The 115343-nt window shown below is 42.7% G+C and carries 99 protein-coding genes and 2 pseudogenes (1 of these 101 only partly in view); 50 read left to right on the plus strand and 51 right to left on the minus strand.

Annotated features, from left to right (window positions below; translation table 11 throughout):
- Nucleotides 1-16: 16 nt before the first annotated feature.
- The 5 genes from CWC29_RS07810 to CWC29_RS23540 all read right to left on the minus strand — a co-directional run bounded on the left by CWC29_RS07810 (nucleotide 17) and on the right by CWC29_RS23540 (nucleotide 3609).
- On the minus strand, nucleotides 17-490 hold the full coding sequence (locus CWC29_RS07810) for a hypothetical protein (RefSeq protein ID WP_010448942.1): 474 nt from the start codon (nucleotides 488-490) through the stop codon (nucleotides 17-19).
- Between the two features lie 117 nt (nucleotides 491-607).
- A complete protein-coding gene (locus tag CWC29_RS07815) occupies nucleotides 608-1741 on the minus strand; it encodes a hypothetical protein (RefSeq protein WP_138524780.1) in 1134 nt (377 codons plus the stop codon).
- Between the two features lie 96 nt (nucleotides 1742-1837).
- The gene (locus CWC29_RS07820) at nucleotides 1838-3001 is read right to left on the minus strand and encodes a hypothetical protein (protein ID WP_138524778.1); all 1164 of its coding nucleotides are present in this window, start codon (nucleotides 2999-3001) and stop codon (nucleotides 1838-1840) included.
- 149 nt (nucleotides 3002-3150) lie between these two features.
- Nucleotides 3151-3378 (minus strand): GNAT family N-acetyltransferase, encoded by a 228-nt coding sequence (locus CWC29_RS23535; RefSeq protein ID WP_209319035.1) that lies wholly within the window; start codon nucleotides 3376-3378, stop codon nucleotides 3151-3153.
- A gap of 27 nt (nucleotides 3379-3405) precedes the next feature.
- Nucleotides 3406-3609 carry a hypothetical protein gene (locus CWC29_RS23540; RefSeq protein ID WP_209319036.1) on the minus strand — a complete coding sequence of 68 codons (204 nt, stop codon included), beginning with the start codon at nucleotides 3607-3609 and terminating at the stop codon, nucleotides 3406-3408.
- A 246-nt stretch (nucleotides 3610-3855) separates the two neighbouring features.
- Here CWC29_RS23540 and CWC29_RS07830 point away from each other — a divergent pair.
- Nucleotides 3856-4829 (plus strand): annotated as a pseudogene (locus CWC29_RS07830) (integron integrase).
- A 130-nt stretch (nucleotides 4830-4959) separates the two neighbouring features.
- Here CWC29_RS07830 and CWC29_RS07835 read toward each other — a convergent pair.
- From CWC29_RS07835 to tmk, 12 genes are all read right to left on the minus strand, one after another.
- A complete protein-coding gene (locus CWC29_RS07835; protein WP_235956545.1) occupies nucleotides 4960-5238 on the minus strand; it encodes a hypothetical protein in 279 nt (92 codons plus the stop codon).
- Nucleotides 5219-6163, minus strand: a complete 945-nt coding sequence (gene lhpI / locus CWC29_RS07840; protein WP_138524776.1) for a bifunctional Delta(1)-pyrroline-2-carboxylate/Delta(1)-piperideine-2-carboxylate reductase — start codon at nucleotides 6161-6163, stop codon at nucleotides 5219-5221. Before lhpI ends, CWC29_RS07835 begins: the two co-directional genes overlap by 20 nt.
- 9 nt (nucleotides 6164-6172) lie before the next feature.
- The gene (locus CWC29_RS07845) at nucleotides 6173-7261 is read right to left on the minus strand and encodes a M24 family metallopeptidase (RefSeq protein ID WP_138524774.1); all 1089 of its coding nucleotides are present in this window, start codon (nucleotides 7259-7261) and stop codon (nucleotides 6173-6175) included.
- Nucleotides 7258-8256, minus strand: a complete 999-nt coding sequence (locus CWC29_RS07850; RefSeq protein ID WP_138524772.1) for a proline racemase family protein — start codon at nucleotides 8254-8256, stop codon at nucleotides 7258-7260. The genes CWC29_RS07845 and CWC29_RS07850 overlap by 4 nt, the downstream gene beginning before the upstream one ends.
- 95 nt (nucleotides 8257-8351) lie before the next feature.
- Nucleotides 8352-11336, minus strand: coding sequence for a TonB-dependent receptor (locus tag CWC29_RS07855; protein WP_138524770.1), 2985 nt, complete (start codon nucleotides 11334-11336; stop codon nucleotides 8352-8354).
- Nucleotides 11337-11664: 328 nt separating this feature from the next.
- The gene (locus CWC29_RS07860) at nucleotides 11665-12174 is read right to left on the minus strand and encodes a YgjV family protein (protein WP_138524768.1); all 510 of its coding nucleotides are present in this window, start codon (nucleotides 12172-12174) and stop codon (nucleotides 11665-11667) included.
- Nucleotides 12175-12232: 58 nt separating this feature from the next.
- On the minus strand, nucleotides 12233-15787 hold the full coding sequence (locus CWC29_RS07865) for a sensor histidine kinase (protein WP_235956546.1): 3555 nt from the start codon (nucleotides 15785-15787) through the stop codon (nucleotides 12233-12235).
- Nucleotides 15788-16096: 309 nt separating this feature from the next.
- The gene (locus CWC29_RS07870) at nucleotides 16097-17935 is read right to left on the minus strand and encodes an alkaline phosphatase D family protein (protein WP_128726052.1); all 1839 of its coding nucleotides are present in this window, start codon (nucleotides 17933-17935) and stop codon (nucleotides 16097-16099) included.
- Nucleotides 17919-18713, minus strand: a complete 795-nt coding sequence (locus tag CWC29_RS07875) for a TatD family hydrolase (RefSeq protein WP_010604674.1) — start codon at nucleotides 18711-18713, stop codon at nucleotides 17919-17921. The genes CWC29_RS07870 and CWC29_RS07875 overlap by 17 nt, the downstream gene beginning before the upstream one ends.
- Nucleotides 18714-18720: 7 nt before the next feature.
- On the minus strand, nucleotides 18721-19044 hold the full coding sequence (locus CWC29_RS07880) for a PilZ domain-containing protein (protein WP_128726051.1): 324 nt from the start codon (nucleotides 19042-19044) through the stop codon (nucleotides 18721-18723).
- 11 nt (nucleotides 19045-19055) lie between these two features.
- Nucleotides 19056-19964 carry a DNA polymerase III subunit delta' gene (holB, locus tag CWC29_RS07885; RefSeq protein WP_128726050.1) on the minus strand — a complete coding sequence of 303 codons (909 nt, stop codon included), beginning with the start codon at nucleotides 19962-19964 and terminating at the stop codon, nucleotides 19056-19058.
- Nucleotides 19957-20610, minus strand: a complete 654-nt coding sequence (gene tmk, locus CWC29_RS07890) for a dTMP kinase (RefSeq protein ID WP_128726049.1) — start codon at nucleotides 20608-20610, stop codon at nucleotides 19957-19959. The genes holB and tmk overlap by 8 nt, the downstream gene beginning before the upstream one ends.
- 236 nt (nucleotides 20611-20846) lie before the next feature.
- On the opposite strand from tmk, the gene CWC29_RS07895 reads away from it, so the two are divergent.
- The 3 genes from CWC29_RS07895 (at nucleotide 20847) to CWC29_RS07905 (ending at nucleotide 24847) form a co-directional block, all read left to right on the plus strand.
- Nucleotides 20847-22034 (plus strand): sugar ABC transporter substrate-binding protein, encoded by a 1188-nt coding sequence (locus CWC29_RS07895; protein ID WP_138524766.1) that lies wholly within the window; start codon nucleotides 20847-20849, stop codon nucleotides 22032-22034.
- Entirely contained in the window at nucleotides 22009-24159 is a 2151-nt protein-coding gene (locus CWC29_RS07900; RefSeq protein ID WP_128726047.1) for an ATP-binding protein, read from the plus strand. Before CWC29_RS07895 ends, CWC29_RS07900 begins: the two co-directional genes overlap by 26 nt.
- A 244-nt stretch (nucleotides 24160-24403) precedes the next feature.
- The gene (locus CWC29_RS07905) at nucleotides 24404-24847 is read left to right on the plus strand and encodes a hypothetical protein (RefSeq protein ID WP_128726046.1); all 444 of its coding nucleotides are present in this window, start codon (nucleotides 24404-24406) and stop codon (nucleotides 24845-24847) included.
- A gap of 240 nt (nucleotides 24848-25087) precedes the next feature.
- Here the strand turns inward: CWC29_RS07905 and CWC29_RS07910 are convergent, their stop codons facing one another.
- Entirely contained in the window at nucleotides 25088-25516 is a 429-nt protein-coding gene (locus CWC29_RS07910) for an organic hydroperoxide resistance protein (RefSeq protein ID WP_010604667.1), read from the minus strand.
- Nucleotides 25517-25704: 188 nt separating this feature from the next.
- Here CWC29_RS07910 and CWC29_RS07915 point away from each other — a divergent pair, with 188 nt between their 5' ends.
- A complete protein-coding gene (locus tag CWC29_RS07915; RefSeq protein ID WP_128726045.1) occupies nucleotides 25705-26136 on the plus strand; it encodes a MarR family winged helix-turn-helix transcriptional regulator in 432 nt (143 codons plus the stop codon).
- A gap of 19 nt (nucleotides 26137-26155) precedes the next feature.
- Here CWC29_RS07915 and CWC29_RS07920 read toward each other — a convergent pair whose 3' ends face one another.
- A complete protein-coding gene (locus CWC29_RS07920) occupies nucleotides 26156-27046 on the minus strand; it encodes a LysR family transcriptional regulator (RefSeq protein ID WP_128726044.1) in 891 nt (296 codons plus the stop codon).
- A gap of 107 nt (nucleotides 27047-27153) precedes the next feature.
- Between CWC29_RS07920 and CWC29_RS07925 the strand changes: the two genes are divergently transcribed.
- Together CWC29_RS07925 and sbcB are read left to right on the plus strand one after the other, a co-directional pair.
- Complete coding sequence (locus CWC29_RS07925) at nucleotides 27154-28356, plus strand: MFS transporter (protein WP_138524764.1); 1203 nt, start codon at nucleotides 27154-27156, stop codon at nucleotides 28354-28356.
- A 316-nt stretch (nucleotides 28357-28672) separates the two neighbouring features.
- Nucleotides 28673-30142, plus strand: a complete 1470-nt coding sequence (sbcB, locus tag CWC29_RS07930; protein WP_128726042.1) for an exodeoxyribonuclease I — start codon at nucleotides 28673-28675, stop codon at nucleotides 30140-30142.
- Between the two features lie 384 nt (nucleotides 30143-30526).
- Here the strand turns inward: sbcB and CWC29_RS07935 are convergent, their stop codons facing one another.
- The 4 genes from CWC29_RS07935 to CWC29_RS07950 all read right to left on the minus strand — a co-directional run bounded on the left by CWC29_RS07935 (nucleotide 30527) and on the right by CWC29_RS07950 (nucleotide 34268).
- On the minus strand, nucleotides 30527-31756 hold the full coding sequence (locus CWC29_RS07935) for a lipoprotein-releasing ABC transporter permease subunit (protein ID WP_128726041.1): 1230 nt from the start codon (nucleotides 31754-31756) through the stop codon (nucleotides 30527-30529).
- Nucleotides 31749-32438, minus strand: coding sequence for a lipoprotein-releasing ABC transporter ATP-binding protein LolD (gene lolD / locus CWC29_RS07940; protein WP_095728963.1), 690 nt, complete (start codon nucleotides 32436-32438; stop codon nucleotides 31749-31751). Before lolD ends, CWC29_RS07935 begins: the two co-directional genes overlap by 8 nt.
- Nucleotides 32431-33630 (minus strand): lipoprotein-releasing ABC transporter permease subunit, encoded by a 1200-nt coding sequence (locus CWC29_RS07945; RefSeq protein WP_138521124.1) that lies wholly within the window; start codon nucleotides 33628-33630, stop codon nucleotides 32431-32433. The genes lolD and CWC29_RS07945 overlap by 8 nt, the downstream gene beginning before the upstream one ends.
- A 158-nt stretch (nucleotides 33631-33788) precedes the next feature.
- A complete protein-coding gene (locus tag CWC29_RS07950) occupies nucleotides 33789-34268 on the minus strand; it encodes an Lrp/AsnC family transcriptional regulator (protein WP_128726039.1) in 480 nt (159 codons plus the stop codon).
- A gap of 114 nt (nucleotides 34269-34382) precedes the next feature.
- Here CWC29_RS07950 and CWC29_RS07955 point away from each other — a divergent pair, with 114 nt between their 5' ends.
- On the plus strand, nucleotides 34383-35300 hold the full coding sequence (locus CWC29_RS07955; protein WP_128726038.1) for a DMT family transporter: 918 nt from the start codon (nucleotides 34383-34385) through the stop codon (nucleotides 35298-35300).
- Between the two features lie 339 nt (nucleotides 35301-35639).
- On the opposite strand, the gene CWC29_RS07960 is transcribed toward CWC29_RS07955, so the two are convergent.
- Nucleotides 35640-35954: a hypothetical protein gene (locus CWC29_RS07960; RefSeq protein WP_010604891.1), complete on the minus strand. Its 315-nt coding sequence runs from the start codon at nucleotides 35952-35954 to the stop codon at nucleotides 35640-35642.
- A 172-nt stretch (nucleotides 35955-36126) separates the two neighbouring features.
- The gene (locus CWC29_RS07965; RefSeq protein ID WP_128726037.1) at nucleotides 36127-37431 is read right to left on the minus strand and encodes a hemolysin family protein; all 1305 of its coding nucleotides are present in this window, start codon (nucleotides 37429-37431) and stop codon (nucleotides 36127-36129) included.
- Between the two features lie 162 nt (nucleotides 37432-37593).
- Between CWC29_RS07965 and CWC29_RS07970 the strand changes: the two genes are divergently transcribed.
- Nucleotides 37594-38205, plus strand: coding sequence for a hypothetical protein (locus CWC29_RS07970; protein WP_128726036.1), 612 nt, complete (start codon nucleotides 37594-37596; stop codon nucleotides 38203-38205).
- Between the two features lie 46 nt (nucleotides 38206-38251).
- On the opposite strand, the gene CWC29_RS07975 is transcribed toward CWC29_RS07970, so the two are convergent.
- The 3 genes from CWC29_RS07975 to CWC29_RS07985 form a co-directional block, all read right to left on the minus strand.
- Nucleotides 38252-40492, minus strand: coding sequence for a CocE/NonD family hydrolase (locus CWC29_RS07975; RefSeq protein ID WP_328820800.1), 2241 nt, complete (start codon nucleotides 40490-40492; stop codon nucleotides 38252-38254).
- Nucleotides 40493-41574: 1082 nt separating this feature from the next.
- Nucleotides 41575-41865, minus strand: a complete 291-nt coding sequence (locus tag CWC29_RS07980; RefSeq protein ID WP_128726035.1) for a hypothetical protein — start codon at nucleotides 41863-41865, stop codon at nucleotides 41575-41577.
- Nucleotides 41866-42199: 334 nt separating this feature from the next.
- Nucleotides 42200-44260, minus strand: coding sequence for a S9 family peptidase (locus CWC29_RS07985; protein WP_138523033.1), 2061 nt, complete (start codon nucleotides 44258-44260; stop codon nucleotides 42200-42202).
- A gap of 135 nt (nucleotides 44261-44395) precedes the next feature.
- Here CWC29_RS07985 and CWC29_RS07990 point away from each other — a divergent pair, with 135 nt between their 5' ends.
- The 3 genes and pseudogenes from CWC29_RS07990 to CWC29_RS24225 form a co-directional block, all read left to right on the plus strand.
- A complete protein-coding gene (locus tag CWC29_RS07990; protein ID WP_138523036.1) occupies nucleotides 44396-44911 on the plus strand; it encodes a hypothetical protein in 516 nt (171 codons plus the stop codon).
- 2 nt (nucleotides 44912-44913) lie between these two features.
- On the plus strand, nucleotides 44914-45117 hold the full coding sequence (locus tag CWC29_RS07995) for a helix-turn-helix domain-containing protein (protein WP_128726032.1): 204 nt from the start codon (nucleotides 44914-44916) through the stop codon (nucleotides 45115-45117).
- A 100-nt stretch (nucleotides 45118-45217) separates the two neighbouring features.
- Nucleotides 45218-45939, plus strand: a pseudogene (locus CWC29_RS24225) (IS982 family transposase); the annotation flags it as partial.
- 69 nt (nucleotides 45940-46008) lie between these two features.
- Here CWC29_RS24225 and msrA read toward each other — a convergent pair.
- On the minus strand, nucleotides 46009-47301 hold the full coding sequence (gene msrA / locus CWC29_RS08005; RefSeq protein WP_408004170.1) for a peptide-methionine (S)-S-oxide reductase MsrA: 1293 nt from the start codon (nucleotides 47299-47301) through the stop codon (nucleotides 46009-46011).
- A gap of 180 nt (nucleotides 47302-47481) precedes the next feature.
- Here msrA and CWC29_RS08010 point away from each other — a divergent pair, with 180 nt between their 5' ends.
- The 8 genes from CWC29_RS08010 to asnB all read left to right on the plus strand — a co-directional run bounded on the left by CWC29_RS08010 (nucleotide 47482) and on the right by asnB (nucleotide 56394).
- Nucleotides 47482-48792 carry an MFS transporter gene (locus tag CWC29_RS08010; RefSeq protein WP_128726031.1) on the plus strand — a complete coding sequence of 437 codons (1311 nt, stop codon included), beginning with the start codon at nucleotides 47482-47484 and terminating at the stop codon, nucleotides 48790-48792.
- Between the two features lie 86 nt (nucleotides 48793-48878).
- Nucleotides 48879-50393, plus strand: coding sequence for a leucyl aminopeptidase (locus tag CWC29_RS08015; protein WP_138523038.1), 1515 nt, complete (start codon nucleotides 48879-48881; stop codon nucleotides 50391-50393).
- A 139-nt stretch (nucleotides 50394-50532) separates the two neighbouring features.
- Nucleotides 50533-51183, plus strand: a complete 651-nt coding sequence (gene pxpB, locus CWC29_RS08020; protein WP_138523040.1) for a 5-oxoprolinase subunit PxpB — start codon at nucleotides 50533-50535, stop codon at nucleotides 51181-51183.
- The gene (locus tag CWC29_RS08025) at nucleotides 51177-52106 is read left to right on the plus strand and encodes a 5-oxoprolinase subunit C family protein (RefSeq protein ID WP_138523042.1); all 930 of its coding nucleotides are present in this window, start codon (nucleotides 51177-51179) and stop codon (nucleotides 52104-52106) included. The genes pxpB and CWC29_RS08025 overlap by 7 nt, the downstream gene beginning before the upstream one ends.
- A gap of 1 nt (nucleotide 52107) precedes the next feature.
- Nucleotides 52108-52866 carry a DUF969 domain-containing protein gene (locus tag CWC29_RS08030; protein WP_138523044.1) on the plus strand — a complete coding sequence of 253 codons (759 nt, stop codon included), beginning with the start codon at nucleotides 52108-52110 and terminating at the stop codon, nucleotides 52864-52866.
- Nucleotides 52863-53873 (plus strand): DUF979 domain-containing protein, encoded by a 1011-nt coding sequence (locus tag CWC29_RS08035; RefSeq protein ID WP_138523046.1) that lies wholly within the window; start codon nucleotides 52863-52865, stop codon nucleotides 53871-53873. Before CWC29_RS08030 ends, CWC29_RS08035 begins: the two co-directional genes overlap by 4 nt.
- Nucleotides 53873-54535, plus strand: coding sequence for a pyroglutamyl-peptidase I (gene pcp, locus CWC29_RS08040; protein ID WP_138523048.1), 663 nt, complete (start codon nucleotides 53873-53875; stop codon nucleotides 54533-54535). Before CWC29_RS08035 ends, pcp begins: the two co-directional genes overlap by 1 nt.
- 188 nt (nucleotides 54536-54723) lie before the next feature.
- Entirely contained in the window at nucleotides 54724-56394 is a 1671-nt protein-coding gene (asnB, locus tag CWC29_RS08045; RefSeq protein ID WP_138523050.1) for an asparagine synthase B, read from the plus strand.
- A gap of 51 nt (nucleotides 56395-56445) precedes the next feature.
- Here asnB and pssA read toward each other — a convergent pair whose 3' ends face one another.
- A complete protein-coding gene (gene pssA, locus CWC29_RS08050; RefSeq protein ID WP_128726023.1) occupies nucleotides 56446-57771 on the minus strand; it encodes a CDP-diacylglycerol--serine O-phosphatidyltransferase in 1326 nt (441 codons plus the stop codon).
- Between the two features lie 286 nt (nucleotides 57772-58057).
- Between pssA and trxB the strand changes: the two genes are divergently transcribed.
- The 4 genes from trxB to infA all read left to right on the plus strand — a co-directional run bounded on the left by trxB (nucleotide 58058) and on the right by infA (nucleotide 61066).
- Nucleotides 58058-59011 (plus strand): thioredoxin-disulfide reductase, encoded by a 954-nt coding sequence (gene trxB, locus CWC29_RS08055; RefSeq protein ID WP_017217521.1) that lies wholly within the window; start codon nucleotides 58058-58060, stop codon nucleotides 59009-59011.
- Between the two features lie 89 nt (nucleotides 59012-59100).
- Nucleotides 59101-59817 (plus strand): leucyl/phenylalanyl-tRNA--protein transferase, encoded by a 717-nt coding sequence (gene aat / locus CWC29_RS08060; RefSeq protein WP_128726022.1) that lies wholly within the window; start codon nucleotides 59101-59103, stop codon nucleotides 59815-59817.
- A complete protein-coding gene (locus CWC29_RS08065; RefSeq protein WP_128726021.1) occupies nucleotides 59810-60541 on the plus strand; it encodes an arginyltransferase in 732 nt (243 codons plus the stop codon). The genes aat and CWC29_RS08065 overlap by 8 nt, the downstream gene beginning before the upstream one ends.
- 306 nt (nucleotides 60542-60847) lie before the next feature.
- The gene (gene infA, locus CWC29_RS08070) at nucleotides 60848-61066 is read left to right on the plus strand and encodes a translation initiation factor IF-1 (protein ID WP_002962494.1); all 219 of its coding nucleotides are present in this window, start codon (nucleotides 60848-60850) and stop codon (nucleotides 61064-61066) included.
- Between the two features lie 481 nt (nucleotides 61067-61547).
- On the opposite strand, the gene clpA is transcribed toward infA, so the two are convergent.
- Together clpA and clpS are read right to left on the minus strand one after the other, a co-directional pair.
- Nucleotides 61548-63812, minus strand: a complete 2265-nt coding sequence (clpA, locus tag CWC29_RS08075) for an ATP-dependent Clp protease ATP-binding subunit ClpA (RefSeq protein WP_128726020.1) — start codon at nucleotides 63810-63812, stop codon at nucleotides 61548-61550.
- A gap of 28 nt (nucleotides 63813-63840) precedes the next feature.
- Complete coding sequence (gene clpS / locus CWC29_RS08080; RefSeq protein ID WP_010379297.1) at nucleotides 63841-64158, minus strand: ATP-dependent Clp protease adapter ClpS; 318 nt, start codon at nucleotides 64156-64158, stop codon at nucleotides 63841-63843.
- A gap of 199 nt (nucleotides 64159-64357) precedes the next feature.
- On the opposite strand from clpS, the gene cspD reads away from it, so the two are divergent.
- The 8 genes from cspD to CWC29_RS08120 all read left to right on the plus strand — a co-directional run bounded on the left by cspD (nucleotide 64358) and on the right by CWC29_RS08120 (nucleotide 73395).
- Nucleotides 64358-64576, plus strand: a complete 219-nt coding sequence (cspD, locus tag CWC29_RS08085; RefSeq protein ID WP_010379294.1) for a cold shock domain-containing protein CspD — start codon at nucleotides 64358-64360, stop codon at nucleotides 64574-64576.
- A gap of 491 nt (nucleotides 64577-65067) precedes the next feature.
- On the plus strand, nucleotides 65068-67287 hold the full coding sequence (locus CWC29_RS08090) for an NADP-dependent isocitrate dehydrogenase (RefSeq protein ID WP_138523052.1): 2220 nt from the start codon (nucleotides 65068-65070) through the stop codon (nucleotides 67285-67287).
- Between the two features lie 111 nt (nucleotides 67288-67398).
- On the plus strand, nucleotides 67399-68067 hold the full coding sequence (locus tag CWC29_RS08095; protein ID WP_138523054.1) for a pseudouridine synthase: 669 nt from the start codon (nucleotides 67399-67401) through the stop codon (nucleotides 68065-68067).
- A 114-nt stretch (nucleotides 68068-68181) separates the two neighbouring features.
- Nucleotides 68182-69282 (plus strand): tRNA 2-thiouridine(34) synthase MnmA, encoded by a 1101-nt coding sequence (mnmA, locus tag CWC29_RS08100; protein ID WP_138523056.1) that lies wholly within the window; start codon nucleotides 68182-68184, stop codon nucleotides 69280-69282.
- Nucleotides 69282-69884, plus strand: a complete 603-nt coding sequence (gene hflD, locus CWC29_RS08105) for a high frequency lysogenization protein HflD (protein WP_128726016.1) — start codon at nucleotides 69282-69284, stop codon at nucleotides 69882-69884. The genes mnmA and hflD overlap by 1 nt, the downstream gene beginning before the upstream one ends.
- 273 nt (nucleotides 69885-70157) lie before the next feature.
- Entirely contained in the window at nucleotides 70158-71528 is a 1371-nt protein-coding gene (purB, locus tag CWC29_RS08110; RefSeq protein ID WP_128726015.1) for an adenylosuccinate lyase, read from the plus strand.
- An 87-nt stretch (nucleotides 71529-71615) separates the two neighbouring features.
- The gene (locus tag CWC29_RS08115; RefSeq protein ID WP_138523058.1) at nucleotides 71616-72803 is read left to right on the plus strand and encodes a ribosomal protein uL16 3-hydroxylase; all 1188 of its coding nucleotides are present in this window, start codon (nucleotides 71616-71618) and stop codon (nucleotides 72801-72803) included.
- A 133-nt stretch (nucleotides 72804-72936) separates the two neighbouring features.
- Complete coding sequence (locus CWC29_RS08120) at nucleotides 72937-73395, plus strand: GNAT family N-acetyltransferase (RefSeq protein WP_128726013.1); 459 nt, start codon at nucleotides 72937-72939, stop codon at nucleotides 73393-73395.
- Here the strand turns inward: CWC29_RS08120 and CWC29_RS08125 are convergent.
- The gene (locus CWC29_RS08125) at nucleotides 73379-73828 is read right to left on the minus strand and encodes a DUF4826 family protein (protein WP_128726012.1); all 450 of its coding nucleotides are present in this window, start codon (nucleotides 73826-73828) and stop codon (nucleotides 73379-73381) included. The genes CWC29_RS08120 and CWC29_RS08125 overlap by 17 nt on opposite strands.
- 289 nt (nucleotides 73829-74117) lie before the next feature.
- On the opposite strand from CWC29_RS08125, the gene CWC29_RS08130 reads away from it, so the two are divergent.
- The 6 genes from CWC29_RS08130 to CWC29_RS08155 all read left to right on the plus strand — a co-directional run bounded on the left by CWC29_RS08130 (nucleotide 74118) and on the right by CWC29_RS08155 (nucleotide 81119).
- A complete protein-coding gene (locus CWC29_RS08130) occupies nucleotides 74118-74876 on the plus strand; it encodes a MipA/OmpV family protein (RefSeq protein ID WP_138523060.1) in 759 nt (252 codons plus the stop codon).
- The gene (locus tag CWC29_RS08135) at nucleotides 74866-75939 is read left to right on the plus strand and encodes an efflux RND transporter periplasmic adaptor subunit (RefSeq protein ID WP_167815419.1); all 1074 of its coding nucleotides are present in this window, start codon (nucleotides 74866-74868) and stop codon (nucleotides 75937-75939) included. Before CWC29_RS08130 ends, CWC29_RS08135 begins: the two co-directional genes overlap by 11 nt.
- A 104-nt stretch (nucleotides 75940-76043) precedes the next feature.
- On the plus strand, nucleotides 76044-78152 hold the full coding sequence (locus CWC29_RS08140; protein WP_138523064.1) for an efflux RND transporter permease subunit: 2109 nt from the start codon (nucleotides 76044-76046) through the stop codon (nucleotides 78150-78152).
- Between the two features lie 26 nt (nucleotides 78153-78178).
- Nucleotides 78179-79108 (plus strand): efflux RND transporter permease subunit, encoded by a 930-nt coding sequence (locus tag CWC29_RS23975; protein ID WP_209319113.1) that lies wholly within the window; start codon nucleotides 78179-78181, stop codon nucleotides 79106-79108.
- Nucleotides 79105-79770 carry a response regulator gene (locus CWC29_RS08150; RefSeq protein ID WP_138523068.1) on the plus strand — a complete coding sequence of 222 codons (666 nt, stop codon included), beginning with the start codon at nucleotides 79105-79107 and terminating at the stop codon, nucleotides 79768-79770. The genes CWC29_RS23975 and CWC29_RS08150 overlap by 4 nt, the downstream gene beginning before the upstream one ends.
- Nucleotides 79767-81119 (plus strand): sensor histidine kinase, encoded by a 1353-nt coding sequence (locus tag CWC29_RS08155; protein WP_138523070.1) that lies wholly within the window; start codon nucleotides 79767-79769, stop codon nucleotides 81117-81119. Before CWC29_RS08150 ends, CWC29_RS08155 begins: the two co-directional genes overlap by 4 nt.
- 61 nt (nucleotides 81120-81180) lie before the next feature.
- On the opposite strand, the gene CWC29_RS08160 is transcribed toward CWC29_RS08155, so the two are convergent.
- From CWC29_RS08160 to CWC29_RS08225, 14 genes are all read right to left on the minus strand, one after another.
- Nucleotides 81181-81693 (minus strand): DUF7691 family protein, encoded by a 513-nt coding sequence (locus CWC29_RS08160; protein WP_138523072.1) that lies wholly within the window; start codon nucleotides 81691-81693, stop codon nucleotides 81181-81183.
- A gap of 50 nt (nucleotides 81694-81743) precedes the next feature.
- Nucleotides 81744-82994: a biotin/lipoyl-containing protein gene (locus CWC29_RS08165; protein WP_138523074.1), complete on the minus strand. Its 1251-nt coding sequence runs from the start codon at nucleotides 82992-82994 to the stop codon at nucleotides 81744-81746.
- A gap of 122 nt (nucleotides 82995-83116) precedes the next feature.
- On the minus strand, nucleotides 83117-84064 hold the full coding sequence (locus tag CWC29_RS08170) for a sensor histidine kinase (protein WP_128726005.1): 948 nt from the start codon (nucleotides 84062-84064) through the stop codon (nucleotides 83117-83119).
- Between the two features lie 3 nt (nucleotides 84065-84067).
- Nucleotides 84068-84607: a heme NO-binding domain-containing protein gene (locus CWC29_RS08175; RefSeq protein WP_128726004.1), complete on the minus strand. Its 540-nt coding sequence runs from the start codon at nucleotides 84605-84607 to the stop codon at nucleotides 84068-84070.
- A gap of 125 nt (nucleotides 84608-84732) precedes the next feature.
- Nucleotides 84733-86139: a hypothetical protein gene (locus CWC29_RS08180; RefSeq protein WP_138523076.1), complete on the minus strand. Its 1407-nt coding sequence runs from the start codon at nucleotides 86137-86139 to the stop codon at nucleotides 84733-84735.
- A 100-nt stretch (nucleotides 86140-86239) separates the two neighbouring features.
- Nucleotides 86240-86536, minus strand: coding sequence for a DUF1330 domain-containing protein (locus tag CWC29_RS08185; RefSeq protein WP_138523078.1), 297 nt, complete (start codon nucleotides 86534-86536; stop codon nucleotides 86240-86242).
- Between the two features lie 29 nt (nucleotides 86537-86565).
- A complete protein-coding gene (gene gloA2, locus CWC29_RS08190; RefSeq protein ID WP_138523080.1) occupies nucleotides 86566-86955 on the minus strand; it encodes an SMU1112c/YaeR family gloxylase I-like metalloprotein in 390 nt (129 codons plus the stop codon).
- A 119-nt stretch (nucleotides 86956-87074) separates the two neighbouring features.
- Nucleotides 87075-87836, minus strand: coding sequence for an SDR family oxidoreductase (locus CWC29_RS08195; RefSeq protein ID WP_010604931.1), 762 nt, complete (start codon nucleotides 87834-87836; stop codon nucleotides 87075-87077).
- A gap of 6 nt (nucleotides 87837-87842) precedes the next feature.
- Complete coding sequence (mmsB, locus tag CWC29_RS08200) at nucleotides 87843-88730, minus strand: 3-hydroxyisobutyrate dehydrogenase (protein WP_128726001.1); 888 nt, start codon at nucleotides 88728-88730, stop codon at nucleotides 87843-87845.
- 12 nt (nucleotides 88731-88742) lie between these two features.
- Nucleotides 88743-89882: an enoyl-CoA hydratase/isomerase family protein gene (locus CWC29_RS08205; protein ID WP_128726000.1), complete on the minus strand. Its 1140-nt coding sequence runs from the start codon at nucleotides 89880-89882 to the stop codon at nucleotides 88743-88745.
- The gene (locus CWC29_RS08210) at nucleotides 89882-90658 is read right to left on the minus strand and encodes an enoyl-CoA hydratase (RefSeq protein WP_128725999.1); all 777 of its coding nucleotides are present in this window, start codon (nucleotides 90656-90658) and stop codon (nucleotides 89882-89884) included. The genes CWC29_RS08205 and CWC29_RS08210 overlap by 1 nt, the downstream gene beginning before the upstream one ends.
- Before the next feature lie 10 nt (nucleotides 90659-90668).
- On the minus strand, nucleotides 90669-91826 hold the full coding sequence (locus CWC29_RS08215; protein WP_128725998.1) for an acyl-CoA dehydrogenase family protein: 1158 nt from the start codon (nucleotides 91824-91826) through the stop codon (nucleotides 90669-90671).
- Nucleotides 91827-91933: 107 nt separating this feature from the next.
- Nucleotides 91934-93424, minus strand: coding sequence for a CoA-acylating methylmalonate-semialdehyde dehydrogenase (locus tag CWC29_RS08220; RefSeq protein ID WP_138523082.1), 1491 nt, complete (start codon nucleotides 93422-93424; stop codon nucleotides 91934-91936).
- 96 nt (nucleotides 93425-93520) lie between these two features.
- Nucleotides 93521-94699 carry a thiolase family protein gene (locus CWC29_RS08225; RefSeq protein ID WP_010378626.1) on the minus strand — a complete coding sequence of 393 codons (1179 nt, stop codon included), beginning with the start codon at nucleotides 94697-94699 and terminating at the stop codon, nucleotides 93521-93523.
- Between the two features lie 315 nt (nucleotides 94700-95014).
- Here CWC29_RS08225 and CWC29_RS08230 point away from each other — a divergent pair, with 315 nt between their 5' ends.
- The 9 genes from CWC29_RS08230 (at nucleotide 95015) to CWC29_RS08270 (ending at nucleotide 105569) form a co-directional block, all read left to right on the plus strand.
- A complete protein-coding gene (locus CWC29_RS08230) occupies nucleotides 95015-95407 on the plus strand; it encodes a MerR family transcriptional regulator (protein ID WP_010378624.1) in 393 nt (130 codons plus the stop codon).
- A 24-nt stretch (nucleotides 95408-95431) separates the two neighbouring features.
- On the plus strand, nucleotides 95432-96607 hold the full coding sequence (locus CWC29_RS08235; protein WP_138523084.1) for an isovaleryl-CoA dehydrogenase: 1176 nt from the start codon (nucleotides 95432-95434) through the stop codon (nucleotides 96605-96607).
- Nucleotides 96608-96616: 9 nt separating this feature from the next.
- Nucleotides 96617-98224: a carboxyl transferase domain-containing protein gene (locus tag CWC29_RS08240; protein WP_128725995.1), complete on the plus strand. Its 1608-nt coding sequence runs from the start codon at nucleotides 96617-96619 to the stop codon at nucleotides 98222-98224.
- A 9-nt stretch (nucleotides 98225-98233) separates the two neighbouring features.
- Nucleotides 98234-99016, plus strand: a complete 783-nt coding sequence (locus CWC29_RS08245) for an enoyl-CoA hydratase-related protein (protein WP_138523086.1) — start codon at nucleotides 98234-98236, stop codon at nucleotides 99014-99016.
- Between the two features lie 8 nt (nucleotides 99017-99024).
- Nucleotides 99025-100968, plus strand: coding sequence for an acetyl-CoA carboxylase biotin carboxylase subunit (locus CWC29_RS08250; protein WP_138523088.1), 1944 nt, complete (start codon nucleotides 99025-99027; stop codon nucleotides 100966-100968).
- Nucleotides 100968-101876 carry a hydroxymethylglutaryl-CoA lyase gene (locus CWC29_RS08255; protein WP_138523090.1) on the plus strand — a complete coding sequence of 303 codons (909 nt, stop codon included), beginning with the start codon at nucleotides 100968-100970 and terminating at the stop codon, nucleotides 101874-101876. The genes CWC29_RS08250 and CWC29_RS08255 overlap by 1 nt, the downstream gene beginning before the upstream one ends.
- A 27-nt stretch (nucleotides 101877-101903) precedes the next feature.
- On the plus strand, nucleotides 101904-102602 hold the full coding sequence (locus tag CWC29_RS08260; protein WP_138523092.1) for a CoA transferase subunit A: 699 nt from the start codon (nucleotides 101904-101906) through the stop codon (nucleotides 102600-102602).
- A gap of 9 nt (nucleotides 102603-102611) precedes the next feature.
- Entirely contained in the window at nucleotides 102612-103277 is a 666-nt protein-coding gene (locus tag CWC29_RS08265; RefSeq protein WP_010378611.1) for a CoA transferase subunit B, read from the plus strand.
- A 717-nt stretch (nucleotides 103278-103994) separates the two neighbouring features.
- Nucleotides 103995-105569 carry a BCCT family transporter gene (locus CWC29_RS08270; protein WP_128725990.1) on the plus strand — a complete coding sequence of 525 codons (1575 nt, stop codon included), beginning with the start codon at nucleotides 103995-103997 and terminating at the stop codon, nucleotides 105567-105569.
- 61 nt (nucleotides 105570-105630) lie between these two features.
- Here the strand turns inward: CWC29_RS08270 and CWC29_RS08275 are convergent, their stop codons facing one another.
- Both CWC29_RS08275 and CWC29_RS08280 read right to left on the minus strand, forming a co-directional pair.
- Nucleotides 105631-106332 carry a 3'-5' exonuclease gene (locus CWC29_RS08275; protein WP_209319040.1) on the minus strand — a complete coding sequence of 234 codons (702 nt, stop codon included), beginning with the start codon at nucleotides 106330-106332 and terminating at the stop codon, nucleotides 105631-105633.
- Between the two features lie 9 nt (nucleotides 106333-106341).
- Nucleotides 106342-108237 (minus strand): DUF294 nucleotidyltransferase-like domain-containing protein, encoded by a 1896-nt coding sequence (locus tag CWC29_RS08280; RefSeq protein ID WP_128725988.1) that lies wholly within the window; start codon nucleotides 108235-108237, stop codon nucleotides 106342-106344.
- A gap of 358 nt (nucleotides 108238-108595) precedes the next feature.
- Here CWC29_RS08280 and astB point away from each other — a divergent pair, with 358 nt between their 5' ends.
- Entirely contained in the window at nucleotides 108596-109936 is a 1341-nt protein-coding gene (gene astB / locus CWC29_RS08285; RefSeq protein WP_138523096.1) for an N-succinylarginine dihydrolase, read from the plus strand.
- A gap of 73 nt (nucleotides 109937-110009) precedes the next feature.
- Here astB and CWC29_RS08290 read toward each other — a convergent pair whose 3' ends face one another.
- Complete coding sequence (locus CWC29_RS08290) at nucleotides 110010-110996, minus strand: WD40 repeat domain-containing protein (protein ID WP_138523098.1); 987 nt, start codon at nucleotides 110994-110996, stop codon at nucleotides 110010-110012.
- Between the two features lie 116 nt (nucleotides 110997-111112).
- Between CWC29_RS08290 and CWC29_RS08295 the strand changes: the two genes are divergently transcribed.
- Entirely contained in the window at nucleotides 111113-111562 is a 450-nt protein-coding gene (locus tag CWC29_RS08295; RefSeq protein WP_138523100.1) for a hypothetical protein, read from the plus strand.
- 75 nt (nucleotides 111563-111637) lie between these two features.
- Here the strand turns inward: CWC29_RS08295 and CWC29_RS08300 are convergent, their stop codons facing one another.
- Nucleotides 111638-113908: an acyl-CoA dehydrogenase gene (locus CWC29_RS08300; RefSeq protein ID WP_138523102.1), complete on the minus strand. Its 2271-nt coding sequence runs from the start codon at nucleotides 113906-113908 to the stop codon at nucleotides 111638-111640.
- Between the two features lie 350 nt (nucleotides 113909-114258).
- Here CWC29_RS08300 and CWC29_RS08305 point away from each other — a divergent pair, with 350 nt between their 5' ends.
- Nucleotides 114259-115343 carry the 5' portion of a M2 family metallopeptidase gene (locus tag CWC29_RS08305; RefSeq protein ID WP_138523104.1) on the plus strand. It continues 736 nt past the right edge of the window, so the window shows 1085 of its 1821 coding nt (coding positions 1-1085); its start codon is at nucleotides 114259-114261; its stop codon lies off the right edge, out of view.

The raw sequence follows: 115343 nt of genomic DNA on the forward strand, positions 1-115343 counted from the left end.
ACTCTTAAACAGTTTGTTATATTTTATTTTCTACATAGCTTGGAACATCAACTTTTTGCCCACCTTGAGAAAAGTGATGATCAAATGCATAAGCTAATTTCTCCAGCGGAGCATCCTTATAGCCAACACTTTGAACCTCGGCTATGTAGCGTTGCAAAAAGCCTGGAGCGCCAAGAGTTTTCCATTGAGCAACATGCACCAACTCGTGAAAGTGCAGTCGTAGGTCCTGAGCGAAAGTCGGTAAAATATAATAAGTGTTCTTATATGTAATACCTTGAATTTCCATATCAAGAAAGTCACCTAAACCCGCTTCACGTAATTCTGGGAAATCTGGCTTTGGGATACTATCAACGATCACAAAATATGAGTCAGCTAGAAATTCTTCGGAGTAGAAGCCGGCGAACTGACGCGCAAACAACGTACAAATTTTTCGTTGGCTAGAAAACCTTTCGTTCGTTAAATCAATCCATTCTTCGATTCTGTTTAGCATGATGAACTCCAGTAAAATATAACGCCGCATTAAGGTGTGAGCGACGCTTGGCTATACTTGAGCGAAGCGAAAATGCCAAGCCTTGCGAATCGCTCTTAAATGCTTTGTTATGCTCGTTTACTTTTCAGGAACTTTTAGCTGCATAGCTTCGAGCATTTTTTCATATCTAGCACTATATTCAGGGCGTTCTGGTATAAAACTTAATTCTTCATCATCCGCTGATAATCCCAACTCTTTCACTTTTAGATCGTCAAATATCGAGAAATCATAGTCTTTAAAAAGCTTACGTTCATTCAAAAACATACAATCGGTCTCAAAGAATCTAGATTTTTCTTTTGGCATATTATCTATTATTGAAGGTGTGATAAACCACCCATCCGATATTGAAATTAGTGATTCAACATACTTTACGACATTATACTTTGAAGAAAAATAATTATTAACCTTCTCAGTTCTCTCACTATCTGCCAACAGTAAGTTGGGAATAAGTCCAATAATAACGGTACTGTTCTGATAAGGTACTACCATCGAATAGAACTTTACTCTGGTATTACCTACACCGGCATGTTGAATAGCGCTTAAGGCTACTGGTATTTTAAAGTCCAACTTATAATAAAATATTGTATGATCGAAACGTTCATTTGTAATCACTTGCAGCTCATTTAACGGAATGGCTTTATCGTCTATTGTGTCATTAATAGATTTTATCTTGTAAATTAACTCTTCATCTTTTCTTAATTCATAGTCAAATAATTCTGAAATTTGGAATTTTAGTTTCCGCTGTGCAGCCTCTAATATTCTAGGGTCGTCAAGCATAGGTATTATTTTTTCAAACTCACTGCCTTTCAAGGCAAGCTCTACATCGCTCCTAGGTATCATTTTATGTGCATTGAGATCATTTAACTTATACATATCAATAAGAGCTGTCTTTTCTTGATTATGCGAAACACATAACGTTCTATAAATTTGAAGCAAAACATCTCTTGTACTTGAAATTTCGTAATCATCTAGCCTTTTAAAGGTTTCCTCATGTTTATCACAAAAACAATGATGCCTTGTTGCTTTATTAGTACTAATTCTATCTATAAGCGGTTTTTTCGTATCCCTGCTATCTCGTTTTGGAATAAATGAATATAGGTGATAGTTTTCTGCGATCGACTCGAGAGAAATATTTCTAGATACTGCATGAGATTTAACATTTTCCTCAAAGCAATTTGGGTACACACACGTTCTTGTATCAAAGTAAATCATCAAAGACCTCAATATATTTTAAGACGAAGAGCATAACGCCCCACTCACCGGAATTTTAGGAACGAAGCGAGTAAAATTTCCGAGTGCAGTGGCTTGTTAGGCCTCATTGCTCAAATAATGGATAAATGAATATGGAGATTCACTTAATTTTTTCTTACTTTCATTTCGAACTTTTGCAGCATTTGAACCCAAACTAGACAGAGCCGCTACTCCAAGAGCAGCGGTTAGAGCTAAAGGCATACCAGAAGATACAGCTCCAACAAAGCCACCAAAAGTTGTCCACACAACTCTATCCTCAGTTAGTTTTTTTGTAAGTTCTTTAAAGCTACTTTTGTTGATATTTACAAGACTACTCACTTCTTTTTCCGCCTTAAACAAAGAGGCCTCAATGGCGCTTTTGAGCATTTTTTCTGATGGCGACTCTGTCACAATAGAGTGCGCTTCGTGGACAACTGTTTTTCTCAAAACAGCCAATTCACCCGCTCTCTCATCCATCATTTTGTTTACAACTTTAATTCCATTTGAGTCTAGTTTCGGAGTGTAAGGAGACAACAATTTATCAAACAATGTAGATGCTAAACTTTCTGCTCTAAATGGCAGGGTATCTTCTACAGGCGCAGCAACCTCATCACCTACAATAGCCAATATATTTAGCATATCCTTAGAGTCGGTAAGCCAGCTTCCCCTCCCAGTTTTCGGAAGGGTATATCGATTCAATGCGCATTCAGCGAGTATTAAATTTTCTCCCCCTAGTTTAGAAGCGCGATTAGCCAAGCTCTCTAAAACCAAGTCTGGATCATTCTCGTGAATTATCATTAATTCATATATGCGGAAAATAAAATCTGTGATTGCCGCAGAATGTATATGAGCATTTTCCAAAGACGTCGCTGCAAGATGCAAGCACTTCTCGTGATAAGGTTCCCAAACTTCGTAATGCTCAGGTGTTCCAGGATAAATTGTCATAGCACGAGATATCTTGTCACCAAGAGGTGACAGGTGTTTCATCTCATTTACTGCAACCTCTTGCACGATATCAAAATGATAGAAAACGTAATTAAAGAGATTCGATAGAGGGTGGTTTGTCTGGTCAGCTCTTCCACCAACTGTGATAAAGGCGTCGATCGGGTCGCCCATTGGCCATGCAGCTAAAGATACAGCTAAATTCTCATGAAATAAAAGCGAAGTTGAGAAATTTCTAACTTTTGGCCCTATATGATATGGGTAAATCATTGGTGGAAGACTATTTACATCATTTTCCATTTCAATATGTTCCTTGAGGCCTAACGCCCTGTTAAGGGGTGAGCAACGCAATACCGAAGCCGCTGCATACCACCTTAATCACTTAAACCAACGCACAGTAAAAATGCCACGCGTTGCGAATCCCTCTTGAACAGTTTGTTATGTGCGTGCTAACTGAGGTACTTTTGCCAATGTTGCTGACCTTTCAAAACTACTCTGTAATCTTTGTAGTCCAATGAACTGTAGAGCTTTTTAGCTGCAACATTATCATCACCGACTTCTAGTGTGATTTTGAGGTAGTCATTATCACGACAATACTGTTCGATACCATTCAATTGCACCTTGCCAACACCTTTACCACGAAAGCTGTCCGACACCATAAAATCATGGATATTCATCACTCTTTGCGCACGATAAGTTGAGAATTATTCAAAGCAAACCGCAAAGCCAGCAGGCTTATTGTCGACAAAACTGATAAACCCGTGGAAATAAGGCAACGTAAATAGCCGAGCAATTACTGAGAGATCTAGTTCAATTGAGAATCCAGATAGATACTCTTTGAACAGAGTCTCGAATATACTTTTGTCCTCAATGCTTTCTGTTTCGATACGCCTGATTGTGATTTCCATATTCATTTCCATCAAAGCACATAACAATTTAATATCGACCCAATGGGTCGTTTATCTACCTAGTCATGGGTCATTATTCTCATTGTACCAGTTTTATCACAATAACTAACTTGTTACTACAGATATAGTTTTAATCATTATGAAACTATGAAAAGGATAAAAACGACCCAGTGGGTCGTTTTCTTGACTATAGGAGAAATACGCCAATACTGTATATAAACACAGTTTATTTTTAGAGCTAATTCAATGAGAACTCGTTCACCATTTCTAAATCACATCGCCGAGTTTATGCTGACTAAGCAATATTCGCTCAGAACAGTTGATACATATCTTAAGTGGACTTCTTCCTATATTCATCTTCATGATAAGCGTCACCCAGCTTCAATGGGCGATAACGAGGTTGTCGAATATTTCGACTACCTTGTACTTAAATGTAATGTGCCGCCTAAAACACAAGCGACAGCGTTAAATGCATTATCTTTTCTGTAATAAGCAAATAATTAAACAGGATTTGTGTCCTAATTTAACGTTTGTCAGAAGCAAGCGCCAATCTAAGTTGCCAATTGTTATGACCCCCGATGAGGTTAAACGCCTCATGTCGTTTTTAAGTAAACGATATTATTTAATTTCAGGTTTAATGTATGGTAGCGGCTTACGTGTAATGGAAGCTGTTCAACTACGAGTTCAGGATATTGACTTTGACTACAAGTGCATTCGGATCTGGAATGGAAAAGGGAATAAACATCGGGTAGTTACACTTGCCACTGAACTTATACCTTTGCTAAGAAATCAAATTGCTCAGGTTAATGAATACTTAAAATTAGATCCCCAGAACGAATATTATGCTGGTGTTTGGATGCCAAACGCACTAGCAAGAAAATATCCTAGCGCCAATAAGTCAATTGCTTGGCAGTATCCATTTCCCTCATATAAGTTAAGTGCTGATCCTGAAACTGGCGAGATCCGCTGGCATCACTTCCATCAAACAGGAGTACGTAAAGCGGTAAAAGAGGCAGCCAAAGAAAGCAAAAATAACAAAACCTATAACGCCCCACACTTTTAGACATTCATTTGCTACTCATTTACTACAAAGTGGTGCAGATATTAGAACCGTACAAGCTCAACTTGATCATTCCGATGTGAAGACAACGCAAATATATACTCATGTTTTACAGCAAGGCGCAAACGGTGTTGTTAGCCCTTTGAGCAAAATTTTCTAGCTTGTTTTGGGGCAGAAACATGTTAGTACCGCAGTCCGCACCTGACCAATAGCTGAAGTGTCCGTACTCATAGCGCTTTATATTTGCACTCTATCAGGTCAAAAATTAGCGCTTATTCACTTAATTGTGTTCACTTAATTGAATAAGTCACTTTACTCACTTGGATGATAATGGCGAATACCATTGTCATCCACCATGCGTAACAGCTATCGTGGTTTTGAAACGCTTTGTAAAACACCTCGTCATATAGCAGCTTTTCGCTTTTCGTTTCGCCACCAACTCCTTGATAACTGACCAACATGTGACATTCGTGACAAATAAGCGGATTCACCAAGCGCTTATCAGCAGCTTTGACGACTGCGGTTACTTCATACACTTTACCGTGCTCTTTAGTTTTGAACCAAGTCATACACTAATTTCGCTCCAATTAAATCACTCAGTGCTGTTCCTACAGACTTAAACAAAGTAATTTCATTCTCGTTACTTCGACCTAGGTTATTTTTAGTCATTTCGCTAAGCTCTGCAACCACCTTATCGGGGCTAAATTTACCTTCACTGATCGGTAACAACAATTCGCCCGCCTCGTTCAATACATTGGCGCGACTATCTACAAAAACGCGACTCTTAGTTACCGTTGTGGTATCAATTTCTCGACAATCTTTATGGTGATTGCCAATGCAATCTATATGCGTACCATCGCTCAACCACTCTCCATTGAACAAAGGCGTATGACTGCCTGTTGCACAGCTGATCACATCTGCCGAAGCGATAACAGACGCAGTTGCCTCTTGATGCAATGAAAATTCCATTCCCGGATGCTGCGAGGACAATAGATCCAGCAACAGGCGTCCTTTTTCAGCATTGCGTGCAATTATTGAAATTTTAATGTAATTTCTAACACTTAAATGCGCATTAATCATGTAACTAGCTAAATTGCCTGAACCGAAGAAAACCAAATGTTTGGCATGTGTAGGTGCTAAATACTCTGCGGCTAATGCTGACACAGCAGAGGTTCTCCACAACGTCACTTCTGTGCCGTCCACAAGCGCGAGCGGCTCACCGAACTGCCTAGAAAACAGCATGATTTTTGAGTAAAGGCTAGCTTTATCGTGCTGGTTGTTATCTGGGAAATAGGTAAAGGCCTTTACGCCAATCACATCTGCATTCCAAGCAGGTAAAACAGCAAAAGCGTCATGATTGCAATGACTGTTATCTAGCTCAAAAACTTGCCGTGTTGGTGTACCTGCTGGTTGCGCAAAACCCTGTTTAAGCGCCTGAATTAAGCTTGGGTAGTTGAGGCTATCCGCAACCTCTTGGCGAGTAATAATTTGCATCATCATTCCTTAGTTTGTTAGCTGAAATACTTGTGGCGCGTGGGTTAAGCATTCAAAACCATTTTCAGTCACCAATACATCTTCTTCCAAGCGCACACCACCATAATTTGGAATGTAAATACCCGGCTCTATGGTTATGATATTGCCAGCTTCTAATTGGTGATCGACCCCAGGTTTAATAAACGGCTGCTCGTGTAGAAATAGCCCCACACCGTGACCAAGTCCCTCACCTGCGTATTGTGAAAAGTCACTATGACTCAACACATCGTGTGATGCGTTATTTAAATCTATGCAGTTAACGCCCGCTTTTATTAGCGCCAACGCAGCTCGCTGCGCATGTTGAACCGTGTCATAAATGGATTGTTGTTGCTTCATCGGCTCCCCCAACACGTAACTTCGCGTCATATCAGAGCGATAGCCGCCTATCACCGCACCAAAGTCGATAAGTACCAAGTCCCCTTGGTTGAGCTTTGTCTGTCCTGGGTTTCCGTGCGGTAAGGAAGAACGTGCACCAAATAATAGGATTGTGTCAAAAGAGAGTCCTTCGGAGCCTAGCTTTTGCATCTGATACTCAAGCTCAATTGCCGCTTCTCGCTCAGTAATCCCTACCTTTAACAAAGGCAGTGTATGGGCAAGCGCCGAGTCAGCTATCTCGGCGGCGCGTTTAATACAGTTAATTTCATAACCATCTTTAACTTGTCTTAGTGATTCCACCCACAGCGGCGCGGCAACAAGCGTGGTATTTTTTGCACTGATATTTAATGAGACATAATCTGCGTGACTAATTTGATGCGCTTCAAATGCAAGCTGTCGCGGTCCATCCAATAATCTAAAAATACAATCAGGTAACGTTTCTTTATCACGATTTCTTAAAATAACTTCGACTCCCACCGCTTCATTGCTAGCACGCTCAAAGTAACGATAATCGGTAATGAGTCTGTGTTGCCCATTTGAAGACATCAACAATGTTGCAGCATGGCCAGTAAAGCCAGTTAAATATACAATATTCTCGTAGCCATAAATAATGATAGCGTCACTTTGGTGTTGTTGTAATTTATTGACTAAGCGTTGCTGTCTGGCTGCGTAATCTACATTCATCGTAGTAAAAATCCTCTTACTAATGGATCGTGGTCGTCTAAAATAAATTGGTGTCGGCCTGTAATATAGGCTGTGCCCGAAACTATTGGGATTAACGATTTACTGTCATCAGTAAGTTGATAACAAACATCTAAGCCCAGGCCTAATATACCTTCAATAAAGATACGTTGATTTGCAGAGAGCTCATCTCTGGCGGCAAGAATTGCAGCTCTACCACTAACTCCTGTCCCTGTTGGACTGCGATCTAATTCGCCATCGGCAAAAATGCACACATGCTTACTGTGGGCAGAGTCCGATTTTTGAGAATTGGAATAAAAAATCACTCCATATAAAAACGCAAGGCGCGCATCGTCACACACTAAGCTAATCTGTGTTGCAATTTCTTGTTTAAGCGTTAAACCTAACTGCTGAATGTAAGCTGCATTTTCTGACGTAAGAGCTAAATCGATTGTATCAGCGTCAATATAGGCATAAAACGCACCACCAAATGCGATATCCACTGAGATTAAACCAAATTCAGATGTCTTGACTTGCTTATCGAGTGTCACTACCTCTGCTGGTACATTGGCAAATTCAGCTTGGCCGTCTCTTAGCCATGCAGTAATTAACCCTGCTGGCGCATCTATCAACAACTGCTTCTTTACAGGATTGTGCTGTAAAAATAGTGTGGTTAAAGCAATAATCGCATGACCACACATTGTTGAGTACCCTTCATTATGAAGAAATAACACGCCAAAATCGCTTTCTGGTAACTGCTTTTCAACGATAAGTGCACCATACATATCAGTATGACCCCTAGGCTCATACATCAGCGCGGTGCGATAGTGATCAAGATTTTCTACACAGTATTGCCGTTTATCTAAAATAGTGCTGCCTTGAGGTTCAGGGAATCCATCGACAATCACCCGCAACGGTTCGCCGGCGGTATGCATATCAACCGTCTCTATTACTTTCGCGTGGCTCAGTATCTGTTCAAAATCTATTGTTAACGTCATCATACTCTCCGTGACATGAAATAAGCCAAACGTTTTGTTTGGCTTAAACCAAGAGTTAGGTACATGACACCTATCCTTGGCTCTCTCCAGGGAAATTAAAACGTAAACCTTGCAAGCAACGACGCGTAACGTTCAGTTTGTCGTAACGTCGTGATGCCGTAGTCAGGGTTAACGATTAAACCATTTTCACCGTCTAAAGAACGTTGTTCATTGATCCCAAGCGCTTTATCACTGTTTAGTAGGTTATAAACAGTTCCTTTAAGCAATAGGTCATGCCCCATAATATCTGTAGAATAACTGAGCGATAGGTCTACCGTGGTTGCCCAAGGCAGATTATCAATGCTACCGCGAGGAGCTGGATTGCCGTTTTCGTCATAATGTGAAACATGACCGTAATCTTTACTTACGCACGCGTCCCAAGGGCTTCCTGCGGCACAGCTATCTACACCGACTGGGTGCTTAGAAAAATAGTTAGTCGGGCGGCCTGATGACGTTCTTGCAACCAGCCCCAGAGTTAGCTCATCTGTGATATCGTAAGAGCCTGATACTTTTATTGAATGGCGATGGTCGTTAGGCAAATTACCATAGCCGTGATCCATCAGATCCGCGTAATCATAAGAAGTTGTCCAACCAGGATCAGCCTGATCGTTGTCGGTTTTCACTAAACCTTCTGTATTACCATAGCTGTGTGACCAAGTATAAGAAGAATTAATCCGCAACTTATCAGTAATATTTCCCTCTAAGGTAAATTCAAGTGCCAGATATTTACGTACAGCTTGTTGCAGGGCAAGCTCTTCTGCACTAAGTGTCACTTCATCGACTTGGCCATCGCCATCGAAGTCATAACTCATGGTGATCGCTTCACCAGGGTTATTCAGCACATAGTAAGACCCTTGACCGACATTGTCTTGGATACCGAGTTCGGCCAATTTCTTCGCAAGTACGGGGCCAACATCCGTATCTTCAACACTACGTCCAAGATCTCGATAAATAGCTCTAACCCCAAATGCCATATCGTCAAAAATGGTGGTCTGGTACCCTAAGGTCAGTTCGTCAGAATACATCGGCTTAAGTGTTGAAGAAGCAATCAAGCCAGGCTCTGTAATTCCGCGTTGACGCCAGCGTCTATCTCGAAGCATCTCCCCTCGACTTGGCGAGCCATCATTTAATAAAATGGGATAGCCATCACTGTCTACTTGATCTAGATCGAAATACTCAAACCACTCTACTGAAGCTGAACCTTGAGTGATATTCATGTTGGCAGACACAGGTTGAAAGTATCGCCCGTAAGTGAAGAAAACTTTGGATTCACCATCACCATTTAAGTCGTAAATAGCCTGAAACCTTGGCGCGAGTTGGTTATCCATATCAACAAATGCTCTGCCATCAGTGACGGTATTTTCAAACTGGCTATAACGCAGTCCCAGGTTTAACACGAGTTGGTCGGTGACTTGCCAAGAATCATTGACGTAGACAGCAAGCGAGTTAACCTCAGAGTCAACCGTCCTAGTCCTCACTCGGCGTTCAATATAATCCTGACCTAGCGCAGCACCAGAGATGCTCCCTTCACCAGCGGTTTTGATTGTCCACCAGCCTTCTGCGTCTCCAAGGCCATTTTGACCTTCAAAGTGATCTACCGTAACTTTAGTGTAATCAACACCAAACAAAATGGAGTGATAGTCTAGATCGATATTGAAATCTACTCTCGCTTGGTCACGAACAAACTCTTGCTCAGAAATACTGCTAGCTGTGTGGCTCGATAATGTGACAAAACTTTCCCTTTCATCCCAAACACCTGGCACAGTTGAAGCAACGATGTTTTCTACATTTTCAGTGACTCGACCAACCACAGCCGATACCGAGAAAAAGTCTGAAAAGTAACCGCTGTAATTGATACTGTAAACCTTGCCGCCATCTTCACCGGGAGCAGCTACACCTTGTTTATCACCAATCGTATCGCTTTCCCAATCATAAGCATAGGTCTGCCTCGTCCATTCTCTTTTGTTATTCATGGCTGAAAATCCGATTGAGTGGTCTTCGTTGATGAACCAATCAAGTTTTGCAAACCAACGGTCTTCATCTCGGCTTCTGTCATTGAAGGTCGTTTGCCCAGCCCAGCGATTAACCTCCCGTCGAGGCGCATATAGACCATAATAAAACAAACTGTCCTCAATGATTGCACCACTCGCCCAGACTTGTAATTCTCTAAAGGAGTCGTAATCTTGCTCTGTATTTAAGTTAATTGTCCCGTTATCCAAATAATTAGAATCATGATAACTATGACTAGAAGAAGGGTCTATCCTCACCTCCGCCCCTAAGTTAAATTCATTATCACCAGATTTAGAAATTGCGTTAACAATACCGCCAAGCGCGCCACCAAATTCAGGGCTAATTCCCCCCGTTTTGATTTGAGTTTGTGAAATGGCTTCCCAAGGCAAGCGAATTGAGCCTAAACCAGTTTGGATACTCGTGACATTTAAGCCATTAAAGTAATAACCATTTTCTGCTGACGAAGATCCACCAAAACTTGATGCCCCCTTAAATGAATCTCCACCAGGTTCAGCGGTGCCTGGTGCGAGTAACGCAATACTTTCAAAGCCAGTGTTGACCGGCATGACTTTGAGCTCTGCGTCTGTAAAGGTTACGCCAGCCGTTGACGAGGCCATATCAACACGTCGGATAGCCGTACCTGTTACCGCTATCCGCTCTATATCCTGCCCTTGTTGTAATAGTTGAGCGTCTAAGATCAGCGCCTGTCCAATATTAAGCTCAACGTCCTCTTCAATAACGGTTTCAAATCCTGCTTTATTAATTGACACGCTGTAACGACCAACAGGCAGATTACGTAAAATGTATTCGCCCTTGCCATTAGTTTGCACAGCAAACTTCAGCCCCTTAGTTTTGTGTGTAAAGGTCAATTGAGCCTGCGATAACTCAATACCTTGACCATTGACGATGCTCCCTTTCACAGTGCTATTGCCATCTGCTGCAAATGCTGTAGCAGTCCCCAACGCTAAAGCAAGTGCTGATGCTGTGAGTGATTTACACAGTGTTTGCGCTGTTTTTTTGTTATTACGCATATTGTTGTCCTTTTGTTCCCATTGATTTGAGTGGTTTTTTGGTAACGAACAAACAATACACAATAGATATATTGTATACAATATTAATTATGCAATAATTACACACAATGATGGTAACATTATGATTTAGATAGAGATTATTTATTAATTTTTTATTGCTACTCTTTGGCGATACTGCTTTTTACTCAACAAGTAATGACTTGAAAAGTTGAGAGCTTCTCATTTAACCCATTGAATTAATTTATATATTTAAAACTTAATCTAGTTTGATTAGTGTCCATACCAGTAAAATTAGATCCACTTTAACTCGGCTGCTAGTCAGAGCGCTTTACTCAGCCTTCAACTTACTCGTTTTATACTTCATATAAATTCGCCCTAGCCCAATCAAGTTACTCACCAAAAAAGTACTTTCTAACACAATCGCCATGGGTGAACCGACATAACAATTATGTATCAACCAGCACAAAGTACCTAACATCATCACACACCGAAATGCCACCTGCTCGCGAATAAATGCACCAAATGTCAATAAAACACTACCAAAAACAGCATAAAGTTCGTAATTTGCATTTAAGTGTACTAAAGGTGGCACGGTATTGAGTAGTAGAAAACCGATAAGTAAGCGCTTTGACTGCGACTTGATAAACACTAGATATCTAAGGCTCGCAACCGCCATAAGCAATGCGCCAGCAATAGCATCGAGTAGATAGAAATGAATTGCAGTAAGTGCAGTCGACACGCTTAGTGCCAATAGCACCTGCTGTCGCTTCATAAATTGAAATGACGCGAGATCGAGTAAAGCAGCAAGGGCAACCAAAAACTGAGATAATAAGAACATGACAAACTCCTAAAAGAAGCATTGTCACAAGCAATTCGCTAGCAGTAATTCACCTAAGTTAATTTTCAGTCGTTAATTTCTTTAACGGTACTTTTATCGTAATTTCGACACCTTGCAATTTCGCCGTTTTACAGCGGATCTCGCCCTTTAGAAGTTGCGTTACTAAATTATAAACAATATGCATACCTAATCCACATCCGCCTTGATTACGCTTTGTCGTAACAAATGGTTCAAATAACGTTTTTTGCATTGCTTCGTCCATACCGACACCATTGTCGCGGTATACGATAGACCAGTAGCTATCTGTAGCCTCGACTAACACGTTAACAGTGCCAGATGCACTTCCCTCAAACCCATGGATAATAGAATTGTTAAATAGGTTTGCCATTATTTGATAAACTGCCCCCGGATAGGTAGAGAGATTGACTTTAGCATTACCCTCGATAGACAAATATACTTCTTTATTTTTAGCCAATGGTTTTAACGACTCGAATACATCATTGATATATTCGAGTAGGTTAATATCGCGTTCGGTCTCGCTTGATTGATCCACCGCGACTTGCTTAAAATTACTGATAAGACTTTCTGCTCTTTGTAAATTGCGACTGATCAGTAGGTACCCTTCCTGCTGTGCATCGATGGAAGTGACTAAGTCTTTTTGCTTAAGTGTCTTATTCTCAAGTTTTTCTACCAGCTGAGATAAACAATCTTCATTGTGCGAAAGTGCTGTGATAGCAATACCTAACGGTGTGTTGATTTCATGTGCAACCCCTGCAACCACAACACCCAACGAGGCCATTTTTTCACTTTCAATCAAGTCTTCTTGTGCTTGCTTTAACTCAAACATTGCTTTCTCGAGTTTCTGGTTCTTTTTATAAAGCTCATCGGTACGCATCGCGACTTTTATCTCAAGTTGCTCATTTAGCGACTGCAAAGCTTGTTGATGTGCTTTCAGATCAGCAATATCTTTCAATGCCCCCGCTATCCGTATTGCTCTGCCGTTATCGTCTCGTGCCACCACCTTTCCTCTATCTAATACCCAGATCCACTTTCCTTGTTGATCTTTGACGCGAATAGACAATTCATACACGTCTTCACTACCGTCGACACAGGACTGGAGGCACTCCTCAAGTAACACACAATCCTTAGGATGTACAAACTGGTCAAGCTCATTGAGAATAAGTTTATCTTGGAGTTCATTAAAGTCGATCCTTGGATTCACGCTGTAACGATAAATTTTACCGGACTCAACATGCCAATCCCAAAGTTCATCACCACTTGCCCACAACGACAACTCTAACCGCTCTTGGAGCGCGGACATTTTCTGATTATCCCGCAGCACTTGCTGGTAGCGTTGTTGTCTCGCTCTAACAAATGCAGCGATAATAAGCACAATGATGAATGTATAGAGAGCCTTTGAGTACGTATTCCACCAAATTGGAGCATCGATATGAATACTAAACTCATGAACTGGAGACTGCATATTAAAACGGTTAACGGTATAGGTTTCTACTCGATAGGTGCCTGGCTCAAGCTGGAGTAAATTTATTTGCCTTGTTCCATTTGCAAGTTTTAACCATTTATCGCTTAGCCCTTTAACACGATAATAAAAATTCAGCTTTTCAGAGCCAAAGTCTAAACTAGAGTATTGTAACGATATGATATTTTGGTCATAGCGCAGTCGCAATGACCCCGCCAGCTCTGGCGCAACAGTAAGGATCCCATCGAGACTTGGCTTCAATGGTTCACCCAATAATTCGATTGTAGAGACCAAAATAGGCCGTGCGGTGTTTGAAATTGATACATTCTGAGGAAAAAACTGATTAAACCCTTTAGCACCTCCCATAAAGATTCTGCCATCAGGGGCTTTCCAAGCAGCATTATAGTTAAATTCATGCGCTTGCACACCGTCAATAGGTAGGAAGTTGTCAATGGTAAAATCCATTACATTTACGCGCGACAGCCCACCACTGGTGCCAAGCCACATGTACTCGTAGTCATCGTAAACCAGCCCCCATACGGCTTGGTTTCCTAGTCCCTCTTGTTCACCAATAGTTCGAATAACTTTCATTTGTTTATCAACTAAACTAATCCCCGCTTCACTCGCAACCCAGATACGTTGCCACGGATCTTCATCTATCATAAAAACCAAGTTCGACTTTAAGCCATCTTGCGTGGTGAGGTTATGAAGCTGACCTTTACTAAACTTAAATAGGCCCTCACCTATCGATCCGAACCATAAGTCCTGCCCGACCACTTTAAACGAAGACACATGCGAAGGCGCATTTGGACGGTTTTCAAAAAACTGCACTAACACTTTCGACTCTTCGTCGTACCTCATTAGACCTAGCGTCCTTGAACTTACTAAAATCTGAGATTGATACTCGATGACATCATTAAAACTAAGTTCTGGTCCATTATCGGAGTCTGGCATTAAATGACTATATTCCCCTTCAGTTAGGGCATACCTGACAACACCGTCTCCTCTCGTTGTCACCCACAAAGTATGATCGTAAATTTTTACCTGAGTGATAAAACTTCCTTTAATGGCGGACAAACTTGGAAAAATCCGATGCGCTTCAATAAAGCTTGAATTTTGATAAATATACAAGCCAGATGACGTGCCTATCCAAAAGCGCTCACTACTATCTAACGCGAAATTTCTGACATCAGGATGCCCCAAAGGGGCATGTGGAAAGTTTTGTTCTCCAACATGGCCAAACGACTCGCTCAGTTGGCTAAAAAAGTGTAACCCTTGAGATTCTGTACCAATCCACAAATCGCCATTTCTATCTCGTTGAACACTTAGCACGTTATTGTCTTGCAGTCCGTCATATTGCTCTGCACGACGATACCAATGACGTTTAATATTGCCTTGCAAGTCTAGAATAAATACGCCTGTATTAGCTGCGACGAGTATTTCATTCGCCCTTACTTTAATTTGATGAATGCTAAGATTTACTTTCGCGCTGACCGACTTTTGCCATTGCACTTTATTAAACTGAGTGTCAAAACTAATGATTTTATCATCCGCATCAACAACGAATACTCGTCCGTGAGACAGCGCCAGTGTTTTAAACTCTCCCTCCAGCAATACATTCGCACCGACCTTGTCTTTTGGCTGACTGACTAAGCCATCCGCATTGAGGTAAATAAACGCCTCCCTCGTTTCTTGAACCTCACGAACAAATGCTCCAATTAAATAAAGCTTTTCAGGCTTCAAGGTTTGGTAGTTAACTCGGTAAGCATCGCCTTCCTCTGTTGACACAGTGACTGATTCACCATAACAGGCCACTTTCTTGACCCTATCAGAACTAACTGCCTCATTTTGTGCAGCTAAAATAGAGCGAAAGGTCCCCGCTTCAGTATCGTAAATGCTAAGTCCTGTGCTTGTTCCAATCCAGATATATTTGCCACTGTGGCATAGTGAGGTAATAAAACCACCGGAGAGATGATGTTTGGAGTTCTGTTTTACTTCAAATTGAACAAAGTCGTGACCATCAAAACGATTTAGGCCGGACTGAGTACCAACCCAAATATACCCGAGTTGATCTTGCGTAATGGCAGTGATGGTGACTTGACTGAGACCAGAATTATAGTCATAGCGTCGCATAATCTGCGCCGTATCACTAAACTCGGGAAAATTGGCGACACAAGGAAAGCTCGGTGACAACAATAACAACAACACACAAAACCATTTCAGTGTGCTGCATGGTACAACGAACAGGTACATGTGCTTGAGTGGTGTCATATAGTCGAGATGTTAGCCCGCATTATATTAACTATAGCAAAAGTGAAAAAGAACAATGATTTTTTGGTGGATTTGGTACTTAACGCTAGCCGCTAGGTTCAGGAAAGCAAAGCTTCAACTAGCTACGCTTAGCTATAAATCGCAGAAAACGATTCATTCAACACTCAAATCTTACAACTCAAAATGACTGTGGATCCCAGTACCGTGCAGTAGTTCATACTTCTCTAGCAAGCCGTTTTCAAGCGTTACTAAGCTAATCGCAGAATCAGACACCAAGTAACCATGTTTTTTTAGCGATGAAGGATGCTTACTTACAGATAGCTGCCAACGTTTTGTAAAGAGATTCAAAGGACTATATTTGGCATACAAAATCGTGTCCATCTTATCTAAAATATTGATAAGCGGCTTTGGAAATTCATTTTTTATCCCTGATGCTGTTAACTGCCAAATGCGGTTATCATGACGACCAAAACGAGCCTGAACCGAAAAGCAAAACGAATAATGCACATCGCCGGAGAGTATAATGGTTTCTTTGGGTGTATCTGGACGCTTAAAAATTTCAATGAGTTTTTTCGCGGCCCCTTCATGCGCCATCCAATTTTCCACATCTACCATTAACGGCTCACCACACGCATTAAATACAGCTTGTATGGTTTCGATTGCCTTTACCCCAAATACTGGCGCAGGACTGACCATCAATACTGCACTGTGGTCGATAAGCGTGTCTTGTAGCTCCATCAACATTTCCCAGTCGAGTAAACCACTCGGTTCATTGAAATCTTGTTCATTACGCCAGCGATGTGTACGGGTATCTAGCACCACCACTTTTGGAAACGTATCTAAACAATAATGCCAATGTGTGAATCGGCGAACTTGTTTGTCAAACGCCGAAAAGTGCCATTCGTTGTCAATCAAGCTTGAATTAAAACCTGATGTCAGCGCCCCGCTATACTCAAACGCATCATTACCAATGCCTTGAAACAGCCAATAGCTAATAATGCCATTACTGATTATACGGCGACTCACTTTATGGTTTGCAATTGCCTGTTCCCATTTAGCCGTCAAATTCCAATCATCGGTTACATCATGGTCATCAAACATCATTAAAATGGGCACGTTCGCACACAACCGCTCAGCACTAGGCAATGTTTCAACAAAGCCTTTTAGCGCGTCAAGTTCAGACTCAAATATTCGCCTAACTTTGTCGTTGCCACCGTCATAATGAAGCGCATCAAAGTTAACCAATTGCCAAGCAAGATGAGAGAAGTTTAACAGGTAACAGGCGACAAACTCTTCGAAGAAAATGAGGTGATTAAAGGCCTTAACACTAGAAAAGTGCGGTTCATCCTTTCGAAACCAATAGCCCGGTGAAAACTTTGAGCGCTCCTGCCATGGCGTCTTCGGTAGATATAAGTGACGATGGTAAAGTTGAGCTTGCTGATCAGCAGGTAGGTGCATTGGCAAGTTGGTTTCTCTGAACAAACCTAACCTTGCTATAAGTTGGTGAATAGCCAACAACATGGCGCCGGCAACATCATCTGCGTAGATCTGATCACCAGAAAAAATACACAAATCAGCACCTACCTCACCAAGCTCGCGCTGCTGCTCCTGCCACTGATCCGCAGTATGTAAACTGTCTTTAGCGTGATGATGCGGGTTACGGCATGAGCCATGTAGTATTTGGTTGAGCACAGCAGGTATCGCAAAGCTGAGCTCTTCTCCGTAACGCAGATAATCTGGCTTATACGCGGCACCGTTAATAAGCACTTGATACTCGAGCAGCTGCGCTGTTGGCAGAGCCTTCTCGCTGCATATCAGCAAAAAATGCAAAAAGCAGGCTGCACCGAGCTGAAATGTCTCAACCTCACATCGACTTTGATGGGCCAATAACGAAGCCGAGATATCCACGGCTTCACAAGTAACTACCTGAATACAAATTTTATTCTGCTCAGCTCGGCGAACCAGCGGGCCCATCAACACCTGAGGTAGCTGATTAAGTTGTGCTACCATCTTGGCGTTTCACCAAATTAAATAAAGAGTAAAAGTTATTCGTGGTTTGCTCTGCAAGCGCTTTGTAGCTCACCCCTTTTAAGTCAGCAATATAATATGCAACGTCTTGTACATAAGCAGGTTGGTTAGTTTTACCACGATGTGGTACAGGTGCAAGGTAAGGTGAGTCGGTTTCAATAAGCAATCGGTCCATAGGGATTTGCTTAACAACTTCCTGAAGCGCCGTCGCATTTTTAAACGTCACAATACCAGAGATTGAAATGTAAAAACCAAGGTCTAATGCCTGCTTTGCCATCGGCCAATCTTCGGTAAAACAGTGCAGCACACCACCGCAATTTTGCGCATTGTGGGCACGCATGATGTCTATCGTGTCTGCTTTTGCATCACGAGTATGAATGATCAGTGGTTTTTGCAACTGGTTAGCCACATCGATATGTCCAGCAAAGCTTTCTTGCTGTACCTGGTGCGTATCTTTTGAATAATAATAATCTAATCCAGTTTCACCAATAGCAACGACCTTATCATTACTTGCTAGTTGCACTAGCCTTTCAACATCCAGTTTATCTTTTTGATCCAATGGATGTACCCCACAAGATGCAGAAACATCATCAAAATGGGCTATTTTTTCTAACATCGATGGAAATTGGTCTAGTGTCACGCTAACGCATAAAAAGTGTTCTACTTGTTTTTGTCTCGCGTTACTGAGTACTTCTTCAAGGCTTAGGCCTAACTTTTCAAAATCAAGTCTATCTAAATGACAGTGAGAGTCTACAATCATACTGGCTCTACATGGTGTAAGTTGGTTTATCTGAATGCAAAGTCGCACCCAAAAGCTTATTTATTTTATCGTTCAGAGCTGGCGCGTCTACAAACGCAACACCAACACCCGAAGGATTAGAATTTTGTGCACCTTGCGGTGTTAACCAAGCAACCACTACGTTGACTTCGTCCGCTTCTAGAGCGTCAGGCAAGGTGACTCTGAGCTTTAATTCTTGCCCCATATCAAAATGGGCATTGGACTTGATAAATATGCCACCGGATTTCAGAAATGGCATATAACAACGATATAGCTCATCTAAATCTTCAAAATCCGCAAGTAACTCTTGCATGCGCCACCTCTTTATAGCTGTTTTTGTAAGGCAAAAAGTAAATTAGAAATACTAAGGTTTTGATTTAACCCTAACACATTTTTCTGTTCGTACATAAACCGATGTATCAAGCTCACTAAGTCTTGATACTGGGTAAAACTCAAGCCATTTCCTTGTGTCATCGCCCCTTTAAGGCGATTAAGCAAAAAACGGGCAAATACATCGCTCATTGCGCTTTGCTTTAATAAAATCTTTTCAACCATTTGCGCACTTTCTGCTGTTAATTGATTCGCCGCGTGATAAAGCGCAGTCACATCCTCAAGCACACCTTCTTGTTGCCACGCTTCGATAATAAAGGGCTGAAGAGAAAATTCATCAAACCAAGGAAAATCACAAGCGACATTTTTAGCAGCCAGCCACTGTGCAGCCTCTGCTTGATTGGGAGAGTGAATTGCCACTTTATTACAACGGCTCAAAATGGTGGCAGGTAACTTACTGTCGTCATCACTGGTAACGACCAAATAACGATTAGCATTTGGCTCTTCAAGTGTTTTTAACAGCGCATTAGCGGCTGAACGGGTCATCAGATGCGCTTGTTCAATCAACGCGACTTTATTACCGCCTTGCTGCGCAGAATGGTTCAAAAAATGCGTAATTTCTCGAATTTCATCTACCCCGATTGATTTTCCCTCAGGCACGACACTCAGTCTATCTGGGTGATTACCAGCTAAGTTCAAGTTACACGACTTACATTGCCCACAGGCAGTAAGATTTTGCGGATGTAAGCACAAAAGTGCATCTGCCAAGTGCGCCGCAAGCAGAGACTTTCCCACTCCTTTTTTACCCGATAGCAACTGAGCATGGTGCAAACGACCATTTTGCTGTGCCCGAGCAAGATAACTCAAAGCGCTGCTGTGCCAACTTGGAAGCAAATTATTCATTGCCATCCACTGTAAAGTGTTTGGCTATCAAGCTATCAAGCAGTTCAATACTTTGCTCAAGTACCTGTGCTTTACTTTGACTGGCATCAATTACAGTGAATCGTTCAGGGTCACTTTTCGCTTGAACGAGATAGCCCTCACGTGCGCGCTGCAAAAATTGTTGCTTTTCATCCTCAAGCCTATCTAGCCCCTCACCTCTTGATTTGACTCGCTTTAAGCCCTCTTCGGGATCCAAGTCCAAAATCAAATTCATGTCTGGACGAAAGCCGCCGAGCGCAAGCTGATTAATGGTTGTGATGGTGGCAAGATCTAGCCCTCTTGCATAGTGTTGAAAACTAAAAGTTGCAGCGTCAAATCGATCAGAAATAACGACTTTGCCTTGCTCGAGTGCTGGAATAATTTTTTCACGAACATGCTGAGCACGCGCGGCCCCAAACAACATAAGCTCCGTCATGTCTGTCATTTCGGGGGTTGAGGGATCTAGAATGATTTCTCTGATCTTCTCTGAGATCTCTGTTCCACCGGGTTCACGAGTCATCACAACTTCAATACCGCGTTGTTTTAAATGCGCTTCCAATCCGGCTATAACCGTCGTTTTTCCAGCGCCATTGCTGCCATCGCAGACCAGCATAAACCCTTTTTTCATAGCAAGGATGTACTCATCGTTCTTATTTGGCTGTTATTTTATCGTGTTTTAGTGAATTATTCACGACTGAAATAGAGTTGAATGGCCCAATAAATGGAATTTGTCATTCTGAAAAGAATTTAAATCAGAGAAATTTGGTCTACAATAACAAGCACATCCGATTAGTTTATGTAAGATACGCCTAATGCCGAGCAACATTAAAATGTCTTTCAGGCCCGAAAAGGAAGCGTATTGATATGCTAGGTAAAATGCTTTGCTTGGTGTTCATGTTACTTCTTTTGGTTTATAACCCAGTAAACGCCCGTGCAAATGAACGGCCAGAGATAGATGTTGCGGTTGGACTTGAGAACTTTGATTTTCAGCCATTATTTGAAGAGTTCAGTGAAAAAACGGGTATTAAAGTTAACATTCTTGCCTTTAACAACAATCAGTTGAAAAGTGAGTTATTGTTGTATGCAGATGCCTTACAGTTACCAGATGCTGTTATTATTCCCAGCGATTATATGGGATTGACGGAACTGCAATTTTCTCAGGTACCAAAGTCTTGGTTAAGCAATAAGCTCACACAGAAAGTCATTGAAAACAGCAAGGTCAATGGCGAGCTTAAGGGTGTACCAATTATGTACGGTAACCACCTAATACTCTATTACAACCGCGCACTTGCGCCACATCCAATTACCGACTTACAAAGCTACACCCAACAAACTGTTGCAGACAAACCTACGCTCGGCTGGAATTTTTATGAAATGTATTGGTTTGTGACCTTTGCGAATGCACTTCAGCCTAACCTCATCCAGGCAGGCGTACCACAGCTTGACACCAAAGCGATGCGCCTCGCAATTTCCAATTATCAATCACTTCTCAACAGTGACGTCATAGACGCTGACTGTGCTTACCAATGCTTAATGAGTCGGTTTAAGACTGGCAAGCTCGATTATTTTGTGAATGGAATTTGGGCATATCGTCAACTTAAAGACAAGCTTAAAGACGATTTAGCCATCGCGCCTTTACCAAGATGGGGTAATCATCAACTAATGTCTCTCGCATCGTCTCATGTACTGGCTTTTCCTGCCAATGGCATAGACTCTAGAAAAGGTCCGTATCTAAAGCAGCTTGTTGACTTTATGCAAAGCCAAAAGATACAAGATAAACTGTGGGATGAACTCAATGCGCTGCCGGCAAACGGTGAAAGTTTGGCTGAACTTACAAAACGCGGCGACAAGGCACTTTCTCAACTGATCGCTTCTTTACAACAAACCTATCCACAACCCAATGAACCAATTATGGCCTATATTTGGGAAGCCATGTTAAAGGGACTAACACGCTATTTAGGTGGTGTGTATAGTGTCGAAGAAACGACGCAATATATGCAATTTATTGTCACAAAGTCGGGACAGAATGAAAGCAAATCGCAGCATCGTTGATGAAATAAAAAGAAAAATTACGGCATTATTCTCTCTCTTCCTCATTGTACTGGTTGCGATGGTTGGTTTTTCCCTGATGCAACAAAAGGCAACCTTAGAACAAGAAGACGTGAAACGCACTGGCGCAAGTCTTATCAACGACTTTAAAGCACAAGTCAATGAGCTGATCTATCAAGTTGCACCGTTAAGTGAAGACCATATTTTATCTACCTTACCGAACGATCTACTGTTTACTCAACACGCGGTTAAGGCGCTAACTAACTTAGTCGACAATACCGACATGGTGAAGTCTGCGTTTATCAACGACGGCTCAGTGTTTACCGTCGAGGGATATCCTTTTGATACCCTACGTTGGAACAATTCCGTATTTAGCGAGCATACAAACAAGGTTCTCTCGCAGCAGCGACGCACATTGAAAATCGACAAACTGGTTGTCCCTGTTGAAAGCCTTGAAAAGAAACCGTCGGATCAGGCCAAGCTATTTCTCGCCATTCCCCTTAGACAAAAATTATCGTCGTTAATGCGTCCTTATAAATATACAGGTGTGCTTTTCCTTGAAGTCGATCTCGGACCATTTTTAGATTCCAATCAGGAAAAAGGCTCTATCTGGTTCACCAGTCAAGACCTTGTACTTGAGGGTACACATTCATCAGATGCCACTGAAGGTGTATACCGCAGTGCTGTTTATTCACTAAAAGACGATTTTGTTGAACTTGATTTACAGCTACAACGAGAAGCCGAAGTATATAGTAACGATATTTTACGCGCGGTGTTATACATCGTGTTTATCGGGTTGATGCTAGTGGTATTACTTACCTGGTATTTACGCCGATTAGCAAAACGGTTGACCAATCCGATGCAAGCACTTGAACGTCATTGTGAACGACTGAAACGAGGGCATTACGTTTCTGCGAAAAGCGATTTTGAATTTAGAGAATTAAGAACACTTCAAATGACCCTTAACCAACTTGCGAAGCAAATCAAAGAGCAGATCAGCTCGCTTGAAAGTGAAAAAGTAAAAGCACAAAGTTCAGAGCGGGCAAAAAGTCACTTTTTGGCGAACATGAGCCACGAATTAAGAACCCCACTTAACGGCATCTATGGGGTATTTCAGTTAATGAAGCACCATAAAAGTGCAGCAGATTCCAAGGAACTAATTGCACAAGGCATGACGTCCACAGAAACATTACTTAGCCTACTCAACGACTTACTTGATTTCTCTAAAATTGAAGCTGGTGAACTAAAAATGGAGTCAGCAACGGTGGATATTAGAAATATTGTCACTGAAGTAAAGCAAGAGTTTGCCCATGCTGCAAGCACCAAGCAAATTGACCTGATTATTCAGACTGAGGACCTAGCAAACCCTTACCGATTTGGAGATTCACTGCGACTAAAGCAAATACTACGAAATTTAATATCCAATGCCGTTAAATTTACCAGTGACGGCGCGGTAACCGTTATACTTCAAGATGGCGGTAAACACCTCTCCATACGTGTAATCGATACCGGCGCAGGTATTTCTGAAATTGCGCTCAAGAAGTTATTTACTCGCTTTCAGCAAGCGGATTCATCGACCACCAGAAAATATGGTGGTACTGGGCTTGGACTTGCAATTGTTAAACAACTCGCCGAGCTAATGGATGGTCGTGTTACGGTTACGAGTAAAGAAGGCGTTGGCAGTGAGTTTAAAGTTGAGCTCGTACTCGAGATTTGCGAAGCACCTGAACAATCTATCATGCAAGACTTGCATGCTATACCCGCCTTGAAAGATAAAAACCTGCTACTCGCTGAAGATAATCCCCTAAATCAAAAAATATTTAGTGCCATGATTAAACCAACTGAAGCGAATCTTGTCATAGCTCAGGATGGTGAAGAAGCGATAGAGCTTTATCACGAATTGAAACCTGATATCTTTTTTGTCGATATTCAGATGCCAAAAAAAGATGGCCTAAAAGTATGCTCAGAAGTCAGAGAACAAGATAAAACAACTCCGCTTATTGCCGTCACAGCCAATGTAATGTCGGGAGATTTAGAAAATTATCAGCAACTTGGATTTGATAATTGCGTCGCAAAACCGATAGATATGAAAAAACTTTATGAAGTGATAAATACGATTGTGAGTTAACGGTCAATTTCGCCCCATTTTAGTTGGCTAGATGTAATAAGCTAAATTGAAGAAAGCTCACTTAGTTACAATTGAATAACATCGTAAAATTCTTATAATCCTTGTCTGAAACTAAAAAGCGCAGACATTCACCTCAGGTAAACTTCTTCTAGTGCAACATTCAATTAGCATTCAAGTCTTTATACCATCTGCATTTTTACGTGCACTAGTTTCATCGAATGTAATTTCATAGGAGTCAAAAGGAATGACAACCATTGTCTATAACGCGAAAACAGCAGAAATAGCCTGTGATAGTAGAACCACTACCGACAAGATCATCGTTACCGATAACGCTCAAAAGTGGTTTGATTATCACGGCTGGAGAGTGTTTTGCACCGGGCAAACATGCGATATATACAATTTGCAGCACAACTTTTCAAATAATCAGTTTGATACGATTGAGAGTCTGGAATTCATTAAATATCACCCCAAAAAAGGCGTTTGGTATGGTTGTGTAAAAAGGGGCACCTATAAATCCGAACCCTTAGCGCAATCTTATGCCATCGGCTCGGGCCAGCAAGCAGCGATGTTTGGTTTACTCAACGGCTATAATACAGTGGAAATCGTTGAACAAGTTAAACGTGTTGATTTTAGAACGGGTGGTGATATTCACTGCTTTAAAGTCACCGACCCTTTAGAAAACACATAAGCCAGCGTCAAAATACACTGGCTCTAACCCACTTAAGTGAGTTAACCTGAGCTTCGGATAATTAATGCCTTTCTAGCAGCCAGTTTTAACGCTAACTGCGTTGAATTCACTTCCAATAGCCAGCTATTGGTACGTAAATTCGCCTTGTTATCCTCAAAACTCTCTGGCTAGGTAAGAAGATAGTTTAAGGTGATTAAAAAACAGTTAGTTAGTTCATTCCTTATCCAAACCTCAGGCTAGTTAAATAACTGAAAGCTCAACCGCAATATTGCCACGAGTAGCATTTGAATATGGGCAAACTTCGTGAGCTTTTTCAACGAGTGACTGCGCCGTGTCTTTGTCTAAGTCGCCAACCGATACCGCCAATTTCACCGCTATCCCGAAGCCACCTTCAATTGGCCCAATAGACACTTCAGAGTTAATATGTGTGTCTTCTGGCAGCTTCACCTTTGCTTTGCCTGCCACCAATTTTAATGCGCCAATAAAACACGCCGCATAACCTGCTGCAAACAATTGCTCTGGATTAGTCCCTTGCCCATCATCACCACCTAAGCCTTTTGGTGTCGAAAGCGCAACATCAAGACGACCATCGTCAGATTTTGCCACACCTTCTCGACCACCTGTGGCAGTCGCTTTCGCCGTATATGCAATACTTTGTAGTTCTTTCATTTCGTTCTCCTAAGTTGATGCTTGTAGAGTATTCACCTACACCCTAACGCAGCGAGGCTTTACTCTAGATGAAGTAAAATCAATTCAACATTTATTTTGCACACAAAATAATAGAGTCAATTTTTTAGAATTGCAAATACTTTGCATGCAAATTAAAATATAGCTTAGCTACTTTGTAGGAATATGTGATGAACTACCCACAACTAAAACTAGACGCTCAAATCTGCCACCGCCTCTACATGGCTTCCAATGGTATTGCCCGTGCTTACCGAGCATCTTTACAAAAACTCGACCTAACCTATCCTCAATATGTGGTCATGATGGCACTTTGGGAGAAAGATGAAATCAGCATTGCAGAATTACTAGAGAAAACTGCCATCGATGGCGGTGCTATGACGCAAATCTTAAAGAAAATGACTGACAAAGCCCTGCTTTGTATCGTTAAAGACGAAAAAGATAAGCGCAAACGAGTGGTAAAACTACAAAGTAAGGGTCATGATCTGCAACATCAAGCTGCCACTATTCCCGAGCAGATCCGCTGTAAGTTTCCAAGTATCGACGAGCAAAAAGCACATGCACTTATTGGGTTACTAGATTCGATCAATGGTGATTTGGCTTAAAGTAGAAATTAAACGATAGTCATTGTAGCGCATGTTCTAAATGTGCCAAAAACGCTGATATTTTTTTAGCCAGATGCTTACGGCCAGCATAAAACGCATAAAGCACAAGGTCTTCTGGTTGCTGCTCTAGCTTAAGTGGTACTAACTCGCCTGACTTGATTTCTGCTTTACAGGAGTTCAGTGGTAAGATGGCAAATCCAACTCCAGATAGGGCGGCAGACTTGGCCATAAACCCACTGTTTACCCTGAAGTTCGATTTAACATTCACTGTCGTCAATCTTCCTTCCTTAGTGGTAAATATCCAAGGAGTACCGTTTACGGCGGTAAGGGTTGAAATACAAGGGAGAGATTGTAAATCTGCTAATCTATACGGCGAAGTATGCTTTTCTAGCAAGCTGGGAGATGCCACCACGACACTTGGTAATCGAGCCAGCTCTTTAACCACCCAATTGCTATCCTCAAGCTTGCCACGATGAAAGTAGAGCACGACATCAAAGCCATCTAAGAGGTTTTCTCTTGGACTCAGACTGGTATCACAACTTATTGATATTAATGGATGCGCAGCGCAAAAGGTTACCACTGCTTGACCAAGTATGGGGATGTCTGGCATTAAGATACGCAAATGACCCATTGGCGTAGAGGCATGTTTATTGACCTCTTGCAACGCATCCAATAGCGAATCGATTAACGGCTTGGTACTCACATAAAGCTGTTCACCCGCCTCTGTTACTGAGATCCGCCTTGTCGTTCGTTCCAACAATCTTGCATCAAGCTTTTCTTCAAGTAGTGCAATATGACGACTTACGTTGGAGGTCGGGATATCCAAAAACTCCGCCGCTTGTTTGAAGCTTAAGCATTCATAAACACAGTGGAAACTGTTAAGCCACCGAGGGTCAATCTGATCAATCATTTCGTTAGCCCAGAATATGGGTTTATCAATTCAATAACTGACACTTTATTACCTAATTAAGGCTAATACAATCAAGACTTCTTTGTTTATATCAATTAAGGATGTCTATGTTTTCAGCTTCAATAACCACCTTAGCAAGCCCAAAAGCTAAATTTGGGTTATGTTTTGTCATCCACTTTTTAATCGCATTAGATGCATTAATCATCGTGCCCTTTAGTGCAGAAATGGCGCTAAGTTCAGGTACCAACCCATCAAATTCAGGACTACTCGTTTCAGCTTATGCAATTGCCGCTGCTTTCACTTGTTTATGGGTGCGTGGTACCGGCAACCTTTCAAAGGAGAAATACAAGGTCTTCATTTTTCTGTCGGCAACCACATTGTTAACCTTGCTTACTTCAGCACTCGAGAGTTTTTATATCTTGCTTTTCGTACGTGCATTGACTGGCATCTGTGGCGGCGCATTGGTAGTACTCAATCTCAACTTGGTGATCCAGCTAAGCCATGAAAACGACAAGAAAAAAGACACCGCGATACTGCTGAGTGCTTTTCCACTCGCCTTGGCAATTGGGATCCCTGCTCTATTATTTATCACTGCAAATCAAGGCTGGCAGTTGGGGTTTATGATACTAGGAAGTGGCTTAGCCATTACAGCGCTATTATTTACATTTATATTCCTCTCAAACATAAAGCAAGCTTCGAAAAGCAGCGCTAGCAACCCAATGCCAAGCAACACATTTAACCCGACCAAAACCCTTAAATACGCTCTGTTCATCGCATTTTTTGTGGTGTTAAGTACATTTGCAATTTCAACTCAATTTCCGGTGATGCTAATTACCAACTTAAGCATCTCAAGCTCGATGCTAAGTGCATGCTATTTGTTAAGTGGTGTCTGTTCGTTTGTTGCAGTTCAGCTATACGCTCGACAAAAGCTAAACAATCACACAACCTCATACTTAATTTACTTTCTTAGTGGCTTGATGATATTGGCGACCTTGTTTGGCTTTACGATAAGCTCAGTTATTTTTGCAGCCGGACTTTTTACCCTGTTTGTGATTGCAAGCGCTACCCGCTCTATGATCTTAGTGACAGAACTTATAACCTCACTTCACGCAGAAGAGCGCAGTACCTTTATCAGTCTGCAAAATGCGATACAGCACTTTGCGATAGCCTCTGGCGGCACTATTGCAAGTTTGCTAGTCACGCCCCGCGAAAACCACACACTTAATTTTAATGTTTTGATTGTTGTCTCAACCCTATTGGTAGTCATAACGGTTGTTATGTGGAAAAACTTTCAAAGAAAGCGCTTTTAATCGCGATTTAGTAATTGAGCAACAGATAATTGGGCAGTTTGATTGTCAATAAGTGACGCAGCTTTCCCAATTACCGCTCTGATCCGTTTTAATAAGGCAATCCACTATGGTTATGCCTTACTCTAAGCGCGCCTCTATGCGATAATGCCTGTCTATCGTTAATCATATGTATCCGCATCGCGGCAAACAGCTTAGTTATCACGGTATACACACTTGTGTGAACTGATATACACATTAACTTACACAGTAGTCATACCATCACGACAAATATGATTAACCAAAACAAACAAAAACAGTAGAATAACTTTTTGATTTTATGACAAATGCAAACCAATCAGATACACCAAATAATGCCCAGAACATCCCAACTATTTTCTGGCACGACTACGAGAGCTGGGGTGCGACGCCGCAAAAAGACAGGCCAAGCCAGTTTGCTGGGATCAGAACGGATCTGGATCTCAATATTATTGGTGAGCCACTGATTGAGTATTGTCAACCAGCGCCTGACTATCTCCCGCATCCTCAGGCGTGTTTGGTTACAGGGATCACACCACAGTTAGCACTAAAAAAAGGCCTGACCGAGGCCGAGTTTATGGCAAAGATCCACGCGGAATTTGCCAAACCACAAACCTGCGTTGCTGGATATAACAGTATTCGATTTGATGATGAGCTAACCCGTTATAGCCTTTATCGTAACTTTTATGACCCCTATGAGCGTGAATGGCAAAATGGTAATAGCCGCTGGGACATCATAGATCTGGTAAGAGCCTGTTATGCGCTTCGCCCCGAAGGCATTGAATGGCCAACCAGAGAAGATGGCAATCCGAGTTTTAAACTCGAACACTTAACTGTCGCCAATGGCATTGAGCACGGTGCAGCCCACGATGCCTTGAGTGACGTTACCGCAACGATTGCGCTGGCTAAACTGATTAAAACCAAACAGCCAAAACTGTATGAGTTCTACTTTAATCACAGACATAAAAAAGCGGTGTCGAGCCTAATCGACGTTTTCAATATGCAGCCTTTAGTACACGTTTCTTCTATGTTTCCAGCACAACAAGGTTGCACCACTTGGATCGCACCGATGAGCTTTCACCCAATCAATAGTAATGCTGTGATCTGCTTTGATTTAACACAGTCGCCGGAGGTATTGAATGACCTTGACGTTGAGTCGCTCAAACAAAGGCTTTATACAAAACGCAGTGAATTGGGTGAAGATGAGCTACCAGTTGGATTAAAACTAGTACATATCAATAAATGCCCGTTGGTTGCGCCAGCTAAGACCCTCTTGCCCGAAAACGCAGCAAGGCTTGGAATTGACCGCGAGCAATGCCTGGAAAACTTAAAGTACCTTAAAGCACATCCAGAGCTAAGAGATAAGGTTGCAGAAGTCTTTAGCGATGAAAAGGGATTCGAGAAACCAAGTAATCCGGATTATCAACTCTACGATGGTTTCACTAGCAAAGCCGATAAAGCCAAATTTGCAATCATTCGCAATGCATCGCCCGAAGAGTTGGCAACCATTGAACTGGATTTTGAAGACAGTAAATTTAACACGTTGCTGTTTCGCTATCGGGCAAGAAATTGGCCGCAGTCGCTCTCACCTGCAGAGCTTGATAAATGGCGTAAATATTGCCAAAACAAGTTGATGCATAATGAAGATAACCCTTCAATTTCAGCCGAAGATTTTATGCTGGAGCTTGAAAATTTAGTCGCAGAAAATGAAGGTAATGAGCGCAATATGCAGATCTTAAAAGCCCTTTATCATTACGCTCAAAGTTTGTAATTAGCGGGTTTTCGGTCATAGAGTGTCGGCCTAAAGGCCGACCTACGGTTTTAGGTGTTACCCATTTCCCAATACTTTGGCAGGATCCGTTTTGGTGGCTTGCCAAGCGGGATATAAGCTTGCGACGACTGCCATAACAAAAGTCGCTGGAGCTTGAAGATTTAGTCGCAAAGAATGAAGGTAATGAGCGCAATATGCAGATCTTAAAAGCCCTTTATCATTACGCTCAAAGTTTGTAATTAGCGGGTTTTCGGTCTTAGAGTGTCGACCTAAAGGCCGACCTACGGTGCGTGTGTCATGGAAAATGAGATAAGACCATGCAATGATGAATGGGCGTATCGGCTCATAGGTGTCGGCCTAAAGGCCGACCTACGGTTTTAGGTGTTACCCATTTCCCAGGACCTTGGCAGGATCCGTTTTGGTGGCTTGCCAAGCGGGATATAAGCTTGCGACGACTGCCATAACAAAAGTCGTGACTAAACTGATATAAATGTCTGTCCAAATTATTTTGCTCGGTAAGTATTCAATAAAGTAGACGCCTTCAAGCGGATTGCTATCACTCATATTGATCCAAGCTTTAAAAATATCGGGAATATTAATAGCAATAAAAATGCCGATCCCAGTGCCTAGCAATGCACCAATCCCTGCATACGTCACACCTTGTAGCGCAAAAGTCGAAAAAATCGTACTGTCCTGTGCGCCCATGGTTTTCAAAATAGCGATATCCGCCCGCTTTTCTTTTACTTCCATCACCATAGAAGAGACGATATTAAAGCTCGCTACAGCGATGATCAGAAATACCACGAGATAGACGATAGTGCGCACCATCTGAATATCTTGATACAGTCCGCCTTGCGTGCGAAACCAAGACGATACGTACACTAAATCAGGTAATGCCCTACCCGCTGATGTCGCGATTTGTTGTGCCTGAAACACATCACTCACCTTGGCACGCAAATCCGTTACTTGATCTTCTCTAAAATCCATCGCCTCTTGCAGTGCGTTAAGTGGCACTAAGGCTAATGTTTGGTCAAGTGGCCCGCCCATATCGATAAGCCCCACCACCGTCGCCGTTAATCGCTTTGGCGCAGCGAGTGGATTATCCGAATGTTTGTTAGCAATCAAGAGTTGGATATTATCGCCAGCCACGACACCAAGCTTGTCAGCTATTCCTTTGCCGATGATCACTTCACCCGGTTTTAGTGCTTTTAATTCTGCGCCTTTTATAAAATCACCTATGCTCGACACCGTACGATGCCTATTTGGTGCAATCCCTTTTAACTGCGCCGCTTTTAAGGTGCCTTTGTATTGCAGCATGGCTGTTAAGTTAATTTCGGCCGTCGCACTTACGACGCCACGCTGACTCTCCAAGATCTCTACTTTTTGCTGCCACGCTTGAATAGGGTCGTAAGGTGCTTGATAACTCACTTGCGGCACCACCGACAACAGCCGCTGCTCTAATTGTTCTTCAAAACCATTAATCACAGAAAGTGCGACTATCAATACTGCCATACCCAGCATTACACCAAGCGTAGAAGCACGGGTTAAAAAACCAATAAAACCAAGCTGACGTTTAGACTCTCTAAAGCGTTTGCTTAAAAAATAACTAAGCATGCTGATACACACCTACTTTGCCATCGTCCAGTTGCACCGCACGACCAAGCTTATCTGCCAACTCTAAGTCGTGTGTTACAACAACAAAGCTGGTTTTTAGTTGCTGATTGAGTTCAGCTAGGAGGTCATAGATCCTTAGCGCATTATGCTTATCAAGATTGCCGGTTGGTTCATCAGCTAGCACCAAATCAGGTTCTGTTACTAACGCTCTCGCTATCGCAACACGCTGTCTCTCCCCCCCAGAAAGCTCTGAAGGCTTATGATCAGCACGGTGACTCAAGCCCACTTTATCGAGCATGTGTAATGCTTTTTCGCGGGCTTGCTTTGCTTTATTACCGGCAATTAATAATGGCATCGCCACGTTTTCAACCGCACTAAACTCCATCAACAAATGATGAAACTGATAGATAAAACCCAAATGCTTATTTCTAAATTCCGCCTGCTTTTTACGTGACAGCTTGCCAACTTCCACACCTTTGATTTTTACACTGCCGGTGGACGCTTTATCCAAGGTGCCTAGAATATGCAGTAAAGTACTTTTACCTGAGCCTGAGCTACCCACAATCGCAAGCATCTCCCCTTGGGTTACAGATAAATCAACGCCTTTTAATACCGTTACCTCGGCTTTACCATCTTGGTAGCTTTTGACCAAATCTTGGCAGTCAATGACTAAATCACTCATATCTTAATACCTCTGCTGGCAGCACACTCGACGCGCGTTTAGCTGGATACAAGGTTGCTAAAAAGCTTAGCAATATGCTGCCCACTGCCATAATCGTTAAATCTGTTAGTTCTATTTTGACCGGAAGTTCAGCGCCACCAAGCAACTGAAGGCCTGCGAGGTGTAGTACCTCATTAATATTGTTCGAAAGCAATAATCCACCAACAACACCAATGAGTGTGCCAAAAACGCCGTTATACATCCCTTGCGCCATAAACACTTTTGCTATCATTTGGGGTGTAAAACCAAGCGTTTGCAAAATAGCTACTTCCCCTTGCTTCTCACTCACCATCATAGATAGCGCTGAAATGATATTAAATACAGCCACTATCACAATAAGGCCAAGTAATAGTGACATAATGCGCTTTTCCATAGCGACCGCCGCAAACAATGTGCCTTGCTGAGTTTGCCAATCTTGCGTCTCGAGCCCCAGCAACAAGCTGTCCGCTTGCTGATAAAAATCTGGTAGGCTAAAAGCATCATATAAATGAATGTTAAGGTCGTATTGCTCTGGCTTCTTACGCATTAACCGCTGCAAGCTTTTCCCATCGGCAAATGCCAAATAAGTGTCAGCTTCGCTTTGGCCATCATATATCGCAGCTACGGTGAATAAGCGCTGCGTCGGCGTGCGGCCAAGCGGTGTGTAGGTGGTGAATTCAGGCATGATCACGCGAAGTTGTTGACCAACGCTTACGCCAAGTTTATTGGCTAAATAGCGACTCAGCGCCACTTGGTATTTTTGCTCATACAATCGAGTTAAGCTACCTGCGCGTATGGCGTCATCTAACGCTGTTTCATACCCTTGAAATAGTCCTTGAAGTTGCACACCCACCAAATCTTGATTGGTTTGTAGAATTACGTCACTTGCAACATATGGCGAAACTTGCTTAACCAATGGATGATTTTCAATGGCTTGTAATTTATTTTGATCAAGTTGCTCATTTTCCTTAATTTGCACATGCGGGATCAAATCAAGCATGGCGGCTTTTAACGTTTGCTCAAAGCCATTCATCACTGAGCTGACGGTGATCAAACTCATTAAGCCAAGGGCGATACCCGCAATTGAGAAAAATGAGATAAACGATATAAATGCATTGCCTTTCGCAGCACGGCTATATCTTAACCCAACAAAGAGGCTAACTGGTTGAAACATAATCTATCTCGTAAAAAACTGCTGCACGGATATTAACATACTCAAAACCAGATTGATGGCAGGATTGCTATAAAAAGTGTGACAAACTATAAATTTGTTGACGTTTAGGTGCGTATTGCTGATCCCGTCAAAACTTTACTGTTCGCCATACTTAGCGATTACCTTTTGCGGATCTGATATGGCACGTTTCTACGTTTGACTATTGTTGATTTCACCACCGATGTGTGGGTATCACCCAGCGTGGAGACCTTATCCAAAATTTCGTCTAGCTTAGGCATACTCTCAAAACACAACCTCACATAAAAACAATCCTCTCCCGTCACTTTGTCACATTCAATCACTTCAGGAATGTTTTGGATCATCGCTTCGAGTTGTTTTAGTTTACCGGGATGCTGACGAATACGCACAATGGCAGCCAGCGGGTAATCAAAGCTTTCTGGGTCTAATTCAATACTGTATTTACTAATTACCCCATACTCTTCCATACGTTTCATGCGCTCATTCACACTCGGTGAAGACATATTCACAGCACGAGCCATTTCAGCAACAGACACTCGGCTGTTGTTTTCTAACAGCGCTATAAGCTTGCTATCTATCGCATCAAGCGACCATTTTTCGTTATTAATTAATTTTCGCATTTTTGCCTTTCATTTTTAGGAAATTAGAAAAATTAGCCTTTTATTGCATATTAGTAATACGGCAAACCCTAAGTAATATGCAAGTATAGAATTGAATATGACAAGGTGTGAACAATGTTTGGCTCAGATAAAGAGAAAGGTTCAATAGAGATGATAATAGCTATGGTGCTATCTGGCACCATAGGATACTTTGTCGTCAGTGCACAACAATCCTATTGGAATGTGGTATTTTTACGTTGTGTTATTGGCGCGTTGTGCCTTCTTGGATACGTGCTCGTAACAAAGCAACTAACAAAAGAGGTGTTTAAAGGTCCCGTGTTTATGACCATCTTGCTCGGCGGTATTGCGCTGGTCGGAAACTGGGTGCTGTTATTCGCCTCGTTTGACTATATTCCTTTTTCAATTTCAATCATCGCATATCATCTACAACCTTTGATGTTGGTATTATTAAGCGCGGTGCTTTATCGTCAGTACCCAAGTAAAGCAATCCTTTTATGGTTGGCCATCGCCGTGGTGGGGTTATGGTTGGTTGTGGGGATCCCGTATCAAGAAATAGTCGCGGTGATTTTTGCACAAGAGAGCAATCAAGCCGTTTTTGGTCTGCTACTGGCACTCGGAGCTGCATTTCTATATACCATCACAACGCTGATGACAAAAAAGGTGAGTCAAGTGCCATCCGGTGTAGTTGCTGTGGTCCAAATCTTTTTTGGCGGTTTATTTTTGTTGCCTTGGGTCGACTTTGCACACTTCCCAGAGACTTCATCGAGCTGGGGCAATATCTTATTCTTAGGCGTCGTCAACACAGGGTTTATGTATGTGATCATGTATGATGCGTTTCAACGCTTAAGCACCACATTAATTGCTATTCTTTCTTTTATCTATCCGGTCGTGGCGCTGTTTGTAGATTTTATTGCATTCGAGCACACGATTTCGATGCTACAAACGCTTGGGATTGTTTTAATCTTAACGGCCGTCAGCGCTGTAAAGTTCGATTGGAAGTTAGGTAAGTTATTTAACCTGAGGTTTGGATAAGGAGTGTTCCAACTCATTGTTGCTAAAGCACAACTTAGTTTTTCCTTGTCTAGCCAGAGAGTTTTAGGGAAAACACCGCTTCCGCGTCCTGCTCTCGCTAAGGTACCTACATCCTGTAGGCAAGGCGAATTTACGCACCAATAGCTGGCTATTGGAAGTGAATTCAACGCAGTTAGCGCTAAAACTGGCTGCTAGAAAGGCATTAATTATCCGCAGCTCAGGTTATTTAGCACGCCAAAGCAAAAAGTCAGTTAATTTAGCTAATTTGAACTTCAAGGAAGCACCTGTGATAAAAGCAGAGTAAAGTGCAGGTACTTTGCTCTGCTGCTGTTGACTAGCTTACTGCTCTAGGTAACAAATAACCGCTGCTTGCTTAGGGTTGCTTTGTGTATCTTCAATCAGATAGCTCGCTTTTTTACTGTTTTGGCATAAACACATGTCGTAATGACTGATCATGTAAGCATTACCAACAGCATCCTCATCCGTTTTTTGGATGCTACAGGTAGGCTCTCTCCAAATTGGATCCCAGCCGCTTTGGCCAATAGCAACAATTTTAATGTTTTGTTGAGTAACGAGTGCTTTCGCCTCTTCTACTTCTTGAGCAGATACAGACAATGCGGTGAATGCAACAAGTGCGGTGATTAGCTTTTTCATTTTATTCATCCTTAAGTATTAAGTGAAGCCGCAAAGCCTAACCTAAGGCCTTACGTTCGCCGCTATTCTATTCTGAAAAAGCTATAGGTCAAGAATATAATAATTAAAGTTTCATTAACGATTAAATTTCATCCACTATAATTTCCATATATGAAACAATCAATTAGAATCATCACAAGGTTGGCTCTTTGGTAACTTCAATTTGTTTAATGGCCAAACCTTGAATTTCCATTACTTTAAACTTAAAACCGTCAACTTCTAACGACTCGCCTTCAGCAGGAAAATGCTTTAATCTGTGGATCACAAAGCCAGCTAAAGTTTCTATGGCTTCAATCGGTTCAAACTCGTACTCAACCACCGAAGTTTGAAAGTCCTTAATCGACATATCGCCCTGCACTAACCATCGGGTGTTATCCTTTTGCCGAAATTGGGCCTCTATTGCCTGGTCGTCTTTCAGTGCAATTAAATTCAAGATGCTGGATAACGTTACCATCCCAACCACAGTCGAAAACTCATTGATCACCACCGCGCAATTGCTTTCATGACTCTTAAGTCCATCCAACGCATCGGAGAGGCTTAGGGTATCAAGCAAAATTACCGGCTTATGGAATTCTTGATGTTGACCATCCAGCAACGGCTTTTTAGCCAAAATATTGCTAAGCAGCTGCTTGGCTTCAGGCGCAGCGATCACTTTGTCTAGTGAGCCATCACACAGTAAATATTGTTGAAAACTATGCACTTGAATTAACGCACTCAGGTTTTCTTCTGATTCTTGAACGTCTAACCATACGATTGCATCGCGGTTGATCATCGCTTGGGTAATATTAGTCTGGTTAAGATCAAGCACATTGCCAATGATATTGTATTCGTGCTCGCATAGTTCACCCTGCTCAGCACTTTGATCAACCACCGCATAAATATCATCACGCGTTACCTGTTCATCACGTTCATTTGGTAAATTGAATAGCTTTATTATCCAATCGGCAAACACGTTAAAAAGCCAGATAATCGGTTTAAAAACCCAAACACTGGCAAGCATAAGATGAATAAATCGCATCGCGATGGTTTCAGGGATGACCATGGCTATTCGTTTTGGCAATAAATCAGCAAACAATACAAATAACGATGTGATCAGTAAAAATGACACCACTGTGGATATTTGCAATAATATCGAGGCATAAGCTGTAACTTCTGCATCCATAAAGCTTGCAATCCAATTTAGTAGTTGCAAAATATAGGGGGTAAAAACCGACTCACCTATCATACCCGCTACAATAGCCAAGGCATTGAGTACCACCTGCACTGCCGCAAAAAATTGATGCGCATTGGCCTGCAAGTACAATACTTTCTTGGCTCTTATGTCACCAAGATCAAATAAGGTTTGTAATTTAACTTTGCGTGCCGCTGCCAATGATATTTCACACAGCGCGAAAACTGCACTCAAGCTAATGAGTAACAACACCCAAAAAAAGTCCACAAATACACCTAAAAAAGAAAGCGAGAATTCGACGCGATGTATACGCCTATTTTATGACTTTAGCAATGTTATTCGCTTTATAATTTTGAATTTTTATTGTTTGCTACTACTTGATTGATGGTAAGGTAAGGCAATCATAAAAAAGTACGTCAAGGAAGAAAAATGACAAAACGCATAAACATACTCAAATTAGCACTCGTCTCAGCTATATTGATATTCTTTTCAGGTGGTTGTTCAACCTACCATGAAGTTACTAAAACTAGCCACTATACAGATAAGATTTCAACCTTTCTAAAAACGGAAGATGGCAAACACATTATCTTTGTAGGCAGAGATCATCACTATATACTGCGCACAGATCCCACATTGGCCAAATTACTTGGTGGTCCGTTTCAGGCATACATCTCTCTTGAAAAAAGTAACTTTCACATTAGCTCATTGCGAGGCGTGGAGGGCACTGTTGATATAAAATTAAGTCCAAGAGCACCAAGCGAAATAAGAGCTAAATCGAAAATTTATGGTTTTAAATCTGGCCGTGTTTCTGTAAAGCTGGTTGGTGACAGGTATGACAATGGCGAACTCGACTTTACGCACTTCGAAAAATTTAGTTATCCGCTCGCAATTAATTTTGATGTTGAAAAGAGTTTTTCTGAGAAAGCCTCCAAAGCGTTAACCACACCTCTTAAAGCCGCAGCAGAAGGTGTCTACATCTTACTCGCAGTTCCTGTCATCGCAATCATATGTCTCGGTGAAGAAAGGTGCTTCAAGCACTAGATGATAAAGAAGTAGTGCAACTCAATGTTGCACTACTCTGCTTATATCAACGAACAATAGGTACATTTATAAAGCTGTTTATATACCATTTCACCTCTAATGGTGTTTTAGCGTCACTAATATTTTCATCACTCACATCCTTTCCTGTCCCATAGTTAATTTGTGCATAAGGGTTTTTATTCACGTTTAACGTGACCATTAACCGACTGCCCTTGCGCAACTTTTTACTTATAAACCGAGTTCTGTTAAACGCAATAGACTCAACTTTCCCAGGAGTTAGCAAGACTCTGTTGGTAATATCTTTCGCAAAACTAGCCCTACCAAGATAATAGGATAGATGAAATAGCTGACCATCAGGCATCACCTCATAGAGCACAACGCCAACATCCATATCCCTTTTATTGATACTTGCTTTAATTTCGCCACTAAAATTACCAGAGACCTCCACACTTTCTTCGAATGGTTTACTAATAAAAGTATATCCACTCGCAATATCAGGCTTTTTACCGATAATTGGATAAGGATAGTAATCATTATTGGTTGTCGTTCTATCTGCAAAGTTTACTTCTTGAGTTAAGAATACTTTATCATCTGGTTTTTCCGAGACCAGTTCATATTTATCGTTAACTTTCTGATTACTAAGATATAAAGTTAAAGTTTCCGTGCTTAGAGCCGAGAGAGATGGTGCATGTTTCCACTTATTGGCGCCCATAACTTGATAATTTATTTTATCTTTAACTAAGTCAGGTTTGTCAGCGCCATAAAAAACATGATCCATCCACTGATAGGTCACTTCAGCAGTATCAAATTGTGCCACAGGATCTATTTTGTATCCCCGTAGTGACTCAGATTTTTTTGATGCCTGAGCACCAAAGTGATCATAAGGACCAATTAACAAATAGTGCTCTGCATTAGGTTTATACTTATAGTGATCTCTAAGGAAGTTGATAGCTGATTTTTGCCCATCATCATAATATCCTGTGATAGTTAAAACAGGTATGTTGATCTTAGAAAACTCGTCTTTGTAAGGTAGCATGTTGCGCCAATATTCATCATAACTTGGATGCATCAACCATTTTTGATACCACTTATTTGGCAAACCATCGATGCTATCTACTTGGCGATATGCTTTGCCACTTTTAAACCACTTATCGTTGAGAGATCCCCAACGCTCACGATCAGCATAAATCTCTTTATCTAGTGTTTTGTTATTTGTTGTGTAAAAAGCCCAAGCGTAATTAACCAGCAAAAATATGTTGTTTTCAACAGGTAAGCCATTCCCCGGATTGTTAGCCACATAAGGGACAATGGTTTTTAATGCAGGGTGGGTATATTTGGCAGCGGCCCATTGAGTGAAGCCATCATAACTGCCGCCAAACATACCTACTCGTCCATCAACCCAAGTCTGCTTACTCAACCAATCGATAACGGTGTTAGCATCTTGTCCGTCGTATTCATAAGGTACAGGAGTTTGTGGACTGTAGGCTTTACCTCTGGTGTAAGCAACCATGCCAACGTATCCATGCGCTGCTGACGCTCTCGCTCTACCAAGGTCTTTATTTTTATTTACGTAAATAGTGAAGTTCAGCAAAGCTGGCAATGCTTTTTTAGCCGTTTTAGAGCGAACTAAGATTGCGGAAATATGCGCCCCGTCAGGTGTCTTTATTAAAACCTTGTCGTCAATAATATAGCGTTTGCTATCATCTTCAGAAATTAAGCTAGAGATGATAGGTTGCCAAAGTTCAGCGCCTTTGGATTCTTGATAGTGCTTGATCAAGATGATCGCATCCGAGAGTGAAATGCTGCTCTGCCCTGCGTGTGTATTTAATACACTTCTTAGCGCTTCATGTGGTGTAAACCTGTCATTATGAAAATAATTGATAACTTTACTAGCGTCGACATTGTCTAGTGCAGCAAAAATATCTCTAAATGAAGCAGAAAAGGCCTGCTCCTCGGTAAGGTTAGATTGATGACTAAGGAGCTTTGCCTGTGCAACAATCCTAAGAGGAAGTTCTTCTATTTGACTATCATCGATATTTTTCTTTTTAATCTGCTTAAGTATGCTACTTGCGTCTTCGTATTGCTGTGCAGCTAACTGCAAATTGAGTAAAGTATTTAAATTGACTTTCGGTGTAGACGCAACATATGCAGCTAAGCTCGATTTCGCGAGTTCTGTTATTGCAACTCGTTGGATCTCTCCTTCATCTCTTATCTCGCTGGGTAATACAAGATTTTTTGAGTAGGCCGATACACTCAGCAACATACTCAGCAAAACGCTAATAATCACTCTCAAAACTTCACTTTCCTTTTATTTGTTAATTTTATTACCAGTTTTCTGTTGGCCCAGCTCTAGATTAAACTGGCCCTCTTAATATGTTGAAGGCCAACTGGACCATCGAAGTATTTTTCATTTTTGTCTTCAAATCCACCTGTTAGGTAACGAGCAATTACTGAAGGGCTTCTACTAGGGCCTGTTGACCTTTGCTGTTTGATTTTTGTTCTCCTGAGTGTGTTTTGATCGCGACGCTCGACTTGCCGCCTAGTAATCTAAGCAAAAGTTGAGCAACAATGAACAAAGCGCACTCATGGGAACCCAAAGGGCAGCGCTTGATTGGCATTTCTACTGTGTTGCCCCACAAGGATGTGGGGTAAGGTGACTTTGCAGGAGCACAAAGTCTTTATCGCCTAACTTACATAGAATAACTATGCTACGTAGGCTCTGACTTGTATGAATACTAATCAAACTGCTGCAAAAACAAACTTGAAAGATCAACAAGCCCTAGTTACGGTTAAATACATTGACTCAAATCTAGGAAAACCAGCCCACTGTAAACGGGACTAATGTGCTTACAGCTAATATCCTCCAGACCTTGTCAATGCCTATCTATTACAAATGTCCTTAAGTTCAAACCGTTTTTTGGACAAACCGGATATGTGTTCAAGTATGCAATATCAAATTTAAAATAACCGATAATGTCATTAGCCGGCTCCATGAGATGCAAATGGATTGACGCTCTTTGCTCTTCTAATAAATGACTCAACGGTACCGGCATTCTGCAAGACGCATTCACTTCACTGTTTCTTCACAAATTGCAGTGAATAGCACCAAGGTCATCACGACTAAATCCTTCGTCGTGTATGAAAGTTATACCATAGCATAACATTCCTCTCCGTTCCCAATAAAGCAACGGATGATTTAACAGCAATCACAAGCAAATTAAACGTAGGATATGTACAGCGCGTGGAAATTCCCCTTGCATATTTTGACTATAAGCGTTGACGAACACCAATTAAATATCTATAAAAATCAAAATATTAATTATTACGACATCAACAGTGACTAAAGTTGGAGGGCAGAAGCCAACGCATTTAGTTTTTTGATTGGTGTTTTTCGATACTCCGAGCAATTGCTGCGGCTCGGCGTTTGCACATCGCTTTCTCTTCGCCGTACAAATCAGCACACCGAGCTGTACTTTGGACTCCCTTAATACGTTTAATAATCTCAGCATCATATTCGGCCCCATTTGCAATAAGTGAAGGACTTTTTACTGTTCCTGACGCAGGAGTAAAAAGCGCTAAACTCATGCCGAGTAAAGTACAGCCGTTTAATAAAGCAGAACCCAACAATATCAAGCAAACAAGCACGTTTCTGTATTTCATAAAATCCTTTGAATTTAGGTCGACTAATATGTACATATTAGGCTGAGCCTAAAGTACTTCACAATTAAACGAAAGTAAAAATGTGTACTTTCATAAGCGAAGTAAATTAACAAATTCAATAATTTTTACTAACTAGCTTGAACTCAGGGTAAGATATGAGTTAATCAACTAAAATACCTACGCTCAACAGATGTAATATCACGCTAGCCAAAAGTTATTTTTTAATACCAGACAAATTTGTGCGTCAATAGCTGGCCTATTGCAAACAAATTTGACGCAGTAGTAAGGGATAAAAGCTACAAGAAAACAAGTTATTATCCCGAGTTCACGGTATTTAAAGGGTGCTAACATCTACCGTCAATGTGGCTAGATGATTGGCTAAATCAGGATCATCGCTGTCAGACTTTGTTCCACCTAAATGTATTGCGAAAAAGCGTTCCATGGCGATGATGGAAGCTAGTTTATTATTGTGTTGAATAAAACCATGCCCTTCATTTTTCGCTAAGATGTATTCAACAGGAAGTTGAGCATTGAATAATGCTTTGGCTATTAATTCAGACTGTTCCTGTGGCACTCTTGGATCATTTGCTCCTTGAATTAACATAATTGGCGCTTTAATGTTGTCGATAAAGTTGATGGGAGAGCGTGCGGCCATGTCCTTTCTATCAGCCTCAATTGCCGGATCACCAATTGCAGCGTAGAAGTTACCTAAATATGGTCTATATGCCTCAGGGAATGACGCCATAAATACATTAAGATCAGAAGGCCCTACATATGAAATAACGGCTTTATATAAATCTGGTGTAAACGTCGCTCCCGCTAATGCAGCAAAACCACCATACGACGCTCCCATAATACCAACACGATTTTTATCTGTGATGCCTTGAGCAACAAGATAATGCACGCCATCAGTAATATCTTGCTGCATTGAACCTATGCCCCATTGTTTGTTACCTGCGCTAGTAAAATGTTTACCAAACCCTGTTGAGCCTCTGAAATTAGGTTGTAGAACGGCATAACCTCTGTTGGCAAAGTAATGTGCAATAGGAACAAAGTAACCACTGCTAAATTCCCACTTATCTCTTACCCAAGGGCCGCCATGTGGCAATACAATTGTGGGAAGTGTGGTGTTAGCATATTTAGGCAATGTTAAATATGCTTGGATTTTTGTACCATCTGTTGCTGTATAGTTGATTGACTGTCTTGTGCCTAGCAGCTCAGGGTCAAACGAAGGTTCTGAATTTAGCAGGCCAATAAGCTGATCAGTATTTGGGTTAAATACAAATTGTTCGTCTGGCTTATTGGCATACTTTGTGGTGATATGCCAATGTCCAGTTTTACCTTCTATTTGTTCAACATGTATGTCTGCGTCTGTTCCGAAATGTGAAGTAATACGAGATAGTATAGATGCTGCACTTTCAGTGAGCGGGTAGTTTCTTAGCCTCGAATCATAATATGCCGCGATAAGAGGTTGTCCATCATCTTGTAAAATAACATGATATAAGTCTGAGTTATTGAGCGGATCACTATGTAGCGTGTGTAATATATTTGTACCGAGATCAAGCTCAATAAGTTCTTGCTTATCTCGCCCTTGAATGCTGCCTGACAGTACTGCGGTGTGCTTTGACTCGTTATAGCCAATAACTTCAACTTGTTCACCAGGTTGTGTGCGCAAAACCTGTTGCCATGATTGCTCTTCTTTTTTGTATAAAGTCATAGAGCTATCATTGTTTAAAACGACACCCACCATAATTTCTCCAGCGCGATTCAGTATCGCCTTGCTAAATTTCAGCTCATTGGGATCGATCAGTGTCATAGTTTGGGTTTTTGTGTCTAGCTGGTACAGGCTGTATGTATCACTTTGTAGCAGGTTTGCAAATACAGCCAGCTTGTTTGAATTATCGTGGAGCTGCTTTGCAAGAATGTAATTTACATCTTCTTTGTTCGTTAGGTTTTTAATTCTTATACTATTTTTAAGATTATTAGGATTGAACTGAAGCGTGAAGATTTGTTTGTTTTCATTGCCCTCGTGATCTTTGCTGAATATGATCTCATTCGTGTGATAAGACCATACGAAATTATCAACAGAATCTGTTAGGTAGGTGATTGGTTTAGCATCAGAGAGACCCCCCCCTTTGCGTACTAGATGAATATTATTCGCACCATTGTGCGGTTGAAGAAATGCAATCCATTCACCATCAGGTGATAGCGATACACTTTCCATTGTTTGCTCACTGAATAGATCTTTTAACGCGATTAACTGAGTTTGCGTTTGAGCAACGGTATGTGTGGTTTTTTGTGTAAATGAACCAACTTGGCAACCACTTAGGGATAGCCCAGCAAGGACAAGTGAGCTGATAATTGTCGTTTTTACTTTTATTAAATTGTATTTCATATTAGCTACTCCATTTTTCTGTAATTATCATTACATGATTTTTAATTATTGTAAAACGATAATTCATTGTTGTTTTTTGATGTTTTTTTTCTGTGTGGTATAGTACACCCTGAGCATGAGAAATGAGGAGCTGACATGTCTATCACTTTGGATATGATTCAAAGAAGAAGTAAATTTATCCGCGTGGGAGTACTATCTACTACAGCCATAGTACTGATATTTCTGGCCTACGAGTTGGTATTCAATCATCGTGTCAGTTACTATGACAATGCTCTGTTTGATGAGTTATGGCAGTCTGATAAGGTTAATAATGTTGGTCTGTTTCTAGCTACGACTCCAATATTGTTCCTTGCATTGGCGGGGGTCCATTTCATTACTCGATTGCTAAAGTATTTTGAGCAAGGACACTTTTTTACTCGAGAGTGTTTGTCTTGCTTTATCTATTTCATCATTACTGAAGTGTTGTCGATATTTTTCGTCAGTGCACTGAGCGTTATCTTTGCATACTGGCATGATGCTTACTTTGAACACACAACCCTTGTCCTGTCATTACAATTTGGTGAGTTGGTTACGCTTAGTATCTTAGCGACCGTTGCTTATCTGCTGCGCGCAGCGCAAGAGATCAGTGATGAAAACAAGGAGTTTATTTAGCGATGGAAATTGTTGTGAACTTAGATGTAGTCATGGCCATGAGAAAAGTCTCATCCAAAGAGCTGGCAAAAGAAATCGGCATCACAGAAGCGAACTTATCGCTGTTAAAGCGCGGTAAAGTCAAAGGCGTTAGGTTTGAAACACTAGCCCAAATTTGCAATTATTTGGACTGCCAACCGGGCGATATTCTGGAGTTTAAACCTTAACCTGTTTATGTGTTTGCATTCGCTATTTTGAATACCAGCATTCGAAGTGCATCTAGCTAAATGGATAAGTAAATAACTCCAGCTCGGGATAAGAATTTAAAAGCAAGGTCAAATAAAAAGAGAAAGTGCATACCAGATGAGTATGGCTGAAATAATGACTATCATCATTCTATTTTATATGTCAAATCAGCGCGATTTTAAAAACTTTTATAAAGGCTACCTCATGCGGTTACTCCCCTTTCAAGTTATTTCAAAACCCTAAAATCAACAGATAGTGATATTTGCTTCATTGACTCAACGAGTATCAAAGTTTGTCATAATTCGAAAATACCAAGACACAAAACGTTTGCTGGTGTAGCTGAGCGGGGTTCGAGGAACAATAGGATGGTATTTTGGATTCAAACTACACCTAGTTATCAATCATAAAGGTAAAATAATTGCCGTCAAAGTAACACCTGCAAATAAGCATGATACAGCACCTGTCGAAGAACTTACTCAAAATCTAACCGGCGCTTTATATGGAGACAATGGTATACCAGTAGTAAGTTAAAGCAGTCACTATCGGAAGGGGGACTCAAACTGGTCATCAATGTGCGCAGTAATATGAAGACCAGAGCTATTTCTGCGTGGCGCAAGGTTATGATGCTATCAAAGCGCTTTATTATTGAAACCGTGAATGACCAGCTAAAGAATATTTGTCAGTTAGAGCATTCAAGACATAGAAGCTTGTATGGGATGATATTAACAGTCTTAGGTGCGCTGATTGCATACAGCCATAAAGAAAAAAAGCCATCTATTTCTGTTGATGAACAGATGGCTTAAACCGATCTCGGGTTAATTAACTGTTGTTGAATCCCAGTGTTGAAATAAAGGCAGCTTTAGGCGTAATACCTAAAGCGCCTCTCTCGCTTTAAACTCAAGTACTTGGGCATTGATACAATAGCGGTCTTGACCTTTTGGCCCTTCATTTTTAAATACATGACCTAAATGAATACCACTGCTTTTTGAGCGTATTTCGGTTCTTACCATTCCGTGGCTTAAATCTTTGTGATAGGTCACGCTGTCTTTTACTGGGTGGGTAAACGACAGCCACCCAGTGCCTGAGTTAAACCTATCTCGGGTATCGAAAAGAGCTTTACCACTCAATTTATCAATAAATACGCCATCTGGTGTGTTTTTAAAGATATCGTATTGCTTGCAAAATGGTCGCTCTGTGCCTTTTTGAAAGGCAATGTCAAAGGCTTCCGAGCGGCCCAGCTTAAAAGCACCGAGTGCCTTGTAAAATTCTTCTCTCGCCATAAAACCTTGAAAGCCAAGGGACTCAACACCATCTTCAATAAATAAGATTGTTGGCGTTGCCCAAGTCGCGGTTTTTATCATTAGTCCTTCGAGTTGATCTGCATAGCGAAAATGAAGTGGAATATCACCTTGATAGTCATTTAACACCTCTTTTTTTAACTTTTCGCAGTAAGGGCAATAGCTCTTAGCGTCTACAATAACAATATGCTTACCTTGGGTAAGCGAAGTGTTATCAGTTTTATCTTTCACCACCTTATCAAAAGTCACTCCCGTGCTATGATCTGGGCAATATCCATTGGGATTCTTGGCTAAATAGTTTTGATGATACTCTTCCGCTGGATAAAATTTTCTAAGTGGCTTAATTGTGGTATGAATATCGCCATAACCTTGCTCAGATAATAAATGTTGATACTGCGCTTTTAATAAGTGAGCTTTGTCACTTTGCTGATCATCAGTATAGAGAATGATCGAGCGATACTGCGTTCCAACATCATTACCCTGACGATTTTTTTGGGTTGGATCATGACTTTCAAAGTAGTATTTTAGCAGCGCATCGGTGGTGATAAGATTTGCGTTGTAAGTTACCTTAACCACCTCTGCATAGTTATCTTCATCGAAACGTCGACTCGGTTTAATGATTTCTCTATAGCTTGGCTTAAACCCTTTACCGTCCGCATAGCCCGACTCAGCATCTATCACGCCCGTCATTTTTTCATAGCGCTTTTCAGGACCCCAGAAACAACCTGAGCCCAACACTAACGTTTTAATATGATTACTTGCGCCATCGACTTTAGGCTTCGGCATATCTGTACCCGCGATCGCAGACAAGCCTACTCCTAACATCATGATAAGCCCTATCGACGCGGCTACCTGTAATGTTTTCATCGTTACTCTCTCAATGCTGTATGTCGCAACAAGTAAGCATTCCACTTTATACTTGTTGAACTTAATATGATTTATTGCGTATTGAATGAGACCGTCGAAGGTTAATTATCATTTCATACAAAGTCGTTCATGATAGTGAAACCGTATTGTCCGCGACACAATAAAAGTAAAGGAATAAATGTGAGTAAAATAAGTGAAAATATCTATCAAAAGCTAACCAATGACGATGAGGCGCGTGCCTGTAGAGCAATTGATGATAAGGCATGTAGAGAAGTTCCTGGTAACTACGTGCTTATTTTATTGAGCCAGCTTTTTAGCAAATTGGGAGATGCTTTGCTCAATCCTAAAATCACGTTACCTTGGCTGATGCAATCACTCGGTGCTCCCGCTTATTTGATATCGGCTCTCGTTCCCATTCGTGAATCAGGCTCACTGATCCCACAATTATTTATCGGCCAATGGGTGCGCAAGCATGCGAAACGTAAACTTCTATGGTCTCTCGGCGCACTTATTCAAGCTACTTGTGTACTACTTATGGCATTACTTGCATGGAACCAAACTGAAAATCAATTCTACGCTTGGTTAGTACTTGGATTACTGGCAATTTTTAGCATCGCTCGCAGCTTAAGCTCGGTGTCATCAAAAGATGTCATCGGTAAAACTATCCCCAAACAAAAGCGTGGCCAGCTTAGCGGCCAAGCCGCCTCTGTCAGTGGACTTATAACCGTTACATTTGGTGTTGGGCTTTTTATCGCTGCCACTCAAGTAAACAACATCAACTTTGTGGTCACACTAATACTAGCTGCAATCTTTTGGCTGATTGGCGCGTTAACGTTCTCAAAAATTAAAGAATATGAAGGCGCAACCGAAGGTGGTGAAAACGGATTAGAGAAAGTAAAACAAGATTTCGCGCTGTTAAAAACCGATCCGATACTTAAAAAGTTTATTCTAGCTCGTGGTTTGCTGTTAAGTTCTGCGCTTATTCCGCCTTATTTCACGGTAATAGCACAACAGAATATCGGCAACGGTGCATGGGTGTTGGCCGTTTTATTAGCAGTGTCCGGACTTGCCAGTTTAGTCAGTGGCGCTTTTTGGGGTCGCCTTGCCGATCAATCAAGTAAACACGTGATGATGTATGGAGCAACAATCACCGTTGCTATCACTGCAGTGCTACTAACAACATCTTTATTTTATTCTTCGCTGCTCGAAAAGATGTGGTTTATTCCGCTTTGCTATTTTGTCATTGCTATCGCCCACCAAGGCGTGCGTGTGGGTCGAAAAACCTACGTGGTCGATATGGCAGAAGGAAACAAGCGCACCAGTTACGTCACGCTCAGTAACACAATTATTGGCATTGTACTTTTATTAACAAGTGCTCTTGGTGTCGTTGCCTCGGTATTTTCAATTAATGTGTTACTTACACTCTACATTATGATCACGATATTAGGCATCGTGCTGACAAGCCGCTTACCTAATGTCACTGAACGGTAAAACCTGTTACTTCACCGACAAATTGTGTCTAAATTTCTCCAAATGAGGTAAAAACGCCACAATTTTAGTTATCTGAGGATAAAATTATGTCATTGACTACGCGTTTTTCTGCTTTAGCGCTGGCGGTTGCCAGTATGACTTCTGCAAATGCCGCTGACTTTGAGTTCAATACCAAGCTTGCAGACGCTGATGCACTAGTAATTTTTCAAGCTGGTGAAAACCAAAGTAACCTAAAGTTCCTAGATAAAGACACTCGTAAACAGTTGGAGCGCGCAATTGCTGCTGAAGACTTTAATGGCGCGTATGGCAAAACAGTTGAAGTATTAGCACCTGTAGACTCTGATTATAAGCGTATCTTCATTGTTGGTTTAGGTGACGCAGGTGAACTCAACGCCAGCAAAATGACCAAACTTGGTGGTAACCTACACGCTAAATTCGAAGGTAAAAAGCTGGAGAATGTTGCAGTTGCATTCGAAGGCGTTGAAGGAGCGCTTTCAAATGCAGAACTGGCAGCACAATTTGCACACGGTGCAAACCTTCGTGACCACACCTTCGAAGTATACAAAAAAGAGCCAAACACTTTTAACGTAAGCTATCACTTCGACGTTGCCGATAAACAAGCAACACAGGCTCAGTATAAAGCACTGCAACACATTCAAGCTGGCGTGTTTTTAGCACGTGACTTGACCTCTGAAGTCGCAACAGAAATGACCCCGGTTGACTTTGCAAAAGCGGCAAAAGAACTTGAACAATATGGCGTTGAAGTAGAAGTACTAGCACCAGCTGAACTCAAAGAACTTGGTATGGGTGCGCTTGAGGGCGTTGGCCGTGGTAGTGAACACGGCTCTCGCTTAGTTGTTGCACATTATAAAGGTAACAGCGAGACACCAATTGCCCTGATCGGTAAAGGTATTACTTTTGATTCGGGTGGTTATAGCATCAAAACCGGCGCTTCGATCGCACGCATGAAATCTGACATGGCAGGTGCGGCTGCCGTGCTTGGTACAGTAAAAGCAATGGCGCTAAGCAAAGCAGACGTAAACGTGGTAGCAGTCATGGGTATGGCGGCAAATATGGTGTCTCAGTATGCAATTGCGCCGGGTGATGTGCTACGTACTGCAGAAGGTATTAGCGTAGAGGTTGTAAACACAGATGCTGAAGGTCGTTTGGTGCTGTCTGATGCAATGTGGTACGCACGTAAACATTACAGCCCTGAGATCATGATTGACGTCGCGACATTAACTGGCTCTAAAATTCGTGCTGTTGGTAACGAGTATTCAGCAATTTTCTCTGAAGATGATAGCTTAATTACAGAATTTACCAACGCCGGTAAAGTTGTGAACGAGAACGTATGGCGTCTACCGCTTGGCTATAAGGACAAACTAAAATCTGACATCGCCGATTTCCAAAACGTAGGTTCTGGTGGTCCTGGTGCAACAACTGCTGCGACTTTCCTACAACAATTTGCAGGTGACACCCGTTGGGTTCATATCGATATTGCAGGTAACGCACTTTCAAGCTCCGCTAAAGACGAAGTTCCAACCGGTGGTACAGGCTATGGCGTTCGCCTTCTAAGTCAATGGCTATTAACTGCTAAATAAATCCTCAGATTTGAAGCCGTGTTTAGGCACGGCTTTTTAGCTGCAACAAAACGGCAACTTGTAGCAATAATTTCGTTTCAATTGCGAGGTGTGTTATAAGAAACATAACGTTTACCAAAGCAACCAATTGTTATTGTCTATGTCTGATGTGAGTTGTTATTTATTAGGTGAGCAAGCAATTGTTGTAAATGCAACGTGTTTGCCTAAAAACAAAAGTCCAATTAATCAACGATTGTTCGCCCTCAAGAAATGGCTAGATAGTAGCGGTGATTTTGTTGATGTGGTGCCTGCCAAATCTTCCGTTACTGCCTATTTAAAAGACCCCCGCAAAGCCGATGCCTGGCAACACAAAATCCAAGCACATTGGCAAGACCTAGAAGTAGCAGAGGTAAAGCCAACACACCATCATATTGAGGTGTTTTATGGCAAAGAATTCGGACAAGATTTTGAACGCATAGCGGACGAATTACAACTGACGCCAAAACAGCTTATAGAGCTGCACTCAAGCGTTGATTATCAAGTGCAATTTATTGGCTTCTTACCTGGTTTTGCTTACTTGTCAGGGTTACCTACCGCACTTCAACTACCCAGAAAATCCACACCAATTACCAAGGTCCCCAAAGGCAGTATTGCCATCGCAGACAGCTACAGTGCAATTTACCCGAGTCAATCTCCTGGTGGCTGGCATTTGCTTGGACAAACCAACACTACCCTATTTGACCCAAATTCTGCATCAGCAAGCTTGCTGCAACCGGGCGATATCGTGCGTTTTGTGGAGAAATCATGCTAGAAGTTATTAAATCTGGGCCACTTTCAACTATTCAAGACATTGGTCGCCAAGGACTTCGCCACTTAGGAGTAAGTCAAGCAGGTGTCATTGACCCTGTTGCGCTTAAACTTGCAAATACACTCTTGTCAAATAACGACGATACTGCAGCTATTGAAGTGACCATTGGCTTATGCGAATTTCTCTTCCATGCCCCCACTAACTTTGTTATCGCAGGGGCAGATCTCAATGCTGCTTTAAATGACGAAGCAGTATACCCTTGCTGGCGCTACAGTGCTAAGGCCGGAGATAAGCTGACATTTAAGCAAAATCGCGACGGTTTACGCGCGTATTTGGTGGTCGAAGGTGGATTTACCAACATAGACAAGCTGCTTGGGAGTTATTCAACCGACCTCATGGCTGGCTTTGGGGGAATAAACGGCCGAGCTCTTAAACAAGGGGACAAACTGAGCTACACGCCGAGCACAGCTAAAAGCTCCGTGGGTGGCCTGCAGCCCAGCTATGAAAAGCTCATTCATTTCATCCCAGGCCCACACCTCGAGATAATTTCCAACCAGACACTGAGTGTATTAAACGACACTATTTGGAAAGTAAATCCAAGCAGTAATCGTATGGGTATTCGCCTAAGTGGCCATAGCAGCCTTGTGCATGCACATAATATTGCAACCCAAGCCGTCCACCCTGGCGTTATTCAGCTGCCCCCCAGTGGCGAGCCCATTATCCTATTGAATGACTGCCAAACTACAGGCGGTTATCCAATAATTGGCTCTATTATTCGAGCCGATATGCGCCATTTGAGCCAATTGGGCGCGGGCGATTGTATCCATTTAAAATCAACATCCGTTACAGATGCGGCGAAGGAATCTCACCGAGTACAGGCGCATCTCAATCAGCTAAGGTTAGCGCTTAAAAATAAAGAACAATAAAATGACTGAGCTAAATCTCCTTCCCCTTTCTGGCATTGCCGTGATTGTCATTGGCTTTGCTCTGAGATTTAATCCCTTATTGGTTGTCACCTCCGCTGGCCTAGTTACTGGTTTTGCCGTTGGGATCGACTTTGTCGACTTAATTGTCACCTTTGGCGAAAAGTTTATGAACTCTCGCCAGCTTGCAAGCTTTTTACTTATCTTACCCGTGATTGCAATTTTAGAACGTTACGGCTTACAGCAAAGAGCTAAAGCTTGGGTTGCGGGTATAAAAGGGGCAACCACTTCTCGAATTCTAAGTATGTATTTTGTAGTCCGTGAGTGCTCCGCAGCGCTGGGATTAATCAATTTAGCGGGTCAAGCACAAACCGTCAGACCACTACTCGCTCCGATGGCAATAGGCGCTGCAGCAAATCAATACGGCGACCTACCACAAGATGTAAAAGACATGATAGGCGCACATGCTGCCGCCTGCGATAACATCGCGGTCTTCTTTGGGGAGGATATTTTTATCGCTTTTGGTGCTGTACTACTCATGGATGCTTTTTTAAAAGAAAACGGCATTGCCGGAATTGAACCGCTGCATATCGGACTTTGGGCAATACCGACTGCAATTGCCGCGCTCATTGTTCATCTCTTCCGTTTAGCACGATTTGAAGCAAAAATTCGAGCAGAAATTGCGCGCTGTCAGCAGCAACAAAGCGAAGAAGAACAAACACCTAGCAACACAAATTCGGCGCTTAAGGAGGAGTCATTATGAGCTTAATGAACACTTCTGACGCGCAATCTAGTCTACTTTCAATTGACAATATCTATTTATTGATTGGTTTTATCGTGATGTTTCTGGTGGTAAAAACGCTACAAGATAAGGCACACCCTAAGCGTCTCACTACGGCACTTTTTTGGTTCTTATTTGGCTCTGTTTTTATCTTTGGTGATGCTTCTATCGCATTGATTGGTGAGCGAAATACTTATTTATGGATCGGCATCAACGTGGTGATCATCGCACTGCTTGCGGGTATGAATATGGTTTCTATGGGAAATTATGACATGCCGTGCGAACGAGCCAAAACAGAAGATGCAAATCGGTTTGGTAATAAATTGTTTGTTCCTGCTGTACTTATTCCAATCGTTACTGTTATCTGTACTATCATCTTAAGTGAGATCCAGCTCGGCGATTTTTATCTATTCGATCAGGAGCACGTAACGCTTTCAGCACTGACACTCGCTTGCACCATCGCATTGCTGGTGAGCTGGAAAATAACCAAAGGCAGTCCATTACAAGCACTTTCTGAGTCTCGTCGCTTAGTTGATTCAATAGGCTGGGCAGCAATATTGCCACAGATGCTAGCAATGCTTGGCGGTGTATTTATCGTCGCAAACACTGGCACTGCTATCCAAGACTTAGTGACATTGTTTATTTCGCCAGATAACCGCTTTATGCTCGTTGTGCTGTATTGTGTTGGCATGGCACTATTTACCATGATTATGGGAAACGCTTTTGCCGCATTTCCAGTAATGACGGCAGGTATTGCACTGCCATTTTTGATCCAAGGACATGGCGCTGATCCTGCACCACTTGTCGCGATTGGCATGTACTCGGGTTACTGTGGAACACTGATGACACCGATGGCCGCTAACTTCAACATTGTGCCAGCGGCACTGTTAGATTTAAAAGATAAGTACCAAGTCATTAAAGTGCAAATACCAACCGCTATAACGTTATTGGTAATTAATATTTTTCTTATGTACGGAGTCGTTTTTTAATGTCCAGTTACAGTAAACCTTGTGTCCTAGTGACTGGGTTCACCCCATTTGGTGGTGAGTCCATCAACCCCTCATGGCAATTAGCGCAGTTGTTAGAGGGGGAAACCGTTGAAGGCCACCTGATCCACACGAAAGAGTTACCTTGTGAATTTGACAAAAGTATTGAGTCTTTAACGCAAGCGATAGATAAGTATCACCCAAGCATCGTGATCTGTTTAGGCCAGGCTGGTGGACGCTGTGATATCTCTATCGAACGGGTCGCGATTAACATCAACGATGCCAGAATAGCTGACAACGCAGGAAACCAGCCGATAGACATACCAGTCGTTACACACGGTCCCGATGCATATTTTGCCTCTTTACCAATAAAAAGTATGCTAAGTAGTGCACTTCAAGCAGGGATCCCTGCAAGCATTTCTAATACGGCAGGCACTTACGTATGCAACCATGTGATGTATGGATTACTGCACTATCTTAGCACACATGACTTAGCTTGCCGTGGTGGCTTTGTGCATATCCCATACTTACCCTCCCAAGCAGCGCACCACCCTGGTGCACCCAGTATGGACATTGACACCCTAGTTAAAGGAATAAAAATCCTATTAACCAGCGCCATTACACAAAAGCAAGATATTAAGCTCGTCGCTGGGACGACACACTAATAAGCGACGCCCCAAAATGGTGCAAACCTGCACCATTTCATCTCACAAAAAATTCACATTTTCTCTATTTCATTGTGTGACTTATCAAATTATTTTTGGTAGAACTTAAACTATCTCATGGTAACTATGCTTCCATGAGCAATAATAATTTGTTGATATTATCAACACATCAATAGGAATGAGGAAATATGTGTTCAATTTTCGGCGTACTTGACATCAAGACCGATCCCCTTGCACTTCGCGAGCAAGCCATCGAAATGTCAAAAAAACTAAGACACCGTGGCCCCGACTGGTCAGGGGTATATTCAAGTGAAAAAGCCATTTTAGTTCATGAGCGTTTGGCAATTGTTGGCGTTTCTAGCGGCGCACAACCATTATTTAACCCTGAAAAAACACATATTTTGGCGGTGAATGGTGAAATTTATAATCATAAAGAGCTTGCAAAAGCACTGACCGTTCCATTTGACTTTCAAACAGAGTCAGACTGTGAAGTGATCTTGGCACTATACAAGCAAAAAGGCCCCGAGTTTTTAGATGATCTTAATGGAATTTTCGCATTTTGTTTGTACGATGAAACGGAAGATGCCTTTTTAATTGGTCGAGACCACATCGGTATTATTCCACTTTACACTGGCCGTGATCAAAGCGGTAACCTCTATGTCGCAAGCGAAATGAAGGCGCTCACACCCATTTGTACGCAAATTGAAGAGTTTCCTCCCGGCCATTATTGGTATTCAAAAGAAGGGGGTCCAAGAGAATATTACCAACGCGACTGGCAAGCGTTTAGTGCTGTAAAAGACAATGAGGCAAATCCCGAAGCAGTTAAAGACGGGCTAGAAGCCGCAGTAAAGCGCCAATTGATGTGCGATGTGCCCTATGGCGTATTGCTGTCTGGTGGTCTAGATTCTTCTGTGATTTCCGCTATCACACAAAAGTTTGCTGCAAAGCGTATCGAAGATGATGATGCTTCCGATGCTTGGTGGCCAAAACTTCACTCCTTTTCCATTGGTTTGGAAGGCTCTCCCGATCTCGCTGCAGCACAAAAAGTAGCGGATAGAATCGGCACAATTCACCATCCTATTCACTTTACCGTACAACAAGGGATCGATGCCCTTAAAGAAGTGGTCTATCACCTAGAGACCTACGATGTCACAACCATTCGCGCTTCTACTCCTATGTACCTTATGGCACGCTACATTAAAGCAATGGGCATTAAAATGGTGCTATCGGGTGAAGGGGCTGATGAACTATTTGGCGGCTATTTGTATTTCCACAAAGCACCAAATGCTGAGGAGTTTCACAACGAGCTAAACCGAAAGGTCTCGAAACTGCATATGTTTGATTGCTTACGTGCAAATAAGTCGATGGCAGCGTGGGGGGTTGAAGCACGTGTTCCCTTCTTAGATAAAGAATTTGTCGATATTGCCATGCGTACTAACCCGGACTACAAAATGTGTAAAGATGGCCGTATCGAAAAACACATTATCCGTGAGGCGTTTGATGGCTATTTACCCGATGACGTATTGTGGCGCCAAAAAGAGCAGTTTTCTGATGGCGTAGGCTATAGCTGGATCGATTCACTAAAAGAATATGTCAGTCAGCAAGTGAGCGATTCGGATCTTGAAAACGCCCACTACCGCTATCCAATCAATACACCGGATAGCAAAGAAGCCTATTATTATCGCACCATTTTTGAGTCGCATTTCCCAGGAGAAGCGGCAGCTAAGTGTGTTCCTTACGGCAAGTCTGTGGCCTGTTCAACACCCGAAGCGCTTGCTTGGGACGAGTCGTTCCAGCGTAATGCCGATCCATCAGGTCGCGCAGCAAGCTCACACAACGAAGCGTATAATCAAAAATAAGAAAGTAAAAAAGGGACGTTCGTCCCTTTTTTAAAATTATCAGTGCTTGCGTTAAATAAAACGCTTAATAATAAAGTCGACTTTCACACGCTTAGCCTGACCAAGAAGCTTTTTCACAGGTGCTGGGTAATCCCCCAACGTTTCGAGGTCATCGTGGCTTTCAATGCGACGGCAATGTTTTAAGATCTCTTGCTTTTCTAACTCGATTTGAGGCAGCAATGCTTTGTCGGGATCTTCGATTAGAATGCCATTTTCAATATCTAACCCCCACGCCCTTGGGTTGAGGTTATGACCACTCATTAAATGCGTATCGCCATCTTTGCTCACTCCTTTCAAGTGGAACGAGTTGTTGCCATCTTGCCACAGATATACATCCAACAATCCGGCAGTGATGAAGCGGCGTTGCGATTTGATAAATTTATACAAAATGGTTTCGTACAAATAAGGAAGCGCACCAATTCGGCTAAATGGCTGTTCTGGACTGATATAGAAATCATTCGCCGTTTTATCCCCCACCACTATTGTCACCTTTTTACCAGTTTTCAGTAATCGACGTAACGAGCGAAGTAGAGGAGCCGGAAAATTGAAGTAAGGTGTGTAAAGAACTAACTCTTGTTCTGTGGTATCGAAAAGCGCCTTAATAAGGCGATTTAGCTTATTAGTTCTACGTCCAAACCCTAAATATGGACGAACTGTTAAACCATCCCGACTGTTCGCCTTTGAAATATCATAACTGGCCTTTTTCAACTGTTTCATCAGCTGCTTTTGCGCAGTGCGAATGTCAAGTAAAGTAGGTAATGGGCGAATGTCGAGTCTAGGTACTGCGTCGGACGCTATCAATACTTGATCGGTAAAGTGGCAAAAGCTATCCGCAAGCTGCACTTGTTTAATCACAAAATAGCGGTCTAGGCGGTATTTTTCATCATGATGCAAGTAGACATTATTTAAACTAGCACCGCTATAAAGCAGGATATCGTCAATAACAAAGCCTTTTAAATGCAACACGCCAAAAAGCTCTTTTGCTTTTACCGGTACACCGTACACTTCAACTTGAGTACCTAGCTGCTCTTTTAAATCACAATATAGCTTGGCATTGCCTTCTGACTTTTCAGCGCCAATGAGGCCCCGTTGCGCACGGTGAAAATCCACCAACACTTTTACCGTTAAGTCTGGATTTTGCTGCGCAGCCTCGTGCAATGCGTGCAATATCTCGCGACCCGCCTCATCATCTTGTAAGTAAAGTGCGGTGATGTAAATACGCGTTTTTGCCTGTGAAATAAGTTGTAAAAGCGTCTGATGATATTGCTTAGCATCAGTTAACACCTCACAATCTTGTGCACTTAACCCAAAGCCTGGGGTATTCTGCCAAAATGCCATATGTACCTTTTCAATTAGGCTATCAACTATTGATAGCAAAACAAAATTCTCTAAAACATACCAAAAAAAAAACCTGAGGTCATGAAATACTGCCGTTTTTTGCCAGTACTGAACAAGATTGCTTAATGTGTAGTCGATTTAGAACAAAACAGTACAAATTTTTTGACAACTTGCCAATTTACACCAAATCAGATTACGGTTTTTTATTTACTTCCCTATTGAATTACATAGAATCGAACAAACTTTTGCTTAATAGCATTTTTTAGAATTGAGTTAGGAAAATTACATGAGCGATGCAAAACACTGCAAACTGTTGATTTTAGGTTCGGGTCCTGCGGGCTACACTGCCGCGGTATACGCAGCACGAGCAAATTTAAACCCAGTATTAATCACAGGTATGCAGCAAGGTGGTCAGCTGACTACAACAACTGAAGTCGAGAACTGGCCTGGTGATGCACATGGTTTAACGGGTCCAGCACTTATGGACCGTATGAAAGAACATGCAGAACGCTTTGAAACTGAGATCATTTTCGATCACATCAACAAAGTTGACGTGACGAAGCGCCCGTTCACACTCACTGGCGATCAAGGCACTTATACGTGTGATGCGTTAATCATCGCAACAGGTGCATCAGCTAAATACCTTGGTCTTGAGTCTGAAACAGCGTTCCAAGGCCGCGGCGTGTCGGCTTGTGCGACTTGCGATGGATTCTTCTATCGTGGTCAAAAGGTTGCGGTTGTTGGTGGTGGTAATACCGCGGTTGAAGAAGCACTTTATCTATCAAACATCGCAGAAGAAGTACATGTTATTCACCGCCGCGACTCTTTCCGCAGTGAGAAAATTCTTGCTGATCGCCTAATGGATAAAGCAGCGAATGGTAATGTTGTGTTACACCTAAACCGCACACTTGATGAAGTGCTAGGTGATGATATGGGTGTTACTGGTATTCGTATCAAAGATACTGATTCAGAAGCGACAGAGCAGCTTGATCTTGCTGGTGTTTTCATCGCAATTGGTCACAAGCCAAACACAGATATGTTTGAGGGCCAGCTAGAGATGAAAGATGGTTATTTGGTTGTACAGTCTGGTCTAAATGGTAACGCAACACAGACTAGTGTTGAAGGTGTGTTTGCAGCAGGTGATGTGTCTGACCACATTTACCGTCAGGCAATTACCTCTGCAGGTACAGGCTGTATGGCAGCACTAGATGCAGAGCGCTTCCTAGACAGCCAAAAATAATAGATAAATGGGTCGGTCTAGGCTGGCCCTCTTCCCTCCTTGCTTTAATTTGCTATATTGAAATAAATAACAATCCTGTAGTTTGTTCAATGATCCAACAACTGTTCCACCTCGCCCACGATGACTTTCGTTTTCCGCCAAATCACTATGCCTTGTCTGAACCAGATGGACTGCTTGCCATTGGTGGTTGTTTACAAGTAGAACGTCTGAAAAACGCTTATGCCAATGGGATCTTTCCTTGGTTTAATGAGGGTGAACCAATTATGTGGTGGAGCCCAAGCGAGCGCGGCATTTTGGAGCTTAAAGATTTTCATTGTGGTAAAACGCTAAGAAAAGCCCAACGTAAACTTAATCCGACCGTCACTATCAATACCGCCTTTTCACAAGTGATTGAAGCTTGTAGAAATCAACGAATGGCGGCTGAAGGAACTTGGATCACAAATGCGATGTTGGCTGCGTATCAGCAAGCGCACACTCAGGGGTTAGCACATAGTGTGGAAATATGGGAGCGAGACAAGCTCGTTGGCGGGCTCTATGGCATCATGCAGTCTGGTGTATTTTGTGGTGAATCTATGTTCCACACCTTACCTAATACATCCAAAATGGCGATGTGGGCACTGGTAAATTGGCTCAAAGCCCATCAGGCACATTTTATTGATTGCCAACTCGAAAACCCTTATTTGACAAGTTTGGGGTTAAAAGTTGTACCAAGGCGCGAGTTTTTGACTAGACTTAAATTGGCGGATCGATTTGAGATCCCATCATCAATGTGGCAGCCTCAGGAGTTGAAAGCTATCTATGAATGAACACTTTCCTTCTAAAATCGGACTGAGCCAACAATTTAGTTGTAGTTATTTACCTGAGCAGAAGGAACAGTTACTGGTTATTCTAGACCCAAATTGTTACAGCCCAGATAGATTTGAACAATTGTTAGCATTAGGGTTTCGCCGCAGTGGAGACCAGATTTATCGTCCACACTGTCCCGCATGCTCAGCTTGTCAATCTGTAAGAGTATTAACTCAAGAATTTAAACCGAGTAGGTCTCAAAAACGCAAACGCAATAAATTAAAGCAAGATTATCAACTAATTATTAGCCATCAGGAGCGTCCTGAATACTATCCGCTATACGAAAAATATATCAGTCTACGCCACAGCGATGGCTCTATGTACCCACCTAACCGTCTCCAGTACGAAAGCTTCTTATTTTGTCGTTGGATGAACATTGTCTTTATCGAGCTATGGCACAAAGATAAGTTAATTGCAGTAGCCGTCACTGATTCAATGCCTTATTCATTGTCTGCTATTTATACCTTTTTCGATCCTGAGTATGAATCACTAAGTATCGGTACTATCATGATAATGGCTCAGCTAGAACAGGCAGCGAAACAGAATAAACCATACTTGTACTTGGGTTATCAAATCGACGAATGCAAGAAAATGCGTTACAAAACCCAATTTGTGCCAGCACAAAAACTAGTTAAAGATATTTGGCAAAATATTGATCCGGATGCTCCACAACCTTGTGCTTAGTATCTAGTTTTCCTGCATACGTTAGCTCAAATGTAGGAATCCCCCCCTTTTTAACACCACAATAATCCCATAGCGTGGACAAAAAACATGCGTTACTAGCAGGCTTTCCTATGCTAGAATGACGCCCTCGCCTATCAATAAGGCTCCAGATTTTGAAATGCGTTAGGAATAGAAAGCAAAAAACTTTGGTAAAACTGGCTTAATAAACGACCAAATTAACAAAAAATCAGCTTGTAACTTTACTTATTCCCCGCTTTTGGGCAAAATCTGCATCGTTTAATTTAACCAAGAGGTGATACGCTACACATGGCGAAAGAAGACGTAATTGAAATGCAAGGCACGGTCCTTGATACGCTACCAAACACAATGTTCCGTGTTGAACTAGAAAATGGTCACGTGGTTGTTGCACATATTTCTGGAAAAATGCGCAAAAACTACATCCGTATTTTGACTGGTGACAAAGTTACTGTCGAAATGACGCCTTACGACCTATCAAAGGGACGTATTGTCTTCCGTGCTCGTTAATCTGCGTGTGTAGATTTATACTAAGTTGATGCCGTAAACTCGTTGATACCCAAGCGACTTCAACATGCTGATGTTACTTAGGTATACCAAGTTCATTCAAGCAATTAGTATACACGAACGACTAGCACTGAATTTAAGCGATGATAATACCGCATCTAATTCAGTGATAACAAAAAGCCCAGTGAAGCTGGGCTTTTTGTCGTTTAAAGCTATGTATCTAACCCCACCGTTCAAAGGGAGCACCATGGTCTTCCATGCTCGTTAATCTGCGTGTGTAGATTTATACTAAGTTGATGCCGTAAACTCGTTGATACCCAAGCGACCTCAGCATGCTGATGTTACTTAGGTATACCAAGTTCATTCAAGCAATTAGTATACACGAACGACTAGCACTGAATTTAAGCGATGGTAATACCGCATCTAATTCAGTGATAACAAAAAGCCCAGCGAAGCTGGGCTTTTATCAAATACTTCAAAAGTTTTATGCTGATACCGCTTCCGTTTGGTAATCAAAGGACAACTTGTTGTCTTTAACCGTGACTTTGACCGTACCACCATCAGACAAATGACCAAATAAGATTTCGTTGGCAAGTGGCTTTTTCAGGTTATCCTGAATAACCCTCGCCATTGGACGAGCTCCCATGGCTTTGTCATAACCAAGATCCGCAAGCCAATCTCGTGCTTGCGCCGTAAGCTCAAGGTTGACCGATTTCTTATCAAGCTGTGCTTGCAATTCAACAATGAATTTATCAACAACTTGCAAGATAACTTCTTTCTCTAGGTGGTTGAACCAAATGATGTTATCCAGGCGGTTTCTAAACTCTGGCGTAAACACCTTATTGATTTCTACCATTGCATCGTGAGAATAGTCTTGCTGCTGGAACCCAATAGATTGACGAACAGTCTCTTGAACACCTGCGTTTGTTGTCATTACTAACACAATATTTCTGAAGTCAGCTTTGCGACCATTATTATCTGTCAGCGTACCATGATCCATAACTTGCAATAGAATGTTATAAATGTCCGAATGCGCCTTCTCAATTTCATCTAACAAGACTACAGCGTGAGGATGCTTGATTGCGGCTTCAGTCAACAGTCCCCCCTGCTCAAAACCAACATATCCCGGAGGAGCGCCGATTAGGCGGCTAACTGCGTGGCGCTCAGAGTACTCAGACATGTCGAAGCGGATAAACTCTATGCCCATGCATTTAGCAAGCTGTTTAGTCACTTCAGTTTTACCAACCCCTGTGGGGCCAGCAAACAAGAATGAACCAACAGGCTTGTCCTCGTTAGCAAGACCAGAACGCGATAGACGAATTGCTGATGTTAACGCGTCAATCGACTCATCTTGACCAAACACCAACATCTTCAAGTTGCGATCAAGGTTTTTAAGCGTTTCTTTATCACTAGATGACACGCTTTGTTGCGGAATACGAGCCATTTTAGAGACGATAGCTTCAATATCCGACACATTAATCGTTTTCTTGCGTCTCGAAGTTGGTTGCAGTCTTTGACTTGCGCCCGCTTCATCAATGACGTCGATAGCTTTGTCTGGCAAATGGCGTTCATTGATATATTTAGCACTGAGTTCAGCTGCCGCTTTCAACGCTTTTTGTGTATAACGAATACCGTGATGTTCTTCATAACGCTCTTTCAAACCATGTAAAATTTTAGTGGTATCTTCGACACTAGGTTCGACCACATCAATCTTTTGGAAGCGACGCACTAATGCCCTGTCTTTCTCAAAAATATTTTTGAATTCAGAGTATGTTGTCGAGCCCATACAGCGAAGCTGTCCACTCGATAACAGCGGCTTGATTAAGTTAGACGCATCCATCACACCACCTGAGGCAGCCCCAGCGCCGATAATGGTATGGATCTCATCAATAAATAAAATCGCATGAGGTTTTGATTGAAGCTCTTTCAGTAGTGCTTTAAAACGTTTCTCAAAGTCACCGCGATATTTTGTACCAGCTAGTAATGCTCCCATATCTAGTGAGTACACTACCGCGTCTGCAATTACATCGGGTACCTGATTATTAACGATCCTATACGCTAAACCTTCAGCGATTGCCGTTTTACCAACACCGGCTTCACCAACGAGCAATGGGTTGTTTTTCTTACGACGACACAGCACCTGAACCGTACGCTCGACTTCCTCATCGCGACCGACCAGCGGGTCTATGCGACCAGACTCGGCTTGCACATTTAAGTTGGAAGTAAAGTTTTCTAGCTTAGTTTTCTCTTCCTGTTGTATCTCATTGTTGTCATCCTGCATTTCTTCATGATCTTCTTGCTCATGCTCATCTTCAATTTTTGAAATGCCATGACTAATGAAGTTAACGATATCTAGGCGACTAACGTCAGCTTTTTTAAGTAAATAAACCGCTTGGCTCTCTTGCTCAGAAAAAATCGCAACTAGCACGTTTACCCCAGTTACTTCTGAGCGGCCTGACGATTGAACATGGAATACCGCACGCTGCAACACGCGCTGAAAACCAAGTGTTGGTTGTGTTTCTCTGTCTTCCTCTAAATCTGGAATAACAGGCGTAGTTTCATCAATAAACTCTGATAACTCGCGCTTCAAGGTGTTCATATCGACACCACAGGCATCAAGCGCCTCACTAGCAGAGGGGTTATCGATCAATGCAAGTAATAAATGCTCAACCGTCATAAACTCGTGACGGCGAGAACGGGCCTCGCGAAACGCGGCGTTAAGAGTAAGTTCTAAGTCTTTGTTTAGCATTGGCAACCCCCAACAAGAAATTTATAGGTCATTCCTGCTCACAACTACAGAGCAGTGGGTGCTCGTTGTCACGAGCATATCGGTTTACCTGCTCAGCCTTGGTATGGGCTATATCAGCAGGGTATACTCCACATACCGCTTTTCCCTTGTGATGTACTTCTAGCATCACTTCAGTTGCTCTCTCGCTATCCATATTGAAGAATGTCGTCAATACCTCGACAACAAAATCCATGGGCGTGTAATCATCATTATTCAAAATCACTTTATATTTTCGCGGCGGTTGAAGCTGCTGCTTCTGTTCTTCGCGAACGGCGTCCAATACACCCGAATCTTTTGTCCCACTCATAATAAATATAGTCTTGTCTTATATACTCAAGCAAATAGATTTGAGAAATAAATAAAATGTTAAAAAAAAGAGCAAAAAACTTGACTGTTTGCTCATATAAACTACAGTCTTACATGACTGTCTAATCTATGGGCAGTTTAGCAAAATTAAAAGAGTAGATTAACTTAAATTTAGTCAACTTATAGAAGGATGTAGAAGTATGGCTTGCGGAAAAGTCAAATGGTTCAATAACGCCAAAGGGTTTGGTTTCATCGTAGAAGACGGCAGTGACGAAGATATCTTTGCTCATTACTCAACGATTGTAATGGATGGATACAAGACGCTTAAAGCTGGTCAGGATGTATCATTCGAGCTACAGCAAGGCCCCAAGGGTCTACACGCGACTAACATCGCTCCAATCACGGAAGATGTTGTTTAAGTGTTAAGTAGCTTTTGGCTAAAGCGGGTTACTTGAGTGCTCGCTTATTCCTCTCCTCAAACCACTCCACCAAATCTAAAAGAAATTTTCAGCCTTTTCTTATCACATTTGTTATAACTTTTCACTTTTGCACTTTAAATTTAATAATTAGCCCCCATATGCAAACACTGTTAGACTAAAGCACGCTTGCAAAGTCAATTTCAGGTTGGTTAGATATTGCTACTTTGATGCATTTCAATGCTGAACAAATACCAGTTATTGTGATAAGCCAAAAGTATAAATACCTAACAAACTTGCTAATGCTGCGCTACCTAGGCATAGATTCTAACGAGGATTGCCGAGGTTTTTTTGCATCTTTCACTAATCGCTTAGTGAACTGGTCCAGTTTAAACCAGCTACAACGACACGTTGTTGAGTGTGAAAATTGCGTTGCTTAGTCCTATTAGCAATTGTTGAACGGCGTAACAGCCCACAACTATCTAGGAATGATGATGACATCGAAAATTATCTACACCAAAACAGATGAAGCCCCGGCTCTCGCAACTTACTCGCTATTGCCAATCATCCAAGCATTCACTAAGCCTGCAAATATCGAAGTTGAAACTCGCGATATTTCGCTTGCAGGCCGTATTATTGCGACTTTTCCTGAGTACCTAAAAGAAGAACAACGTATCGGTGATGCACTTGCTGAGCTAGGTGCACTTGCTAAAACGCCTGAAGCTAACATCATCAAGTTACCTAATATCAGTGCGTCAATTCCACAGCTTCGTGCAGCGATTAAAGAATTGCAAGCTAAAGGCTACGCGCTGCCAGAGTATCCTTCTGAAGCCAAAACAGACGAAGAAGCCGATGTTAAAGCACGTTATGACAAAATCAAAGGTAGTGCAGTAAACCCTGTACTTCGTGAAGGTAACTCAGACCGCCGTGCTCCAACTTCAGTCAAAGGCTACGCTCGTAAAAACCCGCATTCAATGGGCGCTTGGTCTAAAGACTCTCAGTCTTATGTTGCATCAATGACTGACGGTGATTTCTTCGGTTCTGAACAGTCGGTAACAGTTGCTGAAGCGACTGATGTTCGAATTGAACACGTAGCGAGCAATGGTGACATCACCGTACTAAAACAAAGCACGCCACTACTTGCTGGCGAAATCATTGATGCCTCTCGTATGAGTGTACAAGCACTACGTGAATTCTTAGCAGCACAAGTACAAGAAGCAAAAGATAAAGGCGTATTATTCTCACTACACATGAAAGCAACCATGATGAAGGTATCAGATCCAATCATCTTTGGTCATGCAGTAAAAGTATTCTACAAAGACGTATTCGAAAAGCATGCTGCGACATTTGCTGAAATCGGTGTTGATGCAAGCAATGGTGTTGGCGACGTGTACTCAAAAATTGAGTCGTTGGACGATGCAAAGCGCAAAGAAATCGAAGCAGACCTTGCAGCAGTTTACGAGACAGCACCTGATATCGCGATGGTAGACTCAGACCGTGGTATTACAAACCTGCATGTACCTAGTGACGTGATCATCGATGCATCAATGCCTGCGGCAATTCGTTCAAGCGGCCAGATGTGGAACGCTGAAGGCAAACAACAAGATACTGCTTTTGTGATCCCTGATCGTTGTTACTCAGGTGTGTACAGTGCGACGATTGATTTCTGTAAGGAAAATGGCGCATTTGATCCACGTACGATGGGTACCATCCCTAACGTCGGCCTGATGGCACAAAAAGCGGAAGAGTACGGTTCACACGACAAAACGTTTGAAGCACCATCAGCTGGCACAATTCGTGTTGTAGATATTGCAGGTAACACCTTACTTGAACACACAGTAGAAGAAGGCGACATCTGGCGCATGTGTCAGGTGAAAGATGCACCAATCAAAGACTGGGTAAAATTGGCGGTTAACCGCGCTCGTGCGACAAATACACCAGCAGTTTTTTGGTTAAATGAAGCGCGTGCTCACGACGCTGAACTTATCAAAAAGGTAAACGCTTATCTGCCTGAACATGATACTGATGGCCTTGAAATTTTAATCAAAGCACCAGTAGATGCAACGCTATACTCACTAGAGCGCATGAAAAAAGGCGAAGATACTATTTCAGTAACGGGTAACGTATTACGTGACTATCTGACTGACCTATTCCCAATTTTAGAGCTTGGTACCAGTGCAAAAATGCTATCTATCGTTCCACTAATGAATGGTGGTGGCTTATTTGAAACTGGTGCGGGTGGTTCTGCGCCTAAACACGTACAACAGTTCGAAAAAGAAAACCACTTGCGTTGGGATTCGCTAGGCGAATTCCTTGCACTTGCTGCTTCTTTTGAGCATTTAAGCCAAACAACAGGTAATGCTAAGGCACAAGTACTTGCAGATACACTAGATGCAGCAACGGCTAAATTCTTAGATGAAAATAAGTCGCCTTCGCGTAAAGTGAAAGAGCTTGATAACCGTGGTAGTCATTTCTACCTTGCAATGTACTGGGCTCAGGAGCTGGCTGCGCAAGACAAAGATGCAGAGCTTAAAGCTAAGTTTGAAAATGTTGCTGCAGAACTGACAGCTAAAGAAGCAGATATTGTTGCTGCACTTAATGAAGCACAAGGCCAAGCAATGGATGTTGGTGGTTATTACCAGCCAGAAGACGACAAAGCGTTCACAGCTATGCGCCCTTCTGTGGTATTTAACGATGTACTAGCGTCACTGTAATCTTCGGATAACAGTCAAAAAGCGGCCTAAGGGTCGCTTTTTTGCTTTCAGGCGACACTCGAGATCAATTGCGCTAAAATATCGTTTTTCGTGAACCTTAGGAATGTGGCGATGAGCACAAGTAGTAGAGCCAACACAAATAACAAAAGAAAATCACACGCAAATAGGCCCGCATTCTCTAGACATACCACAGCACGAAAAAAGCCAATAACTAACCGGCAGTCAAAACCCGCCCTACCACCAGATCAAGTAAAAGTCGTTTTATTTAATAAGCCCTTTGATGTTTTGTGTCAGTTTACTGATGATCAAAACCGTCAAACATTAGCTGATTTTATTGATATCAAAGATGTCTATGCTGCAGGCCGCTTGGATAGAGATAGCGAAGGGCTATTACTACTGACCAACTGCGGTAAATTACAAAACACCCTGACTTCTCCTAAAAAATCGACATATAAAACCTACTGGGTTCAAGTCGAAGGAGAACCAAGTAGCGAAAGCCTAAATGCGCTTAGAAATGGTGTAAAACTAAAAGATGGTCCAACTTTACCTGCCAAAGTAGAAGTTATGACTGAGCCCAATGTCTGGTCACGTAATCCGCCGATTAGAGAGCGCAAAAATATTCCAACAACCTGGCTTTCTATTTCCATCAAAGAAGGGCGTAATAGACAAGTCCGTCGTATGACGGCGCATATTGGTCATCCCACGCTTAGACTGATTCGCGCACAAATAGGCAAATATAGTCTGGGCGATCTTAAAAACGGTGAATATCGAGTGCTTTAGCATTTTCTACTAGGACTTTTCTCCTGCGCTCTAACACCTCACGGGCGTGCAATTTAAAGAGATTTGAGTATAATAAGCGCTTTCTATCTGAGCATTAAGATTAATAGCGAAATTATGAGCGATAATAGTCACATTAAAGTCATTGTCGGAATGTCCGGCGGTGTAGATTCTTCTGTATCTGCCTACCTTTTAAAACAACAAGGCTACCACGTAGAAGGCTTGTTTATGAAGAACTGGGAAGAAGATGACAATGATGAGTATTGTGCAGCAGCTGAAGATCTGAAAGATGCTCAGGCAGTGTGTGATAAGCTAGGTATTGAGCTACACACCGTAAACTTTGCTGCTGAATACTGGGACAATGTGTTTGAACACTTCCTTGAAGAATACAAGGCTGGCCGTACACCAAACCCAGACATCATGTGCAACAAAGAAATCAAATTTAAAGCTTTTTTACAGTTTGCAGCAGAAGCGTTAGGCGCGGACTATATCGCAACTGGCCACTATGTTCGTCGAGCGGAGCGTGACGGTAAATTCGTTATGCTTCGTGGAGATGACGAGAACAAAGATCAAAGCTACTTCCTTTACACATTAAGCCATGAACATATTGCGCAAACACTCTTCCCTGTAGGTGAAATTGAAAAGCCAGAGGTGCGTAAAATCGCAGAGGAACAAGGCTTAATCACGCATGATAAGAAGGATTCAACCGGGATCTGCTTTATCGGTGAGCGCAAATTTAAAGACTTCCTTGCCAAGTTTTTACCCGCACAGCCTGGTGTGATTGAAGATTGTGAAGGTAATCATGTTGGTGAACATGAAGGCTTGATGTACCACACGCTCGGTCAACGTAAGGGCCTTTTAATTGGTGGCTCTAAAGAAGGCAACGGTGAACCTTGGTATGTGGTAGATAAAGATATCGAACGTAATGTACTGGTTGTTGGTCAAGGTAAAAACCACCCTCGCCTATTCAGCAATGGTCTAAACGCAAATCAGCTACATTGGGTTGACCGCGTAGGTCCACAAGGCACAACTCGCTGCACGGTAAAAACACGTTATCGCCAAACCGACATCCCTTGTACGTTATTAGTTGGCCAAGATGGTATGGCACGCGTGCTATTCGATGAACCACAAAAAGCCGTAACTCCTGGACAATCTGCGGTATTCTACGCAAATGATGTGTGCCTTGGCGGCGGTATTATCGAGTCGGTGATTAAATAATGCAAAACCAATACGTAATGCCTCTGGCGGCAATGTGTCAGATCAGTAAACTGGTACAAAAATGTGCGCGTTACGGCACCTTCAACGAGAATGAAGTTGAGGGCTTTTTAAAAAGCATTATTAACACTTCTCCTGAACGTCCTGAGGACGTTTACCCAGACAAATTTGCCATCAAAACAGGCTGCCGAACGCTGATCGAACAACTTTCGGCAGGCGGCGAAAAAGACGTTGAAATGGTTAAATATGTTGGCGCGATGATGCAATTAGAGCGGGTGCTAAGTAACGATAGTAAATCTCTTGATTTATTGGCGCAAAAAATTCAGCAAGTTGAGCGCCAGTTATTACACTTTGATATCTGTGAAAGCCAAGTTGTTGCAGCACTTGCCGACATTTACGGTCAAGTTATCAGCCCTCTTGGCCCTAAGATCCAAGTATTCGGTAAGCCTGAATTGTTAAAACAAACAACAACACAACAAAAAATTCGGGCGCTATTACTTGCCGGGATCCGTAGTGCAGTTTTGTGGCGTCAGCTCGGCGGTAAACGTCGTCAATTCTTTTTTGCGAAAAAGAAAATCATTACTGCTGCAAAAAGTTATATGTAATACCAATTTGTCTTAATACTTGCTCAATTTGAAGGAGCAAATCTGACGCTAACAGCGTTAAAAACTTTTTATTTAGAACACTAAATAAAAAATTTTCGCCTTGCCTACATGGATGCAGGTACTTTGGCGTGAGCAGGATGCGGAAGCGGTGTTATCAACTAGATTTTATCGCCTAAAAGTAGATCACTTAATTAATCAAGTTGGTATAAAATTCGTAGTGGTTCTAATGCCACTATCTAAGTATCGTTCAAAAACAAATAGTTAGGAGTTATTATGGAGCTTTCAGCGTTAACCGCTATCTCTCCAGTGGATGGTCGCTATGGTAGCAAGACCAAAGAACTGAGAAGCATCTTCAGTGAATTTGGCTTGATCAAATACCGCGTCATCGTAGAAGTTCGTTGGCTACAAGCGCTAGCGAGCAGTGACGCCATTACAGAAGTACCTGCTTTCAGCGATGAAGCCAACGCACTTCTTGACAGCATTGTTGAAAACTTCAGCGAAGCAGACGCAGCACGCGTAAAAGAGATTGAGCGCACCACTAACCACGACGTTAAAGCTGTAGAATACCTTCTTAAAGAAAAAGTAGCTGACAATGCCGAGCTAAACGCAGTCAATGAATTTATTCATTTTGCATGTACCTCTGAGGACATCAATAACCTTTCTCATGGCCTAATGCTCACCGAAGCGCGTGACACGGTATTACTGCCATACTGTGACGAGCTACTGAGCGCAATCAAAGACAAAGCGATTGAGTATAAGTCAATTCCAATGATGACTCGTACACACGGCCAACCTGCTTCACCATCAACCATGGGTAAAGAGTTTGCAAACGTGTATGTTCGCCTGCAACGTCAACGTCAGCAAATCGCTAACGTACAAATGCTTGGTAAAATCAATGGTGCCGTTGGCAACTATAATGCTCACCTAAGCGCTTATCCAGATTACGATTGGCATGCACACAGTGAACGTTTTGTATCAAGCCTAGGTTTGACTTGGAACCCATTCACAACGCAAATCGAACCGCATGACTATATCGCTGAGCTATTTGATGCGATTGCACGCTTCAATACTATCTTAATTGATTTTGACCGTGACGTTTGGGGTTATATCGCGCTAAACCACTTCAAGCAAAAAACCATTGCTGGTGAGATTGGTTCTTCAACAATGCCTCACAAAGTTAACCCTATCGACTTTGAAAACTCTGAAGGTAACCTTGGCATTGCTAACGCTATCTTTGCCCATCTTGCACAAAAGCTACCTGTTTCACGCTGGCAACGTGACCTAACTGACTCAACCGTTTTACGTAATTTAGGTGTTGGTATGGGTTATGCGCTTATCGCGTATCAAGCTACGCTTAAAGGTGTCAGCAAGTTAGAAGTTAATGCTGAGCGTTTACTTGCTGAGCTAGATGATAACTGGGAACTACTAGCAGAGCCAATCCAAACGGTAATGCGTAAGTACGGTATCGAAAAGCCATATGAAAAGCTAAAAGATCTTACTCGTGGTAAACGCGTAAACAAAGAAATCATGGCTGAGTTCATCGATAACTTAGACTTGCCAAATGAAGTAAAAGCACAAATGAAAGAAATGACGCCAGCAAACTATATCGGTCGTGCTGAAGCGTTCATTGAAGAACTAAACTAAGTATAAAGCGACACCAGCTTTTTACTACTTGGTATAGAATAAGCGAAAGAGTGCACTCTTTCGCTTTTTTATTACTGGAATTTCCCTATGTATCAACTGCAAATTAATGACCTTACCTTCGAACAATTTCTTGCCCAGTATTGGCAAAAAAAGCCATTACTCATCAAACAAGGATTCCGAGACTTTGAAGACCCAATTGAGCCAGAAGAACTTGCCGGCCTTGCAACTGAAGAATGCATAGAATCTCGAATTGTTACTAATCATAATGATAACTGGGAAGCCCATCACGGCCCTTTTGAACAATTTGATTTACTCACCGATAGTAACAGCACGCTATTGGTTCAAGCCGTTGATCACTGGCACCCACAAGCCGCGGAGTTAATAGAAGCATTTAGATTCATACCAAATTGGCGCATAGACGATTTGATGGTTAGCTTTTCGACTCCTGGTGGCGGTGTCGGTCCACACCTAGATCAATATGATGTCTTTATAATTCAAGGGCAAGGTAAACGTCACTGGAGAGTTGGTGAACGCGATAATGGCCTAAAGCAATTTGCACGCAATAAGAGTTTACTACAAGTAGAGCAATTCGAAGCAGTTATTGATGCGGTTCTTGAACCCGGTGATATCTTATATATTCCACCAGCTTGTCCTCACGAAGGTTACGCGGTTGAAGATGCTTTAAACTATTCGGTTGGTTTTAGAGCGCCTGATCAAAAAGATTTGCTTTCTAGCTTTGCTGACCACATCATTGATGTGGAAGCTGGAAAACGCCGTTTTAGCGACCCAGAATTACAACTCAGAGCGTCTATAGGCGAAGTGACCTGCGACGACCAACAGCAAATTAAGTCTCTTCTCAGCGCTTTAATTGAAGATAAGGCGCTATACAGCCAATGGCTTGGAAAAACACTCAGCGAACCAAAACATGAAATGGATCTAGCGCCATTAGACCCCGCTATTGACTCCCAAGCGCTTTTTGAAATTGCCAGAGAAAACCCATTGATTTATCGCGCAGGTGGGGTACGTGCCATTTACCAAATCGTTGACGATCATATTTTGTTCAGTGTTAATGGTGAAAACTATGAATTAGACCATCATTGTTTAGATGCCGTAAAGCAGCTAACCGATCAAGTTGTGTTCGAGTTTAATGCAATAATTCCTGCATTAAATAGTTTGGAATTTAAACAAACGTTAACTAAACTGATAAATGATGGGACCTACTTCATTGAAGACAGCGATCCAGCCGATGCTGACTTTGATGAGGGCTGGGAGTAGTGCCTGTTAGAACAAGATAGTCGCGTTCACAAAAATAACAATATGCCGCGAAAGCTTTGTGATTCAGGGCTTTCGCAAGCTCTAGCTTGTCGCTAAACAGGGAATGCAGGTGCAATCTGTAGATGGGGGCAGTATGAGTTACAAGATCAGAAGAGTGAATTGGCAAACCAAAAAATTGGAGCTTAAGGCAATACGCGAGCGCGTATTTGTGTATGAACTTCATATTCCCAAAGAAGTTGAGTTTGATCAGCAAGATATAACTGCCGAGCACTTAATCATTATTGATGATTTGGATGGACCCGTGGGCACAGGGAGACTTTGTGAAGACGGACTATTAAGTCGCATTGCTATATTCAAATCTCACCGTAATCGTGCTGCCTATGCTTCATTGATCGGGGGACTTGTCGATATCGCAAAAGACAAAGGCTTTGAGACCGTCTTTATTCAATGTATTTTGGATGAGGTGCCTGAATTTTTACAGTCAGGGTTTTCTGCACACGGGCATGTATTCATGGAAGCAGGCATTCCGAGACAGCGCTTGAAATGCCCTATTCAATCACTTAAAACCGACCCATTTACGATGCTTCATTAGCCCAAAGCTCATCTTTAGAGAAAAGCTCGTATAATCCGTGAGCTCGATTCACTAAGAGATTAGCAAACTGGGCTTGTGTCTTGTCTACTGGTTTTGCAGAAATGATCTCTTCCGCTTTCATTTGCCAGTGGAACGAAAAGTAACGCAAAGCTTCACGCGGTGTCGCTGCGGCAGATGCCTCAATATGGTCCGTCGGTAAGTTACCTGTGATAACCCAATACTTCTTGCCGTTTTGACCTTTAATTTTCCAAAGTGCAACCATTGGCTCAATATAGCGACACTCTTTTTCAAGAATACTTTGCGGTAACACCCCTTTATCCGCAAGATGTTTTTGTGCAGCTTGCACGCAACTACGTTGCCATTGTATTGACCTTTGGTGTTGTTGTTCTGGTGTTAACGCCTCTTGCTGCGGTCGGTTTTGTTCTTCACTCATTGTTCACCCTTTTCTTCTTTTTAGATTACCGAATAGCATTTTACTCTATCGTTATTTTCGCGATGCGTTATATAGCAAATTATTCAGCAAATCGGTTTTGATTCTTATACACCAAGCACTCAAACGCTTGCGAAGTTACCTGATACTAAGCTTTTGCAGTCATCACGGCAATAAGAACTAAGGAACTTTGCGTTTATATGATTAATTACTGAGCTGTAAGTTTCGAGAAAGTTTCTTTTTCTATTCTAGCCACATCAACATGATTACTTAAACTCAAGGAATACTGACTATGGCTAGATTACTATTAACGATCACTACTTCTTTTTCATTCTTTTGTTGTTCGTCAGCGTTTGCTGAACAGCAACCCCAATCAGAAGCGCTAAAATGGGGGATCGGCGGCGTTATTATTGCTCAGGACCAAGGTTATATAGATATTGGAAATGAAACAGAGTTTGTACCGGCCATCGCCATACAATATGGCGACTTCAACCTACTAGGGCCAAGAGCAACCTATAAACTATATCAAGCCGAACAATTTGAAATCAGTGTGGGTGCTCAATTACGGTTAGATGGATTCGAGGCAGCTGATAGCAAGTTCTTTACTGGCATGGAAGACAGAGATATGAGTTTCGATGCTGGATTTGATGCAGAATATGATACTAGCTTTGGTGAATTTGGATTCGAGTTCATGCATGACGTGAGTAGTACACACAAAGGCTATGAAGCCAGCGTAAGCTATGGTGTACCATTTAGATTTGCTGACGGCAGAGTATACCCGTATATCGCTGCGAACTTTCAAAGTGAAGACCTTGTTGATTATTACTATGGTGTCAGAGTAAACGAAGCATTAAGTTCTCGACCCTATTACCTTGGTGAATCCAGCACTGCACTCGAAGTCGGTATTCAAAGCGATTGGTATTTTGGTAAACATCATATGCTTAAAGCTGATGTTAGTTACACCAGTTACGGTGATGAAATAAAAGATTCTCCCCTTATCGATGCCTCTGGTAACGTACAAGTTTTGCTTGGGTATGTGTATGTTTTTTAGACTAGCAATAATAACGATCACCTTAACGCTTCAGGGCTGCAGTGATCCTTCAAACCTAGAGACTACTGCAGAAAAACGCTCAACGACGCTTATTTCAGTACCTGTAGAGTTAGCTACAACTATTCCGACGAAGCATTTTTATAGTCGTATCACAGGTAGTGATGTTGTCTATGTTGCTTCACTATCACAAGGGAGAATTGAGTCTTTATATACCTACTCAGGTCAATTAGTTAAAAAAGGAGACGTGCTAGCGTCACTCTATTCTCCAAGACTTAGCGCCCAACTGCGTGAAAAACAAGCGTTACTAGTCAGTTCTAAACGTACAGAGCAAAAGACACAGCTTGATTTCGAGCGAGCTAAAAAGCTCTTTACGGAGAAGCTTATAGCAAATTCTGCGCTTGAGTCCGCAAGGCTTGCGTTTAATATTGCAACCCAGCAAGTCCAAGCAACACAAGCTCAGGTTGAAGAGGCAAAAAATGCACTGAATGAGAACAAAATATTCGCTCGAAAGGAAGGTATCGTCACCAATATTTACGCTCGTTCAGGTGATGTCGTCTCTGCGGGACAGCCAATTTTCCAACTCCAGACATTATCTACGCTAAAGGCTGAATTTCAGCTCCCTGAACAAGAATTTATTGCTTTACAACTTAACCAAACCGTTCGCATAGCCATTCCTTCGCCAAGCAAAAGTCTAAGCGGTAAAATTATAGAGAAAGGTTTACCCTCTAATGCCGTTGGTAAGCTTTTTAAACTTATCGTCGATTTGGAAGTGAGTGACTCTGAACTAGTTGGCCTGCATAGTCGTCTTGAGCTCCCTATCACCAATACACCACTCTATAAAGTGCCAAGCAACGCAATCCACTATGATGCCTTGGGGCAAGCCTATGTGCTGGTTACTGAACCCAAGGTCCAAAGACGCGATGTGACTATTTTTGACAATGATGATAACCAAGTCATAGTCACAGCACCAAAACTGATGGGTAAAAACGTGCTCATCACATCGGAGGCCAAGTTAAATTTTAACTTGGCGCTATTGGAAGGTGAGTCTCATGAACAAAAGTAGAAGCTTATTAGTCCTATTCTCGCACTTTGTATTTAACCGACTTCAGCAGCGCTTATTTACAAGCATTACTGGCAGACCTATCAATAGGTTACAGGAGGAAGTTTATGGATAAGCTTCTCCCATCTAATTATCTCACTCCACGTCTAGTACTCGGGCTAAATCTGCTGCTTGTATTCACAGGTATTGTAGGCTGGTTTAAAGCAAAAAGTCAGGAGGACCCCAGCTTCCTCTATCGAAATGGCTTTATTCAAATTGTAAATCCAAGTGCTAGTGTCACTCAACTCAATGATGTCGTTGTTAAGCCACTTGAGCGACGTTTAGCAAAAATTGATGAGATTAATACCATACACGCACGGATAAAAACAGGAAGTGCCGTTATCGATATCGAGCTTAAAGAGCAAGTGTATAATACCGCTTTAGTTTGGCAACGCATCAAAGATGAAGTAGCACCACTGGGTGCAAGCTTAGCTGATAGCCAATTCTATGTAGTAGATCGAGCACAAGATACTCAAGGGATAGTCTTAACCGTGCGCACGGGAAAAGGATTAACAGCAGATAGGAAGCTCGCCCTCGAAGTACGTGATGAGCTTGAGTATCTCGACGTTGTGAGAAGTGCCTCGCTAGTAGGCGACCCCGGGCTTGAATTGGCTATTTTCTATTCTCAAGAGCGAATGCTCGCTTTTGGCCTCTCGCCAGCAGAGATTGCAAAACAGCTACGGGATGCCAATCAGCAAGATAGCCTTGGCGTATTGTCGCAAAATCTAAGTGCGCTATCGCTATTGCCTGTCAATCACCTGCGTAACGACGCTCAATTAAAAGACGTACAAATAACAACGCCTGACGGGTCAAAAATCCCACTCAGCACTATCGCTGATATTGGCTACCGGACTGCCCCAACTTCAAGCGAGCAATTTTGGCAAAATGGTCAACGAGTCATCGGTATTGCATTATCTCTACCGCCCAACAAACATAATATCGCTAACGCAGGGGATACTATCAAACAAGCTATTGCCGACATTAATGCACGATTTACAGATGCTCCCATTAAAATTGAGATTTTCCAGCCCGACTGGTCTCAAAAACGCCGTGAAGGATTAGTAAATTCTCTAATTCAAAGCTGTATCGTTATTTGCGTTGTTTTATTACTATTCCTTTCGGTACAAAGTGCGATTGTTATCAGTTTAACCGTACCCGCTATCGTGTTTTCTTCACTTGCGTTATTTATTACTTTCGATGGCGTTATTCACCAAATGACCATTGCCGGCTTGGTACTCTCATTAGGCTTGATGGTTGATAATTGCATTATCGTAGCTGAACGCTTGAGCTATTTACGCAGCAAAGGGTTTACGATGAGATCTTCCTTGGCGCACTCTGTGAACGAATTGAAAAAACCGCTTGCCGCGGCAACAATGACTACTATCGCAGCCTTCGTTCCCATGCTGTTGGCAAAAGGCAGTGTCGCTGATTTCATTGCTACTATTCCAGTGCTCGTTATCATCTGCATCTTATTGAGTTATGTTGCAGCACTACTACTGCTTCCTGTACTGTTTGTTTATTTCCCTATTTCCATCCCTTGGCTAGAAATGTGGCAGGAAACCGTTACTCAGAAGCTTTCAACATTTGGCTATCAGCTAGCTCATAAAACATTACAACATCCCGTATACACGATTGTGGCCGCTACTGCCATACTATGCACTTTACTTTCGCTACCTAATGCCAACGGCAAGTTCTTCCCAAATGCTAACCGCAATCAGATTTATATTGACGTCCAATTGCCGTTAGCTAGCCACATAGAAGCTACAACCAAGACAGCAAATCAAATCGCCGAGTATGCCCTTCAGTATCCTGCAGTCAGCGAAGCGATGGTATTTAGCGGCTTTTCAGGTCCAAGGTTCTACTATAACCTTGCACAAAAACCAAATGAATCCCATATTGCTCGAGTTGTATTAACGCTGCAGGATGATGTTAACCCGCCTGAATTTTCACGCTTCATCGATGGTTATTTAAACAAGCAATTTCCTGAGATCTTAATCAACGCCCGTGAGCTCGGGCAAGGTCCTCCTATTGAGAGCCCGATTGAGTTGAGGTTGAGTGGCAATGACCGTAATGCTCTATTCGCAAGCGCTGAAGCTATGCTTATGCACCTCAGACAGCAACCTAAAATCACCTCCCCATATCGTAATTATAGTTTGGCGCTCCTACCATTAACTTAGAAGCCCAGCAACTTACCTTATCAGCCTTGGGTTTAGCACGTAGCGATATTGCCGAATATATCGCATGGCGTAGCTCTGGACTAAAAGTAACAACGCTTGATTATAATTTCGAACCGATAGATTTGATGATTGTTGACACTACTTCTAATCAAAGTAGTACTGATATTTTAAATACTCAAATCATGCTACCCAACCAATTAAGCATCCCCCTATTTGCGGTGTTGAATGCCGAGGTTATTGGCACACCACCATTTATTGAAAGGCGCGATGGCAAGTTTGTAATGTCTATAAAAGCGGATGTCGCTATGGGAAGTGACGAAGAAGAAATCCTCGAAGCGCTACAACCGGCGTTGCTAACAATCGCGCAACAACATCATGTAACGTTAATGTTTGGTGGGGAATTGAAAGAATCAGAACAGGCTAATGGCGCTTTACTACAAACACTTCCATTTGGAGTCGCATTGTTATTTGGGGCATTAATGTTGCAATTTAATTCATATCGTTTAGCAATATTGGTGATGTTTACTATTCCCCTCGGCGTTGTAGGAGCGCCGGCTATGTTATCTATCGTCGGAGTACCCTTTGGCTTTATGTCAATATTAGGTGTACTAGCGCTTATGGGTATTGTGGTGAACAGCGCAATTTTGCTGATTGAGCATACACTAGAGTATTTAAATCAAGGCACAGAGCTATCGCAGGCAATTTGTTTATCGGTACAAACGCGTCTTCGTCCTGTTATAGTAACTACATTAACAACCATAGTTGGCATGTTGCCGCTAACTTCCAGTGCAAGCCCTTTGTGGCCACCATTCGCCTTTACAGTAATTGGAGGTTTGCTGACTTCAACTTTGCTTACGATGCTGATATTGCCGCTTATACTGAAGTTTTTACTATCAAGTAAACGTTTTCAAAAACCACTACTAGAAACAGAAAATATGGAAATATTGATTCAATGAGAGTGCTAATCACTGAAGACAATCAGCAGCTTGCGACATTTATACAGCAAGCAATTACTCAAGATGGTCACGCCGCTGATATTGCTGCAACTGCTGCACAAAATGAACAGTTAATACAAAGCTGGCAGTATGATGCCCTCATACTAGATTTAGGCTTGCCAGATAAAGATGGTTTAGAGGTTATTCGCTTAATTCGAAAACAACAAAATGCATTACCAATTTTAATCCTCACCGCGCGTGGCAGTGTCGATGATCGCATCAAAGGACTTGATTTGGGTGCGGATGACTACCTGAATAAACCCTTCGCGATTGACGAGCTTAAGGCAAGACTGCGAGCATTGCTGCGTCGCCCGAGTACCTACACCGGAAATCTATTAACACATAACAATCTTGCTGTTGACACAAAGGCACGTCGTGTCACCGTTGGCTGTGAAAATTTAGCGATGGGGAAAACGGAAGTTGCCATTTTAGAATATATGATCCGAAATGCAGGTTTAACCGTGGGCAAAGATGCACTTTACGATGCTATCTATGCCATGGGTTTCGAAGTAACGGATAATGCAATCCAAGTTGCAGTGCACAGGATCCGCAAAAAACTAGAATCGTCCAATGCACAAACAACGATCAAAACACTGCGCGGTATAGGATATATTTTGACATGAAGCAACTTTCTCTCGCGAAAAAGATATTTCTGCATTTTTTTATAATTGGATCTGCTGTATTCAGCTTGATTGGGTTTGCCTTGTACCTTTTTTCAACCAACTTTGCCAATATGGCTGTTGAAGAAAGTATGGTTGGTATGAGTGAAGATATTCAAGAGCAACTCTACTTTGATAAGAACAATAAATTAATATATCAATCTGATGTTGTAGCTGAGAAATGGGGTTACGATGCTTTATACAACAACCTAGTATTTAGAGTCACACACGCCCAAACTGGTGCCGTCTTGCTGCAGTCCACAGCCAATGAGAGTAGCTCTGCAGCCTTGCAAGCATTGATTGCTACTAAAGACATCCCTGTCGGATATTCGCATCTTAGTGGCATAGACCGTTACCGTCTTCACGCTAACATCGATAATACTTCTGTCAATATCGATTTGGGCAGAAATGATCTGATTGGTGAGCTTGCCAACGAAGCGGTTATGCCCGCTCTGAGTCAAGTCTCTATTTTTATCATTAGCGCAGCATTTTTAGTATTTATGGTTGTTGGATATCTGTCTATTCGCTCTATTGTCCGACCCGTGAAAAGCGTTGCAGAACAACTCCAACGGATTAGACCTGAACAGCTTAATTTTAGGCTAAGTGAGCAAGGTCTCCCTGTTGAAATCGTTCCCATTGTGCATTCGTTGAATCAAGCGATGGCAAGAGTCGAAACAGGTTTTGATGAACAAAAGCGATTTGTTGCTAACGCAGCCCATGAGTTAAAAACCCCGCTTGCAATTCTCAATACCCGTGTTGAACTCGCCCAGTTAGATAAACACACCCACTCTGGTATTTTGGCGGATGTAAGTTATATGACACGTGTTGTACAGCAATTGTTAGACCTGTCTCGTGCACAGAGCCTTAACGCTTACGAAAGGCATTCACTCAGTATTGTACCGTTAGCAAAAGAAGCCTGTATGATGCTGGCGCCGTTATCTGTCACCATGGATAAACAGCTAGAACTGGAAATTGATGATACTGGAGAAGTAATTACAGGCGATCAGTCCTCCATCCATATCATGATAAAAAACCTCATCGAAAATGCCCTACGCCACAGTACTGAGCAAGCTCAGATTAAAGTAAAGGCCTCTGGAAAATGTATCGAAGTTATGGATAGCGGCCCTGGGATCGATATCCAAAATTATGAAAAAATCTTCGAGCGTTTTTGGCGTAAAGAGCAGTCGTCAATGACTGGCAGTGGCCTCGGTCTCGCTATTGTAAAAGAGGTAGTCGATTTACATCACGCCACATTAGATGTTACATGTCAAAATTATATGGGTGGTGCGACATTTTCTGTCACATTTAAATGACCAGCTCCAAATAGCGTCGTATTTATTGTCAAGATTTTAATCGGTAGATTGAAACCGCAAATCAATAACCAAAGAAAACCAAAGCTTTGTGGTTTTGAACTGCTGTATCGAAAATGAAGTTTACCGTTTCTATATAGGAAGTTTCTTTAGTGTATGGTTCGTCACTGCCAAGAAAGACCTGTCGACCCTGCTCTAACTCTTCAAGAGGGACGCTGTAGAATTCAGGCCAGTCATCGTTTTTGGGAATAGGAATAAATGCTTTATGATTAGATGGCGTCACATCTTCCATTATATCTAGAAAATCATCATGGCGAACCATCTCACCAAATTCTTGGCACAGCATTTCGTATAAATAGCCATAAATAAAGTTATCTTCGTCGTCCTCATCTGTACTCGTTCCATTTATAATATTCGCCATGCAAGCGGTATATCCCTTAACATCCAGCTCTTCTTGCCCTGCAATTTCATCTCGATATTTGGATAAAAACCTATCCAAAAATTGCTGATCTTTATTTCCCCACACTGCTTTTAATTCTTCTGCGTCAACTTGATACGCCACGACGTTATAACTCATTAAAAAACTCCTTTTTAGTCGAACGACTTCTTGATACTACGTCAGCAATACTAAACCAGTAAAAAGTAACCAACTAACATAATAGATATTATGCCGGCAGCCACCGCAAACACCCCTCCAAAACTAGGGCTTACAGCTTCACTTTCGTTGTACTTCTCTGCTATAGGCTCAGTAATAGCAGACTCTGATTGATAAACCGAGCTAACACCATTATGTCGATTTGATAAATCGACATAACTATTGTCAGTATGAGCTCCAAGAGAGGGAGATTCATTTTTAAGGTCCGTATCAATAACCGCGCTATCGGTTGCTTCGACTTCCGCTACGTCTTCCAACGTAAATACTTTGCCAGAGCTAGCATCTTCTTCTTGACTGTCTTTGCTACAATCTTCTTTTACATGGTCAATCACTGCAGGCTCTGATCGTAAAACCGTTGAAGCTGGACTAACACGGTCATTTGTTAAATCAACATAGCTATCGCCAGTTTGAGTACTAAGAGGGGGAGATTCATTTTTAAGGTCCGTATCAATAACCGTGCTATCGGTTGCTTCGACTTCCGCTACGTCTTCCTGAGCTTCTAAATTATCGCATGTAGCCTGATGAGAGGATGCATTGAGTTCAACCAGTGTAGAGGGTTCATTGTCCAAAACTGGGTCTAACAGCACTTGAGCCATCAAAGCATCAATATTATCCTCTGGTAGCTCAGGCTCGAGCTCAGACGCGACATACTCGGGGTGATACAAAGTGACAATTGTTTCGTCAGGTGTAACTGTTTGTTCAAGCTTTTTGACAAAGTCGCATACTACACCATCGTGGGGAGCACTTACTTCAAGAACAGCCTTATCGGTATAAACATCACAAAGTTTATCGCCACAAACAACCTCATCTCCTTCTTTGACATAGATTTCAATAATTGTCGCACTATCTACAAAGTCAGGTAATGCATCAATCTGCACATCAATATTGCCTTTACCTTTGAACTCATGCTCGGCGGTGATGTCTTCATTACTGAGTAACTGATGAGTACTCTTCAGTTTAGGTGCAACCAAGTGGTTTAATTTTGCATCTGGAGTGATTGACATGATAAGTGCATCAGCTTCCAAAATATCTCCCTCATTCACCACAATTTTGCTTACATGACTTGCATCGGGAGCGCGCAGCTCCAACAGGACCTTGGCAGTTTCGATATCACATAAGATCTGATCCTTCGCAACTTGATTTCCTTCGGATACGTAGAGTTTTGTAATTTTTGCAGTGTCTATTAACTCAGGCAACACGGGTACTTTCAGTTCAATCGCCATAATTTCCCTATTACGTTTTAGTATAAAAGATGAGTTTCGAACACTCAGATGAAAAGGTTTGAGAACGCGTCGAATCTATTAAATCACCGTATTATAAAATGGGAACATATTCAAGATCCTCACTACTCTAGAGGAAAAGATATAGTGAACTGGCTACCTACGCCTTCTTGGCTATGGACCTCGATTTTTCCTTTATGCTCTTTCACAATTGCTTGAGTAACGGCAAGCCCCATGCCCGTCCCCTCGCCTACAGGTTTGGTCGTAAAGAACGGATCGAAAAGCCTAGGGAGCACATCTGCGTCAATACCAACTCCATTGTCGCTAATGCTTAAGATAATATCTTGATCTTTACCTAGTGCTAGCAACACTTCGATTGATTTGTGCGACTTGTGGCTCATGTCCACTGCATACTTCGCATTCACTAACAGGTTGATGATAGCTTGCTTTAACGCCCCCTCTTTGCAAGAGATATTTGGGACATCTTCAATCGCTACGGTTAGCTCGTATCCCTTAAGTTGGCCATGAAGTAAACGAAGCGTGTCTTCAATTATCTTTTTTAACGAAGCACTACTAAAGCTGTCATTATTTGAGCGGGAGAAATTCATTAAATCGTTTACTATGGCTTTAATTCGTTCACAGCCATGCAATGTATCATGAATGAGCTCAGGTAGATCATCTGCAATTTCGTCAAGGCGTTGTTTCAAATATATATCGACGAGGCGAGTTTCTAATTCACCACCTCTCAAATCATTCTGTTCAAGTAATTTAACAGTCTCAAGCAACTGTAATATCGGCGAGATATAAAAATTAAGTGACTCTAGGTTACCCGCCACATATGCCAATGGGTTATTTAATTCGTGTGCTACACCTGCTGACAATGTCCCTAATGTAGCCATTCGCTCATTGTTTATTAATACCGCTTGTTGATTCTTAAGCTGTTCTAGTTGACGTTCAAGCGTTTGGTTAGCCAAATATAAGGCACGCGTTTTCTCTTCCAGTAAGGACTCAACTTCATCACGTGCACGGCGCTCTCTTAAGTACGCCTTTTTATAATCGGTATCTTCAGACATCAACTAATCCAAATGAAGAATAAGTATGCAGTGGCTTGAACCCTTGTGCATACACTGCGGATGTTCAATTTTCAACTTTCGGCTATAAAACTGAGCAGCGCCATGAAGTAGGCCTTCCGCACAGAAACATAACTTACGACTTGAGCAATATTCTAGCACTATGGTTTTATCGTCTTTTACCATTGCGGAAATAGAAGGTAAGTTAGGTTCGTTATAAAGCTTTTTTACCTCCATATGTATCACACTATCGATAGATAAAACTAGTTCTTCAAATGATGTAAATTTTGATGAGATACCTTTATGCTTTTCCGCCAAAAATCCAAAAAGTGACTGTCCAAAAATGGCCAATACATCTGTTAATGGTTTTTCCAACTTATCAGCAACACCTTGTGCTAACGCAAACAACTCTGCATCAGGATAGGATGTAGGAGAAACATAAACCCTCCCCTCAGGGGCATGTGCTTCGAGTAGCTCATCCCAAGCTTGCATGCCGATCGCTTCTACAACTAATTCTTCTAAACCTCTAAATATCACGCCGCGCATTAAACGCTCCTAATTTTAGCCTGCGACGCTGTGATTTCACTACGAGTTATAGCAAGCTTTTGAAATACTTAACTTGTTCTGATATTAGCTAAGTGTAGAACAATTTTTGCAAAGTGATAGACATTCTATTGAGTGCGTGGAGCTTGAACATCAGACTCTGATTCTTCAACTTCATCTAGCTCGAGCAATTCAAGCATGCTCATATCGAGAAAATTATCTAGCTCCTCATTATGCGCAAATACCTTTTCTTTTATGCCTTGATAGTAGTCATTTACAATTCCAGCTAAATTACGCTCCATCCAGGTCTCGACTGAGTCCGAGCGCTTAAAAGTATCAGGATTTTCTTCAACATCTTCTAAAATGGATAGCCACATAGTTAGCTGGGTTCTAACAGGCGCGTCTTTGGATTGCTCCATGACATCATTCATCCAACCAAGCCCCTGATTTTCATAGGCTTTTATCAGCTGATTGTATAACCTACTTTTTTCGTTATCGTCAGCTGGTGCGCCCTTAAATTTAACGTAGTCTCTATTGTCAGTTCTAAAGTACTCTGTATTCTCATTTTCGTAATTCAGTTTACTCAATCTTGCAAACAGGTTATCCGGCTCACGCGTATCCACTTCGTTTAACATTTCTATAAAAGTAGTTCGGTCATTTGCCTTAACCAAGGTTGCCATATCGAGCATGCCACGACTCGTATCAAAATCAGAATTTGCTAAATGCGCGTTCAGATCTAAAAGATCACCGTCTGAAAATTTGTTATCAATGACAAATTTTGCATAGTCATTTAATAATTGGTTGTTCATGTCACCATACGCATTTACATCTTCAAAAAAGCCTAAACCTCTTACATTTAAATCGAAATCAGCATGGCCGTCTTTATCAAGCAGATAAGCAGGTAAATTTGGCTCCGCGAACACTTTATTGTTAGCTTGCTCCATCAGCTTCGACATGGTCTTCACCGTATCTTGTAATGCCTCATCTGACATATTGCTAAGCTTATTTATCAGCTTGGTAGAATAATCATCCTTTTTTTGATCAAGCAAGTTGATGGACAACGACTCGACAATAAAGTCGGTGAGCTGACCAAGCTCCTCATCAGTTAACCTGTTAGCAACGTCAAGAAGTGCTTCTGTTGGTTTAAAGTGGGAAAACTTTATTTTTTGTTCTTCGTCTAAGCGATCGAAAATAGCTAGAAATTCGTCAATTTTCTCTCTTCCTTCAAAATCACCATAGGTATCTTTATAAATATGGCCATTTTCATCCGTTCCCATATGCTCTCGATGAATCCCATAGCGCTTAAGCCCAATCATACTGAGGTCTAGGTTGAGAAAAAATTCTTTACTGTATGTGACTGGTGATTGTGTGTAGGAAAAATCAATAGTTAATTCATTGTCTGAACTAAGTAACTGATTGGGATCATCATCGCCCCTATTTGCTGCGACCTCTGTTACTTTTTCATGTAGTTTTTCTGACGAAGTTGAATTTATAAAACTACCGTTATTTATTTGATATTGTGACCTTATATTCATAACCTATATCCTTGTTACAAATTCAATTTACCGCGGAGTTATTAAACATTATCGACCTACATAAAGTAAACTTTACCCAATTTTGCTCCTTATTTGAGCTTTATCTAGTGTAGCTCGCCAAAATATCAAATCCACTGACGCTATCTTCAAAGTATCGCGCTTTTACCTGTACATATTCAGTATCACTGAAGAAGGACTCCATTGAAGCTTGATCAGGAAAATATATGGTAAAAAGTCTATTAGCTTGACACTGCCCCTCAGTTTGCAGGGTTGCTGCAATATGAAAATCGTTACTAAATCCACCACCATATTGTCTTAAAATAGGCTTCATCGCTTCACGATATTTGGCATACCGCTCACTGTTATGAATTTCCATCGCCACTAACATCTCATACATAATTTAGCCCTTTTAGAGTAGTTATCATCTTAACATTGCTCATAAAGCTCTAGCGGTAAGCCATCAGGATCGCTGAAAAAGGTAAATCGTTTGCCTGTATATTCATCTATTCGAACAGGCTCTACAGCAACTTGATTTTGCACGAGGTGTGCAATACAAGCATCCATATCTGATACGCTAAATGCCAAATGTCTCAGCCCTTGCGCTTCTGGATGTGATGGTCGTTTTGGAGGGTTTGGAAAAGAAAACAACTCAATCTGACTCCCATCAGGCAATGCAAGATCTAATTTATAGGACGCTCTATCTTTTCGATAGTTTTCACAGAGTACATGCAAACCAAGTACTTCGGTATAAAACACTTTTGATCTTTGGTAGTCAGAACAAATAACAGCGACGTGATGTATTCCAGATAACTTCAAGTGCTTCTCCTCAAGCATTTAGGGTCTTTTAAATAAAAAAGCGGCAATTTGCATTGCCGCTTCACACACTCAAGTAGGAACTTGGACTACATATTGTAAAACCAAGCCTATTTTTTTCATTACAAGCGAATGCCGCCGTCAATCTCAACGACACGTCCCGTAAAGAAATCATTTTCAATGATATATTTTGCTGTATGGGCAATTTCTTGCGCTTCACCAAGACGCCCTACCGGCTTCATTTTCACTAGGCGCTCTTTGGCTTCAGGCTTCATTGCATCGGTCATTTTTGTACGGATAACACCCGGTGCAATTGCGCCCACGCGAATACCAAAACGACCTAATTCTTTAGCCCAGCTGGTAGTCATCGCAACGACACCTGACTTTGCTGCTGAATAATTGGTTTGTCCCATATTACCAGCGCGTGCAACGCTAGACATATTAATGATCACGCCACCATTACCTGCTTCTACCATTTTGACAGCAGCTTCGCGGCCACACAGGAAAACACCTGTGAGGTTGACATCAATAACGGATTGAAATTGCGATAGCGACATTTTGTCGATGACTTGCCCATCTTTTGCTTTGAGTAGCAAACCGTCACGCAAAATACCTGCATTATTTATCAATACCGAAATATCGCCGAAGTCATTTACGATGGCATTAAACACATTTTCGACGTCTGATTCTTGACTAACATTAGCGACATACGTGTTAACTTGTGTGCCGAATTGAGCAAGTTCGTGCTTCGCTTCTGCTAAAACGTCTTCTTGCATATCAATCAGGGCAAGTTTTGCCCCATGCTTTGCCATTTCAGTCGCCATGGCAAGACCTAAGCCTTGCGCACCACCAGTGATCACAACTGTTTTATTGTTAATATCCATAGTGTCCTATTTCTCTGAATAAAGCTTAAAAATCGCACTAAAGTCTTCACTGCCTTTGCCTTGATTTTGCATCAAGTTATACAAATTCTTTGCAAGCGCCCCCATGGGCGTCGCAGAATTTGTTTGCTGCGCAGATTGCATCGCAAGGCCAAGATCTTTAGCCATTAAATCAACCATAAAGCCCGGCTTATAACCGTTCGAAGAAGGCACATTTTCTAGTACATCAGGACATGGGTTGTATAGCTCTAGCGTCCAGTTACGACCAGAGCTGTTTAGCATAATTTCGCTCAATACTTTAGGATCTAAGCCATGATCTACACCCATTTGCAGCGCTTCACTTGTGCCCGCCATAAGTATTGATAACAGCATATTGTTACATATCTTAGCGACTTGCCCTGCACCAATATCTCCAGCATGAAAAATGTTCTTACCCATATTGGTCAGTACCACATGGGCACGTTCAAAGTCTGCTTTATTACCGCCGACAATAAAAGTTAAGGTACCGGCCGCTGCACCTGCAACACCGCCAGACACAGGCGCATCGACAAATGAAATACCCGACTCTGCCAACTTGTTGCCAACAAACTGAGCAGATTCAGCATCGATGGTCGAGCAATCAATTACTTGTGTGTTTTTAGACAAATAATTAATTAACCCATCATCGCCTGTATACACAGCTCGAACATGCTTGCCTGCAGGCAGCATACTGATCACATAATCGGCTTCGCGACATACATCGCTCACAACCGTCGCTTTCGTTGCACCACTAGCTTCAAGCGTCGCAACAACCTCTGGGTTCAAATCGAATACACATACTTGGTGGCCAGCCTTTAACAGGTTAATCGCCATTGGACCACCCATGTTACCTAAGCCAATAAATCCTACTTGTGCCATTTAAGTCACTCCTTATAAGTCACGCAAAGGATGATCGTTTTCATCCCATCGAGGTGTGAAAAAACGTTCTATTGCGTCATTTGGAATCTCAGCAACCGATTTAAACCGCCAATTTGGTTTGCCATCTTTATCGATAAGCAGCGCACGAACACCTTCTTGAAACTCACCAAACTCGCCAGCCGTTACCGACATACCTAACTCCTGCTTAAAGCAGTCTTTGAGTGTTTTACCTTCACTTCTAGTAAGCTGCGCTTTAACCAATGCTGCGCTCAATGGTGAACCATGTTTTAACGCAGCCTGTGCCTTGCTTAGCCATTTGTTGTCAGTGCTATCCAACGCTAAAATAAACTCAACCTGCTCTGATAAAGTATCTTTCTCATCAAGCGCTTCGAATACCTTGATAAGCGGTTTAATTTCGCTTTTTGGCGGCGCATGAGAGGCTTCATCTAGTGACAACAACAACTGCGTGAGCTTTTCATGATTTAATACATTGGTTTTGCCCCAGTTCACTTCAACTAGGTTTTGTAATAGTAAGCTCAGCTTTTCTGAGTCCATAAAGTGGTCGGCGAGCCCAACCAGCTTGGCATCCGCAGCGTTAATGTTTGCAGCGGTGAGCCCCAAGAATAGCCCAACGCCTTTTGGCATCTTATTGAGGAAATAGCTCCCTCCCACATCAGGGTATAAGCCAATGGTGATTTCCGGCATAGCAATGCGCGACGTTTCGGTCATCACTTTATGGCTTGCACCAGCCGTTAAGCCCAGTCCACCACCCATGATGATGCCATTACCCCAAAGTAGGATTGGTTTATCATAGTTATGGATTTGATAATCTAACCGATATTCTTCACTAAAAAAGGTTTCAATTAATGCATTACTCGTATCAGACGACATTTCGCGATATAAACTCACGACATCGCCGCCGGCACAAAACGCCTTCTCTCCAGCACCTTTTAGCATAACCATTGCTATTTGCGGGTCGTTTGCCCAAGCGTCAAGTTGTGGCGCGAGCAAACGGATCATATCGAGGTTTAAGGCATTTAACGCTTTTGGTGCATTTAATGTCGCCAGCGCTATTTTCATCCCGTTATGGCACGTTGCCTGTTCGAATATAACCGGCGCCTCTTCGTGATTTATTAGCTCAAATTCAGTCATTAGCCATTTACCCAATTCGCTTTACGCTTCTCTAGAAACGCGTTTACGCCTTCTTTTTGATCTTGCGTATCGAATAGTGTTACAAAGAGTTCGCGTTCCAGCGGCAATGCGCTATTGATTGTGCCAGTGCGACCTTTTTGAATGAGGGCCTTACAAGCTGTGACCGCAACTGGACTTTGATCTTCCACTTTCTTAGCAAGTTCAAGCGCAGCCTCCAGTGCTTTACCCTGCTCGACCACTTCTTCAACTAAGCCAATTTGCTGTGCTTTATCAGCTTTTAAGCGTTCACCGCATAAAATCATACGTTTTGCCCAGCCTTCGCCCACAAGCCAAGACAAATTTTGTGTGCCGCCAGCACAAGGTAACAATCCGACTTTCGCCTCAGGAAGTGCCATTTGGGCTTGAGCTTCGGCAATACGGATATCGCATGCTAGTGCGACTTCTAAGCCGCCACCCATTGCAAAACCATTGATAGCAGCAATTGATACGCCTCTAAAGTCGCTGAGTGTTTCAAACGCTTCGCCAAATACTCGAGACATATCCGCAGCGACCCCTTTGTCGCCGTCGGCAAATACGTTTAGATCCGCACCGGCTGAAAAGAACTTTTCGCCTTCACCAGTGATCACTAAAGAATAGATTTCTTTATCTGCGTTCAATTCGATTACTAGATTTTTAAGTGCAGTTAGTGTGCCTTTTGTCCACGTATTCGCAGGTGGATTTGACATAGTAACAACGGCAGTATGGCCTTGTTTTTCGAGTTTTAATTGTGCAGTCATGATGCTCTCCTTATAGGACGCTTGCCGCGCCTTCAGCTAAGATCCGACGTGCAATAATTACACGCATGATTTCGTTTGTACCTTCAAGGATCTGATGTACACGTACGTCACGTAGATGGCGCTCCAGTGGATACTCTTTGATATACCCGTAACCACCATGAATTTGCAGTGCATCATCACACACCTTAGTACCTACATCAGTGGCAAAGCGCTTTGCCATAGCGCAATAAGTGGTCTTTTCTGGGTCGTTGCTATCCAGTTTAAATGCCGCAAGTCGAACCATTTGGCGCGCAGCCACAAGTTCTGTATTCATATCTGCAATTTTAAATTGAAGTGCTTGGAACGCCGCTAAAGGTTTGCCAAACTGAGAACGCTCTTGCATATACTGCTTGGCGGTATTGAGCGCCTGCTGAGCTGTACCAATCGAGCAAGTTGCAATATTAATACGACCACCATCAAGGCCTTGCATCGCAAATTTGAAGCCTTCTCCTTCTTGGCCTAGCAGGTTTGCGGCTGGGATACGAACATTTTCAAGCGTGATAAGGCGCGTAGGTTGAGCGTTCCACCCCATTTTTTCTTCTGCTTTGCCATAAATAACGCCGTCAGCATCGGCAGGTACAACAAATGCCGAAATACCTTTTGGACCGTCTTCACCGGTTCTTGCCATTACCACCAATACGTCGGTTTCACCGGCCCCTGAGATAAACATCTTAGAGCCAGACAAAACGTACTCGTCGCCTTCTTTTATTGCTTTTGTTTTCAGCGATGCAGCATCAGAGCCAGAGCCTGGCTCAGTTAGACAGTAAGAAGCCAGTAGCTCACCTGTTACTAACTGATCCATATATTTTGCTTTGGTTTCTTCCGTTGCAAAGCTCGCTATCATCCACGTTGCCATGTTATGAATAGTCAACATGGCGGTTGTTGCTGTACAACCCATAGAAAGTTGCTCAAAAATAATACTTGAGTCAAGGCGAGATAAACCCAGACCACCTGCCTCTTCTGGCGTATATAGACCGCAAAAGCCAAGCTCACCTGCTTTTTGAATTACGTCTTTTGGAAAAATGTGCTCTTGATCCCATTTTGCAGCATGTGGAGCAAGCTCGCTCATTGCAAATTGGTGCGCCATATCGGCAAATGCTTGTTGATCTTCGTTTAGGTTAAAGTCCACGCTAGACCTCTCTTGCTGTTCTGACACCCTGAATGTGTGTCTGTAATTCTTATCGTTTTGGTAAAAAATAGCGTGCTCCCCCTGCAGAGCACACTATGCAATATGAGTTATCTAAGGTTGATACTCATATTTGGACCACTGACAGCCTCATCGTCAAACCAGCGTGAGGTAATTGTTTTGGTTTCTGTATAGAAACGCACGCCTTGCTTACCATAGGTATGTTGGTCGCCGTAGAATGAGTTCTTCCAACCGGTAAATGAGAAGAACGGCAAAGGCACTGGAATAGGAATATTAATCCCTACCTGACCCACTTCGATTTCACGCTGGAACTTGCGTGCTGCGCCACCGCTTGCGGTGAATAATGAGGTGCCGTTACCGTATGGGTTGTTATTAATAAGCGTAATTGCTTCATCTAAACTATCGACAAATACACAACAAAGGACTGGGCCAAAGATTTCTTCTTTGTAGATATCCATGTCAGTTGTGACGTTTGAAAACAGCGTTGGACCTACCCAGTTACCATTTTCATAACCCTCAACGGTAAACTCAGAGCCATCTAGCAAACACGTTGCGCCTTGCTGCTTACCACTGTCAATCAGCGATAGAATACGCGCTTTAGCTTGCGGCGTCGTTTGCGGACCATAAGCAGCTTCTGGGTCATCCCACACGCCAGGACGAACCTTCGCCATAGCGTCTTTTAGTTCATCGACCCACTGTTGTGATTGGCCAACAAACACGGCAACTGAGATCCCCATACAGCGCTGACCACCCGCGCCGACCGAAGAGCCAACCAGGTTATTTATCACTTGTTCTTTTTTCGCATCTGGCATGATAACCATGTGGTTTTTTGCACCAACACACGCTTGAACGCGTTTGAGATTTTGCGTACCTTTGCTGTAAATGTACTGACCAACACCACAAGAACCCACGAAAGAAATCGCGCGAATTTCCGGCGCTTCAAGGATTTGGTCGACCTGACCCTTACTACCGTGTACTACCTGTAGTACGCCTTTTGGCGCACCGGCTTCTTCAAACAGTTCAACCAAGCGCATTGGCGTTAGTGGATCTTGCTCTGATGGCTTAAGTACAAAGGTGTTACCGCATACAATTGCCATTGGGAACATCCACAGTGGGATCATCGCTGGGAAGTTAAATGGCGTAATACCCGCACAAACGCCTAGCGGTTGGGTATATGAATAGGTGTCGATATTTCGGGCAACGTTTTCTACCGTCTCGCCCATCATCATTGAAGGGGCATTACATGCTTGCTCAACCACTTCAATACCACGCCATACATCACCTTTCGCATCTTCAAAAGTTTTACCTAGTTCATGGCAAATGATGGTTGCGATTTCTTCTTGATGCTCTTTAAGAAGCGCTGCATAACGCATCATAATTCGCGCACGCTCAGTTACCGGAACATTACGCCACGTTTTAAATGCTTCTTGAGCTGAATGAATTGCAGCCTGAACTTCTTCGTTAGTAGCACAAGGTACTTTTGCTAATACTTCTTGATTAGCCGGATTAACAACGTCTAACCATTTGTCAGACTGAGACTGTGAAAATTCACCGTTGATGTATAAAGGTACTTGGTGCATGAAGCACTCCTCCCCATAAAACGAGTTTATGCGCTGCGTGAATGATTAGAATTATGGAAAACGCAGCGCCCCTTGAACGAAATAAATTGCAGTAACTTACACTTCTACCGCGAGTGCTACAGCTTCACCACCACCGATACATAGTGACGCAACGCCTTTTGATAAGCCGCGGTTTTTTAGTGCATGTATGAGTGTAACTAGGATGCGAGCACCGCTTGCACCGATTGGGTGACCTAGTGCACAAGCACCACCGTTGACGTTGACTTTGTTGCTATCTAACTGCATTTCGTTGATAGCCAACATAGTCACCATCGCAAACGCTTCGTTGATTTCCCAAAGATCAACATCTGCTGTCGACCAACCTGCTTTTTCAAGCAGCTTATTCATCGCACCGACTGGTGCCACGGTAAATTCAGCAGGCGCTTGTGAGTGAGTTGCATGGGCAACAATCTTACAAAGTGGTGTCAAACCGTGCTTTTTCGCTTCTGATTCACTCATTAAAATCAGCGCTGCTGCACCGTCAGAAATAGACGAGGAGTTGGCGGCTGTGATAGTACCGTCTTTTTTAAATGCTGGACGAAGTGATGGAATTTTGTCTGGACGCGCGTTACCAGGTTGCTCGTCAGTATTAACCTCAACATCGCCCTTACGTGTACTCATTACATGAGGGGCAATTTCATTGCCAAAGCTGCCATTTTCGATTGCGGCGTTTGCTTTACTTAGTGAGCCAAGTGCAAATTCATCCATGTGCTCGCGAGTAATGCCATATTCATCGGCAGTAGCCTGTGCGAAGCAACCCATCGCTTTGTTGTCATAAGCATCTTCTAAACCATCAGCCATCATATGGTCTTTGATTTCGCCATGACCCATGCGCATTCCGCCACGGGCTTTTGGAATAAAGTAAGGTGAGTTAGTCATGCTTTCCATGCCGCCAGCGATAGCAGAATTAATGCTACCTGAGCGGATGAGATCATGCGCGAACATCGCTGCTTTTAGACCCGAGCCGCACACCTTGTTAATTGTCGTCGCTCCCGTCGAGCGTGCAAGCCCCGCGTGTAGCATCGCTTGACGCGCTGGCGCTTGACCAAGGCCTGCAGGTAAGACACAGCCCATGATAACTTCGTCTATACTCGCGTCACTAAGACCTGTTTCATTCATTACTGCTTTAATTGCAGTCGCACCTAAGTCTGTCGCGGTTGCGTCAGATAGGCTTCCCATAAAGCCACCCATTGGTGTACGCTTAGCAGCGACGATGACAACAGCTTCGTTACTCATTGCAAAACTCCTGTTTACAAGCCAATCTTGGACTTGTTAAAAATTAACTCTGTATTCGAGCATACATAATATTTACGTTTACGCCAACGTAAATCTAAAATCAAGCCAAACGAGATCAGTGAAAGTGTAAAGCTAACTTGCACAAATTTGTTTCCAAGGCTTATTTTCTCTAGCTGTAATGAAGATTTGATGACAATTCGAACGGACAGAATATTCCTTTTATAAGACTAAAGAAGGATCTGCTATTCTTACTTTACCTTTACGTAAACTTCACTTATATTGGTCTAATCAGTGACGTTGTAAGTGTAAATAAAAATGCAAGAAATTAATGAACCTACCTATTCAATCAGCGAGTTAGCTAAAGAATTTGATATTACTACTCGCAGTATTCGTTTTTACGAAGACCAAGGACTCCTTTCTCCTAGGCGTCAAGGACAAACGCGTATTTACTCAAAACGTGACAAAGTTCGATTAAAACTGATCCTTCGCGGAAAACGTCTTGGTTTTACACTTGCTGAAACTGGCCGACTATTTGAGCTTTACGACGCCGACAAATCAAGCGAAAAGCAACTTAAAACCATGTTGCAACTCATTGAAGAGAAAAAAGCCGATTTAAGCCAACAAATGGACGACATTAAAGTTGTCTTAATGGAACTAGTGACGGCTGAGCGCCGTTGTCGCGACACCCTACACGAGCTCGAAAAATAAACTCTCACAACAGGATGAATACCGATGAGCACAGTATCTTTATATAAAGAATTAAACTTTGGACTAGGCGAAACAGCAGACATGATCCGTGATCATGTGAATAGCTTTGCGACCAGTGAAATTGCCCCACTGGCTGAAAAAACAGATCAAGAAAATGCATTTCCAAACGAAATGTGGCCAAAGTTTGGCGAAATGGGCCTACTTGGGATCACCGTTGCTGAAGAATTTGGCGGCTCAAACATGGGTTATCTTGAACACGTTATTGCAATGGAAGAGATAAGCCGTGCGAGTGCATCAATTGGCTTAAGCTACGGCGCGCATTCAAACCTATGTGTGAACCAAATTAACCGTAACGGCAACCAAGCCCAAAAAGAAAAGTATCTACCAAAACTTATCAGCGGTGAACACATCGGTGCGCTAGCGATGAGTGAGCCCAATGCTGGCTCTGACGTGGTTTCAATGAAACTGCGTGCTGAAAAGCAAGGTGACAAGTTCATCCTAAACGGTAATAAAATGTGGATCACCAACGGTCCAGATGCCGACGTTTTTGTGATTTACGCAAAAACCGATATCAATGCAGGCCCTCGCGGGATCACCGCCTTTATCGTCGAAAAAATCTTCCCTGGTTTTTCAACGGCACAAAAGCTAGACAAACTTGGAATGCGTGGTTCAAACACCTGTGAGCTGGTATTCGAAAACTGCGAAGTACCTGCAGAAAACATCCTTGGCGAATACAATGAAGGCGTTAAGGTACTCATGAGTGGCCTAGACTACGAGCGTGTGGTATTGGCAGGCGGTCCGCTTGGTATTATGCAGGCTTGTATGGATGTGGTAGTACCTTATATTCACGAGCGTAAACAATTTAACCAATCTATCGGTGAATTCCAGCTGGTGCAGGGCAAAGTTGCTGACATGTACACGCAAATGAACGCCGCACGCTCATACGTTTATACCGTGGCGAAAGCCTGTGACCGTGGCGAAACCACACGTAAAGATGCTGCTGGAGCGATTTTATATGCCGCAGAACTTGCAACCAAACTTGCACTTGATGCCATTCAGCTACTAGGCGGAAACGGTTATATCAATGAATATCCTACAGGTCGACTACTTCGCGATGCCAAGCTGTATGAAATTGGCGCTGGTACGTCGGAGATCCGCCGTATGCTTATCGGACGTGAGCTATTCAACGAAAGTCGCTAGGAGTGCTACATGACGGTACTAAATTCTGCGGTTAATCCGCATGATCCCCAGTTTAAGGCAAACAGCGATGCGATGGCATCGCTGGTTGCTGATCTTAAAGATAAAGTCGCCACACTAAGCCAAGGTGGTGGTGAAGCGCTCATCGCTCGTCACCAAAGTCGCGGTAAATTATTTGTACGTGACCGAATTGAAAGCTTGCTTGACGAGGGCTCGCCGTTTTTAGAAATTGGCCAATTCGCCGCGTTTGGGGTTTACGAGCAAGATATTCCTTGTGCTGGTGTAGTCGCCGGGATCGGACGCGTTAAAGGCGTTGAATGCATGATTGTGGCAAATGATGCGACGGTAAAAGGGGGAACCTATTTCCCTATTACTGTAAAAAAACACCTAAGAGCGCAAGAAATCGCTGAGCGCTGCCATCTTCCTTGCATCTATTTGGTGGATTCTGGCGGTGCAAACTTGCCAGAGCAAGATGAAGTGTTCCCAGATAAATTGCATTTTGGTCGGATTTTCTACAATCAAGCTCGTATGTCTGCAAAGGGGATCCCACAAATAGCTGTGGTCATGGGGTTATGCACCGCCGGTGGCGCATATGTACCAGCGATGGCTGATGAAAGTATTATCGTCAAAGAACAAGGCACCATTTTCTTGGCAGGGCCACCGCTTGTTAAAGCGGCCACGGGTGAAGAAGTGAGTGCAGAAGACTTAGGCGGCGCAGATGTTCACTGTAAAGTCTCAGGTGTAGCCGATCACTATGCAGAAAATGACGAGCATGCGCTTTCTATCGCAAGACAGTGCGTGTCACGCCTTAACCATCAGCGCCCTACTCGCCCACTCCTTCAAGATGCCAAACCACCACGGTATGACATCAGTGAGGTGTATGGCATTGTCGGTACGGATCTGAAAAAGCCATTTGATGTGCGCGAAGTCATTGCCCGTATCGTGGACGATTCTCAGTTTGATGAATTTAAACGCTACTTCGGCGAAACGCTCGTGACTGGTTTTGCTGAAATTTATGGTCACCCTGTAGGGATCGTAGCAAACAACGGTATTCTCTTTTCCGAATCCGCGCAAAAAGGCGCACACTTTATTCAACTCTGTGCACAGCGTAATATTCCGCTGCTGTTTTTGCAGAATATTACTGGATTTATGGTTGGCCAAAAATACGAAGCGGAAGGTATCGCCAAGCACGGTGCAAAAATGGTAACAGCCGTTTCCTGTGCTGATGTGCCTAAGTTTACAGTATTGATTGGCGGCTCATATGGTGCTGGTAACTATGGCATGTGTGGTAGAGCCTACGAGCCAACCATGATGTGGATGTGGCCAAACGCACGGATCTCCGTAATGGGTGGTGAGCAAGCTGCGGGCGTATTAACGCAGGTTAAACAAGATGGTTTAGCACGTAAGGGCCTTAGCATGAGCGATGCCGAAGTGAGTGAATTTAAAAAACCAATCATCGAGCAGTATGAAAAGCAAGGACATCCATACTATGCCAGCGCAAGGCTTTGGGACGATGGCGTTATCGACCCTGCGGATACGCGCACAGTACTTGGTCTTGCCTTAGAGGCTGCGAGCAATGCGCCGCAAAAAGAGTCTAAATTTGGCGTCTTCAGAATGTAAGGAGCACTTATGCCTGTCACTTTAAATATAACAAAAAGCAAAGTGGCGATTTTAGAGCTAAGTCGCCCAGAAAAACATAATGCCTTCAATGCGGAGGTGATTGCCGATCTCATCAAGAATATCGAATATGCCAGCGGCCTTGATGTCAGAGCGCTGGTATTAAAAACCGAAGGTAAACACTTTTCAGCGGGGGCTGATCTGGCGTGGATGAAATCCATGGCAGACAACGACTATGACGAAAACGTCGCTGATTCTTTAGAACTTGCTAAATTAATGCAAGTGCTGGCCACTTGCCCTCACCCAACGCTGTGTTTGGTGCAAGGCGCTGCTTTTGGCGGTGCGCTTGGGTTAATCGCCTGTTGTGATATCGCCATTGCAGAGCACAACTCTAAATTTTGTTTAAGTGAAGTCAAGCTTGGTCTTATTCCGGCTGTGATTAGTCCTTATGTCATTAAAGCCATCGGGGAGCGCCAAGCGCGACGCTATTTTTTAACAGCCGAAGTATTCGATGGTGAAAAGGCGCTAGAAATGGGTTTAATTCACGAATTGAGCGATGATTTAGCAAAAAGCGAAGCGGGTTTTCTCGGTACCTTGCTTAACAATGGCCCTGCTGCTGTGAAAAGTGCCAAAGCACTGATCAGCGAAGTTGCTGGTAAAGAGATAAATGAAGCGTTGATCGCCCATACCGCAAAGCGTATCGCTGAAATTAGAGTAAGTGACGAAGGCCAAGAAGGTCTTAGCGCCTTTTTCGATAAACGAGCACCACGCTGGCAAACCGCCGCAAGCGAATAGGAGTCAACATGCTAACTAAAATTCTAGTCGCAAACCGTGGTGAAATTGCCTGCCGCGTGATGCGCACCGCAAAGAAATTAGGCCTAACCACAGTGTCAGTTTATTCTGATGCAGATGCCAATGCGATGCATGTGAAAACAGCTGACGAAGCCTATCATATCGGTCCGGCACCAAGTAAAGAGTCTTATTTGGTTGCGGACAGAATTCTTGAGGTCGCCAAAGCGGCGGGCGTCGATTGCATCCACCCAGGTTATGGTTTTTTGTCTGAAAATGAAGTATTCGCAAAAGCGTGCGAAGCGTCAAACATTGCGTTTATTGGTCCGCTGGCAAGCTCTATTGAAGCGATGGGTTCTAAGACCCGAGCCAAGGAAATCATGCATGACGCTAATGTGCCTCTAGTTCCTGGGTATTATGGTGACAAACAAGAAGATGACTTCTTGCAAGCCGAAGCTGAAAAAATCGGCTTTCCAGTACTTATCAAAGCCGCTTACGGCGGTGGTGGTAAAGGCATGCGGGTAGTACGAGAAAGCAGCGAGTTTTTATCGGCACTACATGGCGCTAAACGTGAAGCTGCAGCGAGTTTTGGCAATGATTTAGTACTGCTTGAGCGTTTTGTTGATAAGCCTCGTCACGTTGAAGTACAAGTTTTTGCCGATAGTCACGGTAACTGTGTTTACCTCGGCGATAGAGACTGTTCACTACAGCGTCGTCACCAAAAAGTGATTGAAGAAGCGCCCGCGCCTGGTTTGAGTGATGCTATGCGCAAAGCCATGGGTGAAGCAGCAGTACGCTGCGCGCAGGCTATTAATTATCGCGGCGCAGGTACAGTGGAGTTCTTATTATGTGGCGACGAGTTCTTTTTTATGGAGATGAATACTCGCCTGCAAGTAGAGCACCCAGTGACAGAAATGGTGACTGGCCTCGATTTAGTCGAGTGGCAACTGATGGTTGCTGCGGGTGAACCGCTACCGCTTACTCAACAGCAGGTTTCGTTGTCTGGTCATAGTTTTGAAGCGCGCATTTACGCAGAAGACCCTGAAGAGAACTTTATGCCGTTTTCTGGTGTACTTTCACACCTTAGCTTTCCTGAAGCCAAAGATGGCGTAAGAATTGACACTGGCGTGCAGCAAGGCGATGAGATCAGTCCATTTTACGACCCTATGATCGCAAAGCTTATTGTTCATGGCAAAAATCGTGAACAAGCGTTACTCAAATTGAGATCGAGTTTAGAGCAAGTACATCTGTGTGGTTTAAAATCCAATATTGCATTTTTGCATCACTTAGCAGGCCACCCTACTTTTACAGCAGGTGCGCCTGATACCCACTTTATCGACACGCAAACTGAGGTACTAACTCAATCGAATACGCCGCTGGATAAAATGGTGTTATTAGCAAGTGCGGCCTATCTTAGCCACCAACAACCATGTAAAAACACGGTATGGGGAAACTTAGGCTTTAGGCTTAACCAAACCGCGAAAGTGGATTTACCATTTGCAGATCATGTCGCCTGTGCCTATCAATCTCAAGGTGGTTGGAAGGTTTCGTTTAACGAGCAAATCCACCAAATTGAATGTGAATTAAATGGACACCAGTTAACAGTGGTGATTGATGGTGCACGATTACAGGCCAGCGCCATTGTGACCGAAACCGCGATCACTATTATGCATGGCCCGTATCAACATACCGTTGAACTCAAGTCAAAGCATTACATTAGCGATCATGAGCACGAAGCCGCACCGCTGGCAGCGCCATTGAACGGCACCGTGGTTAAGCATTTGTTAGCCGTCGGTACTCAAGTCAATAAAGGCGATGCCGTTGTGATAATCGAAGCCATGAAGATGGAATATACGCTCAATGCACCATTTGATGGCACGCTCACTTCATACTGCTTTGCAGAAGGCGAGCTGGTCAGTCATGGCGATATGCTGGCGATTGTTGAGGAGCAAGACTAATGTCTCAGTATCCGGCTAAGGTCAAAATTGTAGAAGTTGGCGCACGGGACGGCTTACAAAATGAGGCCAGTGTTGCCACAGAAGCTAAAATCTCGCTGGTTAACGCATTAAAAGACGCTGGCCTCAAGCACATAGAAGCAGGCGCGTTTGTGTCGCCCAAATGGGTGCCACAAATGGCCGATTCTGCTGCGGTGATCCAAGGCTTTGAGCGTAGTGAAGGCGTTGAAATAAGCGCCCTAACGCCAAACCTTAAAGGCGCAGAGCTTGCACTAGGAAATCAGGTCGACGAATTTGCCATTTTTACTGCCGCCAGTGAGGCATTTACGCAAAAAAACATCAACTGCACGATTGAACAAAGTATTGAACGCTTTCGTCCCGTTGTTGAAATTGCACAAAAAAACAACATAAAAGTAAGAGGTTATGTTAGCTGCGTGGTTGGTTGCCCATATCAAGGTGAAGTACAACCAGAGCAAGTTTTAGCGGTATGTAAACAATTGTTGTCACTTGGTTGTTATGAAATCAGCCTAGGCGACACCATAGGTGTTGGTACGCCTAAAAAAGTCCAGCAGCTGCTCACCTTGTTATTGCAACATATCCCTGCTGATAAGCTTGCGGTGCATTTCCATGATACCTACGGACAAGCATTAACGAATATTCACACGGCCCTGCAAATGGGGATCGCAACTGTTGATAGCGCCGTTGCAGGTCTCGGTGGTTGCCCCTACGCCAAAGGCGCGTCAGGAAATGTTGCCACTGAGGATGTAGTTTACTTACTGCAAGGGCTTGGCATTGAGTGTGGAATTGATTTAGAAAGGCTAGCAAAAGCAGGATGGGCAATTTGTGATGCGCTAGGCAAGACACCAAGCAGTAAAGTGTCGTTAGCACTCAAGCAAACTTGTCAATCTTAAAACAATAACATTATTAGGAGTGGGCTTATGGCCGGTTTCGATAAAGTCGTATCAAGCTACAGCGAAGCGATGACAGGTCTTAAAGACGGCGATACCATCATCGCAGGTGGCTTTGGTTTGTGTGGTATTCCAGAAGGCTTAATTGCAGAAATTAAGCGCCTGCAAACAAAAGAGCTTACCGTGGTTTCAAACAACTGTGGGGTCGACGACTTTGGTTTAGGTATTTTGCTTAAAGATCGTCAAATTAAGAAGATCATCGCCTCTTATGTTGGTGAAAATGCGCTGTTTGAACAGCAACTTCTCGATGGCATTATTGACGTTGAATTAACACCACAAGGTACGCTTGCAGAGAAGATGCGCGCTGGTGGTGCTGGGATCCCAGCTTTTTACACAGCAACAGGGTACGGTACTCCCGTTGCTGAAGGTAAAGAAGTAAAAGAATTTGATGGCCGACCATATATTTTGGAAGAGTCAATTACTGGTGAATTTGCCATTGTTAAGGCTTGGAAAGCAGATCGCTATGGCAACTTGGTGTTCCGCCATACTGCAATGAACTTTAACCCAATGGCGGCGACAGCCGGAAAAATCACCGTAGCGGAAGTTGAAGAAATCGTAGAACCGGGTGAACTTGAGCCGAGTCAAATCCACACCCCAGGTATTTATGTCAATCGCGTGATCAAAGGTGACTTTGAAAAACGTATTGAACGTGTCACAACGCGCAAATAGGAGGCAATCATGGGTTTAAATCGTGAACAAATTGCGATGCGCGTGGCGCAAGAGCTTGAAGACGGTTACTACGTAAATTTAGGCATAGGTATTCCAACCTTAGTAGCTAACTACGTGCCAAAAGGCATCGAAGTGATGCTGCAATCGGAAAATGGCTTGTTAGGTATGGGTCCCTACCCAACCGAAGACCAAGTTGACGCCGATATGATCAACGCGGGTAAAGAAACCGTGACAGCAGCAACAGGTGCAGCAATTTTTAATAGTGCGGAAAGCTTTGCCATGATCCGTGGTGGTCATGTAGACTTAACGGTACTAGGTGCATTTGAAGTTGATCAGCAAGGCAATATCGCGTCTTGGATGATCCCGAAAAAATTAATCAAAGGCATGGGTGGTGCAATGGACTTAGTTGCTGGTGCACGCAACATCATAGTGACCATGACCCATGCTAGCAAACACGGTGATTCTAAATTGCTTGAATCATGCACATTGCCGCTAACCGGCGTAAATTGTGTAAAGAAAATCGTAACCGATTTAGCTGTGTTAGAAGTAAAAGACGGCGCATTCCATTTGCTAGAACGCGCCCCGGGTGTTAGTGTTGATGAAATAATCAGCAAAACTGCGGGCAAGCTTATCGTCGACGGTGAGATCCCTGAAATGCAGTTTGAGGCATCGTAAGACACACCCTAACTTACAAATGTACCGACCTCATTCCCAGTGCCAAAGGCGCTGAGTTACCCAAAACCCCTCGCAAGAGGGGTTTTTTTCACATGCCATCAAAGAAAAACTTGCCACTTTACATCACTCTATATGTCTAGTTGATGAATGTGATGATTTTTAAATAAAAAATTCAGTAGCCATTTACTTTTTAATCTCACCCCCTAAACTATTACAAATAGGTTTAGCTGGCATTGGATTTTCATATGCCAGTAAGACTTAAAATAAAAAGTTGCTGCTTTGAAGCATCGACTGAATATCAAGTTGATACAATATATTGATACCATAGCTGAGTAGCATAACGGTTCGGTTGGTTTATCTTAATTACAAGTATTGAGGCAGTATACTGTCGCTGTAACTAACATAAACCCATCATCGTATTTAGGTAGCCATACGCCTGATGTGATAAAAACACATAAGTCGAATGAATACGCTGAATAATCTAAACTAGACTAAGTAGTTTTTGTGACTTACTAATAACTACTTAAAGCAAATTGCTAGCATATTTTATGGCTGATAAAGCCATTCTAAACAGCTAATGATTAGCTTTAAAAGCCAGATTAAATTTTTCACTGTTGCATAGTTAGTTTATGTCGAATTGTTATCACCACTTGCCTAGCGATAAATTCAGTGTATCAGCTTGGTGTCGTATCACGATGAGAACAATAAGAGGATATCATGGGCAATCACCACGATAAGTACAGCATCGATAATACAGACTACACCGTTGGACAAGACAATGTTCAAAAGTGGGGGTTTGACGTACATAACCCGGTTTTTGGTGTGAGTGCGGGGTTAATACTGGCGTTTTTAGTCGCCGTGTTATTAGTTGATGCAAACACAGCTAAGACCACCTTAGACGGCATAAAGTGGGACATCATAGGTAACTTTGATGCTCTGTTTATGTGGTCTGGTAATTTCTTTGTCCTATTTTGTTTGGTGCTCGTTTTATCGCCTTACGGTAAAATTCGACTAGGTGGTGAAAATGCCAAACCAAGCTACACTCGGGCATCATGGCTGGCAATGCTATTTGCAGCGGGTATGGGTATAGGTCTGATGTTTTGGGGCGTTGCTGAGCCCGTCGCATATTACACAGGTTGGTATGAAACACCATTGAATGTTACCGCAAACACGCCTGAAGCGGCAGAGCTTGCAATGGGTGCCACCATGTACCATTGGGGGCTGCATCCTTGGGCTATTTACGCCGTTGTTGCGCTTTCACTAGCTTTCTTTGCCTACAATAAAGGCTTACCACTGTCGATACGCTCGATCTTTTATCCGATTTTGGGAGACAGAGCTTGGGGTTGGCCAGGCCATATCATCGATATTCTGGCCGTTCTTGCTACCTTGTTTGGTCTTGCGACATCACTTGGTTTAGGTGCACAACAAGCTGGTGCTGGGATCCAACATGTGTTTGGCATAGAAGCTGGCCTCGGTCTAGAAATTGCCGTAATAGCGGGAGTTACCGCTCTTGCGATTATTTCGGTCGTTCGCGGTATTGATGGTGGTGTAAAGCTGCTCAGTAACGTTAATATGTTAATTGCATTTGTATTATTACTGTTTGTTGGTATCGCAGGCTTTGCGATTGCCATGGGTAATATTCCAACAACTTTAATGGCTTACGTTGAAAACATTATTCCGCTGAGTAATCCTCATGGTCGTGACGACGAAGCATGGTTCCAAGGTTGGACCGTATTCTATTGGGCATGGTGGATATCTTGGTCACCGTTTGTTGGTATGTTTATCGCACGGGTTTCTGAGGGTCGCACCATACGCGAATTTATCACCGCAGTATTATTAATCCCGACATTGGTAACCGTGATCTGGATGTCAATCTACGGTGGCCTTGCTATCGATCAGGTAAAAAATGGCATTGGTGCTCTAGGAACTGATGGCTTGACTGAAGTGCCACTGGCAATGTTTCAAATGTTCGAAAACCTACCTATGAGTGATTTACTCTCGTTCACGGCGATTTTACTTGTACTAGTTTTCTTCATCACTTCGTCGGACTCTGGCTCTTTGGTTATCGATAGTATTACCGCTGGTGGTAAAATAGATGCCCCAGTACCACAACGTATATTCTGGGCGAGTATTGAGGGTGCTATTGCGGCAGCGCTACTGTGGATCGGCGGTAAAGAAGCGATTGAAGCGCTGCAAGCGGGCGCCATTTCAACAGGTTTACCGTTTACCTTTGTATTACTGTTGATGTGTGTAAGTTTGATCCTTGGGCTTAGAACAGAGCCTAAAAGCTAACGGTCGCTAATCTCATTACAGGCGGAGCTTGATGTATGCTCCGCCTTTTTGTTATTTAGGGTTAGCTCCACCAGCGCTTCACCATGTCTGATGGGCCTAAATAATATTGAGCTTGAGCTTGAAATAGCTCCGCTGTTGCTAACGCATCGGACAAGGCATGATGTGGCTGATAATAGGGAAGCCCATAACGCTTTCTGCAATCAGCCAAGCGTACTGAAGGAATAGGTTTTCGTTTGAGCTTATCAAGCCAGCTTCTGGCGTTGTTTATCGCTGACTTTTCAATTTCCATTGTATCAATCACTGGAAACTCAATCCCCTCACCCAATCTTGCTTTTAGCGCAGAATTAAAAAATGACTTTTCGACAAACTGATAGTGCACCACAATGACTTTACCATGCAACGAAGCAAACACTTCCTCAAGAATATCTTGAAGATCTGGCGCGCTTTCGACTTGTGAATGTGTGATGCGGTGCAGTACCACAGACTCCTCAGCCAGCGGACTGGTTGGCTTGACAAGCCAATGCTTCGCTTGAGCCAAGCGGATCCGTCGTAAATCAAATGGCACCACGCCAACACTCACAATATCATCGATGTTTGGGTCGAGCCCTGTCGTTTCAAAATCAAGGGCAACAAACTCGCACTGGCTCAATTGCTGGTAAGGATCTACCACTCCTTGCTGATAAAATGCTTGAATTCTTGGGTCTTGCGACGTTTTTGCCAAATGCTGAAAGCGATTTGGCCATGACATAATCTCGCCTTGCATGTTACACCGCTACTTCATCATGGATTTGTTTTGATAGCGAAACTTTAAAAAGCTCTGTGCTTTGTCTAACACGCCAAAAGCTTCTTTAAGGTTACGCTGTTCAAAATCAGAGAGTGTTTCTGGTGGCAAGCTGTTATCAGGCTTTTCGCCCTGCTCAATTTGCCATGCTTGGTGACGAATACGCATAATGGCGATGTATTCAAGCGCAGCTTGTAGATCTAGCACCTTGCCCTTTGGCAGTATATTTGCTTCATCAATATCTTCTAATCGTTCAAAGGAGTTTTGTTTTTTAGAGCCAACACCAAGGGCATGTACTCGAACCAAGTCTGAAAGCGGCGCTGTGCCACGGCGCTTTATATTCATCGATCGCCTATGTTCACCATCTTGCTCAAGGACAAATCCATTAAAAAAGCCCAAAGGCGGTGTTCTTCTTAGCGCATTATGCGCCATCGCGGCCAAAAATTTAGGGGTGTTTTTGGCCTTTTTACTGATAAAAGCAGTGAGTTTCTCAGCCCATTTTGTTTCACCCCATACGCCCTCTAAATCAAAGAAAATCGAGCTATTAAGCAATGCCTCAGGCCGTGGATTTTCTATCCAGTCTTCAAATTGTGCTAACCACTGACTGTAAGTTAAGCGCCAAGTCGGGTTGCTTGCCATGATCCCACCATCACAATATTTATAGCCGCAATTGGCTAGACCATCACACACAAACTTAGCCAACTTTTCGAAGTAAGTGCCATGTTCTGCGGGTTGATAACTGTCATCCAAGATCAGTGCATTATCCTGATCGGTCACAATTAATTGTTCGTCCCGAGCCATTGAACCGAGCGCAATAAAACAATAAGGGATTGGTGGTGGGCCTAATTTTGCTTCCGCAAGTTCGAGTAACTTATGTTTAAACGTTTTACCTATAATCGACATCGCAGACCCAATCATGTGTGAGTTAGCGTCTTCATTCACCATACGAGTAAAAATTGCAGGAAGCTGTTTGGCATAACTACTTAGGTCTTCAACACTTTGCTGGTCCATCAGCCCCCTAACAAACAATAGACTGCTTTGAGACTCATAGCGCAAAATGTCGGATAGCGCGACTACCCCTATCGGCTTACGCTTATGTACAACAGGCAAGTGATGTACGTTGTCTCTTAGCATCAGCATCATGGCTTCGAAGACATAGGCATTGGAGTCAACAATAATAAGATCAGTCGACATAATCTCAGAGACCGGCGTTTGATAATTCAGCCCCTCTGCGACTACTTTTGTGCGAAGATCTCTGTCACTGATAAGGCCAACCACCTGACCATCATCTTCATCTGGATCTTCGACAACAGGTTTCTCGGGATCATAAATAAGTAGTGATGACACATGCTCTTTTGCCATCACTTGAGCTGCCTGCTGTACCGTGGCATTACGTTCAACATATACCACATCGCGTAGCAATAGTTTACGCACTTTGGCCGTGGTTAAATCATTGCTATCGGCTTGCTCAGAAACTGTGATTTTTAGTCTGGCATTATCGTCTGCTTCAAAATAATCAGCAAACGCTTCATAAACGTCGCAATACTCATCAAAGATGCCTACAGGAATGCAATACACCAGCGTATCTTCAAGGCTTTGAGCACCAAAACGAACTTTACGGTTCATCAATAAACCGCGCTGGCCAAAGATCCCCCCTGTGGAAATACGATTATATAACTCACCTGAGCGCCGATAGAGCTCAACAGCACCAGAGCGGATCACATATAGGTAAGTGATCTGCTCCCCATATTCCAAAATGCCACTGCCCGCTCGGTAATAACCTACTTCAACTTGGCTTGCGAGTTTATATAGTGCCTCTTGAGGCAAATCCGAAAATGGCGGGTAAGCTACTAAAAAATTGGCAATTTCCTGATGTTCAACTTCCATGGTTTGCCTAGATATAAAAAGAAATTTAACCCTATTGTGGGCAACAAGGGATAAATTTGCAATGAAAGCTGGTTTAACTAGAACAACTAAATAAAGGCGAAAACTAAATAAAGGCTGCCGTCATTACTTTTGCCACTATCTACCATCACGCCCAGACAACTCTATCACGTGTAGTCGAGTCTCAGACAAAGTGAGCAATTTCATTGAAATAGGCTAATTTAAATTTTCTATCAATTTATTTTACGATGGCCGCATGCTAAATAAGTACAAACGTCTTATTTGACTGATGCCACTTTAAAAACCAGCGAAACCGCCTCATACTAGTTATCTATAACTATTCGCAACAGGAACCGCACTTATGACTTATGAAGTCAATTTCGACGGCTTAGTAGGGCCAACACATAATTATGCCGGATTATCTTATGGTAATGTCGCGTCACTTTCTAACGCTACCAGTGTTTCTAATCCAAAAGAAGCGGCATTGCAAGGTCTTGAAAAGATGAAAGCAATGCATGATATCGGCCTAAAACAAGGGGTATTTGCACCTCATGCTCGCCCAAGTTTAGCCCCACTGCGCCGCGTTGGCTTTTCAGGCACGGATGCACAAGTCCTGGAAAAAGCCTATAAATACGATCCTATATTGCTTCGAGCTTGTTACTCAGCCTCTGCGATGTGGACGGCAAATGCGGCGACGGTATCGCCTTCTGTTGATTCCAGCGATGGCAAAGTTCATTTCACAAGTGCCAATTTAAACTGCAAATTCCACCGTTCAATAGAACCAGAAACCACCACGAACTTACTCCGTGCTATGTTCGCCAATGCGCAATATTTTGCACATCACCAGCATTTGCCTGAGCAACCTTTTTTTGGCGATGAAGGTGCTGCGAACCACACTCGCCTCGCCGATAGCCATGGCAGTAAAGGTCTACAATTATTTGTGTACGGTTCAAGTGGCTTTAACAGCGATATAAAGGGTCCTACTAAATATCCTGCTCGGCAAACATTAGAAGCAAGTCAAGCGATTGCAAGGCTACATAAATTGGATGATAAGCAAGCAATTTTTATCCAGCAAAACCCAAATGTGATTGATCAAGGCGTGTTCCATAATGATGTCATTGCGGTGGGCAATGAAAATGTATTGTTTTGTCATGATCAAGCTTTTATTGATCAAACCACTAGTCTAACTAAAATTAGACAAGCGTATATCGGTGAAAAGCCTTTGCATATTGTCGAAGTTCCGACGCATGCTGTGAGTGTTGAAGACGCAGTAAAAAGTTACTTATTTAACTCTCAATTGATCACCTTGCCATCAGGCGAGATGATGTTGGTAGCACCGGAAGAATGTGCGAAGAATGATAACGTAGCAGCGTATATCGAATATATGCTCGGTGCAAAAAATCCGATTTCGCAAGTACGCTTTTTTGACTTACGCCAAAGCATGCAAAATGGTGGTGGACCTGCGTGTTTGCGATTACGTGTAGCCCTCAATGAAGCTGAGCTAAAAGCGGTAAATCCAGAAGTGATGATGAGTGAAGATAAATTTATTCAACTAAGCGCGTGGGTCAATAAACATTATCGCGATAAAGTCACAGAGCAAGACTTAGCTGATCCGAGCCTACTGCAAGAGTCCTATGCTGCACTGGATGAACTCACGCAATTGCTCAATCTTGGTAGCGTATACGACTTCCAACGCGCCTAATTTCAAGTTTTGCTTGTCGAACTGCAATTAATCCAAGATTTGGATAATTAGCAAAGGGAGTGCTTTCACTCCCTTACTTTTTAGCAAGTACATTAACCGCCCAGGTCTCAAACATACCATCGCTATTTAGCGTTACTAAAGTGTCTGGGTTTGGGACATACATATCGACTACCGTCGCCCCTTCTCTTGCTGTATGAATAGACCAAGTACCAAGTTCTTCTCCGCTTTCATAGCGCCAGATGGAGAGGTGAGACTTTGACGATGATGTCGCAAGTAAGCCCGAGCCAGAAATAAATTTGGCCTTTCTAAACATCTTAAAGCGGGCCATATATTTTAGCTCACTGAGCTGCTTTCCAGACTCAAAATCCAGCACATGTTGCGCATTCAACCCATCTGAGACAAATAAATACTGCCCATCAGGGCTTACTGTTAAACTAGTAACTCGATGACTAAATTGATGCTCATACAAAGGTTCTGGTGATGCAAATTGCCAAAGGGCAACCAGCCCATCTTGCGCGCCTGTAACAAAATAGTCGCCACTATCGTCAAACGCCAAATGCTCAATTGGTCGGGTATGAGGCATAAAGCGATTGTTTAACTTAGTGAATAGGTCCGCCATATTGAGTGAGCCATCGTCCATCGCAACGAGCAAACGCTGATTGTTATGAGAAAGTGCTAAAGCAGAAATCGAAGCTAGTGGACTCACCCCAGCAAAGGGTACGTTCGTTATCAGCTTTTGCTTTGGAACAGACCAAATTGAGATAAGGTTTTCACCCGCCACGATGAGCATCTCCTTATCATCAGACAACAAAATTGCTTTGACTGGCGTTTTTATTTTGTCTTTAGGTACTGAGAAGATGACTGACTGATTGGTATTGTCATATATATGGATTTCAGAATTGCTGTCTAATGTTACACTCCACTTTCCATCTTTAGAAAAATGCCCAAGTATTATGCCGTTTTGTGTTAGCTGGCTTGTAACCCCTTTACTGATTTCAGGCTGCGATCCACACCCAACCAAAAATAAAGCTAACCAAGCTAGTGATATTAAACGAGACATCTTAAACCCTTAGCACATAATACATTTATTTCATTTACTGGCTTTACATATCGGCTGTAAGCAGACAAACTTAACTCATTGTGAATAATTTTAAACTGCATATGATGTATTTTAGCATGACGAAGTCACTTTTTAAGCAAGCTTTCGTTGTCTTAGCTGCGATGGTTTTACTTTCCGCATGTGGCTCAGAGGATAATGTCAGAGGTGACAAGGACACTCCCGGATATGCCGCAACAATGTACTTTGACGCACTCTATAATCAAAAAGATTTAGACGCTGCAATGAAAATCGCCACGCCCCGTCACGCGCGTATCATGCGCTCCTACGGTACCGCCTCTCAATTCGCCAGAAATTTAGTGAATATGCAGTACGATGAAGTCACTATAGAAGTTGACATGACTAATCAAAGTCTGCGCGAACAGTATGGCGACAGCGCAAAAATTAATTTAATTTTTACAGGTCAACTCCACGGTGAGCAAGTAGATGACATGCGCAGTGTCAGTATGGTGCGCAAAAAAGGCAAATGGTACGTAGATAAGGTACTAGCCGATCCCTTTGCACGTTAACTAAAGAATAAGAAAGAAAAGCCCCGCTGTCGGGGCTTTTTAACAAATTAGCTGATATCCCTCTGCCACAACGAACTAGCTGGGCGTTTTTGCATCAACAGCAATCGCTTTTGCAACTAACGTTTCAATACAAAAGATGGTTTCAGAACTCTTATCATCAATCACCTTGTCGTCCATTGCGATACTGAGCTTTTCATTCAATGTCTTACCCACCAGTTTCATACTATTTTGCTTACACCACTTACGATATTTTGCCATTAATGGAGCATGCGCTTTTTCCAGTAAATAAGCATGTTCAACCGTATCTACCGCCGAGTGTTTTACCACGGCACATAGATGTGAGATACGCTCACGGGTCGAGTTGTGTTCAGAAACATTGCTACACACCTGCACCGCTAATTTATCGCTCGGTGCTTTGACCCACTTACCAACAGGAAACGCCAAACGTTTTAATAAAAATGCCAGTGGCGCTACAGTAAAGTTATCACAAAATGCATAAATAGCCTTACTAGCTTCGTTAAGACAGTGATCTAAGGCAAACTTTACCAGCGGTAAATCCCCTTGCTGACGGCCATCATCTTCGTATTTTTTTAACACACACGAGGCGATATAAAGAAAGCTCAAGACATCCCCTAGTTTTGCAGAGAGCATTTCTCTACGTTTTAGTGAACCACCTAGCTTTAACATGGCAATATCGCTATACACAGAGAGCGCTTGACTCAACCACGTTAGGCGTCGGTAATAAAGCGCCACATCACCACTAACTGGCGCACGTTCAAAACGTGCAAGTGTGAAGCCATTAAAAAATGCCTTAAGCCCATTCACAGAGGTATGCTGCAAGTGTTTGCAAAGCACTTCATCAAACTCTTTCAATGCGATTACTTGATCGTCTTGCTTTACGATACTCATTTCTTTGATGATGAAAGGATGGCAACGCGTTGCACCTTGACCAAAAATCATCAAGCTTCGAGTTAAAATATTGGCGCCCTCAACGGTAATAGAAATCGGCATTCCCATATAGTTGTGGGCAAGATAATTCATTTCCCCCATTTGAATAGCCTTACCGCCATGAATATCCATCGCATCATTTAATGCCACCCTTGCATGTTCCGTGAGGTGATACTTGGCAATTGCAGTGACTACCGAAGGACTTTGCTTTAAATCAATTGCCAATGCAGTAGTTTGTCTCACCGCTTCAATTAGATAGCTATAACCGTAAATTCTGGCTAACGCGCTTTGCACACCCTCAAAGGCAGAGATAGGTACACCAAATTGACGACGGACACCGGCGTAAGCCGAAGTCGTTCTGGCACTTAATTGTGCAGTTCCCGCGCTCAGCGCAGGCAAAGATATCCCCCGCCCAGCACTTAAACACGACACCAGCATGCGCCACCCTTTCCCAATACCTGCCTCCTCGCCTATCACCCAGGCCATTGGAATAAAAACATCTTCGCCACTGGTTGTGCCATTCATAAATGCTTGCCCCAACGGGTTATGTCTGTCTCCAGTTTTTACACCTTCATGTGCAGTCGAAATAAGAGCACAAGTGATCCCAAGCTCTACTTTGTTTGAAAGCAATTGTTCTGGGTCGTAAACCTTAAACGCAAGTCCGAGTACATCAGCGACAGGCGCCAACGTGATATATCGTTTTTGCCAAGTTACCGCAAGTCCAATTTGCTTTTCTCCCTCAAATTCACGCTCACACACAATAGCAAAGTCTTGAATGCTGCCTGCATCCGATCCCGCCTCTGGAGAGGTCAATGCAAAACAAGGTAGCGCCTCACCCGAAGCCAGCTTTGGCAGCCAAGTATTCTGCTGCTCATTGGTGCCATAATGAAGCAGTAATTCCGCAGGGCCTAAACTATTCGGCACCATCACGGTCACTGCAGTAGACAAGCTACGACTGGCTATTTTTGCAACAATGGTGGAGTTTGCCTGAGCACTAAACTCCCGGCCACCAAAGGCCTTTGGAATAATAAAAGCAAAAAAGCCCTTTTCTTTCAAAAATTGCCAAACTTCTGCAGGCAAGTCTTGAGCCTCAGATATTTTTTCTTCATCAAGCATCTTTAACAGCGTATGTAGTTCGTTATCTATAAACGCCTGTTCTTCATCGCTCAGCTTTGGCTTATCATTACTCAACCACTTTCGCCAATTCGGCTTACCCGAAAACAACGCACCATCCCACCAGATACTCCCCGCTTCCATCGCTTCTCGCTCAGTTTGGGAGAGTTCAGGTAATGACGTCTTGAAGTAGTTAAAGAGCGGTTTAGTGATCAACTTAACCCTGATATCACGGACACAAAATACTACCACTATGGCCAATATCACCAATAAAACTAAAGTCATATGCACTCCTTTTTGCAGGCTTCAAATGCGGCCTTTTGATACAATTGACTGCCTTAATTATGGTTAATAATCACACTAACTCAACTTTTATCTGTACTCGCATCTCATTGTTTGTCCATCGCAAAATTGTCGTTTTTAAGTCGTCCTGCTATTATTCCTGCCACCACAGCAAAAAATGATGCTTTGCTGCGCGTAAAAGCCGCGCCCACTACGAATTAGTTGTTCATACGACTAATACTAATTGGATTAATTTTAACAATTAACCCAATTAGTGTAGCTGGCTATAGATACTGAAATGCCGTCTAGTGTTAAGTCGGCTCGTGTATTAATTAAAACAACAAGTGAACCCTATGAAACCAAGATTTAAGTTAAGTGTTGGCGCACTCATCGTTGCCAGTACTTTTGCACTCTCTGCCTGCAAATCCACTGAAACTACAAATAAAGCGTTATCAGAAGCCGATGCAGTTGCATTTTTAGATAAGGCGTCAGAACAGCTGGTTGACCTTAACTTCCGCTCGAGCCGCTCAGCTTGGATTTACGCGAATTTTATTACTCATGATACCGCTTCACTTGCTGCGGATGTGAATGAGGAATACACCGCTGCGCTTGTAGAACTTGCAAACCAAGCAGCACAATTTGATGGCTTAGCGCTAAGCAAAGATACCCGCCGCAAACTTGACAAATTGAAGCTAAACCTAACACTACCTGCACCAAAAGATGCTGACAAAACAGCGGAACTTGCAAAGCTCACTGCAGAGCTTGATGGTATGTACGGAAAAGGCAAATACTGTAAAGATGATGGCGCTTGCCTAAGCCTTGGCGACATGACTGCTAAGATGGCGAATAGTCGCGACTATGAAGAGCTTTTAGACATCTGGCAAGGTTGGCGTGAAGTGTCGAAGCCGATGCGTCCACTCTATGAGAAGCAAGTGGTGCTTACCAACGAAGGCGCTAATGAGCTAGGCTACGCAGACACAGGTGCCATGTGGCGTAGTAAGTACGACATGCCAGCGGATGACTTTGCAAAAGAACTTGACCGTACTTGGAACCAAGTAAAGCCGCTATACGATTCCTTGCACTGTCATGTAAGAGCCAAGCTTGGTGAGAAATATGGCGAAGATAAAGTGCCTCAAGACCAACCAATTCCTGCACACTTGCTTGGCAATATGTGGGCACAGAGCTGGGGCAATATCTATGACCTAGTCGCGCCAGAAAACGCAGATCCGGGTTATGATGTAACGGCGCTACTGGCTAAACACAATTACGACGAAATCAAAATGGTAAAAGGTGCAGAAAAGTTCTTCACCTCTATGGGTTTTGCCCCATTACCTGAAACTTTCTACGAACGTTCTTTATTTATTAAACCACAAGACCGCGACGTACAATGTCATGCATCAGCTTGGAACTTAGATGCCAAAGACGACCTACGCATCAA

It is taken from the genome of Pseudoalteromonas galatheae, assembly GCF_005886105.2.
GTDB lineage: Bacteria > Pseudomonadota > Gammaproteobacteria > Enterobacterales > Alteromonadaceae > Pseudoalteromonas > Pseudoalteromonas galatheae.

Coding starts and splice junctions, on each gene's coding strand:
- hflD (WP_128726016.1), top strand. CDS start 69,282: ATGCAAAACCAATACGTAATGCCTCTGGCGGCAATGTGTCAGATCAGT.
- aat (WP_128726022.1), top strand. CDS start 59,101: ATGATCCAACAACTGTTCCACCTCGCCCACGATGACTTTCGTTTTCCG.
- CWC29_RS08175 (WP_128726004.1), bottom strand. CDS start 84,607: ATGCGCGGCGTGATATTTAGAGGTTTAGAAGAATTAGTTGTAGAAGCG.
- CWC29_RS07920 (WP_128726044.1), bottom strand. CDS start 27,046: ATGATTGATCAGATTGACCCTCGGTGGCTTAACAGTTTCCACTGTGTT.
- CWC29_RS07980 (WP_128726035.1), bottom strand. CDS start 41,865: ATGAAATACAGAAACGTGCTTGTTTGCTTGATATTGTTGGGTTCTGCT.
- CWC29_RS08115 (WP_138523058.1), top strand. CDS start 71,616: ATGTATCAACTGCAAATTAATGACCTTACCTTCGAACAATTTCTTGCC.
- CWC29_RS08065 (WP_128726021.1), top strand. CDS start 59,810: ATGAATGAACACTTTCCTTCTAAAATCGGACTGAGCCAACAATTTAGT.
- CWC29_RS07835 (WP_235956545.1), bottom strand. CDS start 5,238: ATGACTTGGTTCAAAACTAAAGAGCACGGTAAAGTGTATGAAGTAACC.
- mmsB (WP_128726001.1), bottom strand. CDS start 88,730: ATGGCACAAGTAGGATTTATTGGCTTAGGTAACATGGGTGGTCCAATG.
- CWC29_RS08160 (WP_138523072.1), bottom strand. CDS start 81,693: ATGAGTTATAACGTCGTGGCGTATCAAGTTGACGCAGAAGAATTAAAA.
- CWC29_RS08015 (WP_138523038.1), top strand. CDS start 48,879: ATGTCATTGACTACGCGTTTTTCTGCTTTAGCGCTGGCGGTTGCCAGT.
- CWC29_RS08255 (WP_138523090.1), top strand. CDS start 100,968: ATGTCTCAGTATCCGGCTAAGGTCAAAATTGTAGAAGTTGGCGCACGG.
- CWC29_RS08120 (WP_128726013.1), top strand. CDS start 72,937: ATGAGTTACAAGATCAGAAGAGTGAATTGGCAAACCAAAAAATTGGAG.
- CWC29_RS07950 (WP_128726039.1), bottom strand. CDS start 34,268: ATGCGAAAATTAATTAATAACGAAAAATGGTCGCTTGATGCGATAGAT.
- CWC29_RS08195 (WP_010604931.1), bottom strand. CDS start 87,836: ATGGATATTAACAATAAAACAGTTGTGATCACTGGTGGTGCGCAAGGC.
- CWC29_RS08245 (WP_138523086.1), top strand. CDS start 98,234: ATGCCTGTCACTTTAAATATAACAAAAAGCAAAGTGGCGATTTTAGAG.
- CWC29_RS07815 (WP_138524780.1), bottom strand. CDS start 1,741: ATGATTTACTTTGATACAAGAACGTGTGTGTACCCAAATTGCTTTGAG.
- CWC29_RS23540 (WP_209319036.1), bottom strand. CDS start 3,609: ATGGAAATCACAATCAGGCGTATCGAAACAGAAAGCATTGAGGACAAA.
- CWC29_RS08260 (WP_138523092.1), top strand. CDS start 101,904: ATGGCCGGTTTCGATAAAGTCGTATCAAGCTACAGCGAAGCGATGACA.
- CWC29_RS08230 (WP_010378624.1), top strand. CDS start 95,015: ATGCAAGAAATTAATGAACCTACCTATTCAATCAGCGAGTTAGCTAAA.
- CWC29_RS08275 (WP_209319040.1), bottom strand. CDS start 106,332: ATGCAAGGCGAGATTATGTCATGGCCAAATCGCTTTCAGCATTTGGCA.
- CWC29_RS08300 (WP_138523102.1), bottom strand. CDS start 113,908: ATGACTTTAGTTTTATTGGTGATATTGGCCATAGTGGTAGTATTTTGT.
- CWC29_RS07870 (WP_128726052.1), bottom strand. CDS start 17,935: ATGGTAGCACAACTTAATCAGCTACCTCAGGTGTTGATGGGCCCGCTG.
- CWC29_RS08250 (WP_138523088.1), top strand. CDS start 99,025: ATGCTAACTAAAATTCTAGTCGCAAACCGTGGTGAAATTGCCTGCCGC.
- CWC29_RS07810 (WP_010448942.1), bottom strand. CDS start 490: ATGCTAAACAGAATCGAAGAATGGATTGATTTAACGAACGAAAGGTTT.
- CWC29_RS08225 (WP_010378626.1), bottom strand. CDS start 94,699: ATGAGTAACGAAGCTGTTGTCATCGTCGCTGCTAAGCGTACACCAATG.
- pssA (WP_128726023.1), bottom strand. CDS start 57,771: ATGGCATTTTGGCAGAATACCCCAGGCTTTGGGTTAAGTGCACAAGAT.
- CWC29_RS08030 (WP_138523044.1), top strand. CDS start 52,108: ATGACTGAGCTAAATCTCCTTCCCCTTTCTGGCATTGCCGTGATTGTC.
- pcp (WP_138523048.1), top strand. CDS start 53,873: ATGTCCAGTTACAGTAAACCTTGTGTCCTAGTGACTGGGTTCACCCCA.
- clpA (WP_128726020.1), bottom strand. CDS start 63,812: ATGCTAAACAAAGACTTAGAACTTACTCTTAACGCCGCGTTTCGCGAG.
- CWC29_RS08135 (WP_167815419.1), top strand. CDS start 74,866: ATGTTTTTTAGACTAGCAATAATAACGATCACCTTAACGCTTCAGGGC.
- CWC29_RS07995 (WP_128726032.1), top strand. CDS start 44,914: ATGGAAATTGTTGTGAACTTAGATGTAGTCATGGCCATGAGAAAAGTC.
- lolD (WP_095728963.1), bottom strand. CDS start 32,438: ATGAGTGATTTAGTCATTGACTGCCAAGATTTGGTCAAAAGCTACCAA.
- sbcB (WP_128726042.1), top strand. CDS start 28,673: ATGACAAATGCAAACCAATCAGATACACCAAATAATGCCCAGAACATC.
- CWC29_RS23535 (WP_209319035.1), bottom strand. CDS start 3,378: ATGAATATCCATGATTTTATGGTGTCGGACAGCTTTCGTGGTAAAGGT.
- CWC29_RS08095 (WP_138523054.1), top strand. CDS start 67,399: ATGAGCACAAGTAGTAGAGCCAACACAAATAACAAAAGAAAATCACAC.
- purB (WP_128726015.1), top strand. CDS start 70,158: ATGGAGCTTTCAGCGTTAACCGCTATCTCTCCAGTGGATGGTCGCTAT.
- CWC29_RS07865 (WP_235956546.1), bottom strand. CDS start 15,787: ATGCGACGCTATGACTATAATTCTGGTCTCAGTCAAGTCACCATCACT.
- CWC29_RS08150 (WP_138523068.1), top strand. CDS start 79,105: ATGAGAGTGCTAATCACTGAAGACAATCAGCAGCTTGCGACATTTATA.
- CWC29_RS08025 (WP_138523042.1), top strand. CDS start 51,177: ATGCTAGAAGTTATTAAATCTGGGCCACTTTCAACTATTCAAGACATT.
- CWC29_RS07855 (WP_138524770.1), bottom strand. CDS start 11,336: ATGCGTAATAACAAAAAAACAGCGCAAACACTGTGTAAATCACTCACA.
- CWC29_RS07915 (WP_128726045.1), top strand. CDS start 25,705: ATGAACTACCCACAACTAAAACTAGACGCTCAAATCTGCCACCGCCTC.
- CWC29_RS08295 (WP_138523100.1), top strand. CDS start 111,113: ATGACGAAGTCACTTTTTAAGCAAGCTTTCGTTGTCTTAGCTGCGATG.
- astB (WP_138523096.1), top strand. CDS start 108,596: ATGACTTATGAAGTCAATTTCGACGGCTTAGTAGGGCCAACACATAAT.
- CWC29_RS08210 (WP_128725999.1), bottom strand. CDS start 90,658: ATGACTGCACAATTAAAACTCGAAAAACAAGGCCATACTGCCGTTGTT.
- CWC29_RS08130 (WP_138523060.1), top strand. CDS start 74,118: ATGGCTAGATTACTATTAACGATCACTACTTCTTTTTCATTCTTTTGT.
- CWC29_RS07925 (WP_138524764.1), top strand. CDS start 27,154: ATGTTTTCAGCTTCAATAACCACCTTAGCAAGCCCAAAAGCTAAATTT.
- CWC29_RS07895 (WP_138524766.1), top strand. CDS start 20,847: ATGCTAGGTAAAATGCTTTGCTTGGTGTTCATGTTACTTCTTTTGGTT.
- CWC29_RS08290 (WP_138523098.1), bottom strand. CDS start 110,996: ATGTCTCGTTTAATATCACTAGCTTGGTTAGCTTTATTTTTGGTTGGG.
- CWC29_RS07850 (WP_138524772.1), bottom strand. CDS start 8,256: ATGACGTTAACAATAGATTTTGAACAGATACTGAGCCACGCGAAAGTA.
- CWC29_RS07990 (WP_138523036.1), top strand. CDS start 44,396: ATGTCTATCACTTTGGATATGATTCAAAGAAGAAGTAAATTTATCCGC.
- CWC29_RS08090 (WP_138523052.1), top strand. CDS start 65,068: ATGACATCGAAAATTATCTACACCAAAACAGATGAAGCCCCGGCTCTC.
- tmk (WP_128726049.1), bottom strand. CDS start 20,610: ATGAAAAAAGGGTTTATGCTGGTCTGCGATGGCAGCAATGGCGCTGGA.
- CWC29_RS08185 (WP_138523078.1), bottom strand. CDS start 86,536: ATGTATGAGATGTTAGTGGCGATGGAAATTCATAACAGTGAGCGGTAT.
- CWC29_RS07845 (WP_138524774.1), bottom strand. CDS start 7,261: ATGAATGTAGATTACGCAGCCAGACAGCAACGCTTAGTCAATAAATTA.
- infA (WP_002962494.1), top strand. CDS start 60,848: ATGGCGAAAGAAGACGTAATTGAAATGCAAGGCACGGTCCTTGATACG.
- CWC29_RS08270 (WP_128725990.1), top strand. CDS start 103,995: ATGGGCAATCACCACGATAAGTACAGCATCGATAATACAGACTACACC.
- CWC29_RS07905 (WP_128726046.1), top strand. CDS start 24,404: ATGACAACCATTGTCTATAACGCGAAAACAGCAGAAATAGCCTGTGAT.
- CWC29_RS08125 (WP_128726012.1), bottom strand. CDS start 73,828: ATGAGTGAAGAACAAAACCGACCGCAGCAAGAGGCGTTAACACCAGAA.
- CWC29_RS08140 (WP_138523064.1), top strand. CDS start 76,044: ATGGATAAGCTTCTCCCATCTAATTATCTCACTCCACGTCTAGTACTC.
- holB (WP_128726050.1), bottom strand. CDS start 19,964: ATGAATAATTTGCTTCCAAGTTGGCACAGCAGCGCTTTGAGTTATCTT.
- CWC29_RS07900 (WP_128726047.1), top strand. CDS start 22,009: ATGAAAGCAAATCGCAGCATCGTTGATGAAATAAAAAGAAAAATTACG.
- CWC29_RS08205 (WP_128726000.1), bottom strand. CDS start 89,882: ATGACTGAATTTGAGCTAATAAATCACGAAGAGGCGCCGGTTATATTC.
- trxB (WP_017217521.1), top strand. CDS start 58,058: ATGAGCGATGCAAAACACTGCAAACTGTTGATTTTAGGTTCGGGTCCT.
- CWC29_RS07970 (WP_128726036.1), top strand. CDS start 37,594: ATGACAAAACGCATAAACATACTCAAATTAGCACTCGTCTCAGCTATA.
- CWC29_RS08265 (WP_010378611.1), top strand. CDS start 102,612: ATGGGTTTAAATCGTGAACAAATTGCGATGCGCGTGGCGCAAGAGCTT.
- msrA (WP_408004170.1), bottom strand. CDS start 47,301: ATGAAAACATTACAGGTAGCCGCGTCGATAGGGCTTATCATGATGTTA.
- CWC29_RS08035 (WP_138523046.1), top strand. CDS start 52,863: ATGAGCTTAATGAACACTTCTGACGCGCAATCTAGTCTACTTTCAATT.
- CWC29_RS07880 (WP_128726051.1), bottom strand. CDS start 19,044: ATGCAAGAGTTACTTGCGGATTTTGAAGATTTAGATGAGCTATATCGT.
- CWC29_RS07945 (WP_138521124.1), bottom strand. CDS start 33,630: ATGTTTCAACCAGTTAGCCTCTTTGTTGGGTTAAGATATAGCCGTGCT.
- CWC29_RS08240 (WP_128725995.1), top strand. CDS start 96,617: ATGACGGTACTAAATTCTGCGGTTAATCCGCATGATCCCCAGTTTAAG.
- asnB (WP_138523050.1), top strand. CDS start 54,724: ATGTGTTCAATTTTCGGCGTACTTGACATCAAGACCGATCCCCTTGCA.
- CWC29_RS07955 (WP_128726038.1), top strand. CDS start 34,383: ATGTTTGGCTCAGATAAAGAGAAAGGTTCAATAGAGATGATAATAGCT.
- pxpB (WP_138523040.1), top strand. CDS start 50,533: ATGTCTGATGTGAGTTGTTATTTATTAGGTGAGCAAGCAATTGTTGTA.
- CWC29_RS08170 (WP_128726005.1), bottom strand. CDS start 84,064: ATGTCTGAAGATACCGATTATAAAAAGGCGTACTTAAGAGAGCGCCGT.
- CWC29_RS07875 (WP_010604674.1), bottom strand. CDS start 18,713: ATGATTGTAGACTCTCACTGTCATTTAGATAGACTTGATTTTGAAAAG.
- CWC29_RS07960 (WP_010604891.1), bottom strand. CDS start 35,954: ATGAAAAAGCTAATCACCGCACTTGTTGCATTCACCGCATTGTCTGTA.
- lhpI (WP_138524776.1), bottom strand. CDS start 6,163: ATGCAAATTATTACTCGCCAAGAGGTTGCGGATAGCCTCAACTACCCA.
- CWC29_RS08180 (WP_138523076.1), bottom strand. CDS start 86,139: ATGAATATAAGGTCACAATATCAAATAAATAACGGTAGTTTTATAAAT.
- clpS (WP_010379297.1), bottom strand. CDS start 64,158: ATGAGTGGGACAAAAGATTCGGGTGTATTGGACGCCGTTCGCGAAGAA.
- CWC29_RS07935 (WP_128726041.1), bottom strand. CDS start 31,756: ATGCTTAGTTATTTTTTAAGCAAACGCTTTAGAGAGTCTAAACGTCAG.
- mnmA (WP_138523056.1), top strand. CDS start 68,182: ATGAGCGATAATAGTCACATTAAAGTCATTGTCGGAATGTCCGGCGGT.
- CWC29_RS08280 (WP_128725988.1), bottom strand. CDS start 108,237: ATGGAAGTTGAACATCAGGAAATTGCCAATTTTTTAGTAGCTTACCCG.
- CWC29_RS08235 (WP_138523084.1), top strand. CDS start 95,432: ATGAGCACAGTATCTTTATATAAAGAATTAAACTTTGGACTAGGCGAA.
- CWC29_RS07910 (WP_010604667.1), bottom strand. CDS start 25,516: ATGAAAGAACTACAAAGTATTGCATATACGGCGAAAGCGACTGCCACA.
- cspD (WP_010379294.1), top strand. CDS start 64,358: ATGGCTTGCGGAAAAGTCAAATGGTTCAATAACGCCAAAGGGTTTGGT.
- CWC29_RS08155 (WP_138523070.1), top strand. CDS start 79,767: ATGAAGCAACTTTCTCTCGCGAAAAAGATATTTCTGCATTTTTTTATA.
- CWC29_RS08165 (WP_138523074.1), bottom strand. CDS start 82,994: ATGGCGATTGAACTGAAAGTACCCGTGTTGCCTGAGTTAATAGACACT.
- CWC29_RS08220 (WP_138523082.1), bottom strand. CDS start 93,424: ATGCACCAAGTACCTTTATACATCAACGGTGAATTTTCACAGTCTCAG.
- CWC29_RS07985 (WP_138523033.1), bottom strand. CDS start 44,260: ATGAAATACAATTTAATAAAAGTAAAAACGACAATTATCAGCTCACTT.
- CWC29_RS07820 (WP_138524778.1), bottom strand. CDS start 3,001: ATGGAAAATGATGTAAATAGTCTTCCACCAATGATTTACCCATATCAT.
- CWC29_RS07860 (WP_138524768.1), bottom strand. CDS start 12,174: ATGTTCTTATTATCTCAGTTTTTGGTTGCCCTTGCTGCTTTACTCGAT.